Genomic DNA, 109,263 nt, shown 5'->3' with positions numbered 1-109,263 from the left:
GCGGCGTGCTGTCGGCCAACGACATCGTCATCGACGCCGGCAACGCCAATTTCCGCGACACGATGCGGCGCTTCTCCGAGCTTTCCGGCTCGGGTCTCACCTTCATCGGCATGGGCGTGTCCGGCGGCGAGGAGGGTGCGCGCCACGGACCGTCGATCATGGTCGGCGGCACGGAGGACTCATGGAAACGCGTCGAGAAGGTGCTGACGGCGATCTCCGCCAAGTTCAAGGACGAACCCTGCGCGGCATGGCTCGGCACCGACGGCGCCGGACATTTCGTCAAGACCATCCATAACGGCATCGAATATGCCGACATGCAGATGATCGCGGAGATCTACGGCATCCTGCGCGACGGCCTGGGCATGGACCCGAAGGAGATCGGCACGGTGTTCGCCAACTGGAACAAGGGCCGGCTCAATTCCTACCTGATCGAGATCACCGCCAAGGTGCTGGCATCAGACGATCCGAAGACCGGCAAGCCGGTGGTCGACATCATCCTTGATCGCGCCGGCCAGAAGGGCACCGGCAAATGGTCTGTCATCGAGGCGCAGCAGCTCGGCATCCCGGCCACCGCGATCGAGGCGGCGGTGGCGGCGCGCGTTCTATCGTCGATCAAGGACGAGCGGCTGGCGGCGGAAAAGGCCTATGGCAACATCGGCGTGACGAAGATTTCCGGTGACAAGGACGCCTTGCTGAAAGATTTGGAACTGGCGCTGTTCGCCGGCAAGATCGCCGCCTACGCCCAAGGTTTTGCGGTGATGAGCGGCGCCTCCAAGGAATTCAACTGGAACCTGCCAATGCCGACCATCGCCAGGATCTGGCGCGCCGGCTGCATCATCCGCTCGCAGATGCTCGACACCATGGCGGAGGCCTTCAGCAAGGGCGGCGCCTCGACCAACCTGCTGATGGCCCCGGCCTTCATCGCGCTGATGCAGGAAGCGCATCCGTCGCTGCGGCGCATCGTGGCGAGGGCTTCGGAGGCCGGCTCGCCGGTTCCGGCGCTGTCTTCCGCACTTGCCTATTTCGACAGCTACCGCCAGGGCCGCGGCACGTCGAACCTGATCCAGGCGCAGCGCGACTTTTTCGGCGCGCACGGCTTCGAGCGTATCAACGACAAAGGCGCGTTCCATGGGCCGTGGGGAAGCGGTGCGGCTGGTTAGCCCAAGGGCCTAAACGGAAACCGGCGGGCTGAACGCCCGAACCTCGCTGGTGGCGACCAGGCGCTGCAACGAGCCGGGTGCGGCGCCGCCGATCCAGCCGAGCACGGAGCGGGCGAGATCGGAGCCGGCCAGGCGGAAGTTCTCGTTGACGACGAGCAATTCCGGCCGGAACAGGTGCAACAGGTCCGACGACTGCTTGGACACGACATCGACGTCGCGGCCAAGCTTGAGGCCGGCATCCTCGATGCCGGCGACGATCGCCAGTGTCGCGGCGGCAGCGCTGCTGACGAAGCCGTCCGGCCTGTTCTCGCGGCGCATCACCTGCGCGGTTCTGGTCCTGATCTGCTCGATCGTGTGATCGATGGAAACGGTGTTGAACGGAATTTCGCTGGCTCCGACCTCGCTTAGCGCATCGGCAAAGCCGTTCAGCGTGTGGCCATAATAGGTCAGCCCGGGCGGCGGCGACAGAAGCGCCAGCTTGTGCCTGCCCATGCTCGCCAGGCGGCGCACGGCTTCCATCGCGAAAACATGGTTGTCGAAGTCATGGTAGGGATGGACGAGGCCCATGTCGGTGCGCCCATGCGTGGCAAAGGGCATGCCGTGCTCGAGCATGTAGCGGGCGCGCGGATCGTTCGGTTGGGTGCGCGAAATGATGACTCCGTCGGCCGAGCCGGTCTCGACGAGATAGCGGATCGGCTCCATCGGATCCTGCGAGCGGGAATAGGGCGTGACGATCAGGTGATAGGGCGTTTCGGCGAGCACTTCCGAAACGCCGTAGATGATGTCCGAGACGAAGCTCATGATCTCGCGGTCGGTGTTGAGCACGAGGCTGATGACATTGGTCCTGCCGGTGCGCAGACGCACGCCGGCGCGGTTCGGCCGGTAGCCGATCTGCTTGGCGACGAGCTGGACGCGACGCCTGGTTTCGGCGCCGATTTCCGGGGCATCCTTCAAGGCGCGTGACACGGTGGTGACGCCGAGCCCGGTCATGAAGGCAAGCGTCTTCAACGTCGGCCGTCCCTGTGCCGAGGTCTCCCCGTTCTTGTCCGTACGCTGTCTGTCCATTCGTCCCGCCCGTCAGGCGCATAGCAGCCGCGAGCCATGTCGGCAATCGCCGCCATAGCGGTACGATATGCGTTCCAGCCCCGGCAAAGCCTCAATATACTGAAACGTTACAGATTGCCATATCGAGTTACATGTCCCTCGCCACGAGGTGGATGGTTCTTTTGCGAAACGCATTGGGATTCCAGGAGAAATCGCCTCTGCCGCCGCCTTTTGCCCGTATCAGGCGGCATTTCGGTGTTTGCGCCGCAGCAAACCATGCTGCAGTGCATGGGAAGCGCGATCATTCATGCGAATTTGTTCGCGGTCCGAAAAAATATCGAGGGCGCTTCGTTGATGGGTTGCACAGCCCGCGCAATTGCCGTATCGAAAATCTGTAACGTTTCAGATTCTGGGAGGAGCCGAAATGCGATACAAACTTTTGACCGCTGCGCTGGCAGCGACGGCCGCGTTGCAGTTTGCCGGCCAGGCGGCCGCGACGGACCTGGAAGTCACCCATTGGTGGACGTCGGGCGGCGAGGCGGCGGCGGTTGCGGAACTTGCCAAGGCATTCGATGCAACCGGCAACCACTGGGTGGATGGCGCCATTGCCGGCTCCGGCGGCACGGCGCGGCCAATCATGATCAGCCGCATCACCGGTGGCGATCCGATGGGCGCCACGCAGTTCAACCATGGCCGGCAGGCGGAGGAACTGGTGCAGGCCGGCCTGATGCGCGACCTCACCGACGTCGCCACCAAGGGCAAGTGGACTGATGTCGTCCGGCCGAAGAGCCTGCTCGACGGCTGCACCATCGACGGCAAGATCTACTGCGTGCCCGTCAACATCCATTCCTGGCAGTGGCTGTGGCTGTCCAACGAAGCCTTCGCGAAGGCCGGCGTGCCGTTGCCGAAGGACTGGAATGAATTCGTGGCGGCAGCGCCGGCGCTGGAAAAGGCCGGCATCATCCCGCTCGCCGTCGGCGGTCAGGCCTGGCAATCCTCCGGTGCCTTCGACGTCCTGCTTGCGGCTGTGGGCGGTACGGACACATTCCTCAAGGTCTACAAGGACAAGGATGCCAAGTTCGCCGCCGGGCCCGAAGTCGCCAAGGTCTTCAAGGCCGCGGACGATGCCCGCAAGATGGCGAAGAACACCAATGTGCAGGACTGGAACCAGGCGACCAACCTGGTCATCACCGGCAAGGCCGCTGGCCAGATCATGGGCGACTGGGCGCAGGGCGAGTTCCAGGTTGCCGGCAAGACCGCCGGCAAGGATTATACCTGCCTGCCGGGCCTTGGGCTGAACGAGGTCATAGCCACGGGCGGTGACGCCTTCTATTTCCCGCTGCTCAAGGATGCCGACAAGAGCAAGGCGCAGGAGGTGCTGGCCGAGACGCTGCTCGATCCCAAGACGCAGGTTGCCTTCAATCTAAAGAAGGGATCCCTGCCGGTGCGCGGCGACGTCGATCTCAATGCGGCCAACGACTGCATGAAGAAGGGCCTCGCCATTCTTGCCAAGGGCGCCGTCATGCCGTGGACGGACCAACTGCTTTCACAGGACACCCAGAAACAGAAGGAAGACCTTTTCGCCGAATTCTTCGCCAAGCCGGAACTGACCATCGAAGACGCGCAGAAGCGCTTCGCCGACCTCATCGCTTCGGCGGACTGACGCTGGAGGCAACCCGCCTCATTCCCGGCCTTGCGAATGCAGGGCCGGGAATGCACCGCCCTTACCCAGCCGGCTGACGAGATGAGCAAGAGCGAACGCCCCAACCTTCTGTTCCGCAACCTCAATGCGAAGGTCGCCTCGATCCCGATGATCCTCACCGCCATGGTGGTTTTCGTCGGCGGCACCGTTTGGACGGTGCTCTATTCCTTCACCAATTCGAAGCTCCTGCCGCGCCTGAATTTCGTCGGGCTCGACCAGTATTACCGCCTGTGGGCGGCGCCGCGCTGGCTGATCTCGATCGAGAACCTGTTGATCTACGGCGCGATCTCGCTGGTGTTCTCGCTGGTCATCGGTTTTCTGCTTGCCGCGCTGCTCGATCAGAAGATCCGCTTCGAGGACACGTTCCGCACCATCTTCCTCTATCCTTTCGCGCTCTCCTTCATCGTCACCGGCCTGGTCTGGCAGTGGTTGCTCAATCCGGATTTCGGCATCCAGCATGTGGTGCGGGACTTGGGCTGGACGAGCTTCAGCTTCGACCCGCTCTACAATTCCAGCATCGTCATCTACGGCATATCGATCGCTGCGCTGTGGCAAGGCACCGGGCTCATCATGTGCCTGATGCTGGCCGGCCTGCGCGGTATCGACGAAGACATCTGGAAGGCGGCGCGCGTGGATGGGATCCCGATGCGGAAGACCTATCTGTTCATCGTCATCCCGATGATGCGGCCGGTCTTCATCACCACGCTCGTCATCATCGCTGCCGGCATCGTCAAGGTCTATGACCTGGTCGTGGCCCAGACCAGCGGCGGCCCGGGCATCGCCTCCGAAGTGCCGGCCAAATACGTCTACGACTATATGTTCTTCGCCCAGAACCTCGGCCAGGGTTTTGCCGCCTCGACCATGATGCTGCTCTCGGTGGTGATCGTCATCGTGCCTTGGGCCTATCTCGAGTTCGGGCGACGCAAATGAGCATTGCAGACATCACCGCTCAAGCAAGCACTGCCGCCGGCGCGCGCCAGGACATCGCAGGGCCCTACGGTCCAAAGCCGCGCCGCGTGATTTCGCGCCGCAACGTCTTCCTCTACGGCACATTGTTCGTCATGGCGGTCTACTACCTCTTGCCGCTCTATGTCATGGTCGTCACCTCGCTCAAGGGCATGCCGGAGATCCGGCTCGGTAACATCTTCTCACCGCCGCTCGAGATCACCTTCGAGCCGTGGGTCAAGGCGTGGTCAACGGCCTGCACTGGCCTTAACTGCGACGGGCTCTCGCGCGGTTTCTGGAATTCGGTGCGGATCACCGTGCCGTCGGTGCTGCTGTCGATCGCCATCGCCTCGGTGAATGGTTATGCACTGGCCAATTGGCGCTTCAAGGGCGCCGATACGTTCTTCATTATCCTGATCGTCGGCGCCTTCATTCCCTACCAGGTGATGATCTATCCGATCGTCATCATCCTGCGCGAGATCGGCCTCTATGGCAGCCTCAGCGGGCTGGTGATCGTCCATTCCATTTTCGGCATGCCGATCCTGACGCTGCTGTTCCGCAATTATTTCGTCTCGATGCCGGAAGAGCTGTTCCGGGCGGCACGCGTCGACGGCGCCGGCTTCTGGGGCATCTTCCTGCGCATCATGCTGCCGATGTCGCTGCCGATCTTCGTCGTCGCCATCATCCTGCAGGTGACCGGCATCTGGAACGACTTCCTGTTCGGCGTCGTCTACACCCGCCCCGACACCTATCCGATGACGGTGCAGCTCAACAACATCGTCAATTCGGTGCAAGGCGTGAAGGAGTACAACGTCAACATGGCCGCAACCATCCTGACCGGACTTGTGCCGCTCATCGTCTACTTCATTTCCGGCAAGCTTTTCGTACGCGGCATCGCCGCCGGCGCGGTGAAGGGGTGACGGCGATGACGGCAGCCAACGATACCAGCGTTTCGATCCAGGACCTGTCGCTGAATTTCGGCGCGGTGACCGTCCTGGAGACGCTCAATCTCGATGTCGCCGATGGCGAGTTCATCGTGCTGCTCGGGCCGTCCGGCTGCGGCAAGTCGACCTTGCTCAACTGCATTGCCGGCCTGCTCGATGTCTCCGAAGGCCGCATCTTCATCAAGGGCAAGAACGTCACCTGGGAAGAGCCCAAGGACCGCGGCATCGGCATGGTGTTCCAGTCCTATGCGCTCTATCCGCAAATGACGGTGGAGAAGAACCTGTCCTTTGGGCTGCGTGTCGCTGGCACGCCAAGAGAAGAGATCGCCAAGCGGATCGCGCGGGCGGCTGAAATCCTGCAGATCGAGCCGCTGCTGCAGCGTAAGCCGGCCGCACTTTCCGGCGGCCAGCGCCAGCGCGTCGCCATCGGACGGGCGCTGGTGCGCGATGTCGACGTGTTCCTGTTCGACGAGCCGCTGTCCAATCTCGATGCCAAGCTGCGCGCCGAACTGCGCGTCGAGATCAAGCTGCTGCATCGCAAGCTGCAGAACACCATGATCTACGTCACCCACGACCAGATCGAGGCGATGACGCTGGCCGACCGTATCGCGGTGATGAAGGGCGGCGTCATCCAGCAGCTCGATGCGCCGCAGACCATCTACAACCGTCCGGTCAACCGCTTCGTCGCCGGCTTCCTCGGCTCGCCCGCAATGAACTTCGTCGATGGCCGTCTGGAAGACGCGGACGGCGGCTGGCGGTTCGCGGCCGAGGATATCAAGATCCCGCTCGGCACTTACGACTTTGCCAAGCCTCCGGCTCCCGGCCCCGTCACATTCGGTATCAGGCCCGAGCATGTCAGCCTGAACAGTGGCACCGGCTGGCCGTTCTCGATAGCCGCCAATGTCGAGGTGGTCGAACCCATGGGCTCCGACACGCTGGTCTGGCTGAAGCTTGCCCAGCAGAATTTCAGCGTCCGGGTGACCTCGGAACGCACGCCCAAGAACGACGAGGCGGTGACGCTTGGCTTCGATCCGATGCGCGCCTCGCTTTTCGACACGGCAACCGGCACACGCATCTAGCTTCCGAGAACCAACCTTCCAACGACAATCCCCAAGCGAAACGGACAGAGACGATGAATTGGTCATTCCAACTTTACAGCGCCCGCAATTTCCAACCCTGGGACGGTGTGCTCGCCACGCTCGGCAAGCTCGGCTACGCTCAGGTCGAAGGTTTTGGCGGCGTCTATGATGATCCCGAGGCATTCCGTGCCGAGCTCGACAAGAACGGGCTTGCCATGCCGACTGGGCATTTCTCGATCGACGCTCTCGAGAACGATTTCGACGGCGTGCGCAGAACCGCCGACGCACTCGGTATCACGCTGCTCATCTGCCCTTTCCTGATGCCCGATCAGCGACCATCCGACGCCGCCGGCTGGAGCGGCTTTGGTGAGCGTCTGGCAAAGGTCGGCGACGCCGCGAAAAAGGCTGGCTACGGCTTTGCCTGGCACAACCATGATTTCGAGTTCAAGAAACTTGCCGACGGATCGGTGCCGCAGGACCACATCCTGTCATCCGCGCCCGATGTCAGCTGGGAGATGGACGTTGCCTGGGTGGTGCGCGGCGGCGATGATCCGTTGCCGTGGATCGAGAAACACGGCAAGCGCATCAGTGCCGTCCACGTCAAGGACATGGCCAAGCCCGGCGAGGGGCTGGATGAGGATGGCTGGTCGGATGTCGGCCATGGCACCATCGACTGGGCCGGTCTGATCAAGGTGCTGCGTGCCAAGAGTGCGGCCCAATACTACGTCATGGAACAGGACAACCCCAACGACATCGAGCGTTTCGCCCGCCGCTCCATCGCAGCCGCCAAAACCTATTAGGAGCAATCAGCATGGCAAAGAAACTTGGCATCGGCGTCATCGGCTGCGGCAACATCTCGAAAGCGTATTTTTCGCTGGCGCCGCTGTTTCGCGGCATCGAGATGCGTGCCTGCGCCGACATCAACATGGAGGCGGCCAGGGCTCGGGCGAAGGAGTTCAAGCTGCGCGCCGAGACCGTCGAAGACCTGCTCAGGGCCGACGACATCGACATCATCGTCAACCTGACCATCCCGGCGGTGCATTATGAGGTGTCGAAGCAGATACTCGACGCCGGCAAGCACGTTTATTCGGAAAAACCGTTCGTGCTGTCGGTCAAGGAAGGGCTCGACCTTAAGAAGCGGGCGCAGAAAAAGGGTCTTCGGATCGGCTCGGCGCCAGACACTTTCCTCGGCGGCGCGCACCAGCTGGTGCGCAACCTGATCGACACCGGCAAGCTTGGCAAGGTCACGAGTGGTACCTGTCATGTCATGGGCCACGGCATGGAGCATTGGCACCCCAATCCGGATTTCTTCTTCCAGCCGGGCGCCGGTCCCGTGCTCGATATCGGACCGTATTACATCACCAATCTGATCCAGCTGATCGGGCCGGTGAAGCAGGTCGCGGCCTTCGCGACGACGCCGGCCAAGGAGCGGACGATCAGTTCAAAGCCGCGCGCGGGTGAAAAGATACCGGTCAACACGCCGACGACCATCCATGGGCTGCTGGAGTTCGAGAACGGCGCCGTTATCACGCTCAACACCAGCTGGGACGTCTGGGCTCACGGCCACGCGCCGATGGAACTCTATGGCGAGACAGGCACGGTGTTCGTGCCGGATCCGAATTTCTTCGGCGGTGACGTTCGCTTCACCGACGCGGCCAAGCCGGTCAAGAAGCTGCCGAACTGGCCGCATCCGTTCGGCGTGCCCAACGAGATGCATTCGCAAGGCATGATGGCCAACTACCGCACATCAGGCCTCGCCGATATGGCGGTGGCAATCGCGGAAGGCCGGCCGCACCGCTGTTCGATGGAGCTGGCGCTGCACGCCGTCGACGTGATGACCGGGCTGTTGCGTTCCGGCGAAACCGGCAAGTTCGTCGCCATGCAGACCACCTGCGAACGGCCGGCGGCACTTGGCGTCAAGGAAGCCAAGGCGCTTTTGGCGAAGAAGAAATAGGCAGCACACCTCAACCCTCTCCCCGTTTCGACGGAGAGAGGGTAAGGGTGAGGGGCAGAGCCAACTCGCCGCGTTGTCGCGATGCAGCCGACCGGCTCGTTTCCATTTGAGGATTTTCCGATGCCCTACACGCCTGCCGAAAACCGCTATGAAAAGATGATCTACAACCGCTGTGGCCGCTCCGGCCTGAAGCTGCCGGCAATCTCGCTGGGGTTGTGGCATAATTTCGGCAACGACACGCCGCACAAGACCAAGCAGGCGATCGCGCGCAAGGCCTTCGACCTCGGCATCACGCATTTCGACCTCGCCAACAATTACGGTCCGCCGCCCGGTTCTGCCGAGACCGCTTTCGGCGAAATCCTGCGCACCGACTTCGCCGCCTACCGCGACGAGCTGATCATCTCGACGAAGGCCGGCTACGAAATGTGGGCCGGTCCCTACGGCGAATGGGGCGGGCGCAAATACATTCTGGCCAGCCTCGACCAGAGCCTGAAGCGCATGGGGCTCGACTATGTCGATATCTTCTATTCGCACCGTTTCGACCCCGACACGCCGCTGGAAGAAACGATGGGTGCGCTCGACCATGCCGTGCGCTCGGGCAAGGCGCTCTATGCCGGCATCTCGTCCTACAATTCGCAGCGCACGCGCGAGGCCGCCGATATATTGAAGCAGCTTGGCACGCCTTGCGTCATCCACCAGCCGAGCTATTCGATGCTGAACCGCTGGGTGGAGGAAGACGGCCTGCTCGACACGCTCGAAGGGCTCGGCGTCGGCTCCATCGTGTTCTCGCCGCTGGCGCAAGGCATGCTGACCAACAAGTATCTCGGCGGCATTCCGGACGGCAGCCGTGCTTCCCAGGGCAAGTCGCTGAAGACAGCCTTCATCAACGACAAGACCATCGCCAACATCAAGGCGCTCGACGCCATCGCCAGCAAGCGTGGGCAGACGCTGGCGCAGATGGCGCTGGCCTGGGTGCTGCGCAAGGGCAGGGTGACCTCGGCGCTGATCGGCGCCAGCCGGCCGGAGCAGGTCGAGGACTGCGTCGGCGCGCTCAAGGTGCTCGACTTCAGCGATGCCGAACTCGCCGAGATCGACACCTATGCGCGGGAGTCCGACATCAATCTGTGGGCGGCTTCGGCCGAGCGCAAAGGTCCGCCGCGAAAATAAGTCCTCTCGATAAGCCGGCAAACAAAAAGCGGCGGGAACATCTCCCGCCGTTTTGCTTGAAAGCGAATAGCCCTGCTTCAGGGCGTGGCTGGTTTCTGGGCGGTGCCCAGTCCCGCCTTGGGCTTTGTCGGTGCCGGAGCCGAGGTCTTCATCTTCGCCTCGATCCAGCCGGTGTAATTGGCCAGCCGCGTGTAGATGCCGTAGGCGTCCTTGTGGCCGCAGGCAGCACTGCCGTCAGCCGGGCCTTCGCCCCAGCTGACGACGCCGATTTGGACCGGCCCGCCGGTGCCGGTCATGAACAACGGGCCGCCGCTGTCGCCATTGCAGGCATCGCGCACGCCGCTGGAGGTGCCGGCGCAGATCATGTTGCCGGTCAGCGGGTCGGTCATGTCGGCGGCGATCGCATTGGCGGCCGCGTCGATGCCTTTTTCCGAATAGCGCATACGGCGGGACAGATCACCGAGCGCTGCCTTCAGATCACGCGCATAGATGGCCTTGATGCCGCTGTTGCAGGCCTGGTTGGGCTGCAGGTCGAGATCGACAACCATCAGCGTGGTCGGGAAGGTGCCATCCTGCATCTTGCCCCAGCCGGTGACCGTCATTTTGCCTGTCTCGGGCGTTGCGTCATGGGTGACCTTGATGGTCGACGCATCGGCCGGTTCGGCAAGCCGGAGCAGGCCGATGTCGTTGTCGAGGGTCTGTTCGCTGTAGGCTTCGTTGACGATGACCTCCACCACCTTGTGGCGCTTGCCCTCGCTGAGATCGGTTGCACCGGTCAGCACGGTGACGCTCTCAGGCGAAACCGGCTGGCCCTTGTCGTTGAGGCAGTGTGCTGCCGTCAGCACCCATTCAGGCGCGATCAGGCTGCCGCCGCAGAATTGGGCGTTGGCCTGCGATGCTGGATTCTCGTCCAGCCTGTCGGTGGTGAGCAGCGCGACCTGGAACGGGTAGGCTCCCTTTTCGGCCTGGTTGCCGCCATAGACGCGGTCGGCCGCGTCGGGGTTCTCCGCCGCTGCTTTCGCTCTGGCTTCCGTCACGCGCTTCATTGGCGAGACCGCTGCCTCCGGTCGGGTGACCGCTTCGTCGGCCTGGGTGGAATTGGCTGCCGCAAGGGCGGCCGCGATGCCGAGCAGCGATGCGGCGGCGATCGGCCTGAACCGATGGATGATGTTCATCTGAAGCCCTCCTGATATGTTCCCGAGCGGACCAGCCCCAGCGCATCATCAACAAAGCAAGCCTCAGACTGATGGTCAGGCCGCGCAGCTTTTGTTGTAGCAGCACGGCAGGGACACCAAGTCAGGCACTGCTTCGCTTATCGCGTTCCTGTGCAGACCCCGCTCAAAACCCTATAGCCCCCCACGGGCTATGTGGAAGCTAATTGTCATTCCAATGTTGTATTAATTTAGGCAATATATCCGCGCCGGTGTCTTTGGCGGGGGCTTTGACCGACCGCATAGGCGATGGTCATATTTCAAGTGCGGTAACCAAACTCCTTTTTCGACCCCACCACGATCTCGACAATATTTCTGTATTTTGATCCAGTCCTTGCTGACTTTTGGGAGAGTCTCACCATGACAAAACTGACAAACGCACTCATTGCGTCCACATTACTTTCCGCCGCAATGTGGGCGGTTCCAGCTTTCGCCGCCGATCCTGGCTCCGCCAGTGCCGGCAATGGCGAAAGCGCGCGCGACGCGACTTCAGGCGACTACAAGCCCGGGCGGGCAAAGCCAATCGCGCCACCGAAGCTGACCGACGAAGACAGCCGCGCCGCGCCGCTTGCCGACGAGGCAACGGCTGTCAAATCCTACGGCATCGTCGGACGGTCCGCCGATGGCAAGGAGATCAAGATCGAGCCGAGCGAAGCGCTGCGGGAGCTTATCATCAAGGAACTGAACGCTCCGGCCACTGGAAAAGACGGGGCTGAGCGCAAGACCGAGGATCCGGACCTCGGCGAAGGCGAAGCCGGCCGCCAGGTTTTCGGCACCGACGATCGCGAGCAGGTCAAGAACACCAAGACCTATCCGTTCTCGGCAATAGGCTATCTCGAAGCCAAATCGCCGAAGACGGGCAGCTTCGGCAGCTGTTCGGCAACGCTGATCGGTCCGCGAACCGTACTCACCGCCGCGCACTGCCTCTACAGTCATGAGGACAAGGATTGGCTCTCCGACTACCTGTTCGTGCCGGGCCTTAACGGCAGCACGGCCGACGACGCACCGTTCGGCGCCTTCGCCTTCGAAAGCGCCTATGTGCTGCAAGGCTTCATCGACAACTACCAGGGTTATTATGGTTCGGTCCTGCTGTGGGATCTCGGCATCGTCACGCTGAAGCAGGATGTCGGCACCAATCTCGGCTGGCTGGGCTATGCGAACTATGACGATCTCGGCGACTTCACCGCCAATCTCGTCGGCTATCCCGGCGACAAGCCGATGGGCACGATGTGGAAGGCAAACTGCGAAGTGCACGCCGAAAACATCGCGCCGGAATATTTCCAGTACGACTGCGATACGTTCCCAGGGTCGAGCGGCAGCTCGGTCTATGCCTACGACAACAAGGCCAAGCAGCGCATCGTCACCGGTGTCAACGTGGCGGAAAGCCCCGACGCGAACACCGCCGTGCGCCTGAACGCCGCCAATGTCCAGTGGATCAACAGCCTGTATAAGTAATCACTGCGCCTTCGCGGTGGAAAAAGGCGGCGGAGCAATCCCGCCGCCTTTTTCGCGCCGCTATTTGGCTTCGGCTGCAGGCGTGCCGTTGCGCACGTAGCTCTCGATTGCAGAAGCGAAAGTGGGAGAACCCGCCTTGCGCTGCTTATCTATGTAGCCGGCAAAATAGCTCCAGAAAGAGACGGCATAGTCACGGAAATAAGCATCGGTCACTTTGCGCGAACACAAATCGCCGTCGATGCAGAAGGACAGCCGGTTGAGGAAATAGACGATGCGATCGAAATTCTCGCTGAAATCGGCGAGCGGCATGTCGCCGCCGGAGGCGGTCATCGCCTCGATGCCGATGCGTTGCCGGAACACCTGCTCCTCGGTTGGCGAGGGGTTGGCGCTGAGCAGATTGTCATATTTGGCGTTGAGCGTCGTCAGACGATCTTTCAGCGCGCGCTGCGCCTGCTGGTAGTCCTTGTTTTCCCAGAGCTCGACAAGCGACATGGTCTGCTCGACGCGCTTCTGCTCTTGGTTGGCCAGGAACTGGTAGACCGAGAACATCAAGGTGAAGATGATGGCGAGACGCACGGCCATGCCCGACCAGGCATAGACCAGCATGCGCCAATCGCGGTCTGTGAAGGGGTTGCTCTCCTTCTTGATCTCGTGGCTGCTTGGCCACGGGAAACCCTCGGTGGTTTCCTGCAGGGCCGGTTTGCCGGCCTGCGCTTTTGCGGGTGCGGTCATTGCTGTCTGCCTGGTGTTGCCCGTCGGCTTCTTCATCCGCAGCTGTCCAGTTCAATGGTGGCGGAGGGATCAAGCACAATGCCCGGCGTCTCCAGCTTCTTTTTCAGGCATTGCAACTGCAGGCGCGAAATCATGAACTGTACGTCAGGCTCCGCCGCCCCCTTGTTCGGGGACGGCAAGGCTTCGACGACGCCACGCGAGGCGCAGTTGCTGAGATCGACGACAACCGCGTCGCTGCCGCTTTTGGCGAACTGGTCGTATTGATCGAGAAAACACGTCGCCAGTTCCGAGTTGGTGACGATCTGCTTGACGCACAGGCCGCAGGCCTCGTCCGCCGAAGCGTTGGCGATCAGCAACAGGCCGCCGGCAAGGCCGGCTAGCGTTCCACGCCAGGAAAACACAGAATTCTTCACAATCGATCCTATCCGTTTCATCCGCCGTCATGCGTCGGCGGCCGGGAATGTTCTCATATCGCGCCGATCGCGCAAGAGCCGCCGCAGAGCCCTGCGCGCCGGCATCCGCTCAGGCGCGCGGTACCGTCTCCATCGGGAAGATCATCACCGCGCCTTTCGGGCCGCTCTTGTCGGCAAGCCGCATCACCGAGCGGGTTGCCGGCGCTATGCCGAGATCGGTCAGCATGTCGGAGAAGCCGGCAGAGCCCATTCCGCGTGTCGCCGAGGCGACGCCGTCCTGCGCCAGAAAGCTCAGATCCTGCTTCTCGCTCTCCGGCGGGGCCTCGGTCAAAACCGCGATCATCCGTTCGATGCCGAAGCTGGTGTCGGTGAAGGCCAGCAGCCCCTCCTCGAGCGTGGCTTGCGGGGCGAGACGCTCGGCGACGATGTGGGTAATCGAATAGTCGCTGCCTACATAGAGCACGTTGATGTCGACCAGAAGGTCCGAGCGGTTCTTGGCCAGCACATGCACTTCGTCGCCCGGCGAGACGCGCGGCACCACCGAGGCCTGCAGCGGTTCGAGGCCGTCCTTGTCGCGGCGTTTGACCTGGAACTGGACGTCGACGTCCTCGGGCTTGTAGTCTGAGGCCGCCGCCAGCCGCGAAAGCCCGGTGGCACGGAAGATGGTGCGCAGGTTCCTGGTCGTTGCATCGATCAGCTTCTGGCGGTCGTGAATGATGATCAGCGGCGGTTTGCCGCCGTCCTTCAGGCTCACGTCGCCCGACGCCGGCAGGAACCACAGCGCCGGCTTATCGGTCGCATCCTTGGCTGCGCCGGGAACGGCATTCTCGCGCATCACCGCGAGGCGGAGGTCGGCGCTCTTGCCGGGTTCGACCAGCTCGATGTTGAAGCCGGTCTCCCTGGCTGTGGCCAGTTCGTCGAGAACCGCATTGACCAGAGCGGTTTCCTTCTCAAGTCCCTTGGCCGCGGCCGGCCGCGCGACGATGAGCTTGTAGTTGACGGCGATCTCCGCCACCCGCGCATAGGAATTGGCGGGAATGTCGACGACTTTGAGCGCCGGCTTCTTGTCGAACTCGACCGGCTTGACGCGGCTTTCCAGGTTTTTTGCCGACTGCACTTCCAAAAATCCGACAGCGTCGGACAGCGGCGATAGCGCCGACGGCAGGATGGCGAGCTTGCTGCCGGGGGTGAGGCGGTGCAGCAGGCCGGCGCCGATCGTCGCTTCGCCGTCCTTGATGACGACAGGCCACTGCATGACCGCGTCTGTCTTGTCGGTGCCGAACACCCGCGCATCCAGTTCGCCCTCGAACAGCGGTGTCGGCCGGGTGCGGCTGTCGGCCGAATATTGCTGCAGCACGGCCTGGCCGAGCTGGCGATAGGTGACGTTGGGATTCTCGGCCAGTTTCGACAGGATGGTGAAGGTGAACAGGCCGAACCGCGGCGCATCCGCGATGCCCTTAGGCAGCGGCATTTCCGGTGTCGTCTCCACCGTCTGCGCGGCATAGAAGGCGACCAGTTTGCCCTTGGTGATCGGTTCGCCACCGGTCGGCGTCAGGGTGAAGGCGGGCTTGCGCGTGCCATTGTCGTCGACGCCGCGCGAGCCGGCGACCGAAATCACCTCGTCATAGGCCTTGATCGCGGCAGCCCGCTCGGCCTCGTTGCCGCCGACCAGGTCGGCGAACTCGACCTTGCGCTCCAACTCGTCATCGACCTCGACGGCGCGTGTCGCGGTGCCGGAATGGCAGCAGTCGAACACGACCCAGACGAAAGCGCCCTTGTCGCGAATGGCGTCGAGTGCCGCGCCGATCTCGTTGTCGATCAGCGCATTGGGCACGCCGGCATCGCGGTTGATCCATTTGCCGATATCGACGGGCAGGAAGATCTCGTCGAGCCCGTCGGTTTCGTCGCCCTTGACCATCTGCGGCTGCTGGGCGCCGTGACCGGACAGATGCAGATAGACGAAATCGTCGCGCTGAACCTTGGCGGCAAGGTCGGCCAATGCGGCCTTGATGGCCGCATGGGTCGGCAGGCCACTGGCGCCGGGGACATCCTTGGCGAACAGCGTGACGTTCTCCGGCGCGAAGCGCACCGGGTCGGGCACGTTCTTCAGGAGATAGTCGCGGACGAGGGCTGCATCGTTCTTCGGCCCGACCAGCCAGTTCCTTTGCGGCAGGTTGGGATATTCGGTGCAGGCGATCAGCAGCGCATGGTAGGTGCGCGATGCGGCCATGGTCCGGAACGACACCATGCCGGCCATGGTCAAAGCGGACGTGGCGACCAGCAGCGTCCGCCGCGTCAATTTGATCATGATTGCTTCCCCAAGCCCGACCGAATTTCCAAGCGCGGCAATCCTCGCCGAAGATGTTGTCAGTATTTTGAACGTCACATCGCAGAGCAACCTGCCTGTTGCGCCGCTCCGATCGATGTTCTCGACAGCCTCGCGGGCAGAATGCGGGAAACAGTAGCAAAAATGCCTGTTCGTCGCTATCTGGATGGGACATGGATCGTTTGTGCGCGGCGCAAGCGACGCAAGGCGAGTTGGAAACAGGATCATGGCGGCAAGGGATGTGCTGACGAAGAACCAGCTGTGCGTGCTCGAGAAACTCGAGACCGCCAGCGGACCGCTCAGTGCCTATACCTTGCTCGACCAACTGCGCGAGCGCGGTTTTCGCGCGCCTCTGCAGGTCTATCGAGCGCTCGACACGCTGGTGAAGTCAGGTTTCGTGCATCGGCTCGAAAGCATCAATTCTTTCGTCGCCTGCGCCGAGCCGCACGACCACAGCCATTCGATGACTGCCTTCGCCATTTGCGACACATGTGGGCAGGTCACCGAAATGTCCGACCACGATGTCGGCCACCGGTTGGACGAATGGGTGCGCTCCACCGGCTTCGCCGCCAAGAAGGCGGTGATCGAGTTTCGCGGGACGTGTGCCAAGTGCCTGGCCGAAGCGGCTTAGGACCAGGCCAGCCAATCTATTGATGTTGGAGGGGCAGCACCCCCCTCTGTCCTGCCGGACATCTCCCCCGCAAGGGGGGAGATTGGCAGCTTCGGCGCTCCGCTCATTTCTGCAACGTTGGCGATTGGCGAAACCAGAAGTGACATCCGATCTCCCCCTTGCGGGGGAGATGCCCGGCAGGGCAGAGGGGGTGTGAAGGAACGCGATCTAGCCGGCCTGGGCGCACCCCACATCAGCCGCTAGTGCGCCTCGTCCCAATTGTTCGCCGCCCGCGCATCGACATGCAGCGGCACCGACATCGATACCGCTGGCATCGCCGCGTTTTCCATGACGTGACGCACGACCGGGATCGTCGCCTCGACTTCCGCCTCGACCGTCTCGAAAATCAGTTCGTCATGCACCTGCAGCAGCATGCGTGCCGAAAGGCCTGCTTTTTCCAGCGCCTCCTCCATGCGGATCATGGCACGGCGGATGATGTCGGCGGCGGTGCCTTGCAGGCGGGCGTTGATCGAGGCGCGTTCGTTGAAGGCGCGGAGCGAGGGGTTGGACGATCTTATGTCGGGGTAATGGATGCGGCGGCCGAAGATCGTTTCGACAAAGCCATGCTCGCGGGCATAGGCCTTGGTCTCCTCGATATAGTCTCGGATGCCGGGGAAGCGCTCGAAATATTTCTTGATGTAGTTGCCGGCCTCCTCGCGCGGGATCGACAGCTGGTTGGCGAGGCCGAAGGCCGAGATGCCGTAGATAATGCCGAAATTGATCGCCTTGGCGCGGCGACGGACTTCCGAAGGCATGCCCTCGACCGGCACGTTGAACATCTCAGACGCGGTGATGGCGTGGATATCGGCGCCGTCGGCGAAAGCCTGCCGCAATTGCGGGATCTCGGCGACATGGGCGAGCACCCGCAGTTCGATCTGGCTGTAGTCGGCCGAGACCAGCCGATGGCTCTTGTCGGTGATGAAGGCGGTCCTGATCTTGCGGCCTTCGGCGGTGCGCACCGGGATGTTCTGCAGGTTCGGATCGGAGGACGACAGGCGTCCCGTCGTCGTCGCGGCCAGCGCGTAGGAGGTGTGAACGCGCTTGGTGTCGGGGTGGATGAAGCCCGGCAGCGCATCGGTATAGGTCGATTTCAGCTTGGTCAGCTGGCGCCAGTCGACGATCTTGCGCGGCAGTTCGTGACCTTCGGCGGCGAGATCTTCGAGAAGCTGCGCCGAGGTCGACCACTGGCCGGTCTTGGTCTTGGAACCGCCGGGCAGGCCCATGCGTCCGAACAGGATGTCGCCGAGCTGCTTTGGCGAACCGATGTTGATGCGTTCGCCGATGAGCTGGTAGATTTCCTCTTCGAGGCGAGCGGCGCCCTGCGCCAGTTCGCCGGAGAGCCGCGACAGGATCTGCCGGTCGACCGAGATGCCGCGCTGTTCCATGCGCGCCAGCACCGGCACCAGCGGCCGCTCCAGCCGCTCATAGACAGACACCAGGCCCTTGGCGGCAAGCCGCGGTTTCAGCACCAGCCAGAGCCGCAGCGTCATATCGGCGTCTTCGGCGGCATGAGCCGTCGCCTTGTCGATGTCGACCTGATCGAAACCGACGGAGCTTTTGCCGGAGCCGGTGACGTCCTTGAGCAGGAGAGGGGTATGACCCAGCCATTTCTCGGCTAGCGAGTCCAGGCCGTGACCATGGGGCGTGCCGGCATCGAGCACGTAGGAGATCAGCATGGTGTCGTCGAACGGTGCGACATCGATGCCGTAGCGGCTCATGATGACAAGATCGTATTTCAGGTTCTGCGCGATCTTGAGAACCGATCTGTCTTCGAGCAGCGGTTTCAGCACAGCCAGCGCCTCGCGAAGCGGTATCTGGTTTTCGAGCGCGCCACCACCGAGCAGGTCGCCATTGCCGCTCATGTGGGCAAAGGGGATATAGGCGGCGCGCCCGGGCGCCGTGGCGATCGCCATGCCGATCAGTTCGGCCTGCATCGGATCAGCCGATGTTGCCCTGACATCGAAGGCGGTGATGCCGGCCTCTCGCGCCTCGGCGACCCAGGCTTTCAGGGCCGAGATATCGCGGATGCAGTGATAGGCCGAAGTGTCGATCTTGCCGGTGGCCGCGCGCTCCAGCCTTAGTGCCGCGAGCAGGGAAGGGGTATCGCCTTGTTTTGACGTCTCCGCCGTCCCGCCGGCTTCGTCCGATCCAGTGCCGGACGCGTTTCGGGCAACCGGCGGCAAACCGGCCCCAACATCCGGGCCATGGGCATGGTCGGCGCGTTCGACGGTGACCGCGACGGCCTGGACATCGCCGGCCTCGGTGCTGGTCGCCTCCGCGACACGGCGGGTCAGTGACGTGAATTCCATGGTCTTGAGGAAACCGATCAGCTTCGGGCCGTCCGGCGCGTGCAGGACGAAATCGTCCAGTCCCTCGGCGACCGGCACATCGTTCATCAGCGTCACCAGCTGACGCGAAATGCGCGCCTTGTCGGCGTTGGCGATGATCGATTCGCGCCGCTTGTCCTGCTTGATCTCGCCGGCCCGGGCCAGCAGCGTGTCGAGGTCACCGAACTGTTCGAGCAGTTGCGCCGCCGTCTTCGGCCCTATGCCGGGCACACCAGGCACATTGTCGACCGAATCGCCGGTCAGCGCCTGCAGATCGACCATCTTTTCCGGCGGCACGCCCCATTTCTCGATCACCTCCGGGATTCCGATCTGGCGGTCCTTCATCGGGTCGTACATGGCGACCGTGTCGCCGACCAGCTGCATCAGATCCTTGTCGGAGGAGATGATGGTGGTGTCGCCGCCAGCTTCGCAGGCCAGCCTCGCATAGGTGGCGATCAGATCGTCGGCCTCGTAGCCTTCGATCTCGACGCAGGGCAGGTTGAACGCCCTGGTCGCCTGGCGGATCAGGCCGAATTGCGGGATCAAATCTTCCGGCGGTGCCGAGCGGTTGGCCTTGTATTCGGGGTAGAGGTCGTTGCGGAAGGTTTTCGACGAATAGTCGAAAATGACGGCGAAATGCGTTGGCACAATGCCTACATCGGTGTTGCGGGCGTCGAGCATCAGCTTCCACAGCATGTTGCAGAAGCCGGAAACGGCGCCCACCGGCAGGCCGTCGGATTTGCGGGTCAGCGGCGGCAGCGCGTGATAGGCACGGAAGATGTAGCCGGAGCCGTCGACAAGGAAGAGATGATCGCCTTTTTTCATGCCGGCAGGGATAGCGCGGCGCGGCGGCTTGGTCCATGCCAAAGGCAGCCTCAACTATCGGTTCCGGCAACACCCTGACAGACGCCGTCACCCCGCTCACGCCTATGTTACAAAACTGTAATTTTCGTGCCCTTGAATCGCCACGTTCAGAGACCCAAATACACGTCATCGGCAGTTTTCGCCGAGTCCGGAGCAAGGCCCGTCCCCCGCCTATCCCGGACACCTGCGGCAGCCTATCCCCCCTCTCCGGGCTGCCGCATCGTTTCGAGTAGAAGGCCGCCGTGGTTCCCCCTCCACCACGGCGGTCTTTTTTTATCCCAGACAGACGTTTGCAGCCCGTGGTCCAATGATCGCGGGCTTTTCGTTTTCCTGTCCTGCCTTTACGGTTCGGGTTCTGAATCGAAAGGCTTCACATATGTCCGCAATTTCCCCCGTCCTCGACCGTCTCGACAACAATCTCGACCAGAGCCTCGAGCGCCTGTTCGGCTTGCTCAGGATCAAGTCGATCTCCACCGATCCGGCCTATGCCGCCGACTGCCGCAAGGCGGCGGAATGGCTCGTGGCGGAGCTCAAGCTGATCGGCTTCGATGCCAGTGTGCGCGACACGCCCGGACACCCGATGGTGGTCGCCCATCACGATGGCCCGGCCGGTTCGCCGCATGTGCTGTTTTACGGCCATTATGACGTGCAGCCGGTCGATCCGATCGAATTGTGGGAAAGCGACCCGTTCGCCCCCGCGGTCAAGGAGGTCGGCCCGGATCACAAGGTGATCACCGGACGCGGCTCGGCCGACGACAAGGGCCAGCTGATGACCTTCGTCGAGGCCTGCCGCGCCTGGAAGCAGGTGCACGGCAATTTGCCTTGCCGCATCACCATCCTGTTCGAGGGCGAAGAGGAATCCGGCTCGCCCTCGTTGAAGCCGTTCCTCGAAGCCAATGCCGACGAACTCAAGGCCGATTTCGCGCTGGTCTGCGATACCGGCATGTGGGACCGCGACACGCCGTCGATCTGCGTCGGGCTGCGCGGGCTGGTCGGTGAGGAGATCACGGTGAAGGCGGCCGATCGCGACCTACATTCGGGCCTCTATGGGGGTGCCGCCGCCAACCCGATCCGCATCCTGGCCAAGGTGCTGGCCGATATCCACGACAAGGACGGTCACATCACCATTCCCGGCTTCTATGACGGCGTCGAGGAAACGCCGTCGCAGATCCTGAAATCTTGGGAGACGCTGGGCGAGACGGCCGAGACGTTCCTCGGGCCAGTCGGCCTGTCGATCCCGTCGGGCGAAAAGGGCCGCTCCGTGCTGGAGTTGACCTGGGCGCGGCCGACGGCCGAGTTCAACGGCATCATCGGCGGCTACACCGGCAAGGGCTTCAAGACGGTGATCGCGGCCGAAGCCTCGGCGAAGGTGTCGTTTCGCCTCGTACACAAGCAGGATCCCAAGAAAGTCCGCGCGGCGTTCCAGAAATTCGTCAAGGAGCGGATTCCGGCCGACTGCTCGGTCGAATTCCATCCGCATGGCGGCTCGCCGGCAATCCAGCTTTCCTACGACTCGCCCTTCCTGGCCAAGGCCAAGGATGCGCTGTCCGACGAATGGCCGAAGCCGGCGGTGACGACGGGCAGCGGCGGGTCGATCCCGGTGGTCGGCGACTTCCAGACCTATCTCGGCATGGAATCGCTGCTGGTCGGGTTCGGCCTCGACGACGACCGCATCCACTCGCCCAACGAGAAATACGAGCTCAGCTCCTTCCACAAGGGCCAGCGCTCCTGGGCGCGGATTCTCGATGCGCTGACCCGCTGACGCGGCGTGAAAATCAACTTTCAGTTGATTTTTCAGCGGAACGCGGCGAGGACGGGCCACAAGACAAAGCGCTACAGCGTCCCTTGCGGGTCAAGGGACGCGCAAGGCTCGACCGGAGAAGACAATGGCCGATATCCGTTTCCACAAGCATGATCTGCCCGACCTCTCGCACTACAATGTCGGGGCAGTGGCCATCGACACCGAAACGCTGGGGCTCAATCCGCATCGCGACCGGCTGTGCGTGGTGCAGATTTCGCCTGGCGACGGCACGGCCGATGTGATCCAGATCGCGCCCGGCCAGAAGAAGGCGCCGAACCTCGTCAGCCTGCTGCGGAACCGCGGCGTAACCAAGCTGTTCCACTACGGACGCTTCGACCTTGCCGTGCTCTACAATGCGTTCGGCGTCATGCCCGAGCCGGTGTTCTGCACCAAGATCGCCTCGCGGCTGACCCGCACCTACACCGACCGCCACGGGCTGAAGGACATCTGCTTCGAGCTTCTTGGCGTCGGCCTCTCCAAGGCGCAGCAATCGTCGGACTGGGCGGCCGAGACGCTGTCGCCCGAACAGCTCGAATATGCAGCTTCCGATGTGCTCTATCTGCACCGGTTGCGCGATGTGCTTGCCGGACGGCTGGCGCGCGATGGGCGGATCAAGGAAGCCGATGCCTGCTTCCGCTTCCTGCCCACGCGTGCCAAGCTTGACCTGATGGGCTGGGACGAAGAGGATATCTTCGCCCATAGCTGACGGTCGTCGGCGCGCTCCGCGGCCGGTGAGCGTTTGGAACCGGATGCAGGCCGCCGCGTTCTGTCGGCTCAGTTTGTCGGTGCAATTGGGGGATGATGACATGGCGGACAGAAAGCCGATTGCGACCGCACCGACAGATGGCTCCAAGGTCTCCGTGACCTGGAAGGACAGCGACGGCGTCATCAACGAATCCATCGCGCAATATCGCGACGACGGCTGGTGGGTCTATATCGACAGTCACACGCAAAAGAAGGTCGAGCCGACCAGTTGGCGCCCTGCCGCAAGCGACGATGACGATCAATGATGGCGCCGCTGGTGAGGCCGGCCGCTTTCGAATAGCCTGAAGCTGTTGATATCGAGGCCGATTCGGAGCTTTCCGTTCCGCCGTCGTCCTCTTGCTCGGAGGAACTCTCTATGGGTGTCGAAAGCCTGCTCGTCTTCATCATCATCGGTGCCATCGCCGGCTGGCTCGCCGGTCTTATCGTTTCCGGCTTCGGCTTCGGTCTGATCGGCAACATCATTGTCGGTATCGTCGGCGCGTTCATCGCTGGCTGGCTGTTCCCGAGGATCGGATTTTCCATCGGCGGCGGCACTCTCGCCGCGATCATCCATGCCACAATCGGCGCCATCATCCTGCTGGTGCTGGTCAAGGTCCTGAAACGAGCCTGAAGCTCGACAACGCAAAGAGCGCGCCATGAAACAGAATACGCTCTATCTCGTCATTGGCGCGCTCGTCGTCGTGGTCATTGCGCTCGGCATCTACGTCTATCGCGAGCAGACCAAACCCAAAGGCGTCGAACTCAAGATCGACGACAAGGGCATTTCGATCCAGCAGAACTAAGCCATGCGGGAGCGCGACATGGTTGCTTCTGACGCCCCGGAAGGCGTCGATCAGCCTGGGATTACCGTGGCGGAATGGGAGAGGCTGAACAGGCCGCCGAGGCGTGAGGCGCTGCTGCGCTATCATTGGCGGGTGTTTCGCTTTCTGAGGACATCCGCGCCGGTCAGCGAATTGCAGGGGCAAGAGCAGGTATTCCGTGATGCGGTCGTCGCCACCGTGGCCTTCAACCGGCCCGACGTGATCGAATGGCAGATCCACCTGGTGCGCCGATACCTTGCCGAGCACGAGAGCTACATCGTCTTCGACAACAGCAAGAAGGACGAGGCGAGGAAAGCGATCCGCGATCTCTGCCGTCGCCAGCATGTCCCCTATGTCGCATTGCCGAAGAACAGGCTGGTCGTCAGCAGATCGCACGGTCAAGCGCTCAACTGGATCGTGCGGAATTTCTTGCCTGGGTTCGGGCCGAAGCTTTTCGGCTTCATCGATCATGATATCTTTCCAACTGAACCATTTTCGATCCGCGACCGGATGAAGGGCAAGAGCCTCTACGGCAGCGTGCGGCGCGATACGCCGACACCAGGCGGCTGGTTCTTGTGGCCCGGCTTCTGTTTTTTCGATGGAAGCCTGTTGCGGCGGCGGCTGGATTTCGCCCCGAGCTACAAGTTCCATATGGATTCCGGCGGCGGCAACTGGCCGGTGCTCTACAGGTCGATCGACCCGGCGATGGTTCGGTTCGCTGAAAACAAATCGCTTCGCTTCGGCGCTGGACATGATCAATCCGAGGATTTTTTCATGGTGGTCGATGGCTGGCTGCACGTGACGAACGCCTCGAACTGGAGGCGACAGCCGGCTGACAGGGGCGAACACATTCTCGCGCTGTTGCGGCAAGCCGGCGGTCCCGACCAGCCGGATGTGAAGTTCGAGCCTATCTGAACGAGACATCGAACAGCGTGGTGGCAGTGGCCTGCAAAGAGCAGACGCTGGCCTTTTCGCTGCCCAACGCCAAGGCCGGCATTCGAACACGACTTAACCCGCCTTTAAACCGCCGCATCTACTCTTCAACCCGAACGCCATAGGCATCGGGGATATCAAGCACAGCGCATGGCGAACCGCAGGGACAGTCGCATCGAACCCAGTTTCGAGGGGCCGCCGCAGGCGCGGTCCTCGGCGGGTCTTTCGGTGAACGAGGAGGATCGCGTCGTGCCGAGCAATCGCAAAGCTTCCGCAAAACGCAAGCCGGCCAAAGGGAAATCGTCGCGGGTCAAGCGCGGCAGAAGCCGGCGCGGCCTGTTCGGCGTGCTCGGCCGGCTGTTCTACTGGTGCTTTGTGTTCGCCATCTGGGGCGGCATCGCGGTGGCCGGCATCGTCGTTTACTATGGCGCCAAGATGCCGGCGGCGACGACCTGGTCGATTCCCGACCGCGCCCCCAACATCAAGATCGTCTCTGCTGACGGCCAATTGCTCGCCAATCGCGGCATGAGCGGCGGCGAGGCCGTCGGCCTGCATGAAATGTCGCCCTATATCCCGGAAGCCGTCATCGCCATCGAAGATCGGCGCTTCTACTCGCATTTCGGCATCGACCCGATCGGGCTTTCTCGCGCCATGGTCACCAATGTGCTTGGCGGGCATTTCTCGCAGGGTGGCTCGACGCTGACCCAGCAATTGGCGAAGAACCTGTTCCTGACACCCGACCGCACGCTGGAACGCAAGGTGCAGGAAGTGCTGCTGGCGCTGTGGCTGGAGCACAAGCACACCAAGGACCAGATCCTCGAAATGTACCTCAACCGGGTCTATTTCGGTTCCGGCGCCTATGGCGTCGAAGCGGCCTCGCGGCGTTATTTCGGCAAAAGCGCGCGCGATGTCACCTTGTCGGAAGCCGCCTTGCTTGCCGGCCTGTTGAAGGCGCCGTCGCGGCTGTCGCCGGCACGCGATCCGAAGGCCGCCGAGGAGCGCTCGCAACTGGTGCTTGCCGCCATGCGCGATGAGGGCAAGATCAGCGCCAAGGAGCTGACCTCGGCAATGAGCGCGCCGGCAACGCGTGCGCCGTCCTACTGGACCGGCTCGGAGAATTACGTCGCCGACACCATCATGGAAGAATTGCCCGACCTGATCGGCGACGTGCGCGGCGACATCGTCATCGACAGCACCGTCGACCTGAACCTGCAAAAGCTCGCCGAACAGTCGATCCGCAGGCTGATAGACGATAGCGGCAAGAAGCTCAACGTCAGCCAGGGCGCCCTGGTGTCGATCGACGATTCCGGTGCGGTGCGCGCAATGGTCGGCGGCTACGACTATTCGACCAGCCAGTTCGACCGTGCTTCGGAGGCACGTCGCCAGCCGGGCTCGGCGTTCAAGCCGTTCGTCTATATGGCCGCGCTTGAAGCCGGCCGCACGCCCGACAGCGTGCGCAACGATGCGCCGATCAAGATCGGCAACTGGACGCCCGACAATTACGGCGGCAAGTATTTCGGCAAGGTGACGCTGGCCACCGCCTTGGCCAAATCGCTGAATTCGGTCGCCGCCCAGCTGACCATGGAGGTCGGGCCGAACGCGGTTGTCGAGGCGGCGCACCGCATGGGCATCCAGTCCGACCTGATAGCCAACACCTCGATCGCGCTCGGCACTTCGGAAGTGACGCCGCTGGAGCTGACCTCGGCCTATGTCCCATTCGCCAATGGCGGCTACAAGCCCGACATCCACTTCATCCGGCGCGTGACGACCACCGAGGGCAAAGTGCTTTACGACAGCGGCGGCGGCAGCGCGCCGCGCGTCGTCAAGCCTGAGATCGTGGGCATGATGAACTCGATGATGACGGGCACGGTTGAGATCGGCACTGCCCGGAAAGCGGCTTTCGCCTGGCCATCGGCCGGCAAGACCGGCACCAGTCAGAATTCGCGCGACGCCTGGTTCGTCGGCTACACCGCCAACCTCACCACCGGTGTGTGGTTCGGCAATGATGATGGCAGCCCGATGAAGAAGGTCACCGGCGGCGCACTGCCGGCGCAGGCCTGGCACGAGTTCATGGTTGCGGCCCACGAGGGTGTGCCGGTGCGGCCGCTGCCCGGCACCTGGAAATCGACGCCGGCCGACACAATCGTCCCCGACGAGATCCCCTCGGCGAACAACACGGCGCCGGTTCCGTCAACGTCGGTCGGCCAGCAGGCTCCGGCGCGGCCAGCAGCGCCGGTTGCCCAAGCGCCGTCCCGCGCGGCCCGTCCCGCCCAAACCGTCGATGCCGATGGCCTTTCCATGCCAGAGGATGACGGCGCCACCGCATCGATCAAGCACCCGGTGCCGCCAGGCGACGTCGGCGGTCCGCGCAAAAAGCGGCAGACCTCGATCCTCGACCTCCTTGGCGGCTGATCCGATCCGCTAATTCCGTGGCTTGGCGCTGCCCAATTTCTTGCTGTCAAAGGTCAGTTTGTCGCTGTGAATCTTGCCATCGCGGACGGTGAGGTGCTTGGCGCAGGAAAGCGCGCCGGACGACTTTGTCATCAAGTCATACATCAGCAGCGCCTGGTGATCGTCGCCGAAAGCAGCGATCATGCGCACACCGGTCACATCCTGTGAAAGTTTGGTCAGGCCCTTCAGGTAGGGGGCCTTGCCGGTCGATTGCTGCATCGGCCCATCAAAAACGACGTCGTCGGCGACATAGGATGCTGCCTTTTCGAGGTCGTGGCCTGTCCACGCCTTGGTGAAGGCGGTGGCGATGTCGAGGGGTGCTGTCTGTGTCATGGCTCTGTCCGATTGATTTGATGTGAAACCCCGCACCCTTGTCCTGCACTCCCCGAACCAACGGCGAGTTGGCTTCCCGGTTCCTCCTTTGACGTGAATGGTGACATTTCGGCCTCTCGCCACCTCGGCGGCGTTCGGCTACATCTGCCGGCTGGAGACCCTGAGATGACTGAACTCGACACCAGAAAGACCATCGTGCTGACCGGCGCCAGCCGCGGCATTGGCCACGCCACCGTCAAGCGTTTTTCGCGCGAGGGCTGGCGCGTCATCACCTGCTCCAGGCAGGCTTTCGCCGAGGATTGCCCGTGGCCGGCCGGGCCGGAAGACCACATCAAGGTCGATCTCGCCGATCAGGAGGATGTCGGCATCGCCGTCTCCGAAATCCGCCACCGGCTGGAAGCGCATGGCGGCCAGTTGCATGCACTGGTCAACAATGCCGGCATTTCGCCGAAGCTCAAGGACGGCAACAGCCGCATGGATTCGATCGACACGCCGATGCATGTCTGGCGCGACGTGTTCCAGGTCAATTTCTTCGCGCCGATCATGCTGGCGCGCGGCCTGTTCAAGGAACTGGCGGCGGCCAAGGGCTCGATCGTCAACGTAACCTCGATCGCCGGAACCCGCGTGCATCCCTTCGCCGGCACGGCCTACGCCACATCGAAAGCGGCACTCGGCTCGCTGACGCGCGAGATGGCACATGATTTCGGCCCGCACGGCATCCGCGTCAATGCCATTGCGCCCGGCGAGATCGACACCGCGATCCTGTCGCCGGGCACTGACAAGATCGTCGAGACCATTCCTCTCAGGCGCCTTGGCACCACGGCGGAAGTCGCCGACATCATCTTCTTCCTGTGTTCGCAGCAGGCGTCCTACGTGACCGGCTCTGAAATCCACATCAATGGCGGTCAGCACGTGTGACAAAAGAGGGTGCTCATCCGGTTATTGTGAGAACGGCTTTGCCGCTGAAGCTGCGCTGTCGCAGTGCGTTCAGCGCTTGGGCGATGTCTGTCCACGGCACGGTCAAGGCCACGCGCGTTTCGAGCCGGCCGGCTGCGACCAGAGCGAGCAGCGAGGCGATGTCCTCGCCAATGCCTGGACCAGACGTGTAGTACGCGAAAGTCTGAAGCCTCGCCCCTTCGTGATTCGGAACGAACTGGCGAAATCCAATGGGCGTCAGTTCGCCGCTGCTCGAACCGAACATGACGATGGTCCCGCCAGGGGCGACGCGCTCGATCGCGCATGCGAGGCTTTGACCGCCAACCGACTCGGTAATCAGCGAGAACGGCCCCTCGGCCAGGTCTATCGCTTCGACAACCTGCCTGGCTCCCAGGTTGCGGAGATCCTCAGCGTGCCGGGCGGCGGCGACAGCGGTCACGAATCCGCCCTGATGGCGGGCGAGCTGGATCTGGAAACGACCGACCGCACCGCTTGCGCCGGTGATCAAGACCTGCTGGCCGGCGAGGTCGCCGCCATGGCGTAAAGTCCTCAGCGCCGTCGTACCGGCGACCGGAAGCGTAGCTGCGGAAACGAAGCTGACGTCATCCGGCAGGACGGCGAGACGGTCGGTTGGGACTGCGATGCGTTCGGTCCAACCAGCCTCGTCGACCAACGCGACAACCCGGGCGCCGACGGTTGGCCGGAACCATCGGCTGCTCTTCGTTCGACAATCCCCGCAATGTCCTGGCCGGGTATCCAACCCTTGGGGCGTATGGCAAGCAGGCGCAGTTCGCCGCGATTCAACGAAGTCGCGTGGACCGAGACAAGTGCTTCATTCGAGGCCGGTTGAGGCTCGGCGACGTCGGCGAGCCTCAACCCGGTCGCGTTTTCGGGAGAGATGACCAGGGCAAGCATGGGCGTACCTTGTTGCTGGCTTGTCGGTGCCAGCTTGCGTTGGAAAGCACTGCAAGCTGAGTACCCACGTAGGTAGCGGGCCATACCGCCGGGGGCGCGCAGCGTCACGAGATCAACCCTGCGCGAACCGAAGCCTATCGACTTTCGCGGTTAAAGAATTTAGCTATCGTGGCGTTTCATCGCTAATAACAGTCAATCATGAGACAGCCCCTCAGCTACCCCTGGCTCGATCTCGATGTGGATGACCCAGCCGCGCTGGCGATTGCCGTGCGCGTCGACATCCCCGACACCCGAGCGGAAGTCCCCGCCCATCGGCACCGCAAAGGCCAGCTCGTCTTCGCGCTCGGCGGCGGCGTCACATGCCGCGTTCCAAGCGGTCTATGGATGGTGCCGCCGCATTGCGGGGTGTGGATCCCCGGCGGCATGGAGCACAGCAATGTCGCAACCGCCAACGCCCGGATTTTTTTCGTCTACATAGAGCCGGGAGCCGCCGACCTGCCGGAGCGGTGCTGCACGCTTTCGATCTCGCCACTGCTGCGCGAATTGATCATCGAGCTTTCCGATCGGATGGAGGATGACGGGGCGAGGGGCGAACTCTTGATCAAGATACTGCTCACCGAGTTGCCACGCATGCCTGTCCAGCAATTGCACCTGCCGATCTCGTCCGAGCCGCGCTTGAACAGGATCGCCGAAGCGTTGGCGCAGGACCCCGCCGACCGCAGCACACTGGCGGAATGGGCCAATCGCGTCGCGCTCAGCGAAAGCAGCCTCGCCCGTCTTGTGGCAAAGGAGACAGGGCTGAGTTTCGGGCGCTGGCGCCAGCAATTGCACTTGATCGTTGCAATTCGGGAACTGGCTTCCGGCAAGAGTGTCCAGCAGGTCTCGGGCGATCTCGGCTATGGTTCCGTTACGGCCTTCATCACCATGTTCAAGAAGGCGCTTGGGAAGCCGCCGGCCAAATATCTCAGTGGTATCGCGCAAAATGGCGGCTCTGCATTCGTGGCGTGATGCTCGCTTGAAAGGGTGGTCGAGCCGATCACGGTGCCAGCGTGCGAGAGTGCAGCCTGGGCTTTGGAACTCAGGCCACCGATGGCTCGGCGGTTTCGCGCCTCAACTCCGGTTTGGGACCGAGAACTTCTTCCACAATCCCGCGCGCAATCTCGCGTTCACCCATGATCACCGTATCGGCGCCTAAACCCTTGAGATGTTCGACCTCGGCGTCGGAATGGGCACGAGCGATGACGTTGATGCCAGGGTTGGCGGTGCGGGCTCGGAGCACGATCTGGCCGGCTTCGAAGGCATTGGGGATGGCAAGGATCAGCCGGCTGGCGCCTTCGGGATTGGCGGCGGCGAACACTTCGGCATTGGCCGCATTGCCGGCGACGGTCTCGATGCTGTCCGCTTTCAATTTCGCCAGCGTCTTGTCGGCGTCCTCGATGACCAGGAAGGGCATTGCCGCGTCTTTCAGCGCCGAGCCGACCAGGCCACCGACACGGCCGTAGCCGATCAGGATGGCATGGCCGGTGAGTGCCGTCTTTGGAGGCGGGCCGTCCTCCTTTTTCGTCGTTGCCGCGACAGAGGCTACCTGGCCCGGCTCCGTCGCCGGACCAACCGGTTTTGCCTCAACCGGTGCCGTCCTGGCGGCGCGCCGTTCCAGCCACGGCTTCATCCAGTCGATGGCCAGGAACATCAGCGGATTGAGGACAATCGACAGGATCGCACCGGCCAGAATGAGGTCGCGGCCCTGTTCCGGCAGCAGCTTCAGCCCGACGCCGAGTTCAGCCAGGATGAAGGAGAACTCGCCGATCTGGGCAAGGCTTGCCGAAATTATCAGCGCCGTGGCGATGGGATAGCCGAAGGCAACGACGATGGCGAACGCGGCCAGTGATTTGCCGATGACGATGATGGCGAGCGTCGCCAGGATCGGCCAGCCATTGCTGATCAGGCTGAACGGGTCGAACAGCATGCCGACCGAGACGAAGAACAGCACGGAGAACGCATCGCGCAGCGGCAGCGATTCTTCCGCCGCGCGGTGGCTGAGCTCGGACTCGCTCATGATCATGCCGGCGAAGAAGGCGCCCAGCGCCAGCGAGACACCGAATAGTTTTGCCGCACCGAAGGCGACGCCGAGCGCGATGGCGAGCACCGCCAGCCGGAACAGTTCGCGCGAGCCGGTATGGGCGACATAGTGCAGGATCCAGGGAATGACCCGGCGGCCGACCACCAGCATGACGATCACAAAAGCGGCGACCTTGGCCAGCGTGATGCCGACGACGCCCCAGATGCCGTAGCTGGCCGGCAGCGACAGCAGGCCGCTGGCATGGGCGTCAGCCTGCTCCTGACCGCCGAGCACGCCGGCGAGCGCCGGCAGCAGCACCAGCGCCAGCACCATGGCCAGATCCTCGACGATCAGCCAGCCGACGGCGATGCGGCCGCGCTCGGTCTCGATCATCCGCCGTTCCTGCAGGGCACGCAGCAGCACCACGGTCGAGGCCACCGACAGCGCCAGGCCGAACACCAGCCCCGCGCCCATCGACCAGCCAAGCATCCAGGCAAGACCGGCGCCAAGTGCGGTGGCAAAGCCGATCTGGACGATGGCGCCCGGCACGGCGATGGCACGCACCGACAGCAGATCCTTGAGCGAGAAGTGCAGCCCGACGCCGAACATCAGGAGGATGACGCCGATTTCGGCCAGTTCGTTGGCAAGGCCGGCATCGGCGACGAAGCCAGGCGTGTTCGGCCCGACCAGCACGCCGGCTACGAGATAGCCGACCAGCGGCGGAATGCGGAAGCGGTTGGCGAGAGCCCCGAAGACGAAAGCCAGCCCCAGACCGGCGACGATGGTGGCGATAAGGGGCGTGTCATGCGGCATTGTCTATGGAGCGCCTTTCAAAAACAGCGATGTTGGATGAGCGCCGCCCAAAGCCGCCGCCTGTTTGCAATATGGTGGATGGTATGTTGGCGATGCAACCCGCAAAGCCATGAAATCGACGGCGCTGCCGCAAATATTTGACCGGCAGCCGAGAAAGCTGCCGGTCAAATCGGAATTTGTGCGGTGCTATTCGTCTCGATCGGTCAGGGCCGATCGACAATGATCAGGCTGCCTGCAGCAAGGCCTCGATTTCCGGTATGGCATGGTTGGTCAATGTCTTGGGAATTTCGGCGGTCACCTTGTCCCCGACCTCCTTATGCAGCTTTTTGCGCATTGTCCCAAGCACCACCGGCGGTGCGACGAGCACGATCTCGCTGAATTCGCCGTCATGCGCGAGCTTGTAGAGCCGGGCGGCGATTTCATCGGCGAAACGCTCCTTGCCGATGCGGTGCCAGTCCGTATCCTCGACTGCGCTGCGGTGTACGGAGGGACCATCATTGTATCGGCCCGGGCTGTCACTGCCTTGCTCGCGGGTGGGCGGGTTGTCCTGCTGCATTTCCTGCACCACCTCGAGATTCGGATATTTATTGTCGCCGGCGTTCCTGAGGAAAAGCGCCTTCTCGCCATCGGCCACCATGACCCAGATACCGTGCTTGAGTATGATTGTGTTCATGATGACAGGCTCCTTTTCAGCCGCGTGGTGGCCTTTCGTGGCGTTCCGCAGCCGGGGTTTCGATCCGATATGACAGGCCTTTTGAGAACGCGCCCGGAGCCACTAATGTTCCAGTCGGCAGCCGCGTCGGCGTTGGACATTCTGGCTATCCAGAGTTCGCGGCTTTAATCTACTAATTTGGTAGAATTTAGAAAAAACGGTTTTGCGGCTTTTCTCCCCGGGCGCTAAAAGACCCGGAAAACAAGGCCTGCGACAGCAGCTTGAATCCGCTCCATCTGTAAACGAGAAATATTTTTCTCTTGGCCGGGATGCTTTCAGAAAAGCAATTGCATCCCGATAAGGGATGCGCGAGTGCGTTCCTTCTGGTTTCTCGCGCCCGCGCGTAGAACTGCAAGCTCATTCAGGATTCCGCTCGCGTCCATGTCGCACACTGCTCCCAAGCTCAACGCCTTCCCCGTGTTCATGCGGGTCGAGGGCGAAGCCGTGGCCATCGTCGGCGGCGGCGAAGAGGCGCTGGCCAAGGCGCGGCTGATCGGACAGTCGAGTGCGGTCCTGCGGATTATCGCGGAACACGCCGAGCCCGACCTGCTCGCCTTCGTCGCCCAGGCCGGCGCGAGCCATTTTGCCGCCGCTTACGACGCATCGCAGCTCGAAGGCGCGATCATGGTGTTTGCCGCCAGCGGCGACGAGGAACTCGACCGTCGGGTGGCTGCGGATGCGCGCCGCCTAAGCATTCCGGTTAATGCCGTCGATCGGCCTGAGCTTTGCGATTTCTTCACCCCGGCGCTGGTCAACCGCGCGCCAGTCGCCATCGCCATCGGCACCGAAGGCGCCGGGCCGGTGCTTGCGCAGATGCTGCGCGGCCGCATCGACCGTATGCTGTCGCCGTCGCTCGGGCCGCTGGCAACGCTTGCCGCTTCGTTTCGCGGGGCTGCCGAGAAGCTGCTGCCGAGAGGCAATGCCCGGCGCCGCTTCTGGAATGATTTCTTCACTGGTGCTCCTGCACGCGCGGCTGAAATCGGTCAGCTTTCGCAGGCGCATGATGCTGCCGTCGATCTCCTGCTTTCGAATGCGCCGGCTCGCGGCCACATCGCGCTGGTCGGTGCCGGTCCGGGCGCCGAGGATCTTCTGACCTTGCGCGCACACCGCCTGCTGATGGAAGCCGATGTCATCGTCCATGACGCGCTGGTGCCGGAGGCGGTGGTTGCCATGGGTCGCCGCGATGCCGAGCGTCTGCCGGTCGGAAAGCGCAAGGGCTGTCACACCAAGAGCCAGGCTGAGATCAATGCGCTGCTGGTCGAGCTTGGCCGTGAAGGCAAGCGTGTCGTGCGGCTGAAGTCAGGCGATCCGCTGGTGTTCGGCCGGGCGGGCGAAGAGATGGCGGCACTTCGCGATGCCGGCATCGCCTATGAGGTGGTTCCGGGTGTCACCGCGGCCTTTGCTGCCGCCGCCGATTTCGAACTGCCGCTGACCTTGCGCGGTGTCTCCTCGTCGATGGTGTTCACCACCGGCCACGACCTCAAGGGCAATTCGCTGCCCGACTGGGCCAAGCTCGCCATTTCCGGCGCCACCGTCGCCGTTTATATGGGCCGCTCGGTGGCCGCCGAGGTTGCCGGACGGCTGATCGAGGCCGGTCTGTCGCCAGATACGGCGGTGGCCGTGGTCGAGAATGCCAGCCTCGCCAACCGGCGTCGCTTCCACGGCACGCTTGCCGACCTGCCGTCGCTGGAAACGCGCGCCGATCTTTCCGGCCCGGTCATGACCATCATCGGCGATGCGGTCGCCGGCGCCAACTTTGAACGGTCCGAGCCGCTGGCGGCACACAGGCATGAAGGCGCGTCCAGTTCGGTCGCCGAAGGAGTTCAGCAATGAAGATACTGACCGCCAACCGCCTCACCGACGGTATTGCCGTCTGGTACGCCGATGGCGGCTGGGCCGAGACGGTGGACCATGCCGACCTCGCCCATGACAAGGCAGCCGAGGACAGGCTCGAGGCGATCGGCGCCAAGGCCTATGCCGCCAACGAAGTGGTCGACGTCAATTTGATCGACGCTGAAGTCGTCAACGGCGTCGTCCAACCGGTGCGGCTGCGCGAGAAGATCCGCGCCGCCGGCCCGACAATCCGCAACGATCTCGGCAAGCAGGCTGCGCGGGCAGCATAACCGAGACACCAGGCATGGGCGGACGCGCCCTGAAAGACCAAGCATGTACCGTTACGATGAGTTCGACCACGATTTTGTCCAGGCCCGCGTCGCGGAGTTCAGCGACCAGGTGCAGCGTCGTCTTGCCGGCGAGATCACCGAGGACCAGTTCCGGCCATTGAGGCTGATGAACGGCGTCTATCTCCAACTGCACGCCTACATGCTGCGCATCGCGGTGCCTTACGGCACGCTGAACGGCAAGCAGTTGCGCATGCTTGGCCACATCGCCCGCAAATACGATAAGGGCTATGGCCATTTCACCACGCGCCAGAACATCCAGTTCAACTGGCCGGCGCTGTCGGACATTCCGGCGATCCTGGCGGATCTCGCGAGCGTTGAGATGCATGCCATCCAGACCAGCGGCAATTGCATCCGCAACGTCACCGCAGACCACTTCGCTGGCGCTGCCGCCGACGAAGTCGCCGATCCGCGTCCCTACGCGGAAATCCTGCGCCAGTGGTCGTCGGTGCATCCGGAATTCTCATTCCTGCCGCGCAAATTCAAGATCGCGGTGACGGGTGCCGAGCGCGACCGCGCCGCCATTCAGACCCACGACATCGGCCTGCACCTGAAGAAGAACGCCGCCGGCGAACTCGGTTTTGCCGTCTATATCGGCGGCGGCCAGGGTCGCACGCCAATGGTTGCCCGGAAAATCCGCGACTTCCTGCCGGAAGCCGATCTTTTGTCTTACTGCACGGCGATCCTGCGCGTTTACAACCTCTATGGCCGCCGCGACAACAAATACAAGGCGCGCATCAAGATCCTCGTCCATGAGACCGGCGTCGAGGAGATCACCCGCCAGGTCGAGGCCGAGTGGCAGGAGTTGAAGGACGCCGAGTTGAAGCTGCCGGAAGCCGACATCCGCGCCATCGAGGCCTATTTCGCGCCACCGGTGCTCGCTGGGCGGCCGGAAGGCGACCAGGCGGTCAAGCTGGCGCGGCTCGATTCCAAGGGGTTCTCGGAGTGGCTCGACCAGAACGTCGTGACGCACCGCCATCCCGACTATGCGGCGGTGACGATCTCGCTGAAGGGCATCGGCGAGGTGCCCGGCGACGCTTCGGACAGCCAGATGGAAGCGATCGCCGACATCGCCGAGAAGTATGGCTTTGACGAGCTGCGTGTCAGCCATGAGCAGAACCTGATCCTGCCGCATGTGGCCCGCGCCGACCTCAAGGCGGTCTATGATGCGCTGGTCGGCATCGGCCTGGCGACGGCCAATTCCAACCTGATATCGGACATCATCGCTTGCCCGGGTCTCGATTATTGCGCGCTGGCCACGGCGCGCTCGATCCCGATCGCGCAGGAAATCTCGCAACGCTTCGCCTCGCTGGAGCGGCAGCGCGAGATCGGCGAACTGAAGCTGAAGATCTCCGGCTGCATCAACGCCTGCGGTCATCACCATGTCGGCCACATCGGCATCCTCGGCGTCGAGAAGAAGGGCTCCGAACTCTATCAGGTGACGCTGGGCGGCTCGGCAGACGAGAACACCTCGGTCGGCGAGATCATCGGCCGCGGCTTCTCTTCGGAAGAGATCACCGACGCCATCGAACAGATCGTCGAGACCTATCTCGGCCTTCGGCTCGACCCACAAGAGAAATTCATCGACGCCTACCGCCGAGTCGGTCCCGCGCCGTTCAAGGAGGCGCTCTATGCTGGCGAAGCCAAGGCCGCTTGACCGTATCGGAAACGTCGATGACGGCATCGCCGCCAAAGCGGCGGGGCTCGACGCGCTCTACGGTCATCTGAAGCCGATCGAGATCATCGAACGCTCGGCCCGCGAACTGTTCCTCGACGAGATCGCTGCGGTGTCGTCGTTCGGCGCGGACTCGGCTGTGCTGCTGCACATGATCGCCAAGATCGACCGGACACTGCCGGTCATCTTCCTCGACACCGGCAAGCATTTCGAGGAGACGCTCGGCTATCGCGACGCGCTCGCCGCCGATTTCGGGCTGACCAACATAAGGGTGATCAAACCCGAGGAAGCAGCACTCGAACGGATCGATCCGACGGGCAATCTGCATCAGAGCAACACCGACGCCTGCTGCGATGTACGCAAGGTCGAGCCGTTGGCGCGTGGCGTTGCACCCTTCCGCGCCTGGTTAACCGGCCGCAAGCGCTTTCAGGCCGCGACACGGGCAGCGCTGCCGGTGTTCGAGGCCGTCGGTCCGCGCATCCGCATCAATCCGCTGGCACACTGGACGACATCGGATCAGGCCGACTACATGCGCGCGCATGCGCTGCGCGAAAATCCGCTGGTCGCTTATGGCTATTTGTCGATCGGCTGCTTCCCGTGCACGCAGCCGGTGCAGCCGGGCGAGGACGCGCGCAGCGGCCGCTGGGCCGGTCATGCCAAGACCGAGTGCGGCATTCACCTGTCGGGGCTGGAGAAGTCGCTGACCGACGCATCACTATAGGGTATGCTGAAATTCAGCCGGCCTGCGAACGGCGACCTTCATCCGGAGGCCGCCGGCTTTGCGTGGGATGGACTTTCAGCGGACCTGGATCTTGGGGCTTTAGGAATCTTTATGACTGGACCGACGACACCGGAGACCCGGCTCTGGACCCCTGCGGGTTTTCACGAGGATGAGTGGACGCATGCCGAAAGCGCCGATGCGCTGTCCGGCAACGGCCGCTTCATCCTGCCGTTGCAAGTCTTCCTCGATCTGGATCCGGAGGTGCGCCGCTCGGCCAAGGAACGGCTCGGCGTCCTGCTGCAGCCGGGTGATCAGCTCGAGAAGATTGCCGACCTGCTCGACCAGCTGTCGCTGGTGGCATTGGCCTTCCCGGCCTTCAGCGACGGCCGCTCCTTCTCTAAGGGAGAACTGCTGCGCGGCCGCTACCATTTCGAAGGTGCCGTTCGCGCCACGGGCCAAGTGCTGGTGGACCAGCTGCCGCATATGCTGCGGCTGGGCTTCGACGAGTTCGAGATTTCCAATCCGGTGCTGTTGAAGCGCCTGGAGGAGGACCGTACCGGCGGATTGGGGCTCTACTACCAGCCAGCCGCCGTGCCGGAACCAAAAGGCCCGAAATACTCCTGGCGGCGCGTTCGCAGCAGCTGACGTTGCGGTAATTCCGCGCGTCTTTACATCAGTCGTGTTCAGGCCTTTTCTTGATCATCCGGATGGAAATCCGTGGACGATCGGGGAGGGGTCTTCATGCGTTACGACTATGTCATAGCCGGCGGTGGGTCCGCCGGCTGTGCGCTTGCCGCGCGGCTTTCGGAAGATCCATCGAAAACGGTCTGCCTGATCGAAGCTGGCGGCGAGGGCAGGGATATGCTGATCCGCGCTCCTGCTGGCATTATCAGCATGCTTTCCGGCCGGCCCAGAATCAACAACTGGGCCTTCGAGACCGTGCCGCAGCAAGGTCTTGGCGGCCGCAAGGGCTACCAGCCGCGCGGCAAGGCGCTGGGCGGCTCCAGCGCAATCAATGCAATGCTCTATGTCAGGGGCCATCGCAGCGACTATGACGAATGGGCAAATCTAGGCTGCGAGGGCTGGTCGTGGGATGAGGTGCTGCCCTATTTCCGGCGCGCCGAGGGCAATGAGCGCGGCACTGATGCGTTGCATGGCGGGGACGGCCCGCTGAAAGTGTCGAACCAGCGCTCGCCGAGGCCGATCGCCAAGGCCTTCATAGAGGCTTGTGCCGAAAACCAGATTCGCGCCTCGGACGATTTCAACGGACCGGAACAAGAGGGCGCCGGCTATTTCCAGGTGACCCAGTTTGCCGGTGGCGCCCGTAATGGCGAGCGCTGTTCGACTGCCGCCGCCTATCTCCATCCGGTGATGCAGCGGACCAATCTGACCGTGGTCACGCGGGCGCACGCCACAGGCATCGTCCTTGACGGCAAGCGCGCCACCGGCATCCGCTACCGGACACGCAAAGGCGAGACAGTGGCACAGGCGTCGCGCGAGGTGATCCTCTGTGGCGGTGCCTTCGGTTCGCCGCAGCTTCTGTTGCTGTCGGGTATCGGCCCGGCGGCCGAACTTGCCGTGCATGGCATTCCCGTCGTCCACGAATTGCCGGGCGTCGGCAAGAACCTGCAGGATCACCTCGATTTCATCGTCGGCTGGAGATCGAAGGACACCGATATGCTTGGCATGAGCCCGCGCGGCGCGTTGAGTTTCCTCAGGCACATCGCGCAGTGGCGCCGGGATGGAACCGGGCTGATCGCCTCGCCGGCGGCCGAGAGCGGCGCTTTCGTCAAATCCGACCCGGCGCTTGAACGCCCTGACCTGCAGCTGCAATTCGTCATCGGCCTGGTCGAAAACCATGCGCGCACGCTGCACTACGGCTTCGGTTTTTCCTGTCATGTCTGCATATTGCGGCCGCACTCACGTGGCGAGGTTGGGCTGGCCAGCGCCGATCCATTTGCCGCGCCACGCATCGATCCGCGCTTTCTCGGCGACCAGCGCGATGCGGAACTGCTGCTGAAAGGCGTGAGGATCACCCGGCAGGTGCTGGCTTCGCCGGCGCTGACGCGCTACCGGCACAAGGAAATGCACATCGCCGGCGAGCCGAGCGATGCCGATCTGATGACCCATATCCGTACCCGCGCCGACACGGTCTATCACCCGGTCGGCTCCTGTCGGATGGGAGTCGACGAGATGGCGGTGGTCGATCCGCAACTCAAGGTGCGCGGGCTTGAAGCCTTGCGTGTCGTCGACGCCTCGGTGATGCCGACACTGATTGGTGGCAACACCAATGCCCCAACCATCATGATCGCCGAAAAGGCCGCCGACATGATCAGGGCTGCCTGATCGGAGCTCCAGGCCGCGGCGCCCATAGCGCGGCGGTCCTTTTGTTATGACGCAATTGCCCAGGGAAAACGTTACGCGCTTTCCCTGGAAAACCGTTCAAACTTCTCCTGGAATTGCTTAAGCCGCCGCCCGTGCCTCGCGGAACGACACCAGCTTGCGGCGGTTTTCGTCCCACAATGCCAGTTTGACGCAGCGCAAGCTTTCGAGCAGCGTGACACGGCCGATGTCGCGCAACTCGGGATAATCCCGCAGCACTTCCTGCAACCGGTAGCACGGCACCTTGGCGGAGAGATGATGGACGTGATGGACACCGATGTTGCCGGTGAGCCAGTTCAGCACCGGCGGTAGATCGTAATAGGACGATCCGTGCAGGGCAGCGTGCTGGAATTCCCAGTCGGCATCCTTCGCCCATTCCGTTTCCTCGAACTGGTGCTGGACGTAGAACAGCCAGATGCCGGCCGAACCGGCGAGGATGACGATCGGCAGGTGGACCACCAGGAAAGCGCCTGGGCCGACGAACCAGATGAGGATGGCTGCCGCGACCGCGATGCCAAGATTGGTGGTCATCGACGACACCCAAGGGGTCAGGCCGCCGCGCATCATGCCGACGGGGAGCCTTTGCTCGAAGATGAACAGCCAGATCGGACCGAGCCCGAACATCACCAGCGGGTGGCGATAGAGACGGTAGGCGAGGCGGCCTCGCCACGACATCTGCCGGTATTCTGCAACGGTCAGCGTCCGGATGTCGCCCATGCCGCGTTCGTCAAGATTGCCGGCGCTGGCGTGGTGCGTCGCGTGGGCACGCCGCCAGCAATCGTAGGGCGTCAGCGTCAGGATGCCGAGCGCGCGGCCAATCCAGTCGTCGGCGTAGCGATTGGCGAAGAAGGAGCCGTGGCCGCAGTCGTGCTGGATCATGAAGATGCGCACCAGAAACCCGGCCGCGGGAAGGATGAGGACCAGTCCCCACCAATGGCCATAGGCATAGGCCGCCGAGGACAGTCCCCAGAGTATGGCGAATGGAATGAGGGTGATGGCGAGTTCGACGGCGCTGCGCCGCCTGTCGGGCTTCTTGTAGCGGGCGAGAATCTTCAGCCAGGCACGCTTGCTGTTGGCCACCGCCTCAGGGGAAATCATGTTCATCAGGAAGCATAGGCGCGGTGCCTCGCCGCCGCAAGGCAACATCACGCAAAATTACTGTGCGTAATTGTCGCGTGGCTTGGCGGTCGAGCCGGCCAACCGCCAGCTCAACCTGCTGATGACGTCGACCGCTATTCGCGATCGAGGATAGGACAGCCGCGCTCGGTGCCAAAAGTCACGCGCACGCGGTCGCCACCCTGTCTGCCGCGGACCGTGATCTCCCGGCGGCCGACGGACTCAATTCTTGCGCGGCGGATGCCCATTCGCTCTGCCTTGTCGAGAGCCCGGTCTTCCGTGCAGCCTCGTTGACGCCGGTCGCGCCGATCGTCGCGACGGGGACCTTCGCAATCGTCGTAGGCGGGGTCGCAATCTTCCATGAGTTTCAGCCGCGGGCCATGTTTGCCCAATTGCAGCTGCAGATTGTCTGCTTGTGCCGGAAAGGCCGCCAAGGTGATGGCGCCGAGGCCGACAAGCGCCATCAGCGATGAGGTAATCGAAACCTTACGCATTACGTCCTCCATTTGAACCGACCCATCTATCTTAGATGGTTCGGCTCTCCCCGGCTATTGCCGATAGGAGGTTTGCTGCCAGGATCGATTGTTGCGTTACGGCCGGCGCCAGCCGATGTCACCGCGCTCCGCCCCATCGAGGCGGTCGAGCAGTTCTCTGAGCCGGTCGGGGATGTCGGCCTCGGTGCGGAAGGCCGGCAAGGTGCGCAGAAAGCGGGTCACCGCCTCGGCGCCGAACTGGCGCCTGATCTCGATGGCCAGCCCCTCTGCCTTTTCGCCCATGTTGCTGGTCATCATCTCAAAATCCTGTCTCGGCTTCGAAACTCCTGCAGCAAGAGAATGGTTCCCCCATCATGCCTGTGTGGCAAGCAAAGCCGGCGGTTAAGGTAAAATTTGAATTAAAGTCGAAATGTCTTGCCTGTCATTGTCCGGCCTTGGCCGGCGGCTTCCATAGTCGCTTACCCCTTGATTTTTGGCCGCCAAACATCGATATCGGGCACAAAATCCACATCATTCGAGATTGACGGGAAACGGCGATGAGCGACCAGGCAAAAGACGAACGCGCGCCCGATGAAGTCGAGGCGACCGAGCCCACAGCCGAGCGCACGGAAGGCAGCACCGACGGTGACTATGAAGCCCTTGTGCGGCTGCTGAAGGAAAATGAAGAGCTGAAGGACCGCGCGCTGCGCGTGGCGGCCGAGATGGAAAACCTGCGTCGCCGCACGGCGCGCGATGTGCACGATGCGCGCACCTACGCGGTCGCGAATTTCGCCCGCGACATGTTGTCGGTGTCGGACAATCTGCGCCGCGCGCTGGATGCGATTCCCGCCGAGGCCAAGGCATCGGGTGACGCCGGCTTCAAGGCGCTGATCGAAGGCGTCGACCTCACAGAGCGCGCCATGCTGTCGGCGCTGGAACGGCATGGGGTCAAGAAGCTCGCGCCTGAAGGCGAGAAGTTCGATCCCAATTTCCACCAGGCGATGTTCGAAGTGCCCAATCCGGATGTCCCGGCCAACACCGTGGTCCAGGTCGTGCAGCCGGGCTATTCGATCGGCGACCGCGTGCTGCGCCCGGCCATGGTGGGCGTCGCCAAGGGCGGGCCAAAGTTCGCCGCCGCTGAAGCACCGGTTGAGCCGGGGCCGGTGAACGAACAGGCCGAGAAAGATGCGTGAGGCAGGAGAATAGGCAGTAGGCAGTAGGCAGTAGGCAGTAGGCAGTAGGAAACTAGGGCAGTCGTATCAATCGCGCGGCTTCGTGCTATTCATACTCCCTAATCCCTAATCTCTACTGCCTTGGCCTCATGAACCCTATCGCGCTTCTTGATTATGCCGGTGTCGCCGTCTTCGCGGCGACCGGGGCGCTGGCGGCTTCGCGTAAGCAGCTCGACATTATCGGCTTCCTGTTCCTGGCCAGCGTCACCGGGATAGGCGGTGGCACGCTTCGCGACGTTATCCTCAACCTGCCGGTTTTCTGGGTCGCCAACTCCGGCTATGTGCTGGTCTGCGCCGCGGTTGCGGTGCTGGTCTTCTTCAGCGCGCATCGTGTCGAATCGCGCTGGAAGTGGCTGCTCTGGCTCGACGCCATCGGGCTCGCCGCCTTTTCGGTGATGGGCGCGGCCAAGGGGCTTGCGATTACCGGCTCGCCGGTCGTGTCCGTCATCACCGGCGTGCTCACCGCCACTTTCGGCGGCATTTTGCGTGATCTCCTTGCCGGCGAGCCATCGGTGCTGCTCAGGCCCGAAATCTACGTCACGGCGGCCCTTGCGGGTGCCGGCCTTTACACGCTTGGCGATCTTGCCGGCCTGCCGCCGCTCGCCTCGGACCTTGCCGGCTTTGCGGCGGCGTTCCTCGTGCGCGGTGGTGCGCTCAAATTCGGCTGGTCGTTTCCGTCCTACAAGAGCCGACCCGGCAGGCGGCCGGAAGATATTCCGTGAAGAGAGGGAATAGGGAATAGGGAATAGGGAATAGGGAATAGGGAATAGGGAATAGGGAATAATCAGTAGTCACAGGAGCTTAATCGTGGCGTCTTCACTACTGCCTACTGCCTACTGCCTACTGCCTACTGCCTACTCACTCACGCCGCGAAGCGCTGGGCTTCGCCGCCATAATAGTTGACGTAGCGTGCGCCGATCTCCTTGACCGGCATCACGACGAACACATCGACCGTCGAGAATTCGCGATCGATGACGCAACCATCGCCGATGCGGGCACCGACGCGCAGATAGCCCTTGACCAAAGGCGGCATCGCGGCGATCGCCGCCTTGGCATTGACGGCCTCGATCGGCATCAGATCCATCGAGCAATAGCGCCCGGACACCGCGCGCACGTCCCAGGCCGAGTTCGTCCGGCAGTGGTGGGCGAGGTAGGTGAGCGCCTCCGCATGCGCCGCCGGCACGGTGCCGTGAAAGGACGCGCAGCCGGTCATCACACCGATTTCGTAATGATTGATGTAAGCCCAGATGCCTTGCCACAACGCCTCGATGGTGCGCTTCGAGCGGTATTCCGGCAACACGCAGGAGCGGCCGAGTTCAAGGAAACGCTGGCCGGGATGGCGGGCGATGAGCTTGGTCAGCTCGAATTCACCTTCGGAATAGAAGCCACCGGCCGTGGCCGCGATTTCTTGCCGCAGCAGCCGATATGTGCCGACGATGCGGCGATGTTCGGGACCGGAAAGCGTGGTGTCCAAAACCAGCAGATGGTCGCAGAGCGGATCGAACCGATCGGCGTCCCGGCGGTCATGGGCCTGGAACAGGTCCTTCCTGGCGCCAAGTTCGTCGTAGAACACCCGGTAGCGCACTTCCTGCGCGGCCGCGATCTCGGCCTCGTTGCGAGCGAGCCGCACTTCAAGATTGCCTATACGGCCCAGCGCCGCGCCCTTTATGACGGAATCGACGTTACGTCCGGCAAGCAAGGCGCTGCTGGCGTTCGGCCGAGTGTCACATTCCGGCATAACTGTATGCACGAGTGATTCTCCTTCGAGCCATCCCTCTTGGCACGGGGATACGGTGTAGGTGCAACAGGATTGTGACAGTACCGTGATACGACGTCGTGGGCAATACTTCGTCGGCTGGCGAATACGATCAACCGGCTACGTTTAAGTGATCGCGCGGTACGGAAAGCTCAGGCCGCGACGACCTGGCCCTCGACGGCATTGACCAGCGCCTCGGGGTCGAGCGGCTTGGTGACAAAGCCGCTGGCGCCATGAGCCAACACCGCATGGCGGGTCTTTTCCTGGCTGTCGGCCGACAGCACCATGATCGGCACCGGCCGCACGGCACTTTCTTCCTCATGGCGGCGGATGGCGGCGATCGCGTCCAGCCCGTCCATGACCGGCATGTGCAGATCCATCAAGACCACGTCGAAGCGGTCCTTGTGCGCGGCGCCGGTGACAGCCTCGACGGCGGCCTTGCCGTTGCCGACCACCTTGACGCGATGCCCGGCCTTCAGCAGCGTGGCGCGGGCCAGCATGGCGTTGATGTCATTGTCCTCGGCGAACAGCACCGACAGGCCGCGCTGGCGGTTGCCGACGGTGCGCAGCGTCGGCGCGCCGCGCCTTTCCGGCTGCGGCGGGCCGAGGCTCGGAGCATGGCTGCTCAACAGCACACGCAGAAGTGTTCCGCCACGCACCGGTCTGGCCAGGAAGGTTGCGTAGCCGCTGGCGCGGAACTCGCCAAGCATGCCGCGATCGGTCGGCGCGATCAGCGTGATCGCCTCACAGTCGGAGAAACCGCTCTGGCGCAGGCGCTTGAGCAGCCTTCCGTCGCCTTCTTCCATCGCTGCATCGACCAGGATCGCATCGCAGCCAACGGCGAAAGGCGCGGCCTGTGCGGCAGTGGTGGCGATGTCGACCGCGCCGCCATTGGCGCGGATGGTGCGGGCGATGGCGTCGGCCTCGACGGCGTTCTTCGACAGGATCACCGCGCGTCTGCCCGAGAGAGCATTCTGGTGGCCCTGCGGCGCTTCGGTGGCCGCTATCGCAGGGATTTCGAAGACGAACTCGGATCCCTGGCCGAGCCGGCTGGATACCGAGATCGTGCCGCCCATGGCGGCCACCAGGCGTCTGGAGATGGCAAGGCCGAGGCCGGCCCCGCCATGTGTGCGTGTCGACGTGCCGTCGGCCTGCTCGAACTCCTCGAAAATGCGCTCCAGGTCGGCATCACGCAGGCCCGGACCGGTATCGGCGATGGTGAAGCATATGCGGTCGCTGGTTTCGGTGCGTGCGCGTGCTATGCTCACCAGCACGCCGCCGCTGTCGGTGAACTTGATGGCGTTGCCGATGAGGTTGAGAAGCACCTGCCTCACCTTGCCCGGATCGGCGGTGATCAATTGCGGCACGTCGGGTTCGACATGGCAACCCAGCCCGATATCCTTGGCGAAAGCCCGCGCTGCCAGCAATTCGATGATGTTGTCGGCGATCTCGCGCACCGACATCGGCTGCGGCTCGGGGTCGAAACGCCCGGCTTCGATCTTGGAATAGTCGAGAAGATCCTCGATCAGGGCAAGCAATGCGCTGGCCGAGGTCGAGACGGCGCCGACATAGGTTTGCTGCTCCGGCGACAGGCTGGTGTCGGCCAGCAACCTGGCCATCCCCATGATGCCGTTCATCGGGGTGCGGATTTCATGGCTGACGGTGGCGAGGAAGCGCGATTTGGCCTGGCTGGCATATTCGGCCCGTTCGCGTGCGGTGATCAGCGAGGATTCGGCGCGTTTGCGGGCGGTGATGTCGCGGGCGATGGCGCGGTGCGAAACCGCGCCGCTGTCCTTGTCGCGCACCGACAGTTCGATCCAGGAGAACCAGCGCTGCCCGCTCGGCGTGCTGATAGAGACATCGGTGGAACTCAGGCACTCATGGTCGGAAAAGGCGGCATCGGGAACCATGCCGACCTCGATGCCCAGTTCTGCCAGGGTCTTGCCGGCAAGGTCGCGCTGGTCGATCTCGACGAGATCGGCGAAGACCTTGTTGGCATAGACGATGTAGCCATCGCGGTCGCGATGGATGACGAGATCGCCAAGCGCGTCGATCAGGCCGCGAAAGCGCTCATCGCTCTCCTGCATCTCCCACATGCGGTCGGCCAGCGTCTCGATCTCGGCGCGGCTGCGGGCAGTGGTTTCGTCAAGAAGGGCAGAGGTGCGATGTTCGCTCCGCCTGGCGCGCAGATGCAGGGCAAGACCGGCAAGACCGGTTGCCAGCAATGCGACGCTAATGAAGATTGGTGCCCCGGTCAGATGCGCCAGCCCGGCCACCACCACGATGGCGACGAATGTCAGAAAGGGCAGGCTTTCGCGCCTGGAGAATTCCGGCTCGGGCACCAGCGGCGGCGCGGCGACAAAGCGCCGCGCCGCCGCCGGCGGGAGCACCGCATCGACGTCGTCGCCAGTGTCCGCCTGTTGGCTGCCGGATTCCGCGATCATGCGAAATCCTTGCCAGACAGAGATTATGGAAAATTGCGGCGGATCGTTCGAATTTTAGCGGATGAGCGCTTTTTGCCGAGGCGCGGCGGGTTTGCCGCAGATCTGGCGATTCCATCCTTCCGGCAGTTGGGCGGAGTCACATATCCACGACGACGCGGCCGCGGATCTTGCCGTCGACGATGTCGCGCGCGGCATCGACGATGCCGTCGAACCCGATGGTGCTGGACAGGCTGGCGAGCTTCTGAAGATCGAGGTCGGTGCCGATGCGGCGCCATGCCTCGAGGCGGACTGCTTTCGGCGCCATCACTGAATCGATGCCGAGCAATGAGACGCCGCGCAGGATGAAGGGCGCGACGCTGGTCGGCAGGTCCATGCCGCCGGCCAGGCCGCAGGCGGCGACCGCGCCGCCATAGGAGGTCATCGAGAGCACATTGGCCAGCGTGTGGCTGCCAACTGCGTCGATGCCGCCGGCCCAGCGCTCCTTGGCCAGCGGCTTGGCCGGCTGGGCAAGCTCGTCGCGCGATATCACTTCGGCGGCGCCAAGGTCGATCAGATAGGGGCTTTCGGCATTGCGGCCGGTGGAAGCAATGACATGGTAGCCGAGGCTGGACAGGATCGAGACCGCGACCGAGCCGACACCGCCGGCCGCCCCCGTCACCACCACCGGGCCGCGATCGGGCAGGATGCCGTGCCGCTCCAGGGCCATGACGCAGAGCATGGCGGTATAGCCTGCGGTGCCGACGGCCATCGCGTCATGCGGGCTGATGCCCTGCGGCAGCGGCACCAGCCAGTCGCCTTTGACACGGGCGCGGCCAGCATAGGCGCCGAAATGGGTTTCGCCGACGCCCCAGCCGTTCAGGATGGCTTTGTCACCGGCGCGCCAGTCGGGATGGGAAGACGAGATGACGGTGCCGGCGAAATCGATGCCCGGCACCAGCGGCCAGCGGCGGATCACCGGCGCCTTGCCTGTGATCGCCAGGCCATCCTTGTAGTTCACCGTCGTTGCCTCGACCGCGATGGTGACATCGCCTTCCATCAGGTCGGCGTCGGTGAGATCGGTCACGGTTACCGACTGCTTTTTCTCGGCGTCACGCGAAACGAGGATGGCTTTGAAGGTTTCGGACATGTCTTTCTCCGCGATCGTGTTTGGCGACATGAACTGTGCGGCGATGGCGGCACGGGGTCAATCCTTCGAAGACTTGGCCTTGGAAGGCATGGCTTTGGAAGGCTTGGCGTTGGACGGCCCGGGCTCGCGCCGCCAGCCGAACAGCTCGTCGAAGACGACCAGTGCCGCGCCCACCGAGATGAAGGCGTCGGCAAGGTTGAAGACGGCGAACGACCAGACCGGCGTGTGGAACAGGATGTAGTCGATGACGTGGCCGTAGACGGCGCGGTCGATCAGGTTGCCGAGCGCGCCGCCGACGATCAGCGCAAAGCCGGTGCGGGCAAGGATCTGGGACGGCGCGATCCGCGTCGCCAGGAACAGCACGAAGGCAACGACGGCGAGCGAAATGACGATCAGCCCGGTGTCGCCGAAGGATGAGAACATCGAGAAGGCGATGCCGGTATTGTAGGTGCGAAACAGCGCCAGGAAGGGCAACAGATCAACCTTTTCCTGAAAAGGCAGACCGGCCTCGACCAGGTACTTTATCCACTGGTCGAGCGCGATGGCCGCGACGACGAGCAGTGCGTAGGGAGACCATGATCTCACGGGCAGGCAACCTTCATTGCTGGTCCAGGATTGGCTCGAGCTTCAGCGCGCCGCGCCGGATCTCGAACAGCATGATGCCGGTGGCGACGGCCAGATTGAGCGAATCGGCACGGCCCGCTTGCGGAATCCTGAGCAGCCTGTCGCAGCTCGCAGCCAGGCTTTCGGGCAGCCCCTGCTGCTCGTTGCCCATCATCAGCAGCACGGGCCCGCGGGAAAAATCGACCGAGCGGTAGTCGACGGCGCCTTTCAGGTGGGTTCCGGCGACGAGGCCTGAGAAGCCGCCCCGCCAGGCAAGGAAAGCCTCGGTTGTCGCCTTGGCTACCGGCACGGCAAAGATCGAACCCATGGTGGCGCGCACCGTCTCCACGGAGAATGGATCAGTGGTATCGCCGACCAGAATGACGCCTTTGGCGCCGACGGCATCGACGGTGCGGATGACGGTGCCGAGATTGCCGGGATCGCGTACCCGATCGAGTGCCACCCAGACGTCGCCATTGTCGGCGCGCACATCCTTCAAGGCGAGGAATTTCTGCGAAAAGACGCCCACCACCATTTGCGGATTGTCGCGGCGGGTGATGGCGACCAGCACCTTTTCCGACACTTCTAGCACCATGCCGCCTGCGGCAACGGTGCGTGCGGCCACCTTCTCCACCGCCGCATTGCCGCGCCCGGCTTTGGCGAAAACCAATGTCCTGATCTGCCAGCCGAGATCGAGCGCATCGATGACCAGCTTCAGCCCCTCGGCCATGAAGGCGTTCTGCTGGTCGCGGAACTTCTTCTGAGCGAGCGCCTTGATGTCCTTGACCAGCGGATTGGCGAGGCTGGTGACCTCCTTCACCTGGCCAGGTGCGCCTGCATGCCGCTCGTTCATTCAGCCACCCAACGCGAAAACAATGAGGTCGAGAGCGCCCGGCCGGCGGACTTTTCACGGATGATCAGCTCACCCGATTCAATCTTGCCGCCCATGCCGGCAAACGTATCGCGCATCAAGGCGTGGATGGCGAAGAAGGAGGCGCGGATCGAATAAGCGGTTAGCACCACGGCGAGCGGCTTCGGCGTCAGGATCGCGCGGCAAAGGTCGGTCAAATCAGGCAGGTCCTCGAACAATTGCCAGACCTCGCCCTTGGGGCCGCGGCCATAGGCCGGCGGGTCGAACAAGATGATGTCATAGCGGCTGCCGCGGCGCTCCTCGCGCTCGGCGAATTTCACCGCATCGTCGATGATCCAGCGGATCGGCTTACTGCCAAGCCCCGCCATTTCCTGGTTTTGGCGGGCCCAGCCGATCGCTTTCTTCGAGGCATCGACATGGGTGACCTCGGCGCCGGCGCGGGCCGCCACCAGCGAGGCAAGACCGGTATAGCCGAACAGGTTCAGCACCTTGACCGGCCGCTTCGCCGCCGCGATCAGCCCGGCCATGTGGTCCCAGTGCGAGGCCTGCTCGGGAAAGACGCCGACATGGCGAAACGAGGTGAAACGGCCGAGATAGTCGATGCCGTCATGCTTCATCGGCCAGGTCTCGCCGAGCGGCACCTTGGGGAAACGCCAGCGGCCGATACCTTCCTCGTCGGTATCACCGGTGAAGATGGCGTCGGCGCGCTCCCATTCTTTTGCCGGCAAGGCCTTTTGCCAGATCGCCTGGCCCTCGGGCCGTACGATACGGTAGGGGCCATATTGTTCGAGCTTTTGGCCGGTGCCGCTGTCGAGGAGCGCATAATCGGCATTCGGCGCCACTTCCAGGATCACGGGAAGATGTTCGGCGGGCAGAGCGCCTTCGCGGCGGGCCAGGATGCGCGGCGCCGAGTTCGGTTCGGAACGACTTTCCGTCTTCGCCTCATGGCGCTCGCGCGGTGGCGCTTCCGGTCTGGCGGGAGCCTGGCCGGGACGCGGACGCGACACGTCCGCCGCACCCTTCGCGGATGGATGTGGACGGTTGTCGCGGCGTTTGTCGCGAAAAGACTTCAAGCGGGGGCAACTCCGAACGGGGTGGCCGCTTTTGACATAGGGCAACCGGCTTCGCAACCAAGTCCGACAGGTCGGCCTCTCCGGTTCAGGTTGGCCGCGATGGACCAATGTCAAAGAAACAGGCAAATCTACCGGATGTCCCGCTCCGAACGCCTGCTCGACCTGATCCAGTGCCTGCGCCGGCATCGCCGGCCGGTGAGCGGGCAAGCGCTGGCCGATGAACTCGGGATTTCGATCCGCACGCTCTACCGCGACATCGCCACGCTGCAGGGCCAGGGCGCGCCGATCGAGGGCGAGGCGGGTGTCGGTTATGTGCTCAAGCCCGGCTTCATGCTGCCGCCGCTGATGTTCAGCGACGAGGAGATCGAAGCCATCGTGCTCGGCTCGCGCTGGGTCGCCAAGCAGCCGGACCAGCGTCTTTCGGCCGCCGCTGCCAACGCGTTGGCCAAGATCGCGGCTGTCCTGCCGGACGATCTGCGCGAGGATCTCGACGCGAGCACACTGCTGGTCGGCCCTCCCGCCATGGCCATCGAGACCATCGACCTTGGCCTCGTACGGCAGGCCATCCGCAACGAGCGCAAGCTCGGCTTTCTTTACCGCGACGCTGGCGGCGCTGCGTCCGAGCGTGTCGTGTGGCCATTTGCGCTGGGCTTCTTCGACAAGGTGCGGGTGGTGGTGGCGTGGTGCGAGATGCGGCACGATTTCCGGCATTTTCGCACCGATCGCATTACCGAACTCCATGCAACAGATACGCGCTATCCCCATCGTCGCCAGGCGCTGCTCAAGGAATGGCGGGCAACGCTCGACACGTCGCGTGGTTCGTGACGGCTACTGCCAGAAACTGACAGTAGCGCATCCTATGTTCGCCAAGTCGAAACGCTGAACCTTGGAGAGCAGACATGACCACCCCGAATTTCGTCATCCTCTATGTCGACCAGCCGCAGCAGAGCGGCGCCTTCTACAGCGCGCTGCTCGGCCGTCAGCCGGTCGAAAGTTCGCCGACCTTCGTGCTGTTCGTGCTCGATGCCGGCTTCAAGTTCGGCCTGTGGTCGCGCCATACGGTGGAGCCGGCAGCCGCCACGTCAGGCGGTGGCGCCGAAATCGTGTTTGCGCTGGATACGCCCGATGCGGTCGATGCCGCCCATGCCGACTGGTCCGGGCGCGGGCTGACAATCCTGCAGACGCCGACCGACATGGATTTCGGCCGTACTTTTGTCGCGCTCGATCCCGACAATCATCGCCTGCGCGTCTATTGGCTGTCCGACGGCGCACAAGCCGATGGTGACCAGAAATGAGCGCGTATTGGATCGCGGTGGCATCGGCCGAACATGTCCGGCGGGGTCGCGCAGCCGGCTTCATGCAGGTCAATCACGGCAAGGCGGCACCGCTGCGTCGCGTCAAGCCAGGCGATGGCATCGTCTACTATTCGCCGACCACTGTTTTGGGCGAGAAAGATGGCCTGCAGGCCTTCACCGCGATCGGCACGGTGCGGGAAGGCGGGCCCTATCAGGGCGATATGGGCGCCGGCTTCACGCCGTTCCGCCGCGATGTTGCGTGGGCTAAGGCCGAGGAAGCGCCGATCAAGCCGCTGCTCGACAAGCTCGAATTCACCGTCGGCAAGTCGAACTGGGGTTATCAGCTTCGCTTTGGCCTGTTTTCGGTCAGCGCGGCCGATTTTGCTCTGATCGCAGAGGCGATGGGCGCCAAAACGGCTGCGGCAGCGAATTAAGTCTTCATCGCCTTGTAGACGGCAATGCCGGCGGCAAGATCCTCGAGCGCCGCGCCGACCGACTTGAACAGCGTGATCTCACCGGCGCTCTCGCGACCCTTCTTCTGCCCGCGCGCCAATTCGTGCAGATCGGCGACGATGGTTTCCGGCTTCAGCACGCCGGAGGCCAGCGGCTGGACGATGTCGCCGGCTTCCTTGGTGGCGCCGGCGCGGGTGTCGACATAGACGCGGGCAAGCCTGATCGCGTCGTCATCGCTCTCGCGCATCGTCGGCGTAAAGCCTCCGACCAGGTCGACATGGGTTCCCGGCTGCAACAGCGCACCCTTGATCAACGGCGTGGTGGTGATCGTCGCCGAGGAGACGATGTCGGCCTGCCCAAGCTCGGCATCGAGATCGCTCGCCGCGCTGGCTGCAAAACCCTCGGCGCGCAGGTCGGCGGCGACTTTCTCGGCATTGGCCGGAGTGCGGTTCCAGATGCGGATGGTCTTGATCGGCCGTACGGCCGAGTGCGCCTTGGCGAGGAAGGGCGACAGCGCGCCGGCGCCGACCACCAGCAGCCGCGAGGCATCGTCGCGGGCGAGATAGGAGGCCGCGAGCGCCGAAGCGCAGGCGGTGCGCCACTGTGTCAGCCGCTGGCCGTCGATCAAGGCCTCGGGTTCGCCGGTGGCGCCATTGAGCAGGAGATAGAGCCCCATCACCGCCGGCTTGCCGATGGCATTGTTGTCGGGGGACACGGTAACGATCTTGACGCCGACGTGACCGCCGGCCGACGTGCCGGCCGCGTTGAGATCGGTCCAGGCCGGCATCAAAAGCAGGGTGGAGGCGGCACCATCTGGCCGCTCGATCGTATGATGATGCCTGACCGGCTGCACCGCACCGTCGCGAAACGCCATGCGCAGCGTCTCGACCAGCCTGGCAAAGCTCAGGGCATGGTCAACCTCTGCGGCCGAAATGGTCAGCATGCAAAACTCCGTGGGGACAAAACCGCCAACAGGCGGTTCAAGCGGTCGGCTTCGGCAATGCGGACCCTTGGGCGGACCCGTGGGCGGAGCCTGGGGCCGTTCCCGGAGCCTGGCTTTGTGATACCGCCGGCGCACGGCTGACCGCCTGGCGCAGGTTCTCGGCCTCGACGCCGCGCTGGCGCGCCAGCTTGCGATAGCGGCCCTGCTTGACCCAGGTTGCCAGGCTGCCGACGATCATGCCGATGGCGAGTGCCAGGAACAGGAAGATGAACAGCGGCAAAGTCAGGGTCAGCTTCGGATTGCCGGGGTTGAACGGATCCAGCGTGAAGGCGACCAGTTCGCGGTTGGCAACGGCGAGTGCGATCAGGATGATCGCCAGGGGCACGAAGATCGCGATGAGCATGAAGCGATTGAACATGATGTTTTCCGTCGGAAGCTGGCCTGTCCGAAGGCCGTCAGGCGCTGACGTCGCGCCTACTTGCCGCCGTTCAGCCTTTCACGCAGTTCCTTACCAGTCTTGAAGAACGGCACCCATTTCTCCTCGACCTCGACGGATTCGCCTGTGCGCGGATTGCGGCCGGTGCGGGCGGGACGATTTTTCACCGAAAAAGCGCCGAAGCCACGCAACTCGACCCGGTTGCCTTCGGCAAGGGCGTCGGTGATTTCATCGAAGATGGCGCCGACGATGTTTTCGACGTCGCGCAGGAAAAGATGCGGATTGCGCGTGGCAATAATCTGCACAAGTTCGGACTTGATCATGAGACGGGTCCCCGTGAAAGCAGTGCGGTCAAAATTATGAGGATGATTTTATTTGCTTTTTTCACTTGCCCCAAACGGCGTCTCAAGGGTGCCAGACGGAAACGAGACCGTCAAGAAACAAGCGGTCGGCTCCGAGTTCATGGATGACGTCGCCGCTGTAGGCGGGCAGGCCGAGCGCACTGCCGATGGTTTGCGCCATCGCTTTCGAGAACAGGAAGCTGCCGCGCCGTTCGGTATCCTTCCACTCGACGACCTTGAGCTTGGCATCGACGCCCTTGGTGGCCAGCCAGTCGACCGCTACGGCCTCGCCGCCGACGGCGTCGATCAGCCCGTTGGCAACGCCTTGGCGCCCGGTGAATATCGAGCCGTCGGCAAGCGCCAGCGCTTGTTCGCGGGTCATCTTGCGGCGTTCGGCGACGATGTCGACGAACCAGTTGTAACTGTCGAGGATGAGTTTGCGAACCATGGCGCGCTCGTCGTCATTGGTCGGCTTGAAGGGAGAGGGCGCGGCTTTCAGCGGCGAGGATTTCACCTCCTCCAGCTTGACGCCGAGCTTGTCCATCAGGCCGCTGACGTCGGGATACTGGATCAGCACGCCGATCGAGCCGACGATCGAGGTCTTGCGGGCAACGATGTGATCGGCGGCACTGGCGATCATATAGCCCGCCGATGCGGCGAGCGTGCCGACTTCCGCCACCACCGGCTTGTCGGCGGCCAGCTTGCGCACTTCTTCATAGATCGATTCACCGCCAACGGTGGTGCCGCCAGGCGAATCGATCGACAGGATCACCCCTTTCACCTTCGATGAAAGACGGATGGTTTCCAGGCGCTTGATCAGTTCCTCGTCCTCGGTGATCGTGCCTTCGATCTTGACCTTGGCAATATGGTCGACCGTCGAGCCGCCGAAATCGTCGCCATAGAACCAGGTTGAAAGCGCAATCACCCCAAGGGCTACGATGCCTATGGCGACAACGCGCCAGAATGTCAGCTTGCGCCGCAAACGGCGGCGGTCGATCAGGTCGTCGGCTCTCAGTGCCATGGTCAGCCTTTCAGTCGGCGGAAGGGGACGCTTTTAGACCATGATCCTCTCATCGGGAAGCAGTTCTCTTTCCGGCAGTGTCTCAGTCTGAAGTTTGCGCAAACGGCTAATCCTTTGGCCGAGTTGCGCAAACGCCCTATATACCGGCAAAAGGCATAGGAGATTTCATGATCGCCAAACACACAACCGCCGAAGATATGGCTCGAACTGTAGGCGTCGACCCGAACACATTCCGCCAAGCGTTGCGTAATGTGAAGCACCCTCGGAAACGCAACACTGATTGGGAAGTGAAAATTGGCAGCCCATCGTATTCGGGAATGCGCACCGTTCTTGTTGGTCTCATACAGAGGAAGGCGGCCTGACGCCGACCGGATCTAAAGCCAAAAGCGTCCCGCCGACGTGATCGGCAACGCCGCATACACGATCGGCCAGGCTGGCCAGGCGGGGCATCCGACATCTCCCCTCACGTTTTTGGGCAATTACCGCGAGGTCGGGCGGCGAGACAGGCGCTGATAAATTTTACGCCGCGTGTCTGTTTCTGCTATGGAGAACACGCAGTTGTGCGGACTTCGTTTTCGTCTGTACAAAGGCGGTTGTCACACTTTTGCAGTTTTCGTGGGCTTGTGCTTGCTTGAAAGCGCCGGCGTCCCACCTATAGGCGGTGCTCAAGGGCGGGCAGGGTTAGAAGAAAGCAGTGAATGTTAGCGCGACCTATTGAACCAACCAACGCCGAGGCGGTGTTGGCTCCCCCGGCGGACGGCCGGACGCGCGGCGATGCTTTCGACCGTGCACAGCGTCATTCGCGCCGCGTGCGCGTCCTCAAATTTGCCGTGCCAGTGGCCGCGGCACTGATAGCGGTCGCTTTCCCGGTCTATTCCTATCTCGCCGCACCCGTCGCCGTGAAGGTTCAGGCGGAAGGCACTGCCTTTTCCAACGGCAAGCTGGTGATGGCCAATCCCAAGCTCAACGGTTTCACCAAGCAGAAGCAGCCTTATTCGATGACGGCGCTGCGTGCCATTCAGGATGTCAGCACGCAAGGTATCATCGAGTTGGAAGGCATCGACGCCAAGGTGCCGATCGCGCCCGACAATGTGGCGGCGGTCAAGGCCTCGCACGGCACCTACGATCGCGACGGCAATACGATGAACCTGACCAGCGACGTGACGATCACCACGACCGACGGCATGCAGGCCAAGTTCAAATCGGTCTTCCTCGACATGGGCAAAGGCACTATGAAGACGGGAGATCCTGTCGATGTTAGCCGTGGCGGGTCGCGGATCACGGCGGATACGATGTCGGTCCAGGACAATGGCAAGGTTCTGGTTTTCGAGAACAAAGTGCGCGTCAACATCGATTCCGCCGCCTTGAAGGCGGCACAGGGAAACAGCGGAGAAACCAATGCGGCTCAGTAGTTCGACGCGGCTCGCGGCTGCAACTTCAGCGTTGCTGCTGCTCGGACTCGTGCCGTCATGGGCGCAGACGACCAGTCAATCAGGCCTCAAACTGTCCGGCGACAAGCCGATCCAGATCGAGAGCGACAAGCTGGAAGTCCGCCAGGCCGACAGTGTCGCCATCTTCACGGGCAATGTCAGCGTCGTCCAGGGGCCGACATTGATGAAGGCCGGCAAGATGACGGTCTACTACGTCAAGGACCCCAACGCCGCTGCCAAGGGCACGGAGGCCGCGGGTGCGGCGATGACGGGCTCGGCCAACATCGATCACCTGGAGATCTCCGACAAGGTTTACATCAAGTCGGATGCGCAGGTCGCGACCGGCGATCAAGGCAGCTTCGATATGAAGAGCCAGGTGCTGGTGCTTTCGGGCAAAAAGGTCGTTCTGTCGCAAAACGACAATGTTCTGGTGGGCTGCAAGCTTACGGTGCAGATGAAAAGCGGACTGGCTCAGGTGGATCCATGTGCTGGGCAACGCGTCCAGATGTCGATCACGCCGCCGCCGAAATCGGGAGCGACGAACCCCTGATGGCCAGCCTGTCGTCGTTGACGGCGCGTCTTCCGGGACGGGCCGCCGGCAAGCTTTCGGCGCCGGCCACGGTGACCGTCGATGCGGGAAAGTTCAAGGGAACCCTGATCGCCAAGGGGCTGACCAAGAGCTACAAGGGCCGCAAGGTCGTCAGCGGCGTCACCATCGGCGTGCGCGCCGGCGAGGCCGTTGGACTGCTCGGCCCCAACGGCGCCGGCAAGACGACCTGTTTCTACATGGTTACCGGCCTCGTGCCGGTGGATGAAGGCACGATCGAGATCGACGGCTTCGACGTCACGTCGATGCCGATGTACCGTCGCGCACGCCTCGGCATCGGCTATCTGCCGCAGGAAGCGTCGATTTTCCGTGGGCTCAATGTCGAGCAGAATATCCGCGCGGTGCTGGAAGTGGTCGAAAAGGACCGCAAGGTGCGCGAGCGCAATCTCGACGAACTGCTCGAGGAATTCCACATCAGCCATCTGCGCAAGGCGCCATCCATGTCGCTTTCGGGCGGCGAGCGGCGACGCCTGGAAATCGCGCGAGCGCTGGCGACGCGTCCGGCCTACATGCTGCTCGACGAGCCTTTCGCCGGCATCGATCCGATCGCTGTCGCCGATATCCAGCAACTGGTGCGCCACCTGACAGCGCGCGGCATCGGCGTCCTCATCACAGATCATAATGTGCGCGAAACGCTCGGCCTGATCGACCGCGCCTACATCATCCATGCCGGCCAGGTGCTGACCCATGGCAGGGCCGACGAAGTGGTGGCAAACCCGGATGTGCGGCGACTTTACCTCGGCGAGGGTTTTACGCTCTGAACGGTTCGTCGTTCATGGAAAACGCCAATCCCCTCCGTCTTTTCGTCTTGACGCAATTCCCAAGGGAAAGCGCTATGCGCTTTTCCGGGAAAACCGTTTCACACTTTTCCTGGAATTGCTCTGAGCGTGAAATTTGTTTCCTGACACGATTTTTGCGGTTCGCGCGGCGCTTTTTTCTCGATTTTGCTCCGGGATAACGCTCCGGTAAGCGCGTTTTGCTACCAATTGCCTTGACAAGCAAAAGCCGGGCCAGTTTTTATGGCCGGCTGCAAAATTCTTGCCCGGAAGTCGGGATGCGTAGACGAGGCGTTTGAAACCGAACCATGGCGTTGGCGGCCAAACTACAGCTACGACAATCGCAGTCGCTGGTGATGACGCCGCAGCTGATGCAGTCGATTCGGCTGCTGCAGTTCACCCATGTCGAGCTTGAGCATTTCATCGACGAGGAAATCGAGCGCAATCCGCTGCTGGAACGCGCCGAGCCGCAGGACGATGCCGCCAGCGACCAGGCGCAGAAGATCGAGGCGGAGCCGCAAGCCACCGCCGAAGGCGACTGGTTCGAAAACGAGACGCAGTGGAGCGCCGAGGCGATCTCGGACAAGCTCGACACGTCGCTGGAAAACCTGTTTCCCGACGACCCGGGCACCAGCGAGCGGCTCGGTCCCGACCTGACGGCACAATGGAAGTCGGCTTCGGGCAATGGCGCGGGTTCCTCATCCGAGTGGTTTGATGCGGGCGATATGGCGACTGCTGTGATCACGCTGCGCGACCATGTCGGTGAACAGGTGGCGCTAGCCTTCGCCGATCCGGCTGCACGGCTGATCGCCGCCGAACTCGCCGACGGCCTTGACGAGAGCGGCTATCTGCGTGCCGACCTGGCCGAGATCGCCGTTCGTCTCGGTGCGGATGCCGCCGCCGTCGCGAAGGTGCTGGCGGTGTGTCAGACCTTCGAGCCGGCCGGCCTGTTTGCCCGCGACCTAGCCGAATGCCTGTCGCTGCAACTTGCGGTGCGCAACCGGCTCGATCCGGCGATGAAGGCGCTGGTCGCCAATCTCGAACTCCTGGCACGGCGTGATTTTCACGCATTGAAACGGATCTGCGGTGTCGACGAGGAGGATCTGCTCGACATGCTGGCGGAGATCCGGGCGCTCGATCCCCGGCCGGGCATGGCGTTTTCGGGCGGCGCCAGCGACGCGATCGTCGCCGATGTCGAGGTGCGCGCGGCCAATGACGGCAGCTGGACGGTCGAGCTCAATGCCGAAACGCTGCCGCGGGTTTTGGTCGACCATATCTATTTCGCCCAGGTCTCACCGCAGGCCAAGAACCAGGCGGAAAAGGATTTTCTGGCCGAATGCCTGCAGAATGCAAACTGGCTGACGCGCAGCCTCGACCAGCGGGCAAAGACCATCCTCAAGGTCGCCTCGGAAATCGTTCGCCAGCAGGATGCCTTCCTCGTCCATGGCGTGCGGCAGCTGAAGCCGCTCAATCTGCGCACGGTGGCCGACGCCATCGGCATGCACGAATCGACGGTCAGCCGGGTCACAGCCAACAAATACATGCTGACGCCGCGCGGCGTGTTCGAGCTCCGGTATTTCTTCACCGCCTCGATCGCCGCCTCGGGCGGCGGCGATGCGCATTCCTCGGAAGCCGTGCGTGACCGCATCAAGCAGTTGATCGACGAGGAAAAACCCGTCGACGTGCTTTCCGACGACGCAATCGTCGACATGTTGCGTGAAAGTGGCGTCGACATTGCAAGGCGTACGGTCGCCAAGTACCGGGAAGGCATGAATATCCCCTCTTCGGTGCAGCGCCGACGCGAGAAACGGGCGATGGCCAGCGCCGGGCGCTGAGCGGGTCGATTTTCCACAGGCCGGCACTTCATTGACAAGCCGCGGTGAAGTGGCTAGAAGCCCGCCCGCATGAGACGGGCTAGATGCCCGCATGCGGATGGTCCGTCACGACGTTGGCCTCGGGACGGTCAAAGGGCGGCTTGTGATCAACCGGAAAGTTTGGATTTAAAATCGGCGCAAGTGACGCCGCAAAGCTTGTGCGCACGGATCACGAGTATAAACTCGGGCCAGTTTGAAGCCTGAGCAGGAAGGTCAGTTTTCAGATGAATCTGCGCATATCGGGAAAACACATGGACATCGGCGATGCGTTTCGGACACGCATCAATGATCGCGTCGGCGAAGCGATCGGCAAATATTTCGATCGCGGCTTTGCCGGACATGTCACGGTCATCAAATCGGGCTCGCGCTATTCGGCGGACTGCATGATCCGGCTGGATTCCGGCGCTTCGCTGCAGGCCACCGGCGATGCCCAGGATCCGACATTGGCCTTCGAGGCCGCGGCGGATCGTCTGGAAACCCGCCTGAGGCGCTACAAGCGCCGGCTGAAATCGCACAATTCGGGCGCCACCAACGGCCAGCCGACCGACATAGCCTACACGGTGATGGCGCCGCTTGCCGATGACGACGAGGACATTCCGGAGAATTTCGCGCCGGCCATCGTCGCCGAATCAACCATGACGCTGAAGACCATGTCGGTGGCGTCGGCGGTCATCGAGCTCGACACCAAGGACAGCCCGGTCTTTGTCTTCCGCAATGCGGGAACCGACCATCTCAACATCGTCTATCGCCGACCCGATGGAAATATCGGCTGGATCGACCCGTCGACGACCAAGGTCGCGCAAGCGTGACGACAATGGTCGCACGGACGTGACGACCACGGTCGCACTGGGATAAGAGCCGGCCGCACGAGGGGTGGGGACTGGTGACGGCAGGCGAACAAGGGATTTTCAAGCATGGATCTGAGCGATCTTATCAACGTTCCGGCGATACTGCCGGCGTTGAAGGCGAACTCCAAGAAGCAGCTGCTGCAATTGCTGTCCGAACGGGCAGCGGCGATTTCCGGCATTCCGGAGCGGGAGGTGTTCGACACCATCTTGCAGCGTGAGCGGCTGGGTTCGACCGGCGTCGGCAACGGCATCGCCATTCCGCACGGCAAGCTGGCCGGCGTGAAGCGCATCGCAGGTGTTTTCGCCCGGCTGGAGACGCCTGTCGATTTCGAATCGCTGGATGATCAGCCCGTCGATCTGGTGTTTCTGCTATTGGCGCCGGAAGGGGCGGGCGCCGACCACCTCAAGGCACTGTCGCGCATCGCGCGGGTCCTGCGCGATGCCGACACGGTGGCCAAGATCAGGGGTACGCGCGACGCCACGGCTATCCACGCGCTTTTATCGGACACCCAGGCTTCGCACGCGGCCTGAATTTCGAGAATGATATCGCCACAGGGCCGCCATGGGCGGCCCTTTTCCGTTTCAGCGGGAAATCGCTCTCAGTGAATGGCGACCGTGGTCAGATCGTTTTCCATGGCACCGGCCAGAGCGCGGTCACGCGCATCGGAAAGCAGGATCGGCTGGCCATTGGCGGCAAACAGCGCCCACAGTTCCATGCCGGGGGCGATTTCGCCGAGATTGGGGAAACGGCCGAGCAATTCGTCGCTCGAGACCTTTCTGAGATAAGCGACCGAGCCTTCGCCGAGATGAGCGAATTCGCCATTGGTCATGGTGATGTTTTCAGTTCTGGTCATTTCAAAGCCTCCTTGGCGCGAGGACGCCGCTCAAGGCCATCCCGCATGAGAGCCATTCAATTTGCTGCATCGTGCTTTCGAAAAATCGGTGCCGATTTTCCGGCCGATGCAGTGGTAAAGATCAGTCTTTCACCGATATGTTTATTTTCCGTACCAGCCGTTCGGACTCCGGCCGATCGAGGTCGATCGACAAAAGACCGTTCTTCAACTCCGCCGCGATCACCCGCATGCCGTCGGCCAGCACGAAACAGCGCTGGAACTGGCGCGCGGCGATGCCGCGATGAAGAAATTCGCGCTCGGTGTCGTCGGTCTGACGGCCGCGCACGACCAGCTGGTTTTCCTCCGTGGTGACATCGAGATCGCTTTCGGCGAAACCGGCGACCGCCAATGTGATGCGCAACCTTTCGGTCTTGCCGTCGGCGCCGCTGAGGCGTTCGATGTTGTAGGGAGGGTAGCTGTCGCCGGATTTCGCCAAGCGTTCCAGGGTCTTTTCCATGGCGTCGAAACCAAGGAGAAGCGGGCTGGAAAAGGGCGTCATTCGGCTCATGTTACATTGTCCTCTCAAGAGCGACATAAAGTGGAAAAACCCAGATGGCATTTTTCCCGATGGCCTTGATATGGTCCGCCCCGCGACCAAGTTCAAGCCGTCAACAGACCCGCCCAAAAAGACCAGGCCGTGGACTCACAGGAATGATCGGCATGGCGCTTGAAACGGCGAGCAGATGCAAGGAGAAGCGCGCAGGTCGGGGATCGTCTTCCCCGGTCGAGCGGTTCGGCATGGCAGCTCGCGGCCGCTTCGGCGTCATTTGGATGTTTCGATCGGATCGGTTCAAGCCCACGACCTCGCCAAACAAGGAATTGAAATGCCCCAGTCACGCAAGATCATCATCGACACGGATCCCGGTCAGGATGATGCCGTCGCCATATTGCTGGCGCTCGGCAGCTCCGAACTGGAGATCGTCGGCATATCAGCCGTTGCCGGAAACGTGCCGCTGAAGCTTACCGAAAAGAATGCCCGCAAGATCTGCGAGTTGGCTGGCCGTCCGGACATCAAGGTCTATGCCGGCGCCATCCGGCCCCTGATGCGCGAATTGGTCACCGCCGAGGAAGTGCATGGCAAGACCGGTCTCAACGGACCGCAACTGCCCGAACCGACGATGAAGCTGCAGGACCAGTACGCGGTCGATTTCATCGTCCAGACGCTGATGAGCGAAGAAAGCGGCACGATCACGCTTTGCGCGCTCGGCCCGCTCACCAACATTGCGCTGGCGCTGATCCGCGAGCCGCGCATCGCACCACGCATCAAGGAAATCGTGCTGATGGGCGGCGGCTTCTTCGAAGGCGGCAACGTCACCCCGACCGCCGAATTTAACATCTATGTCGATCCGCAGGCCGCCGATGTCGTGCTCAAATCCGGCATCCCGATCGTGATGATGCCGCTCGATGTCACCCATAAGGCGCTGACCACTGCCAAGCGCACGCAAACCTTCCGCACGCTCGGCACCAAGGTCGGCACCGCCACCGCCGAGATGCTGGAGTTCTTCGAGCGCTTTGACGAGGAGAAATACGGCACCGACGGCGGCCCGCTGCACGACCCTTGCGTCATCGCCTATCTGTTGAAGCCGGACCTGTTCAAGGGCCGCAACTGCAACGTCAGCGTGGAAACGGCCTCCGAGCTCACCATGGGCATGACCGTGATCGACTGGTGGGGCGTCACCAAACGGCCGAAGAACGCCATGGTGATGCGCGACATCGACCATGACGGCTTTTTCGCGTTGCTGGTGGAGAGGCTGGGGCGGCTGTAGGTTCTTCCTTCTCCCCGTTCACGGGGAGAAGGTGCCGGCAGGCGGATGAGGGGCGGCACAAACGTTAATATTTTGTCTGCAGACCCGGCGTTGCCCCTCACCCGATCGCTTCGCGACCACGCTCTCCCCGTAAACGGGGCGAGGGAAGAGGCGCACCTTACTTCGCCTTTGAAAACGCCAACCACAGGCCGCCGCCGACCATGAAGCTGCCGCTGATCCTCGACAAAAGTTTTATGCGGCCGGCCGACAACAGGCGCCCGGCGCGGCCGGCGGCCAGCGCATAGGTCGAATCCGAGAAGGCGGCGAAGATCATGGCGGTCAGGCCCATGATGGCGATCTGCAGCGAGTAGTTGCCTTGCGGCGAAATGAACTGCGGAAAGAAGGCGCCGAAAAAAATCAGCGTCTTGGGATTGCTGAGCGCCACCAGCAAGCCCTGCAGGAAGAAGCCGCCGCGTGGCTTTCTCGCTGTTCCATCGGCATTCAGCGTGCCTTTGGAACGGAACATCTGCACACCCATCCAGATCAGATAGGCGGCGCCGATCAGCCTGACCCACTCGAACCAGTGGCCCATGCCTGCGATCAGCGTGTTGAGGCCGATGCAGACGATGGCGATCATCACGGCAAGCCCGGCCTGCGTGCCGGCGACATTGGCGAGGCCGGCGCGCGAGCCATGGCGAATGCTGTTGGCGATGATCAGCGTGACCGTCGGACCGGGCACCAGGATGATAACGATGCAAGCGAGGACATAGGCAGCGTAGAGTTCGAACGACATGATTTTTCCCCAGGAATACCGCCGAGGCGGCGCGGTTGAGGGTAATCAATGCATAGCAGCGCAGCCGGTGCAAGCCGCTACCTAGCGCCCTGCGACACGCCAGTCCGCCCGGTTCAGGCGCCGGCCTGCCAGGGCAGTGTAGCCTCATAGGCCGCCGCCGCCTTGAGTACGGCGAGGTCGCCGCGCGGCCGCCCGATCAGCTGCATGCCCATCGGCCGGCCCCGGTCGTCGAAGCCGACCGGCACGTTGACCGCCGGGCAGCCGCCTAGGGTCGCGAAGGCGGAAACCTGCATCCAGCGGTGGTAGCTGTCCATTGCGCGTCCGGCGACCTCACGGGGCCAATGCGTGCCTATGTCGAAGGGGAAGACCTGCGCCGTCGGCAGCGCAATCAGGTCATAGCGGTCGAAGAGCGACAGCAGCTTGCGATGCCAGGATGTGCGGGTCACGGAGGCGGCGCGGATCTGCGGCGCCGTCAGCCGCATGGCGTTCTCCACTTCCCAGATGGCTTCCGGCTTGAGCAGCCGGCGCTTCGCGGGATCGTCATAGTGGGTTTTGAGCGCGCAGCCGCTGCTGGCCTGGCGCAGCGTCACGAAGGCCTGCCACAGCGCTTCGAAATCGAAATCCGGCAGCAGGGGCTCGGTCGCGAAGGACGCTTCCGTAAAGCGGCCAAGTGCCGCCTCGCACAGGCCGAGAATGCCTGTTTCAACCGGCAGATGACCGTGGAGGTCACCGAGCCAGGCGATGCGGCCACCAGTTGCCGGTATTCCAAGCCCTTCGAGGAACGAGCCGGGTTTCTCGTAGGACAATGGCGCGTGCGGGTGGTAACCGGCCTGCACATCGAGCAGCAGCGCCATGTCACGGACGTTGCGGCCCATCGGCCCGTCGACGCCCATCTGCGCATGGAAGACTTCGAAATCGGGTCCGCCGGGAACAAGTCCTTGCGACGGGCGGAAGCCAAAAACATTGTTCCAGGCGGCCGGGTTGCGCAGCGAGCCGCCGAAGTCGCTGCCATCGGCGACGGGCACCATGTCGAGCGCCAGGGCCACCGCCGCGCCGCCGCTCGAGCCGCCGGCGGTCAGGGCCGGATCGAAGGCGTTCAGCGTCGGCCCGAACACGGCATTATAGGTGTTGGAACCAAGCCCGAATTCGGGGACGTTGGTCTTGCCGATGATGATGGCGCCGGCATTGCGGATGCGCTCGACGAAGAAGTCGTCTTCCTGCGGCACGAAATCGGCGAAGATCGGCGAGCCGAACGAGGTCCTGAGGCCCGTGGTCGAGGCGAGGTCCTTGATGGCCATCGGCAGGCCGAAGAGCGGGCCGGCTTCGGCTCGCGCCGGACTGGCATCGGCCGCATCGGCTTCGCGCAGGATGTCGCCGCGATCGCGCAAGGAGACGATGGCGTTGACCAGCGGATTGACCGCCTCGATGCGATCGAGGAATGCCGCCACCACCTCACGCACGGAAAGCTCTCTCTCCCGGATCGCGCCGGCGAGTTCGACCGCGGAAAGGCGGCAGATGTCGCTTGCCGGCGGCACGGCATGCTTCGTTTGAGGACGCAGCATTTTAACGGGTTTCCTGCAGCGCCTGATCGACGTCTTTGGCGAGCGGGATCGCCGGTTGGGCGCCAGGCTTCAGGCAGGCCAGCGAGCCGGCTGCGCCGGCGCGCGCCAGCGCCTGTTCGAGCGTGAGGCCCGACGACAGGCTGGCGGCGAAATAGCCGCAGAACGTATCGCCGGCGCCGACCGTGTCGACAGGCGTTATCTTGCGCGCAGGAACGGCCAGGTACTCGGTCGGTGTCGCCGCCATCACGCCGTCGCCGCCGAGTGTGACGACGACGGTGCGGCCGGTCTTTCCGGCAAAGTCGCGCATGCGGGCCGCCCGGTCGCGGCCTTGCAGCGACAGCGCTTCGCCATAGAGGTCGAACTCGGTTTCGTTGGCGACGACATAGTCGGCCTTGCCGAGAAAGCCGGCTGCTTGCCCCTGGAACGGCGCCGTGTTGAGCACGGTGATGGCGCCGGCCGCCCTTGCCTGGTCGAGGGCGGCATCGACGGTGGCCAGCGGAATCTCATTTTGCAGCAGCACGACGTCGCCTTTTTTCAGAAAGGCCTTGGAGAGATCGCCGGGCACCACGGAAGCGTTGGCGCCCGGCACCACGGCGATGATGTTCTCGCCGTCGTCGGCGACCATGATCAGTGCCGTGCCGGTCGAGGCGTGAGTCTCGGCAACGCCGGACAGGTCGACCTTGCCGTCGCGCAGCAATGCCAGTGCCTCGGCGGCGAAGCTGTCCCTGCCGACGGCGCCGACCATGCGCACCGAGGCGCCGGCGCGTGCGGCGGCCAGTGCCTGGTTGGCGCCCTTGCCCCCAGGCGCGGTGGTGAAGGCCGAGCCGCCTACCGTCTCGCCGGGGCTAGGCAAGCGGTCGACCTTGGCAATAAGGTCGAGGTTGATCGAACCGATGACGATAATCAAGCAAGGCCTCCTGGCAACGCAAATTCAAATGTCGGAGCATCCTTGTGCGTCCAAGCGAACGCAGGTCGTTCCGATTGCGCGGAAGCTAACCTGTAAGGCCGCGGCTTGCCAGACCACGCGCATGGTCCAGCCCGATTTGGGGTGTCGTGGCCTTATTCGCAGCGCACGGTGACCGTGCCCTGATAGTTGCCGGCGGGAAAGATACCGCTCGACCTGGTGGCGGTGAGGTCGACCTGCATCGTGTGGGTGCCGTTGGCAACCCTCTGCGGCACACTTCCGTTGACATCTGCCCCCGAGCCATCGAGGCGGAAGACCGAAGCGAAGGTCACGTTGGTGCCGCCGCCGCTCGGCGCGGACGAGAATGCGGCAGGCGCCGGCGCCGAAACCGAATAGCAGTCAAGCAAATTAAGTATCGAGCACAACAGGGAGCTTGCCACCACGGTGGCGCTGGCGCTCGATCCGCCTGCCTGTTTGGAGCCCAGTATGCTGATGGCGGGATTGGCCTTCATCGTTCCGGACGCCCCGACCATGATGGTGCAGGTGCCGATGATCGCCGCCTGCACGGGAAGGCAGGAACCGGCAAGTGCTGCCATCGCAAGCAGCGCGCGACTACTGCTTCTTCTTTTTCTTGCCATCACCACTTCCGGTCCTGATGCTCCAGCCTTCGTTGGCCCACCCCGGTGACGCGGCCGTGGAAGTGCTGGCAGCCACGCTCGCCGTCTGGCCGTCGGCGCCGAGGCCCATTTTGAGGAGCTTCAGTTCCAACTGCAGGCGCTCGACCTCAAGCTCATAGAGACGGCTGCAATCGACGCGCTTCGGCGTGCGCCCGATCGGGATCACCACCCGACCATAGGTGGCAACGCTGTTGTCCGACTGGCTGTTGCCTCTGATAACGCCGAGATCGACATAAGCGCCGGAACCGGAGACGGCGGAACGGCAAGTGGTACCGTCCGCGGCATGGACCTCGTCCTGGCCCTGGGGCAAGGTGACGCCGGGCAGGTTGAAGCCGCTCTCATTCTGGTTAAGGTTGTAGACGTCCTCGGCCCCGGCCGGCGACGCACCCGCCCAAGCAGCCGCGAGCGCCAGTGTCAGGACTTGCGGCGCCCAAAAAACTTTCCGCATATCTGTGCCCTTATCTGCGTCTGTTGATTGGGAAAGGGGATGCTTTCGGTACAGATACGCACTTTACGCTCGGCAGCGCCGTCAAAAGGCACAACCACAAGGACAGAACGGGAGGCCTGCGAAGCCAGCTGGAATATATCTGGAGAGATTCTGGCATCTACCGGCTGAAAATCCTGATCGTAGACATGGATTTCGACCCGGATCTTCCGGTCGTAGGGATTGGCGGGGAAGACGCGAACCGCGAAGACGTCGGTGAAGCTGTTGATCTCGCCACGCATCGGCGACATCGACTGGGCCTTGGCGGCAATGGGCGCCAATCCGACGGCCAGTGCCGTCGCCAGGATTCGAGCATGTTTCACGACCCCCTCCTTCGCTCGCGTCATTCACAGCGCAGCGTTACCGTTGCCTGATAATTGCCGTTGGCGAAGCGATTGCTGCCGCCCTTGGTGCCGGCGAGGTGGACCGAAACGAGGTCGGCGCCGGGGGTGGTGATGCTGCTTGCCGAGCCGGTCTCACCGATGGCATGCGCGCCGGCGGCTGAGTAGGTGGGCGTCCAGGTCGTCGACGTGCTGTCTGCCGATGGCACCGTCATGGTGGTGACCGGGTCGACACTCAGCGACACACCTCCGGTCGTCGTCAGCGTCACGGTTCCAGCCGAGCCGCCGCTGTTGTGGGAACCGAGGGACTGGAGATCGGGACTGGCCGTCATCGTACCGTTGGTGGCAACGACAAGCGTGCACGTGGGCGCGATCGTGCCATTGAAGATGACATTCTGCGTCGCGGCCAACGCGGCCTCGTCGATGCTGGCAACCAGCAGAGCTGCGCCGCAGGCGACGCGAAACAATGTCATCGGGACCTCCTATCAAGCCGGATCGTCCGGATTCATATGAGGGCATCATCACTTTATCGTGGTTAATTTAGAGTTACCTAAAATAAAGGTTCAAAATAACTATTACAGGAACCGGAGGTTGCCCTCGGTTGCAAAGGCGAAAACCACAGTGGAAATCGCGCTTATACTTAATAACGCCGACATACCCATGGTTTTCTTCGTAATGTCGAGAAAAATCGATATTACGATACCTGCCCGGCTTCCCAGCCCAGAATGGCGCGCTTGCGGGTCAGGCCCCAGTGATAGCCGGTGAGGTCGCCTGATTTACCGATGGCGCGGTGACAAGGCACCACGAAAGAGAGCGGATTGGCGCCGTTGGCCGCACCCACCGCACGGCTGGCGGATGGTGCGCCGATGCTGGCCGCAATCGAGGAATAGGTGCGGGCCTTACCCATCGGGATCTTGAGCAGCGCCTCCCAGACGCGAACCTGGAAGTCGGTGCCGATCATGACGACATGCAGCGGCTGGTCGGGGCGCCACAGCGTCGGGTCGAAGATACGGGCGGCATAGGGGCCGGTAGCAGTCATGTCCTCGACATAAATGGCGTTCGGCCAGCGGCTGGACATGTCAGCGAAGGCGGCGCGTTCCTCGCCGGGGTCGCTGAAGGCGAGGCCGGCGAGCCCGCGCTCGGTGGCCATGATCAGGGCGGTGCCGAACGGCGAGGAATGGAAGCCGTAGCGGATGGTGAGCCCGGCGCCGCGTGTCTTGTAGTCGCCCGGCGACATCGCCTCATGCGTGACGAACAGGTCATGCAGCCGGCCCGGGCCGGACATGCCCAGTTCGAACGAGGTCTCGAGCAGCGGCATGCCGGAATCGAGCAGCCTGCGCGCATGGTCCAGTGTCACCGCCTGCAGGAAGGCCTTAGGCGACAGGCCGGCCCAGCGGGTGAAGAGTTTTTGCAAGCCGGTCGGCGTCTCGCCGACCTCCTCGGCCAGTTCTTCAAGGGAAGGCTGATCACGATAGTCGAGACTGATCTTCTCGATGGCACGGCGCACGATTTCGTAGTCGCTGCCTTCAGGCGTGATGTCCTTTTTGAGGACCGCGGTGTGTGTGCTCATGGAACTGTCTCCTTGAGCCGGAATATCGCCCCTCGGGGCGTCGATCGCCACCCGAAACTTGCCTTCTTGCGGCGCATACCCAGATAGGCACGGGATTCGAGCCCTGGAGTCGCTCGTGGCTGGCTCAGCGTGCCTTGGCTGTCGCCAGCGCTCGCGAAAAGGCGGTGGCAAAACTCTCGCGGGAATCGGGGTCCAGGAACGATCCGATCGGCACGTTCTGCCCTTGGCCTTCCACCGTCATCCCTGTGATGCCGATCTCGGCGTGACGGGCCACCGAAAACCGCGCCCAGAACGGATTGAAGCGATGCGCTTCCGATTTCCCCGAGGGGGCTGTCTTGCGGATGTCGAGGCTGGTGCGCGAGACCGAGACTTCTTCGCGGGCACGAGCGGCACGATAGTTGATGCGAAAGGCGATGTAGACGGCGGCCACGTCGAGGCCGAAGAAGCCGAACACCGGCCAGGCGCCGCGCGACAGGAAAAACGCGCCTGTTACCAGCCAGCCGAACAGCAGCGCGCCCATCAGGACGAGGAATCCTGTCCGGCCCAGAGACCGGTGCGGGGTGAGTAGCGCCTGAAAGAATGGCTCGTCGGCCTGAAACGAGGCGTTTGTGTCGCTCATGAGGGGATATTATAGGAGGGAAATGGCGAGCCCCAAGTCCAAAGATTCTTCCCTTTCCAAAAAAGAGCTGTTGCCCGCACGACGCGATGGGTCGAACGCCAAGCCGCGTCCGCGGCCGGTGCGAAGCGCGTCACGCTACAGCCCGGCCGAAGTGAACGAGATATTCCGGCGCTTTTCCGTCCAGCGGCCCGAGCCGAAGGGGGAGCTCGAACATGTCAACGCCTTCACGCTGCTGGTCGCGGTGGTGCTGTCGGCGCAAGCGACGGATGCCGGCGTCAACAAGGCGACGCGGGCGCTGTTCAAGGCCGCCGATACGCCGCACAAGATGCTGGCGCTGGGGGAGGCAAGGGTCGGCGAATATATCCGCACCATCGGGCTGTGGCGCAACAAGGCGAAGAATGTGATTGCGCTGTCGCAGGCGCTGATCCGCGACCATGGCGGCGAGGTACCCGACAGTCGCGATGAATTGGTCAAGCTGCCCGGGGTCGGGCGCAAGACCGCCAATGTCGTGCTCAACATGGCCTTCGGCCAGCACACGATGGCGGTCGACACGCACATTCTGCGCATCGGCAACCGGCTCGGGCTGGCGCCCGGCAAGACACCGGAACAGGTCGAGCAGGGATTGTTGAAGATCATTCCGGACGAATATATGCGCCATGCACATCACTGGCTGATCCTGCATGGCCGCTATGTCTGCAAGGCGCGCAAGCCGGATTGCCCGGCCTGCGTCATCGCCGACATCTGCAAGGCCGAGGTCAAGACGACCGATGTGCCGGCACCGCTGGTGCCGATCGCACCGCTCGATCCTGTCGAGGAGATCCAGGACCGAAGCGGAACGACGACGTAGTTCAACTCTCCTCCACAAACACCTGTTCGCGCTTTTTCTTGACCGCCGGCAGGAAGACGATGACGAGCACGGCGAGCGCGATGAGCAGCAGGCTGGCGCTGATCGGTCTGGTCAAGAAGGTGCTTGGGTCGCCGCGCGAGAGGATCATGGCGCGGCGCAGGTTTTCCTCGAGCAGCGGGCCGAGCACGAAGCCGAGCAGCAGCGGCGCCGGTTCGCAGCGCAGCTTGGTCAGGAGGTAGCCGAGGAAGCCGAAGAAGGCGACGGCGTAGAGGTCGTAGACGTTGCTGTTGACGCTGTAGACGCCGATCGAGCAGAACGCCATGATGATCGGGAAGAGCACGTAATAGGGGATCGTCAGCAGCTTCACCCAAAGCCCGATCAGCGGCAGGTTGAGGATGATCAGCATCAGATTGCCGATCCACATCGAGGCGATGATGCCCCAGAACAGCGCCGGCTGTTCGGTCGCGACATTGGGGCCGGGTACGATGCCCTGGATGATCATGGCGCCGATCATCAGCGCCATGACCGGGTTGGCCGGAATGCCGAGCGTCAGCATCGGGATGAAGGAGGTCTGCGCACCGGCATTGTTGGCCGATTCCGGTCCGGCGACGCCTTCGATGGCGCCCTTGCCGAACTCCTGCGGGTTTTTCGAGACGCGTTTTTCGACCGTGTAGGACGCAAAAGCTGCCAGGATCGCGCCGCCTCCCGGCAGGATGCCGAGCGCCGAACCGATGATTGTTCCGCGCACGATGGGCGCTGCCATGCGCCGAAAGTCCTCGCGGGTCGGCATAAGGCCGGTGACCTTGCGGATCATCACGGAACGCTCATCCTCGTTTTCGAGGTTGCGCAGGATCTCGGCGACGCCAAAGACGCCGACCGCCACCGCAACGAAATTCAATCCGTCGGCATATTCCCGGATTCCAAGCGTGAAGCGCGGCGTGCCGGTGTAGATGTCGGTGCCGACAATGCCGAGCAGCAGGCCGAGCACGACCATGGCCAGCGCCTTGACGATAGAGCCGTGGGCGAGCGCGACGGACGAAACCAAGCCGACGATCATCAGCGAAAAATACTCGGCCGCGCCGAATTTCAGCGCGATCGCCGTCAGCGGCGGGGCAAAGATGGCGACGAGGAACGTCGACACCGTGCCGGCAAAGAACGAGCCGATGGCCGCGATCGCGAGGGCCGCTCCGGCGCGGCCGTTCCTGGCCATCTGGTAGCCGTCGATCGCGGTGACGGCGGACGAGGATTCGCCCGGCATGTTGATGAGAATGGCGGTGGTCGAGCCGCCATATTGGGCACCGTAATAGATGCCGGCGAGCATGATGAGGGAGGAAACCGGGTCGCCGATCTGGAAGGTGATCGGCAAAAGCATGGCGATGGTCGCGGTGGCGCCGATGCCGGGCAGGACGCCGATCAGCGTGCCGAGAAGGACGCCGATCAGGCAGAAACCGAGGTTGGTCAGCGACGTCGCCGTCGAAAAACCGAGCGCGAGGTTGTCGAGCAGATCCATGCTCATCGCCTCACGACACCAACCATGGGGCCAGCCACGGGCCGAAGCGGCGGAACGGCAGGCCGAGCGCGTAGCTGAAGACGAGGTACGCAAACAATGTCAGGCCGGCCGACAGCACGAGCGCGGTCAACGGCTTCATGCGGCGGCTGGCAAACGACGCGATCAACGCCGTCAGGAAGATCGACGGGATGAAGCCGAGGCCGCGCACCGTCAGGCCGAAGAAGATCGGAGCAGGCAGGATGAGCAGCATGCCGCGCCACGCGATATGCCCGATCGCTTCGCCCTCGACGCGTACGGCCTGGACGAGAATGACGGCGCCAAGCAGGATCAGCACGATCGCCAGGACCAGCGGAAAATAGCCTGGACCCATGCGCAACGCGGTGCCGATTTCGAGGCCGAGCGATTGCAGCGCGAACCATGCGCCGAAACCGATGAACAGGGCGGCGCACAGGCCGTTGGCCCTGTCGATCGCGAAAGGTTTCATGATGGTTCTCCCAAGCCCGCAGTGGGTAGCGGATGCCAAGCGAATAGGGGCGCTGGTGGCGCCCCTATTCAAACCTCAGTCGGCGTACTGGCCGGCGGCTTCGATGATCGGCTTCCAGCGCGCGATCTCGCTTTCCAGCTTGGCCTTCAGTGCGGCGGGCGTCGCATCGGCCTCGGGCGACGGCTTGGTGCCGAGTTCGGCGAAGCGGGCGACGACGTTCTGGTCCTTCAGCGCGACCTGCAGCGATTTCGACAGGCGTTCGGTGATCCCGGCCGGCGTGCCCTTGGGTGCATAGAGACCGTGCCAGATGCCGACCTGCACTTCGGGAAGGCCGCCTTCCACCGTCGTGGGCACGTCTTTCAGCACATCGAGGCGCTCCGGCGAGGTGACGGCATAGGCCTTGATGGTGCCGCCCTGAATCTGCTTGGTGGTGTTGGTCGTCTGGTCGCACATGATGTCGACCTGGCCGCCGAGGAGATCGGTCATGGCCGGGCCGGTGCCCTTGTAGGGTACGGTGACCAGCGGCGTCTTGATGGCGCTCATGAACAGCATGCCGCATAGATGCGAGGCCGCACCGATGCCTGCATTGGCGACGGTTATGGAATCCTTGTTGGCCTTGGCGTACTCCACCAACCCCTTGAGGTCGGTCGGCTCCAGGTCCTTGCGGCCGACGATGGTCATCGGCACCTCGGTGACGAGGCCGACATATTCGAAGGCGTTCAGCGTGTCGTAGGCGAGCTTTCTGTACAGTGTCGCACTTGTCGCCATGCCGATATGATGGAGCAGCAGCGTATAGCCGTCAGGCTCGGCGTTGGCGACGCGGCCGGCACCCAGCGTGCCGCCGGCACCGCCGACATTTTCGACGATGACCTGCTGGCCGAGATCCTTCGACATCGCTTCGGCGACGAGGCGCGTGACCGTGTCGGTCGGGCCGCCGGCCGCAAACGGCACCACAACGGTGATGGTGCGTTCGGGATAGGTCTGCGCGCCGGCAGTGAACCCATAAAGCGTGACGGCCGCGGCAGCAGCCAGAGTGGCGACAAATCTTCTCATCGTGATCTCCTCCCAGTGTATCAATCTCCAACCGCTGCGCGGGGTCCCTCTCAGCACCGCCTGCGGATGAAGCAACAACTAGCGCAAGCTAGCAGATTGCAACCGGAGGCAAACGGCAAACTGCTGATCAGCCCTATCCTAGTAGCCGTAGCCGCGCGCCATCGCCGCCGCGAAGACCGGGATGAGCAGGAAGATGAAAGCTTCGGCGCGGATATAGGTCTTCACGGACGCAAGTTCGGTCGCCGGCACCTGGAACGAGGCATTGCCGCTCGCCTGCCTGTTCCAGGATATGAAGCGGACGGTCGGGATGATCGACAGCAGGCCGACCACGATGAACGCCGCTATCTTGGCCCAGAACACCCAGTTGTAGACGTAGAATTCCCAGCCCTTGAGGCCATAGAAGACGCGGCCGATGCCGACGACGATGATCAGCGCGGCGATGACGCCGTAATGGCGGTCGATGCCGGCGAGCCTCTTGAGCGTCGCAGCACCCAGATCGCCGCGGATCAGGACGAATTCGGCGCCGATGATTCCCGCCAGCGAAAACACCAGCAGATGATGGAAGATCGCAAGCGCAAGATCGGTGGTGTCCATGCTCTTCCCCGGGTTTGACGGCGCCAATGCGCGCTTGAAAGTCGCGCTGGCAGGTGTTGAAATCGGCCTGCGGTGAAAAATAACACCGTCTCGCAAAATTCCCATAGCGGCGCCTGGATGATGGGCCGTGTTGCCCTGGCCCCTTGCGCCGCATCGGCGATTTGCTAATCGCTGGCGATCCGTGCGAGGCAGATCCCATGAACAATCCACAAGCGACCAGCGCTCCTGTCATCGAAACGAAGCGAACCATCCTGCGGGCACACCGGCTGGACGATTTCGACGCCTATGCCGCGATGTGGACCGATCCAGTGGTCACCCGTTTCATCGGGGGCAAGCCGCGCACGCGCGAAGAGAGCTGGATGCGCTTCCTGCGTCACGCCGGCCTGTGGTCGCTGCTCGGCTATGGCTTCTGGGCGATCGAGGAGAAGGCGACCGGGCGCTTCATCGGCGAGGCCGGGTTTCACGATCTGAAGCGCGACATGGAACCATCGATCGAAGGCATTCCCGAGGCCGGGTGGGCGCTGGTTCCGGCCGTGCACGGGGCGGGCTTCGCCACCGAGGTGGTTGCCCGCGTCCTGGCGTGGGGCGAAGCGATTTTCGGGCGCGAGAAGACCGTCTGCATCATCGATCCGGAAAACGGCGCTTCGCTGAGGGTGGCTGCCAAGTGCGGTTACCGGGAAGTGGTGAAGACCACCTATCATGACACTCCGACAATCCTGCTGGCGCGGTGACCTGAGCGGCGAGGCTGCCCGCTGCCGGCGCCGGCATGATGGCGCCTGTCGCCAGCAATGATGACGAGGCGGGCCCCGCCAAGAACCGCCGTGTGGTTCTGGTCAAATTGATCGGAGCGAGCCTTCCAACCGGGACGCATTCTACGGCATGGCGTCCGCTGCCAGGCTTGCCCGCTCCAGCATGGAGGCGTCCTCGCCGAAGGCGCGGGTGGCGCGGGCCGCCGCCTCGAGCAGCGGACGCTTCATGCGCTGCAGAAATGCCGCGTCGACGCGCGTGCTGGGCCCAGCTAGGGTCAAGGCGCCGAGCAGGACGCCTCCTGGGCCGAACACCGGCGCCGACACGCCCCCCGTCTCGGGGTCCCGGTCGCCCACGGCGAGGCAGTTGCAGGTCTTGCGGATGGTCTCGTAGGGTTCGCCCTGCTGGCCCGAAAACGCTGCGAGCACGCGGCCGCCCGAGCCCAGCAGCAAAGGCAATACGTCGCCTTCGCGTATCGTGTAGCGGATCGGGTGCTTGGATTCGACGCGGTAGAGACAGGTGCGGACATCGCCCGAGCGAACATAGAAGGCAACGCTCTCCCAGCTTCGCTCGGAAAGATCGCGCATGATCGGCAGCAGGATATCGACCGCCACGACCGAACGCTGGTAGAGCGCACCGAGCCGAAAGGTCGCGGGTCCGACGCGGTAGCGCCCGTTGTCGAGGCGCTCGAGCAATCGTCCGCGCAAAAGGGAATTCGCAAGCCGCAGGATGGTGCTCTTGTAGAGGCCGGTGCGCGCCGCGATTTCGGCCAGGCTGAGCGACCGGTCATCCGTGGTGAAGGCATCGAGGATGGCAATGGCCCGATCAAGCGCGGCAACACCGTCCGCCGAGGTGCGATCTATTTCCCCATTTGCCGATTTGCTTGGCGAGTCCATGGCGGTTCCAGTTTGAAGAAAGCCGAGCACGCGACTCTGTCGCGCCGCCAAATCGTTCTGTCCAGTAGAATATCGTTTCCGTTGACAGAACTCCGTAACATCTGCTTGAAATCGATGACGGGTCTGGATGCAGGCGCGTTTTGGCGGGCACCGGAGGAGGTGTCGTGATTTGGAGGAATCCCCATGCTGAACAGACGCAGATTTTTGATGAGCACCGCAGCCGTGGGTGCCGGGCTGATGACGTCGCATCTTTCTCCCGCTTTCGCCGAAGGCGCGCCCCAGATACAGCTCTTCGTGCCTGCCGCACCCGGTGGTGGCTGGGACCAGACGGCGCGCACGATCGACCAGGTGCTGCGCAGTGAAAAGCTCATCTCGGGTTCGCAGATCACCAATGTCGGCGGCGCCGGCGGCACTGTCGGGCTGCCGCAATTCATCAGCCAGTGGAACGGCAAAGGCAATTCCCTGATGGTTGCCGGCATGGTCATGGTTGGCGCCATCATTGCCAACAAGGCCGCGAACAATCTGACGCAAGTCACCCCGATCGCCCGCCTCACCGGCGAGTTCGAGGCCTTGGTCGTGCCGGCGGAGTCGCCGTTCAAGACGGCCGCTGATTTCGTCGCCGCGCTCAAGGCCGATCCGACAAAAGTTCCCGTCGCCGGCGGCTCCGCCGGCGGTTCGGATCACATCCTGTTCGGCTTGATTGCCAAGACGGTCGGCGTGCCGGCGACAAACCTGTCCTACGTGCCGTTCGCCGGCGGCGGTGAGGCATTGTCGGCGCTGCTCGGCAACCAGGTCGCGGCCGGCATCTCCGGCTTTGGCGAGTTCTCCGAGCAGGTCAAGGCGGGCGCGCTGCGGCTGCTCGCCATCTCGGCAGACAAGCGCCAGGACGGCATCGATGCGCCGACGCTGAAGGAGGCCGGCATCGATGTCGAGCTGTTCAACTGGCGCGGCGTCTTCGCACCGCCGGGCATTTCCGACGCCGACAAGGCGGCGATGGTCACAATGATCGAGACCATGGCCAAGAGCGATGCATGGGCAACCGAGTGCAAAAACCGCAACTGGACGCCCATCCTTTTGACTGGCGACGACTACGCAAAATTCCTCACCGAGGACACGGCCCGCATCACCGCGATCCTCAAGGATCTCGGCCTCGCCTGATGTCTTCAGGGGGCGGTTAGAGTGCCGCCCCCTTCCCATCTCGCCTGCCGCATGGACATATGATGCGGCGAAACTGCGGATGCGGTCGGCTGGAGGATGCCGGCCACCTTGGGAGGACACCGATGAGCACCAGCGACCCTCAGGCGGCGGCGCCGCGCCTTGCCATGCCCGAATTGTTGATCGGCGTCGGGCTTCTCGCCTGCGCCGGGGCCGTAGCCTGGCAGACCTTGGCGATCCCGGTGTCGCCGCTCTATTCCAAGGTCGGGCCGACCGTCTTTCCCTATATCACCATGACCGGCATGATCGTGCTTTCGCTGCTGCTCATCCTCGCAGCGCTGCGCGGCGGCTGGCAGCCGGAGGAAGAAAAGGAAACGCCGACCGACTGGAAGGCGATGGGCATCGTCGTTATCGGGCTGGTGGCAAACCTGGTGCTGATCCAGCCGCTCGGCTTTACCGCCGCCTCGGTCATTATGTTCGTTCTGGTCTGCTACGGCTTCGGCAGCAAGCGCACACTGCGTGACGCAGTGCTCGGCCTGATCCTGGCGCTGGCCGCCTATTTCGGCTTCGCCAGGGCGCTTGGCGTCAACATCGGTGCCGGTTTCATCGAGAACCAGCTGAACACGGTCATCGATGCGTTCATCACCGTGTTGAGGGGCTGACGCCATGGAAACGCTCGGACATCTCGCACATGGCTTCTCGGTCGCCTTCACCCCGGTCAACCTTCTGTGGTGCCTGCTTGGCACCACGCTTGGCACCGCCATCGGCGTGCTGCCCGGTCTTGGGCCGGCGCTGACCATCGCGCTGCTTTTGCCGATCACCTATCAGGTGGCGCCGGAGGCATCCTTCATCCTGTTCGCCGGCATCTACTACGGCGCCATGTACGGCGGTTCGACGACGTCGATCCTGCTCAACACGCCCGGCGAAAGCGCCACCATCGTCACTGCGTTGGAAGGCAACAGGATGGCGCGTTCCGGCCGTGGCGGTGCGGCGCTCGCCACGTCGGCGATCGGCTCGTTCGTCGCTGGCACGATCGGCACGATGGGCGTTGCCTTCCTGGCGCCGGTGGTGGTCAAATTCGCGCTGGCCTTCGGTCCGGCCGAATATTTCTCGCTGATGGTGCTGGCCTTCATCACCGTTTCGGCGGTGCTCGGCTCGTCGTCGGTGCGCGGCCTGACCAGCCTGTTCGCCGGCTTCGTCATCGGCATGATCGGCGTCGACCTGCAGACCGGCCAGCCGCGCTTCACCTTCGGCACGAACGAACTGCTCGATGGCGTCGATGTCATCATTGCCGCGGTCGGCCTGTTTGCCGTCGGCGAGACGCTCTACATGGCCTCGCGCCGCTATGCAGGCAAGGACGAGATCGTGCCGCTGAAGGGCTCGCTCTACATGACGGCGGCCGAATGGGGGCGTTCGTGGAAGCCGTGGCTGCGCGGCGCTGCTATCGGCTTCCCGATCGGCGCCATGCCGGCCGGCGGCGCCGAGATCCCGACATTCCTGTCCTACGCCATCGAAAAGAAGCTGTCGAAGCACAAGGAGGAGTTCGGCACGGTCGGCGCCATCGAAGGCGTCGCCGGCCCGGAAGCCGCCAACAATGCGTCTGCAGCCGGCGTGCTGGTGCCGATGCTGACGCTCGGCCTGCCAACGTCGGCGACGGCGGCGATCATGCTGTCGGCCTTCCAGAGCTACGGCATCAATCCCGGACCGCTGCTACTCACGACCCAGGGCGATCTCGTCTGGGGGCTGATCGCCAGCCTGTTCATCGCCAACGTCATCCTGGTCATCCTCAACCTGCCGTTGATCGGGCTGTGGGTGCGGTTGCTGAAAATCCCGGCGCCGCAGCTTTATGCCGGCATCCTGGTGTTCGCGACGGTCGGCACCTATGGTATTTCGCAGTCGCCCATCGACCTCGTCATCCTCTATCTGCTGGGAGCGGCCGGTTTCCTGATGCGGCGGTTCGATTTCCCGACCGCGCCTGTCATTATCGGCATGATCCTTGGGCCGCTCGCCGAAACCCAGTTCCGCCGGGCGATGACCATCTCGAATGGCGACTGGTCGGTGTTCTACACCCACAAGCTGTCGCTGACGCTGCTGACGCTCGCCTTCATCGGCCTCGCCGGCCCGCATATCTGGGCCTTCATCGAGCATCGGCGTCGGCGCGGACCGGAGCATGTGCCCGGCGATGCCTGATCGATCCATGATGCCATGACAGAACTGCTTTCCGGTATCCGCGTCCTTGACCTGACCAATGTGCTGGCCGGTCCCTACTGCGCCTATCAGCTGGCGCTGCTTGGCGCCGATGTGATCAAGGTCGAGGCGCCGCAAGGCGGCGACCTGGCCCGCCAGCTCGGCGGCTCGCCAAAGCTGAACAGCGCCGGCATGGGCGCATCGTTCCTGGCGCAGAACGCCGGCAAACGGTCGGTGGTGCTCGACCTCAAGAAGCAAGCCGATCGCGAGCGCTTTTTCGATCTGGTGGCCAGCGCCGATGCCCTGGTGGAGAATTTCCGCCCGGGCGTGATGGATCGGCTGGGGCTTGGCTACGAGGCGCTGAAGACGGTGCGTCCAGGCCTCGTCTATTGCGCGATATCGGGTTTCGGCCAGACCGGGCCGATGCGCGACAATCCCGCCTATGACCAGATAATCCAGGGCCTGTCGGGGATCATGAGTATCACCGGCACACCGGAAACGGCGCCGCTGCGGGTCGGCTATCCCGTGGCCGACACGCTTGGCGGACTGGTCGGCGCGTTCGCCATCGCCTCGGCGCTGGTGCGGCAGAAGACGAGCGGCGAGGGTGCCTTTCTCGACGTCTCGATGCTCGAATGCACACTTTCCGCGCTTGGCTGGCCGGTTTCCAACTATCTGACCGCAGGCATCGACCCCAAGCCGATGGGCAATGAGAACATGACGGCGGCACCCTCCGGTGCGTTTCGCACCGGCGACGGGCTCATCAATATCGCCGCCAACAAGCAGGAACAGTTCGTGACGCTGTGCCGGCTGATCGGCCGGCCGGAACTGGCCCTGGATGCCCGCTTTGCCGAGCGCGAGACGCGCAAGCGCAACCGTGCGGCGCTTAAAGTCGAGATCGAGCACGCCCTGGCGGGCGCGCCGGCTGCGGCCTGGGAAGAGATGCTCAATCGCGCCGGCGTGCCTGCCGGCAGGGTGCTGACGATCCCGCAAGTGCTGGCCGAGCCGCAAGTCCTCGAACGCCAGGTGACCGCGAATTTCGACGATGTGGCTGGTATGGACAAACCGCTGACCGTTCTGCGCGGCGGCTTCATGGTCGATGGCGAGGCGCCCTTGCCGACAAAGCCGCCGCCGGCGCTCGGCGAACATATGGGCGAGGTGTTCGCCGACCTGCCACCGCGCGTCAACACAAAGGCAAGCGCATGAGCGGCACGGAGAAGAAGACAGGCCGTGAGCGCGGCGAGGAATGGTGGCAGACCGACATCATCGAGATGCGGCCTGGTGTCATCCGGCTGCGCGGCTACGAGATCCAGGATCTGATCGGCCGCGTCAGCTTCCCGGCGATGATCTGGCTGATGCTGCGCGGCGAACTGCCCAGCGAGGATCAGGCCGCGCTGCTCGGCATTGCGCTCGGTGCCGCCGTCGACCACGGACCGCAGGCGCCATCGATCGCCATCGCGCGCATGGCTGCAACCTGCGGCGTCGGTATCAACAGCGCCATGGCCTCGGCCATCAACGTTCTCGGCGACGTGCATGGAGGCGCCGGCGAGCAGGCGCTTTCCTTCTATGGTGACATTGCCGTGGCGATCGATGCCGGGATGACGCTGAATGAGGCGGTCTCGGCGCGGCTCGACCGGTTCTTCGCCGAGGAGAAGGGCTATGTGCCGGGACTCGGACATCGCTTCCATCCCGTCGACCCGCGCGCGCCGCGCTTGCTGGAACTGATCCGCGAATTCGCCGCACGCGGTGCCGTCAATGGACGTTTCGCCGACATCGCCGCTGCGATCGAGGCTGACGTCGAACGCCGCAAGGGGAAAAAAATACCGCTCAACATCGATGGCGCCACCGCCGTCATCTATGGCGAACTCGGTTTTCCGCCGCCGCTGACGCGAGGGCTTTTCGTGCTGTCGCGCTCGGTCGGCATCCTGGCGCATGCTTGGGAGCAGTCGCAGCAGGCCGAGCGAAACAAGGGGCCGCTGCCGCGCGAGTGGCTGTGGGCCTATACCGGCACGCCGGTGCGGCCGTTTCCCGAAAGCGATGACCCCGGCGAGTGAGGCTTTACGCCTTGTCCACCTGCATAGGCTGGGGAAGCTTCAGCGTCTTCACCAACGTTGAAAGATCCGGCTCGTCGATGAGCATGGCCGCATCGGCTGGTGCCAGCCAGGCCCGCTGGCGTCGTTTGGCTTCCTGCCAATCGGCCAGTTCCTCCGTTACCTCGAGCAGATAGACGATGACGTCGACGCGGACAAAGCGATTGGCCAGCCGCTTCCAGTAGGAATAGGTGCCTGCCGGCTGCTTCAGCGTCTTGCCGAGTACGCCGGCTTCCTCCTGCGCCTCGATGGTGGCCGCCTTGCGCCCGCTCTTGCCCTTCATCGGCCAGCCCTTGGGTACGATGAAGCGCCTGGTGGTGCGCGACGTAACCAGCATGACCTCGATGTCGCCGCGCGCGATCAGCCGAAAGGGAACAGCCGCCACCTGGCGGATTCTTTCGCCCTTTTTTGCCTTGCGTACGGCTTTCTTCTTGGTGGCTGCCATTCGTCAATCCAGTCGATGCAATGCCGCATAGCGCGACAAGGCGTCGTTGCAAAACCAAAACTTTCGCATGTGCCGCCAAAACTTTCGCATATGCCGAAAGACACTCGAAATACCTAAGTCGGCTAAATAAATGAAAAAGGCCTTGTTGTCAGCGGCAATTGCTCACGGCGGTGGTGCCGATTATCTGGGTCTGGCAGCTTGGCTTGAGCTGCTGCACGACCGGGGGCGGTTGCTGAACGATCTGGCGGTCCTGGGCGCGGTACTGCCGCTGTTGCTGCTGATATTGCTGCCGCTGTATCCTGTTTTGCAGGATTTGCAGGTCGTTCTGCCGGATCAGCGCATTGTTGCCGGTAGCGGAATTGAGCGCTTGTGCGGAAGCCGGCAGGCAAACGCCCGCCAGCACTGCCGTGGCCAGCATTGCCACTGTGAAGATCGTTGATGGCCGAAGTGCCGACATTCGCTCATTCCCGCGCAAAAAACTCTGCCCACTGATATAGGACGTTTGCGCGGCGATGCCATGGCCAGCGGGTCGAGCGACCAAATCTGCTTGTCACCCCCGAAGGTCGCTTCGCGGCGGCGGAGAATCTGCCTGGCAACCCCGCATTGCACTTGACGGAGGCCGTCGATTCGCCGCTCTATCGGGTCGGCGCCGGCCTTGAGCTGAATGGCGTCAATGGCGTCGGCATGTCCGTCAGGTATAATGGCGCCTTCGGCGAAACGGTTAAACAGAACGCGATCAGCGCGTCTCTCAAGGTCAGTTTCTAGCTGGCCCGAGGCGGAGCCGGGCGGGAGGGATCTTGATGAGGAAGTACGCGCATTTCGTGGCGATGCTGGGTGTTGCCTGCACCGTCGGCGTGGCGGCCGTGGCGGCACAAACCAAGAGCGACAGGGCGGTCGCGGCACCCGCTGCCGCGGATGCGCCGCAGTTGCCCGGCGGCGCGTCGGCACTGTCTGAAACCCACGGCGACTGGACGGTCAATTGCCAGATATCGGGCACGGCCAAGACCTGCAGCCTGTCGCATCAGCAATTCAACAAGCAAAGCAATCAGCGGCTGCTGGCGATAGAGCTGTCGAGCAAGACCGGCGAGGATGCCACGGGCACGCTTGCGTTGCCGTTCGGCCTGGCGCTGGCCAAGGGGGTCAGCCTGACCATCGACGATCAGAAGCTGGACGGCAGCCTGGCGTTCAACACCTGCCAGGTCGTCGGCTGTCTGGTGCCGGTGGTGTTCGATGCGACTGTCACGCCACTGCTGAAATCAGGCACCACACTGAAGATCGACGCTTTCGCGGCAGACACCGGACAAGCGGTGAGCTTTTCCATTCCGCTCAACGGCTTCGCCGGCGCGCTTGCCCGGACCGCCGAGCTTTTGACCAATTGATGTAGAGCCGCAGGACTTAAAGCGCGCCGCCTGAATGCCGTCTCGCGGCAGGGCGGTGCGTCACTGCAGCAGAACGTCTTTCAGCTCAAACGACGATCGTTTTAAGCCTTTCGGCGATCAGGGCGGCGAGCCGCGCCGCCACATCATCCTTGCTCATCTCCGGCCATTCCTCGACGCCAGCCTTTGACACGATCCGCACCCGGTTGCGATCGCCGCCCATCACGCCCGAAGAACCGACGCCGCTTCCCTGCGACACGTCGTTGGCGACGATGAGATCGGCGCCTTTTTTCTTGAGTTTGGCCTCGGCGTTGCGCAGGAGATCCTGCGTCTCGGCGGCGAAGCCGATAACCAGGCCGGGTCGCTGGCTGTGATGGCCGACGCCGGCGAGAATGTCGGGATTCTCGACCATGCGCAGCACCGGCGGCCCTTCGCCGGCGACCTTCTTGATCTTCTCACCGGCTGAATTCTCGGTTCGCCAGTCGGCCACGGCGGCGACGAACACCGCCGCGTCTGCGGGCAGGAGCTGTTCCACCGCGTCCCGCATCTCTTGCGCACGTTCGACATGGATGGTCTTCACGCCAGCCGGATCGGCAATGCCGACAGGGCCGGAGACGAGGTGCACATCGGCGCCGAGCCTGGCCAGCGCTGCCGCTATGGCATGGCCCTGCTTGCCGGACGAACGGTTGGCGATGTAGCGCACCGGGTCGATCGGCTCATGCGTCGGGCCGGAGGTGACGATGATCTTGCGCCCCGACAGCGACTTCGGGCCGACGTCGAGCAGTGCCTCGATGGCGGCGACGATCTCCAGCGGCTCGGCCATGCGGCCTTCGCCGGCTTCATTGCTTTCGGCCATCTCACCCCTGGCCGGACCGACGAAGGTGACGCGGTCCTTCTGCAGCGTCGCGCGATTGCGGCGGGTGGCCGGATGCGCCCACATTCTGGTGTTCATGGCCGGCGCCATCAACACCGGCTTGTCCGTGGCGATGAGCACCGTGGAGGCCAGATCGTTGGCGTGGCCGTTTGCGAGCTTGGCCATCAGGTCGGCGGTGGCGGGCGCCACCACCAGCAGATCGGCCTCGCGCGACAGCCTGATGTGGCCGACATCGTGCTCGTCCTGGCGGTCGAACAGTTCGGTAAAGACATGGTCGGCGGAGAGCGCGCCGGCCGACAGCGTGGTGATGAATTCCTGTGCCGCCGATGTCATGATCACCCGCACCGCCGCACCACGCTCGCGCAGCCGGCGGATCAGATCGAGCGCCTTGTAGGCGGCGATGCCGCCGCCAATGATGAGCAGGATGCGCTTGCCGGAGAGGCTCATGCCTGAGACCAGTTCCTGTCCAGTGTCATGCCGGCTTCAGCGCCGGTTCGATATCGGTATGGATGAAATCATTACCCTTGAAAAGCAGCGGCAGGTTTCGCGTCTTGGCCAAGGCGTAAGCGAAACAGTCGCCCATGTTGAGATCAGCACGATGATGAGATCCACGGCCATAGAGAGAGTAGGCAAGCCGTGCGACTTCAAGCTGCGCTAAATCAAAAGGAACTACCGTCAACTCGAGAAGATCGATTAGCAGTTTGAGTTCGTTGACGTTAACGCCATCACTCGACCGGCTCGCGACACAATGCGCCTCCAGCAGCGTCGCTGCGCTTACCAGTGCAACAGATGAGGTACCGAAAACGTCGACGAATGCAGCGGCATCCGGCTCCGCGCCAAGGATTGCGATCAACGCCGAGGTATCGACCGCGACTGTCACAGAAGTCCCTCGTCCCACATATGGTCAGTAATCGCTTTGAGATCAAAAGGGCGTTCCAGCTTCCGCCCGAGCGCCAAGATTTCGTCACGGGAAGCCTTCAGTCGCCACGCCCCATTCTCAAGCCTGGTTTTTGGGATTGCCGCCTCACGCAAGGCATCCCGCACTTCCTGCTCCATCGAAACGCCGCGCGCGGCGGCGCGCTCGCGGAGCACCTGCTTCACGTTGTCGTCAAGGTTGCGGACTGTTATCGTGCTCATGGTCTTGCTCCATGCCGCTTAATATAGGCAACAAGCAGCGTGCATGCAATGACAGCATTGCTGTCATTGCATGCACTCAGATGATCTTCCAGGCGATATAGACGAGCGTCAGCGCGATGACCCACAGTGCCCAGCGGCCGGAGCGGCTGTAGCGCGCCTCGGCCTTGCCAATGGCGTGGGCGGTGGTTTCGTCGAAGCGCAGGCCGTGCTCCGCCATCAGGTCGATCTCGCGCGACAGCCGGTCGGTGCGCGCCGCAAGCTCGGGAATCTGGCGGGCCAGCGTGAGCAGCGCCCTGGCGCCGTCACGCGCATCGATCATCATGCCACGCGGCCCAAGATTGCCTGATATCCAGTCGCCGACCACCGGCTCGGCCGTCTTCCACATGTTGAAGGCCGGGTCGAGCGTGCGCGCCACGCCCTCGACCACCACCATGGTCTTCTGCAACAGGATCAATTCGGGCCGCGTCGCCATGTCGAAGAGTTCGGTGACCTCGAACAGCAGCGTCAGAAGCTTGGCCATCGAGATGGTCTCGGCCGGCTGGCCATGGATCGGCTCGCCGATGGCCCGGATCGCCTGCGCGAAGGCTGCAACATTGTGCTGGCGCGGCACATAGCCGGCCTCGAAATGGACCTCGGCGACACGCAGATAGTCGCGCGTGATGAAGCCATAGAGAATTTCGGCGAGGAAGCGGCGCTCCTTCTTGCCGAGCCTGCCGGCAATGCCGAGATCGACGGCAACGATGGTGCCGTTTGCCTCGACGAACAAATTGCCCGGATGCATGTCGGCATGGAAGAACCCGTCGCGCAGCGTGTGGCGCAGGAACGACTGGATGAGGTTTGCTGCGATCGCCTTCAGTTCATGGCCGGCGGCCTCCAGGCCGGCAATGTCGTTCATCTTGACACCGTCGACCCATTCCATGGTCAAGACGTCGCGGCCGGTGCGCTCCCAGTCGACGGACGGCACGCGAAAGCCGGAGTCATCCCTGGTGCTTTCGCCGAGCTCCGAGAGAGCCGCCGCCTCGAGGCGAAGATCCATCTCGATCTTGGTGGTCTGTGCCAGCGTCTGGGTGACCTCGACCGGCCGCAGCCGGCGTGACGAGGGGATGTATTTCTCTTGCAGGCGAGCGGCGAGGAAATAGCTTTCGAGATCCTGGAAGAAACGGCGGCGCACGCCGGGCCGGATCACCTTGACCGCCACCTTGGTGGCAATGCCGTCATGGAGAGCGTCGGCGGCATGGACCTGGGCGATGGAGGCGGCGGCGACCGGGTCGCCGAATTGCGTATAGAGATCGCCGACCTTGCGCCCGAGCGAAGCCTCGACCGCCGCGATGGCCTCGGCCCTGGGGAAGGTGTGCATCTTGTCCTGCAACGTGGCGAGATCGAGCGCCATGTCGTTGCCGACGACGTCGGGCCGTGTCGCCAGGAACTGGCCGAGCTTTACATAAGATGGACCGAGTCGGACGACCGCCTTGGCCAGCCGGTCGCTGCGCTCATAGGCCAGCGCGCGGCGGCGGGTGAACAGCCGCGCCATCCGCCAGCCGAACTTCGGCAGGCCGGACAGCTCCTCACCCGGCAAGGCGGCGACGACACCCTCGCGGACCAGCACCCAGCCGGCCCTTACGAGCCGGAATCCTGCACTGACATTGCTCATGGCAGCGCCAATCCTGCCGGCTCTTTGAACCGGCATAGCACGCGTCGATTATGAGAAATGCGGTCCGGCCTCAAAGCTTCCAGCCCGAATGAAGTGCTGCAATACCGCCGGAATAGTTGCGGAAGGAAACGCGGTCGAAGCCGGCGCGGGAAATCATCGTCGCGAAATTCTGCTGATTGGGAAACCTGGCGATCGATTCGACCAGATAGGAATAGGGTTCGCCGTCGCCAGTGACCATCTTGCCGATCTTGGGAATGGCGTTGAACGACCAGGCTTCATAGGCCTTGTCGAGCAGCGGCATCTCGACCTCGGAAAATTCCAGGCACAGGAAGCGCCCACCGGGCTTCAGCACGCGAAACGCTTCGCCCAAGGCCACCTCGATGCGCGGTACGTTGCGGATGCCGAAAGCGATGGTGTAGGCATCGAATGTGGCATCAGGGAAGGGCAGTTCCTCGGCATTGGCCTCGACGAAATCGGTGTTGCCGGACAGGCCCTTCTTTTCGGCCCGGTCGCGGCCGACAGCCAGCATCGAGCCATTGATGTCGAGCACGGTGGCATGAGCATTGCCGTGGCTGGCATCGACGATGCGGAAGGCGATGTCGCCGGTGCCGCCGGCAACGTCCAGCACGCGCCAGCCGATCCTTTTGGGAGGATTGAGCCAGGTGACCATGGCGTCCTTCCACAGCCGGTGCAGGCCGGCCGACATCAGATCGTTCATCAGGTCGTAGCGGTTGGCGACCTTGTGGAAAACATCGTTGACCAGGGACTGCTTGTCGCCAGCCCCTACACGCTTGAAACCATAGGAGGTTTCCATGCCGCCCGCGGCCGTGGTTCTCTCAACTGACATTTTTTTGATCCGTCATAAAACCGGCGGGACCATAGCCGATCGATGGTGCGGGCGCTATTGTTTAAGGCGCGGTGTTCAGCCGCGCTTCCAGGTGGCGGGTTTTCGAGACCTGGACGGACCGACGGGATGATTGAATGCCTTTGAAAGCGGAACTGCACTGCCACATCGAAGGGGCAGCGGCGCCCGAACTCGTCGTCCGCCAGGCGCAGAAATACGGCAAGGACACCTCGCCCTATATCCAGAACGGTTCCTTCGTCTGGCACGATTTCACCTCCTTCCTGGCGGCTTATGATTTTTCCGCCGATCTGTTCCGGACCGAGGAGGACTATGCGCGGCTGGCCGACCATTATCTGACCAGTCTCGCTCGCGATGGCGCCATCTATTCCGAAGTGTTCACCTCGCCGGACCACGCGAAAAAGGCCGGGCTGTCGCCGAAAGCCTATACCGATGCGCTCGGCGAAGGCATGGCCCGCGCCAAGGCCAAGACCGGCATCGAGGGCCGCATGATCGTTACCGGCGTGCGCCATGTCGGCGTCGAGTCGATCGAGCAGGCGGCGCGCTTCGCGGCGCGCTGCGGGCATCCGCTGGTCACCGGTTTCGGCGTTGCCGGCGATGAGCGCATCGGCGATATGGAGGACTATGTCAGGGCTTTCGAGATCGCCCGCGAAGCCGGGCTCGGCATCACCATCCATGCCGGCGAACTGACGGGCTGGGAGACCGTCCAGGCGGCGCTCGATCATATCCGTCCGTCCCGCATCGGCCATGGCGTGCGCGCCATCGAGAACCTGGACCTCGTCAGGCGCATCGCCGACGAGGGCGTCGTGCTGGAATGCTGCCCCGGTTCCAACATCGCGCTCAAGGTGTTCGACAGTTTTGCCGACCATCCGTTTCCGTCCCTGCAGGCGGCAGGCTGCAAGGTGACGCTCAATTCCGATGATCCGCCCTATTTCTGGACCTCGCTGAAGCGCGAATACGACATTGCCGCCGAGCATTTCTCGATGAACGAAAAGGCGCTGGCCGCCGTTACCCGTACAGCCATCGAAGCCGCTTTCGTCGACAGAAAGACAAAGACGGCACTTCTTGCCCGGTTGAGCAGCGCGGCACGCTGATTTCCGCCGACAAAGCTGTGGTCGGTGCGGGCCAAGCGGTTCCTTGGCCGGCGCATTGCCGCTAGGGTTCGCCCAGGCAGCTTGAAGCGCGGCGCGTCCGAAAGGGCCATGCGCGCATTTTCGGGCGCAGGCATCAGGAGAACACCATGAAGGGCGTCACCGTCGTCGACCACCCGCTTGTCCAGCACAAGCTGACCATCATGCGCAAGAAGGAAACCTCGACGGCCGGCTTTCGCCGGCTGCTGCGCGAAATCTCGCTGCTGCTCGGCTACGAGGTCACCCGCAACCTCGAACTGACGACGACGACCATCGAGACGCCGATGGAAACCATGGAAGCGCCGACGCTTGAGGGCAAGAAACTGGTCTTCGCCTCGGTGCTGCGCGCCGGCAACGGCTTGCTGGAAGGCCTGCTCGACCTGGTTCCGGCGGCCCGCGTCGCCCATGTCGGTCTCTACCGCGATCACGAAACGCTGGAAGCGGTCGAATATTTCTTCAAGGCGCCGAGCGACCTCGCCGACCGGCTGGTGATCGTCGTCGATCCGATGCTGGCCACCGCCAATTCGGCGATCGCGGCGATCGACAAGCTGAAAGAGCGTGGCGCCACCAACATCCGTTTCCTTTGTCTTCTGGCGGCGCCCGAAGGCATCGAGCGCTTCATCAAGGCGCATCCGGACGTTCCCGTCTTCACCGCTTCGATCGACCGCCAGCTCAACGAGAAGGGCTACATCATGCCCGGCCTTGGCGACGCCGGCGACCGCATGTACGGGACCAAGTAATATCAGGCAAAGTCGCCTGGTACGATTTACCAAATATTTACGCAAAGGCGCGGTTTTGGCGCGCGTTAAAGCGGCAAACACCATCCGGGTCTAACGATCGGCTGTCACTGCAGCGCCCCGCGTCCATTTCGGACGCGCAAAGGACGCTGTAGCACTTGATTTGCGTGAGCCTTCGAAAATCGATCCCGATTTTCGGGGTCATGCGGCGAGACCGATCCATGCTGCGCAAACTTCTGATCCTCGCCGTTTTCGCCGGTACATCGGCCTCGATACCGATTGTGTATCAGTCGAATCCGCAACTCGTCGAAAACCTACTGCGGTCGGCGGTGCCGGGCAAACAAGCGGCCGAAGCCCAACCGGACGTCAACCTGGCATCGGTGCCCAACAAGCCCGTGGCACCGCTGCCGATGGGCCGCAAGGTCGTCGTCGCGGCTGACGAACGCGGACACTTTTCATCGGCCTTCAAGCTCAATGGACGTCAGGTCGACGGCATGATCGACACCGGCGCCACGCTGGTCGCCATCAACATTTCGACGGCGCGCAGAATCGGCCTGTCGTTGAACGCTTCCGACTTCAACCGCGAGGTCAACACCGCCAACGGCACCATCAAGGCGGCCGTGGCCATGATCGACCGCCTGCAGATCGGCAACATCACGGTCAATGACGTCCAGACCATCGTGCTCGACGACAGGGCGCTGCGCACCAATCTGATCGGCATGAGCTTCCTCAACCGGCTCGACAAATACCAGGTCGAGAACGGCACGCTGCTGCTCGTCCAGTAAGGCTATTCGTTTCCGCAATTCCCAAGGGAAAGCGCTATGCGCTTTTCCCGGGAAACCGTTTCACACTTTTCCTGGAATTGCTTTAGCCGCGCGGCAGAATCCGCCGGATGACCGACTTGTCGGCGGGCGGCTTCGAGGCGCCGACCGTATAGGCCGAAAGCACGGTTGCGGCAGCGCTCTCGGCATCGGCCGATGAGCGGGCATGGACCAGCGCCAGCGGCTCGCCGGCCCCAACCTCCGCACCGACCGGCAACAGCTTGGTGATGCCGACCGCGGGGTCGATCTTGTCGTCCGGCCGCGTGCGTCCACCTCCCAGGCCGACCACGGCGAGCCCGATATCGCGGGTGGCGATGCCGGTGACGAAGCCGTTTGCGGTCGCCTTGACGGCGAATTCGATCGCCGCCGCCGGCAGATATTTTTCCGGTTTCTCGATGAAATCGGCGGGGCCGCCAAGCGCGGCCACCATGCGTGCGAAAGTGGCGGCGGCGCGGCCGCTGGCGAGCGTCTCGGTGGCGCGCCGCATGCCATCCTGGTTGGACGACACCAGCCCGGCCGACTGCAGCATTTCGGCGGCCAGCGCCAGCGTCACATCCTCGAGCCGACGGTCACGATACCGGCCGGTGAGGAAATCAACGGCGTTGCGCACCTCGACGGCGTTGCCGGCGGCCGACGCCAATGGCTCGTTCATCCCGGTGATCAACGCCGAAGCCTTCAGTCCGGCGCCGTTGGCGATCTCGACCAGACTGTTGGCGAGCGCGGTGGCGTCGCGCGATTTTTCCATGAAGGCGCCGTTGCCGACCTTGACGTCGAGCACCAGCGATTGCAGCCCGGCCGCCAGCTTCTTCGACAGGATCGAAGCGGTGATCAGCGGCACCGATTCGACCGTGCCGGAGACGTCGCGGATCGCATAGAGCCGCCGATCGGCGGGCGCGAGGTCGGCGGTCTGGCCGATGATGGCACAGCCTGTTTCGAGCACCGCCTTGCGAAACAGCGCGACGTCGGGCTGGCTGATGTAGCCGGGGATGGCATCCATCTTGTCCAGCGTGCCGCCGGTGTGGCCAAGGCCGCGGCCCGAGATCATCGGTACATAGGCGCCGCAGGCGGCGACGATCGGCGCCAGCATCAGCGAGACATTGTCGCCGACGCCGCCGGTCGAATGCTTGTCGGTGACCGGGCCGGGTAGGTCCGACCAGTCGAGCACATCGCCGGAATCGCGCATTGCCAGCGTGAGCGCCACGGCCTCGTCGCGGTTCATGCCGTTGAAGAACACCGCCATGGCGAAGGCGCCGGCCTGGCCGTCCGTAACGGCGCCCGACGTCACGCCCGCGACGAAGCCGGCGATCTCCTCTTCCGACAGCCTGAGGCCATCGCGCTTGCGGCGGATGATTTCCTGGGGAAGCATCAGGTCTCCAGCAGTCCGTCGTGGAACACGCGCTGCAGGATCGTCGCCAGCCGCGCGCCGCCGACCGGTGCCATGTCCTTGGTCTCCTGGTGCGATAGCTCGGCCCCGGTCATGCCGGCCGCCAAATTGGTGATGACCGAACAGGCGGCGACGCGCAGTCCGAGGAAGCGGGCGAGAATGACCTCAGGTACGGTCGACATGCCGACCGCATTGGCGCCCATGATGCGCGCCATGCGGATCTCGGCCGGCGTTTCGAAGCATGGACCGGAGAACCACATATAGACGCCCTTGTGCAGGGTGGTGCCGGTCGCATTTGCCGCCCGTTCGATGGCCTGGCGGATGCCGGCATCATAGGCTTCGGTCAGGCCGACGAAACGCCGGTCGCTTGGTTCGCCGATCAGCGGATTGGTGCCCGAGAAATTGATATGGTCCGATATCAGCATCACCGAGCCTGGCGGCATGTCCGGATCGACCGATCCGGCGGCATTGGTAAGGATCAGTTTCGTGATGCCGATGCCGGCCAGCACTTCCAGCACCGGCCGCATCGCCGCGGCGTTGCCGTGCTCGTAGTAATGGGCGCGGCCCGACAGCATCAGCACCGGCACGCCGGCAAACAGCCCTGCCACCACTTCGCTGGCGTGCCCGGTGACACCGCTTCTGGGAAAACCCGGCAGGTCGGCATAGGAGACGCGGATCGGGCCCTCGATCTGGTCGACCAGACCGCCGAGGCCCGAACCGAGCACCAGTGCCGTGGCCGGCGCCAGGCCGTCCAGCCTTTCGACGAGATGATCCAGGGCTTTTTCCGTCATCGCTGCCAGCTGTTCATTTGAGCCCGTTGTTCACTTCAAAATATCGCCGCGGAAGCCGTAAGGCAGCATGTCGCCCATGGTCACGGTCTCGGCCACACCCGCATTGTCGCAGAGATAGAGCTTTGTTTCCGGCCGGCAGAATTCGGCAAGCCGCTGGCGACAGCCGCCGCAAGGCGAGCATTTGGCCATGCGTTCGGCAAGGACGGCGATCTCCACGATCTTGCCGCCGCCGCCCATGATGTAGTGGCCGAGCGCCGTGGTCTCGGCGCACCAGCCTTCCGGATAGGAGGCGACTTCGATGTTGGCGCCGGTAAAGACGCGCCCGTCCTCGGTGCGCAAGGCAGCGCCGACCGGAAACTTGGAATAGGGCGCGTAGGCCTTGGCCATGGCGGCCTTGGCGGCCTCGAACAGATCATGCGACATTCAGGTGTTCTCTCCGATGATCGTGTTCAAAACCCGGCGCAAAGCCGACCCGTCGCTCAACGTTCCTTGACATAAGGCACGCCGCCGGCGCGTGGCGGGATTGCCTTGCCGATGAAGCCGGCGAGCAGGATCACGGTGAGGATGTAGGGCAGCGCCTGCATGAACTGCGCCGGCACCTTGCCGATGATGGGCAGCGGTGATCCCTGCAGGCGGATCGACGCCGCGTCCAGGAAGCCGAACAGAAGGCAGGCGAACATGGCGTTGACCGGCTTCCACTTGGCAAAGATCAGGGCTGCCAGCGCGATATAGCCCTTGCCGGCGGTCATGTCCTTCACGAATCCGCCATTTTGCACCATCGACAGGTAGGCGCCGGCAATGCCGGTGAGGATGCCGGTGCAGATCAGCGCCCTGTAGCGCAGCCAGGCGACCGATATGCCGGCGGTATCGACGGCGGCCGGGTTCTCGCCTACGGCGCGCAGCCTGAGGCCAAAACGGGTGCGAAACAGCACCCACCAGGTGAACGGCACCATCAGGAAGGCAAGATAGACCAGGATCGAGTGGCCCGACAGGAGCTCGGCATAGATCGGTCCGATGACCGGCACGTCGCGGATGGCCTCGGCGCCCGGCAAGGTGATGGCCTCGAAGCGCTCGCCCGGTTGCAGCGCCGGCGTGCGCCCGCCCTGCTGGAACCAGGCCTGGCCGAGGATGATGGTCGAGCCGGCGGCGATGAAGTTGATCGCCACGCCGGAGACGATCTGGTTGCCGCGATGGGTGATCGAGGCAAAGCCGTGGACCATGGCGAAGGCGACCGAGATCAGGATCGCCATGCCGAGGCCGAGAAAGGCCGAATGGAACACGGAAGCGGCCGCAGCACCGGCGAAGGCGCCGACCAGCATCTTGCCTTCGAGGCCGATGTCGAAGATGCCGGCGCGCTCCGAATAGAGCCCGGCGAGGCAGGCAAGCAGCAGGGGCACCGAGAGGCGGATGGTGGAGTCCAATGTCTGGATGATCGCGTTGAACACATCCATCTCAGGCACCTTTCCCCTTGACCGCTTCCATACCGACCGATCGCGGACTGAACGAGGCGAACAGCGCCTGGATGTAGGGCCGGAACATGTGCTCGAGGGCACCGGCAAACAGGATCACCAAGCCTTGAATGATGACGATCATATCGCGGCTGATTGCCGGCATCTCGAAGGCGAGCTCGGCGCCGCCCTGGTAGAGCATGCCGAACAGGATCGCCGCCAGCACGATGCCGACAGGGTGCAGGCGGCCCATCAGCGCCACGGCGATGCCGACGAAGCCGGCGCCGGAAACGAAGTCGATGGCGACATTGTGCTGATCGCCCATCACCGGATTGAGTGCCATCATGCCGGCCAGCCCGCCCGAGATCATCATGGCGGTGATGATGATGCGGGTTTCGGAAATGCCGGCATAGCGTGCCGCTTTCGGGCTGTGACCGTAGGTGCGCATTTCATAGCCGAGCTTGGTGCGCCAGATCAGCAGCCAGACCAAGAACGCCATGACCAGGGCCAGCAGGAAGGTGACGTTGAGCGGCGCCGAACGGATCTTGGCGCCGAACAGCTCGATGATCCAGTTGAGCTTGGGCAATTCCGCGCCGGCGAGGAAGTTGCGCGTCTGCGGCGCTTGCGAGGCGGCTGGCTTCAACGGGCCGACCAGCAGGTAAACCATGATCGAGGCGGCGATGAAGTTGAACATGATGGTGGTGATGACGATGTGCGAGCCACGCTTGGCCTGCAGATAGGCCGGGATGAGCGCCCACAATGCGCCCACCGCCGCCGCAGCAATGATCGCCAGCGGGAAGGTCAGCCACCATGGCAGTGTGCTGTCGAAGCTCAGGCAGACGATGGCGATGCCGAGGCCGGCGATGTAGGCCTGCCCTTCGGTGCCGATGTTGAACAGGCCGCAATGCGCGGCCACCGCCACCGAAAGCCCGGTGAAGATGAAGGTGGTGGCATAAAAGAGGGTGAAGGCGATGCCGGTGCCTTTGCCGAAGGCGCCTTCGACCAGGATGACGGCTGCGCGCAACGGATTCTCGCCGACCAGAAGCACGACGAAGCCGGCGACGACGAAGGCGACGAACAGATTGATCAGCGGGATCAGGCCATAGTCGGCCCAGGCCGGCAGTTTGGCGTAAGGCGCGCTCATTCGGCGGCCTCCTGGTGCTCGATGCCGGCCATCAGCAGGCCGAGCTCGCCCTCGGTCGCTTCGGGGCCGCGCTCGCCGACGATGCGGCCGGCAAACATCACCAGGATACGGTCGGACAGCGAACGGATCTCGTCAAGCTCGACCGACACCACCAGCACCGCCTTGCCCTGGTCGCGCATGGCGATCAGGCGCTTGTGGATGAATTCGATGGCGCCGACATCGACGCCGCGTGTCGGCTGGCCAACGATCAGAACACCAGGGTCCTGTTCCATCTCCCGCGCCAGCACGATCTTCTGCTGGTTGCCGCCGGAAAAATTGGCGGTCTTCAGCCGGCAGTCGGCCGGGCGGATGTCGTATTTGGCGATCTTGTCCCTGGCATCGTTGCGGATGGCATCGATGTTGAGGAACGGCCCCTTCAAATAACGGGGATCATCGTGATAGCCGAGGATCGAATTCTCGTTCTCCTCGAAGGCCAGCACCAGCCCGACGTGATGGCGGTCCTCCGGCACATGCGCGAGGCCACGGTCGCGCAGTTCGCCGGGGTCGGCGGCGCCGGTCAGGTCGATCGGCTTGCCGTCGAGCATGACCGAGCCGGACACGGCACGCCTGATGCCGGAAATCGCCTCGAGCAGTTCGGATTGTCCGTTGCCGGCAACACCGGCGATGCCGACGATCTCGCCGGCCCTGATATCGAAGGAGATGTCGTCGACCATGGTGACGCCGCGCGTATCCTTCACCGTCAGGTTCTTGACCGCGAGCTTGACGGCGCCGGCCTCGGCCTCGCCCTTCTCGACCCGCAAGAGCACGCGCCGCCCGACCATCAGCTCGGCCAGTTCCTCGACCGTGGTCTTCCTGGTCTCGCGCGTCGCCACCATCGTGCCCTGGCGCATCACCGACACGGTGTCGGTGATGGCCATGATCTCGCGCAATTTGTGGGTGATCAGCACCACCGTCTTGCCCTGGTCTTTCAACTGCCCGAGGATGCGGAACAGATGGTCGGCCTCGGCCGGTGTCAGCACGCCCGTAGGCTCGTCGAGGATCAGGATCTCGGCGCCGCGATAGAGTGCTTTCAGGATCTCCACCCGCTGCTGCAGGCCGACCGGCAGTTCCTCGATGATTGCATCGGGATCGACTTCCAGCCCGTATTCACGCTCCAGCCGCTCCAGTTCGGAGCGCGCCTTGGCGATGCTCTTCTTCAGCAGCGCATCGCTTTCGGCGCCGAGGATGACGTTCTCCAGCACCGTGAAATTGTCGACCAGCATAAAGTGCTGATGCACCATGCCGATGCCGAGCGCGATGGCGTCATTGGGGGTTTTGATCGAGGCCGGCTGGCCGCCAACGCGGATCTCGCCGCTGTCGGCCTGGTAGAAGCCGTAGAGGATCGACATCAGCGTCGACTTGCCAGCTCCGTTCTCGCCGACAATGCCGTGGATCGTGCCGCGACCGATCTCAAGATTGATGTCCCGGTTGGCGCGCACCGCACCAAAACTCTTGTTGATGCCGATCAACTCGATTGCGGCTTGCGCCATGCAGCCTGTCCCACTCTTATTTTTTTATCGCTTGGTCAAAACGCCTAGCATGACGCTCCGCCCGTGCCAATTGCCGGAGCCGGTTCACTCTCGACAAATCCCGGTGCGCTTGTCAATTTGCAACGTGGCCGGGGCCTTCACATTCGCTAGTATGACGGCGCCGGAATTCGCATTACGGCGCAAGACATCGCGGTCAACGACATCGCGATGAGACTGGGGAATTCACATGATCACGCCCGCTGACCGGCTGACGACGCTGGAAATACGCGCCGCCGAGCAGGAGAAGATCATCGAGGAACTGTCCGGCCAGATCGCCGAGCAGTGGAAAGTGATCGAGCGCATGCAGCGCAAGCTCGACGCGCTGACGGATCGCTTCCTGGCGCTGGAGGAGCAGACAGGAGATGAAGTGCCGGTAACCAAGCCGCCGCACTGGTGAGGAAAAAGGGAAGGTGCACGCCGTGGTCAGTGAAAACGATCGCATCGCGCGGGCCGGCGAATATGTGCTCGGTCTTATGAACGACAAAGACCGCGAACGGGCCGAACGTGACCTGGAGGTCGATCCCGCCTTCCGCGACGCGGTCGTGCGACTTGCCGAGCAGATGTATTTCTTCGACCGTTACGGAAAACGCGGCCTGCTGCCTGGCAGGCATTGGGAACTGGTTACCCAACGCCTAGCCGAGTTACCTCAGATGCGCAGCGTCGAGCTCGGCGGCAATGAGGTCAAACCGCGCACGGTGATCCGAAGCCTGTCCCGGCCACCATACGGCATTGGCGTGCACGCGCTTGGCGGCCGGCGCGGAGTTTTCGTTGCCGCCGGGCTGATGGTGGCGTTCGCGCTGGGCTGTGTCGTCGCGAAGCTGCTATAGGCGGGGCCGGCGCGACATCAGCGCCATCTTCTCGCCGTCCGAGCCGCTTATCTCAACGGTATTCCAGCCGAGAGCCGCGTAGAAATCACGCGCATCCCACGTGTAGAGATGGAGCATCTCGACGCCCCGTGACGCCGCATGGGCTTCCGTTGCCTTGACCAGCGCGGTGGCGATGCCTCGGCGTCGATACCTTGCATCGACAACCAACCCGGCCAGCCATGGCGTCAGATCATGTGCGGGCTCCAGTTCGTGGCGGACCAGCAGGCATGTCCCGACCGGGGTGTCGCCGATCCGGGCCACGAATGCCGCCTCGAAGCCGTCACCGGCGATCAAGTCGCGAAGCCCTGCCGCATCTTCACCGAGGGTCCTTCCGGTTCCCGCGAAAAAGGCAGCCAGGCGCAGTTGCGCGACAGCTGCTATGTCGTGCTCGCCCATGGGTTCGATCGTCGGCTGCATCCGTATCCCCAAACGGTGTCCGGCACGGAGCGAAGGTTTCGCTCGAACCCGTATAAGGCAAAACCGCCGGGCTGGCGCCCGGCGGTTTGCAGATCATGGCTGTGTGTTCGTGCCGCTCAATAGGGGCAAGCGTTGTCAGCCGTATAGTCGTGTACTTCGACCTTGCCGGCAATGATGTCGGCCTTGGCTTTTTCGACGGCCGCCTTCATCTCTTCCGTCACCAGCGCCTTGTTGTTGTCGTCCATGGCGTAGTCGACGCCGCCTTCCTTGAGGCCCAGATTCTCGACTCCGCCTTTGAAGGTGCCGTTCTTGCCGTCCATGAAGGCGGTGTAGACGGCGACGTCGACGCGCTTCAGCATCGAGGTCAGCACCTTGCCCGGCTGCAGGCCGTTCTGGTTGGAATCGACGCCGATGCCGAGCTTGCCGGCATCTGCCGCCGCCTGCAGCACGCCGACGCCGGTGCCGCCTGCCGCGGCATAGACCACGTCGGAGCCCTGGTCGATCTGCGTCTTGGCGATCTCGCCGCCCTTGGCCGGATCGTTCCAGGCAGCCGGCGTATCACCCGTCATGTTCTGGATGACGTCGGTCGCGCCCGCTGACTTGGCGCCGCCGACATAGCCGCATTCGAACTTGCGGATCAGCGGGATATCCATGCCGCCGACGAAGGAGACCTTCTTCGACTTCGAAGCCATGGCCGCCAGGACGCCGACGAGGTAGGAGCCCTCCTGTTCCTTGAACTTCAGCGACCGCACGTTCGGCAGATCGACCTGGTCGTCGATGATGGCGAAGTTCAGGTCGGGATATTCGGCGGCGACCTTGGCCAGCGCGTCCGTCCAGGCAAAGCCGGCCATGACGATCGGGTTGCGGCCGTCCTCGGCGAAGCGGCGCAGCGCCTGCTCACGCTGCGAGGCATTGGAGACCTCGAATTCGACGTAGGCCGTACCGGTTTCCGTCTTGAATTTTTCGGCGCCGTTGTAGGCAGCCTCGTTGAAGGATTTGTCGAACTTGCCGCCGAGATCATAGAGGATGGCCGGCTGGACATCCGCGGCGAAAGCCGGAAGAACCATTGCGGTTGCGGCCAGGAGGCCGAGAACGATACGTTTCATGTGATCCACACCCTGTCGGTTATTTTTTCCGTTACGCGCCGCATGCCGGCCCGGTTCTCCGGCAGGCATACGACGTCAGCCAGGAGTGTACTCCCTCCCGCTCGGCGGCAATCTGGCATGGCCCGAAACAAAATTCACGCGGAATTTTGACCTTTTGGAAAAGCTTGGTGCGGGCAAGCCGCACCGCAGCTTGTCCTTGCGCCAAGTGTCAGGCGGAGGCGGCGGCAGGGATGGCGCAAGCGACGCCAGTGCCTTTGAGGTTGCACGTGCCGTAAGGATTCTTCGCCAGATATTGCTGGTGATCGGATTCTGCGAAGTAGAATTCGGCCGCCGGCGCGATCTCGGTGGTGATCCTGCCGTGGCCGGCACCGCGCAGCGAGGTCTCATACGCATCGCGCGAGGCGCTCGCCGCCGACAATTGCGCCTCGTCGCTCGTGTAGATCGCGGAGCGATAGGCGGTGCCGACATCATTGCCCTGGCGCATGCCCTGCGTGGGGTCGTGGCTTTCCCAGAACAGCTTCAGAAGCCCAGCATAGGAGACGATCTCGGGGTCATGGACCACCAGCACCACTTCGGCATGACCGGTAAGCCCGGTGCAGGTCTCCTGATAGGTCGGATTGGGGGTGAAGCCGCCGGCATAGCCAGCCGCGGTGACCCAGACGCCTTCGATCTGCCAGAACAGCCGCTCCGCACCCCAGAAGCAGCCCAGTCCGAACATCGCCGTCTCCAGCCTCTCGGGATAAGGACCCTTGAGCGATCTTTTCAAGACCTTGTGCCTGGATGCGGTCGGGATCGCCCTGGCGCGGCCCGGCAGGGCCTCGGAGGGCTTCGGCAGATTGAGCTTCTTATTCAGCATGTCGCTGAGAAAGAACATGCGCGGCTCCTCTCCGGGTGAAACATAAGATGCCGCATGACGGCGGCTTTGTTTGAGCATCGGATTTTCCAAAACCGGCAACCGCTTTTGGGTCCGATGCTCTAGGTGGCGGCGAACTGCCCAGCACGCGGTGGCCGCCTGTAGCCTATCACATAGAGCAGGAAAGCCAGCACCGCGAACACGGCGAAGCCCGGCTGGTTCAGCACCCAGGCGATGGCGCCGTCCCACAGCAGCGGGCTGGCCTTGGTTCGGATGAAGGTTTCGAAGGCGGCCCGCGTGTCGGGGGAGACCGCCAGCCAACTGGTGTTGAGCGGGGTCAGCACCAGAACGGAGGCCGCCACGGTGCGTGTCGCGTCGAGCACCGCCATGATGACGGAAATCGACAGCGCGATCATTGCGGCAAGACGAAAGACGAAGCGAAACATCAGAACCCTCCTCCGGGCTGGTCCCTATCGAGGGGCCTTTCAGAGATAGAATGCGCATGGCTGGATCGCAATCGCCATACGCGAATTTGCAGACTCCAAACTCAGGTCAACAGAAGGCCGGACGACAGTCGGCCGGGTGGCTTTTCATTGACATATGAGGGCAGCTATGCTAACAATTTCGGCATGGTGCTGACTTGCGCCGACGACCCGCCGCACAGGCGGGTTTTTGCGTTTGGTGCCTTGCAAACCGACGTGCCGGCGAAGTCTCTAAAGCCCGGGTGAACCCGGATTCGTTGCCCTGCGCGAACTATGCGGCCGGCTTCCTTTTGCGCCGATGGACACGCCAGACGGCAAAAACGCCGCCGCCTATGGCGCCGATCGCCAGGCCGGCCAGGCCGGTGAACACGGCGAAATAGCCGCAGGCGCCCTCGAAACAGCTCATCTCGGTGGCATCAGCGATCACCGAGCCGATGGCGAATCCGCCCACGGCGCCGATGACCGCCCCCAGGACGATGCCGAGCAGCGCGGCGACGACCGAGACGAAGACAGGCGGGCTTTCGGTTTCCGGATTGACATAAACGGCATCGGCTTCGGATCCACGGCGCAGCAGATAGATGCAGAGAACGCCGATGGCGATTTGAGCAGCCATGATGGCAAGCGCCTGGCCCGAAAAGACGAAATCCGAAATCGTCAGTGCACAGGCCTGCCAGGTCACCAGCCAGACGATTGTGGCGACCTGCCAGATGATGAACCGTCGCGGGAAGCGGGCCGAGCGGCCGAAGGCGAGGCCGAGCAGGTAAAGCCCCCACAGGATGGTGACGATATCGATGACGAGCCCGCCATAGATAAGGTAAAACACGCTGTCTGGCAGGCCGGTGGCGCCGACCGCGGGCCAGACGGAGATCAGGCCGTAGACCGACCACGCCATGACGAAGACAAGCCAGCCCACCGGCACGAAGGACAGCCCGCTGTCCGGCCGCCTGACTGGCGTCTGTCCATTGCTTGATGTCATGTCCGCACAATGCCCCCGCAAAGCCTCGGCACCCGACAGGCAACTCCGGGGGAAGTCAAGGGCGGCCGGCCCCGCGGTCCTGCCTGTGCACACCATTGCAGCGGCGGCGCCTGTAAAAACGGGCATGCCGGCCGCCTTGTGAAACACTGTGTGGCCGGCAAAGCGAATAGACTGCCGTTATGGCTTGGCATTCGGCGCCGGATCGACTAGATGAGCCCCGCGCCTGTTGCTTCGGCTCAGGTGCGGGGAAGGGCGTTCGCTGGTTGGCGGCGCCGGCGCGGATTTCCACGCCTCAGCCCAAGGGAGGTGCATCTCCCCAACCCGCACGGCGAAACCGGCCGACGCGACATGCATGGACGGAGAGGTGGCCGAGTGGTTGAAGGCGCACGCCTGGAAAGTGTGTTTACGGGAGACCGTAACGCGGGTTCGAATCCCGCTCTCTCCGCCAATTTGCACCCCAGCCGGAGTTGCCTGGAGCCGGCGCCCAGGGCACACGGACCAAGGCAATCCTCGTCGAGCGCCACGGAGGACCCGAGGTTCTGCAGCTTGCGGAGATCGGCTTGGCGCCGCCATCGCGTGGCGAGGTCCAGATCCGTCACGCATTCATTGGGGTCAACTTCATCGACGTCTATTGCAGGGACCGGCTATTTCGACCTCCTGCAGCCGCCGGGCGTTCCGGGCATTGAAGCCGCCGGTCTCATCGTAGCGGTCGGCCCGGAGGTTTCAGGCTTTTCAGTCGGCGACCGCATTGCCTATGCATGCCCGCCGGTCGGCGCCTACTGGCGCAGGCTGCCGACGCTCATCGCGATCTCGAGGCCAGGAGGACAACCAGGGCGCTTGTGCTGAAGGTGTGATAGTGTTGCCCCGGTGCTGTCATATTCTGAACAGGGCCGAATACCGGAGAATGGCAGCAAAACGGTCGATCATCTCGCCCTAGGCCGTGAACTCATAAATTGGGGAGACCGGGATCGGTGGGAAACGGACGCCGACTTCCTGTACCGAGCTGCTTGGATAGGCGCCATGGTCGCCAAGGTCTGACGATCCTTATTTCAACCGTACTCAGTCGCGGTAGCGCAGCGTTTCCAGCACGAGTGCGAAAGCCGGCGAGGGTTGGCGCCGGCTTGGATAGTACAGGTGATATCCCGGCCGGAGTGGGCACCAGTCCTCAAGAACACGCACCAGGCGACCCTCTTCAAGGGGGGAGGTCACTAGGTCCTCGGGCAGGTAGGCGAGCCCGAATCCCTCAAGGCTGGCCTGACGGATCATCGCGAGGGTGTTGAACGCTGCGTGTCCTTGAACGCGCACCTTTAACTCCCGCCCCTCCTGGCGAAACTCCCACGGTGCGAGCCCGCCTGTGGGCAGTCGCAGGGGTATGCACGCGTGATCGGCAAGGTCTTCAGGCGTGACCGGACGGGAGCGGCTTACGAAGTATGAAGGCGCTGCCACAACCGCCATGCGGAAGTCTGGTCCGATGCGCGCCGAGATCATGTCCTTGTCCACCTGTTCGCCAAGCCGCACACCCGCGTCGAAGCGATCGGCCGCAATGTCTGCCAAGCCGTAGTCATGGATGATCTCGACCCTGATGTCGGGATAGTCGCGCATGAGCCCGACCATGGCAGGCCAGATGATAGTCTCGCCGGCATGCTCCACGGTGGTGATCCGGACTGTGCCGGCCGGCTTGTCGCGCAGGGCGCTGAGGGCGGCAATTTCGCTTGCGATCTCATCGAACTTGGGAGCGATGCTTCGGAACAGACGATCCCCCGCTTCGGTGAGCGAGACGCTGCGGGTCGTGCGGGTCAGCAGCCTAACGCCGAGGCGCTCTTCCAGCGTCCGGATCGAATAGCTCAGAGCCGACTGCGACACCCCGAGCTTGGCGGCCGCCTTGGTGAAGCTGCGCTCGCGGGCGACGGCGATGAAGGTCAGGAAGTCATCCAGACTGTCGCGACGCATTCATCAACCCCACTTCTAAGCCCATGCAGATTATACCATCTAATTGCATGCCGCTAAAGGAGCTAACTTCCTGACCTCAAGGCCAGACGGTCCGGAGCAACTCTCCGCGCAATGCCTACCGTCCAACTGGCCACCGAAGGAGAACAAAATGAAGAAGGTAATCGTGGGCGCGCTCGCCGCCCTCACCATGATCGTGAGCCCTGCCGCCTTTGCTCAGGAAGCGACGGGCGCCGTCCCCCGCGCCTACATGATCGGCAGCTATGACATCAAGGATAAGGCGGTGTTTCAGCAGTACATCGAAGCCGCCTCGCCGCTCGTCACCAAGTATGGCGGCCGGGTGATCGTCTACAACCCCAATGTCACTGCCATCGAAGGAAGCTCGAGATCGGTGATAGCCATCGCCGAGTTCCCGAGCCTTGCTGACGCCCAGCGCTACTACAACTCGCCGGAATACACGGCGGCCCGGCAGTTTTTCACCAAATCGACCGAAGGATTTCGCATCATCACCGAAGGCGCCGGCCTTCCGCAGTGACGCAGTCCGCTGGCGGATGGATACCGGCATGGGCGGCGTCAGCCCCTGCTGGCCATCGCGTCCGAATTCGAGGCCGAGCTGCGGCCTAGAGAACAGGAGCGCAATATGAGTGTTTGGTTCATTACCGGCGCAGGCCGGGGCCTCGGTCTGGATATCGCCAAGGCCGCATTGGCGGCGGGCCACAAGGTGGTGGCAACCGGCCGCAACACGGAAAAGGTCGCAAGGGCCGTCGGAAAGTCCGAGAACGTCCTTATCGTCAAGCTGGACGTGACGAGCGCGGCCGACGCCGAAGCCGCTGCCCAGGCAACGCTTGACCGGTTTGGCCGCATCGACGTGCTGGTCAACAATGCGGCGAGTTTCTTTGCCGGGTATTTCGAAGAGCTGACCGCCGAACAGATGCAACTGCAGCTCAGCACCAGCCTCGTCGGTCCCATGAACGTGACGCGGGCCTTTCTGCCAGCGATGCGCAAGCAGCGGTCCGGCAGGGTCATTTCGATCTCTTCGACGGCCGGGCTAATGGGCTTCGAGTTCTGCACGGCCTATTCAGCCTCGAAGTTCGGCCTCGACGGCTGGATGGAGGCGCTGCAGACCGAAGTCGTGCCGTTCGGCATCGAGACGATGATCGTGAACCCGGGCTTTTTCCGCACCGAGCTTCTCACGGAAGAGTCGACCAACTATGCCGCGCCTTCCGTCGAGGACTACAACGAACGGCGGACGGCGCAGATCGCTTTCTGGCGTTCTCAAAACGGCAAGCAAGGGGGTGACCCCGCAAAGCTTGCGCACGCACTGATCACGCTCGCGGCTGGGGACGTGCTGCCCCATCGTTTCCTTGCCGGTGCCGATGCCATTGCGACGGCAGAGCAGAAGATTGCCATTCTGCAGCAGCAGATCGATGCCTATCGCGAGCTCTCGAGTTCCCTCGCCATCGACGAGAATGGCCATAACTAAGCGACCCCTGCGGAACATCCGTACTTGCGGTGCTGGTGGCTGAACACCACTGGCACTGCAATTCCGAGGTGAAGACTTCGTGGCTGCGGCAGCCCCAAAACGGCCACCTGTGGATTGATCAAATACGTCCGCTAAGAGGTCGATTGTCGACTGGCGGCTCTCCTATTGCAGCGGAATCTGATTCCAGACTCTGCATGAGCCGATATGACCTGACCGACTCCGAATGGCACGTGATCGAGCCACTTTTGCCCAAAAGGCCACGAGGGGTGCCGCGTGTCGATGATCGGTGCGTGCTAAACGGCATCTTCTGGGTGCTGCGATCCGGTGCGCCTTGGCGGGATCTACCAGAGCGGTATGGTCCACGCACCACCTGTTACAATCGCTTCGTCCGATAGCGGAAAGCAGGCGTGTGGGACCGCCTCATGGACGCTATCACCAAAGTCCATGACGGCAAGGTGCAGATGATCGACACCTCTATTGTTCGCGTCCACCAGCAGGGCGCGACGGCAAAAAAGGGGGATCGAGATCATTGTCTCGGTCGTTCCCGAGGCGGGCTGACAACCAAAATCCATGCTCTTGTCGACGCCAAAGGCATGCCGATCAAATTGATGCTCACGGCAGGTCAGATGAGTGATATTGCCTCGGCAGCAGACCTGATCACGGATCTGCCGGAGGGTGCCATGCTACTCGCCGACAAGGGCTATGATGCCAACGCCTTGCGTAATGCGGTCAGCAAGCGAAAAGCATGGGCCAACATCCCGCCCAAGGCCAACCGCAAGGACCCAATCTGCTTCAGCCCCTTCTTGTATAAGGCCGCAACTTGGTTGAGCGCTTCTTCAACAAAGCCAAGCAGTTCCGCCGCATCGCAACCCGCTACGACAAGTTGGCTGAGAACTATCTTACCGCGCTCAAACTCGTCGCAATCCGCATCTGGCTACGCGGTAATGAGTCTACGTCCTAGATCACCGCTTCCTCGAGGAACGGCTCGTTGCGCTCTATGCGCTCGTAACAGAACGGCGACAGATCGAGCGTCTGGAAAGCCCCGTGAACGATGAGTTCTGAAACTCCCCGGCCCACGGCTGGCGACTGTTGCAGCCCGTGCCCCGAGAAGCCGTTGGCAAACATGAAATTGGTCACCTGCGGGTGGAAGCCGACGATGCCGTTGTGGTCGAGCATGTTGTACTCGTAGTGGCCGGTCCAACTGGTCTGGACCTTGAGGGCATCGAAGGCCGGGACGCGATGCCAGAGCGCCGGCCAGATATATTCGTCGAACTCTTCATACTGCATTTCGAAGTCGTCGTAGCCGGCCGGCCCGTCGCCCTGCGGGGTGTTGCCGGTGAGAAAAAGCTCGCCTTCCGGGCGCACGAATGTACCGGAAAGGTCGATGACGTTGGGCATCCGGCCAGGGATCGGATTGGCACTGGCGAAGACGAAGCTGTAGCGCTTGTACGGCGCGACCGGGATCGACAGGCCGGCCATGGCTGCGACCTGTTGCGCGCGCGGACCCGCGGCGTTGACCAATGTTCCGCAGGCGATCGTCTGGCCGGTCGCGAGGCGCACTGAGACGACCCGCCCGTTGGCGATGCCAAGCTCCGTCACGGCATTGTCGATATACTCGACACCGCTGGCGCGGGCGGCTCGGCGGAAACCGTTCATCAGCCCCATGGAATCGAACCAGCCCTCTTCCCGGGCCCCCCAGGAACCGCCGCCGAGATCATCCACGTTGAGCCAGGGAAAGCGATCCTTCAGCGGGCCCGGCTTGAGGAAGACAGTGTGAGCCCCGAGACTTCGCTGCAGGTCGACGCGCTCGCGGGCCGCTTCGACGCCGTCCGGGGAGCAGCAGTAGAGATAGCCGTGCTCACGAAAGCCGAGATCGGGCGCCGGCTCGTCCTTGTAGAAGGGTGCCATGCGCTCATGGAAGGTGCGGATGACCTCAATGCCGAACTGGCTGATCTTCACATTGATCGGATTGGAATATTGCTGCCGGATCGCGCTGGTGGACAGCGCTGTCGATGAAAACTCGTAACTGCTATCGCGCTCGACCACGAGGATCGATGCACCGCTGCCCAGCGCCTGGCTCAGCCAGTAGGCCGTGGACGAGCCGACAACCGCTCCGCCGACGATGACGATGTCGTAGGCGTTGCGCGATGGCGCTTTGTAAGGCGGGATCGCCATGGCTCCGACTCCAAGCTACTGGTTGAACAAAGCGATCAGGGCATCCGAGCCCCGCGCAAGAAGGCCAAGGTCCGAACCGACGGCAACCATGGTGAAGCCTTCGGCAAGGTAGCGGTCGGCATCGGCCCTCGCCGGCGCCAGGATGCCGCTTGCCTTGCCTGCCGCCGTTGCGGCCTGACGCACGGACGAGATTGCCTCCTGGACATGTGCCGCGCCGGGATTGCCCATCGCGCCCATATTGGTGGAAAGATCGCCGGGACCGACGAAGAGAACGTCGACGCCGTCGACCGCCGCGATCTCGGCGGCATTCGCCACGCCCAATTCATCCTCAATCTGCACGGCGAGAAGCTGCTGCTCACGCGCCTTGGCGTGGTAGCCGGCGATGCGGCCGAAGGCGTTGGCGCGGTGACCGACCGAGAAGCCGCGAAATCCGCCGGGCGCATAGGTCATGGCCGCGACGATGGCGCGGGCCTGATCGGCGGTCCGTACATTGGGGATCATCAGGCTGCGTGCGCCGATATCCAGCGCCTGCTTGATCAGATTGGGATCGTCGGAGGGCAGCCTGACGACAGCCTCGCTGTCGAAGCCGCCCATCACCTGAAGCTGCGCCATGATGCTGCGCAGATGGTTGGGGCTGTGCTCGCCGTCGATCAGCACCCAATCGGCTCCGGAGCCGGCGACGATCTCCGTGGTGAGCGCCGAAGCCAGCGAGCACCAGATGCCGATGTGAGCCTGGCCAGCCGCTGTGGCAGCTTTCAGCGTGTTGAGGCGTTCTTGCATCTTGCGATCATCTCCAATCATCTGGATTGAAATTTGTATGATGTCCTATATCATATGGCTACAAAACGGTGCAAGATGCGATGTGCGGACTTTCGAATGGGAGCTGGAGAATGAGGATCGGGTTCATCGGGCTTGGCGTCATGGGAGCACCGATGGCGCGCCACCTGGCCGATGCCGGGCATGAGATCGTCACCGTTCTCAATCGCTCCCCTCTACCGCAGGGCCTGACCGCATCGGTCGTCGCGTCCGCCGCCGAAGTGGCACGGCGGTCCGAGATCATCATCACCATGCTGCCCGACACGCCTGACGTCGAACGCGTCCTGTTGGGCGAGGACGGCGTCCTGGAAGGACTGTCAGCCGGCAAGCTGGTCGTCGACATGAGCTCGATCAGCCCCATCGCCACGGCGGCGTTCGCGGCGAAACTGCGAGAGAAGGGAGCCGGCTACCTCGACGCCCCGGTCTCGGGCGGCGAGGTCGGCGCCAAGGCGGCAAGCCTCACCATCATGGTCGGCGGCCCGGCCGCCGAGTTCGAGCGGGCGCTGCCGATCTTTGAGACACTCGGCAAGAACGTCACTTCGATCGGCGAGCAGAATGGCGCCGGGCAGACCTGCAAGATCGCCAACCAGATCATCGTCGCGCTCAACATCGAGGCCGTGGCCGAAGCGCTTGTCTTCGCCAGCAAGGCCGGGTGCGACCCGACGAAGGTGCGCGGCGCCCTGATGGGTGGCTTCGCCGCTTCACGCGTCCTGGAAGTGCATGGCCAGCGCATGATCGACCGGACCTTCGCCCCAGGCTTCCGCATCAAGCTCCACCAGAAGGATCTCAACCTGGCGCTTGACAGTGCCCGCGTCCTTGGCGTGGCGTTGCCGAACACCGCCATGGCGCAGCAACTGATGAATGCCTGTTCAGGCCATCCAGGCGGCGCCGAGGCCGATCACTCGTCTCTCGTCCGGGCGCTGGAGATCCTGAGCGGCCACGAACTGTCAAAAGAAAAGGAGTAAAACCGATGCGCGGAACCGGCAAGGCCGAGATCTTCGTGATGCTGGCCCATCCCGTGGCCCATGCCAAGAGCCCCGGCATATTCAACGAGATCTTCGAGCAGAAGGGCCTCGACAGCCTCATGGTGCCCTTGAGCTGCCGCCCGGAGGATTTCGAGACCTTCTGGGCCGGCATCACGGCAGCCGAGAATATCAGGGGCGTGATCATTTCGGTGCCGTACAAGGTTGCCGTCTACCACAAATGCTCCGCCGCGCATGACCGCGCCGCGCGGGTGGAAAGCGCCAACTCGGTGCGACGGCTGCCGGATGGCAGCTGGTATGCCGACAATTTCGACGGCGTCGGCTTCATCGATGCGCTAAAGGCAAACGGACATCAGATCGCCGGCCGCCGCATTCTTCAAGTCGGTGCCGGCGGCGCCGGTGCCTCGCTCGCCTATTGTCTCGCGGAAGCCGGCGCCGACGAAATCCGCCTTACCG

Annotated in this window: 115 protein-coding genes, 1 tRNA gene and 2 pseudogenes (2 of these 118 running past the window's edge); 59 read left to right on the top strand and 59 right to left on the bottom strand. The window is 63.2% G+C overall.

Features of this window, described 5'->3' with window-relative positions; all coding sequences use genetic code 11:
• Positions 1-1,160, top strand: the 3' portion of a protein-coding gene (gene gndA / locus EOA19_RS08030) for an NADP-dependent phosphogluconate dehydrogenase (protein ID WP_128303239.1). The gene continues 268 nt to the left of window position 1, outside the view; the window shows 1,160 of its 1,428 coding nt (coding positions 269-1,428); its start codon lies off the left edge, out of view; the stop codon is at positions 1,158-1,160.
• A 9-nt stretch (positions 1,161-1,169) separates the two neighbouring features.
• On the opposite strand, the gene EOA19_RS08025 is transcribed toward gndA, so the two are convergent.
• The gene (locus EOA19_RS08025; RefSeq protein ID WP_023812490.1) at positions 1,170-2,225 is read right to left on the bottom strand and encodes a LacI family DNA-binding transcriptional regulator; all 1,056 of its coding nucleotides are present in this window, start codon (positions 2,223-2,225) and stop codon (positions 1,170-1,172) included.
• A gap of 403 nt (positions 2,226-2,628) precedes the next feature.
• On the opposite strand from EOA19_RS08025, the gene EOA19_RS08020 reads away from it, so the two are divergent.
• From EOA19_RS08020 to mgrA, 7 genes are all read left to right on the top strand, one after another.
• Positions 2,629-3,867, top strand: a complete 1,239-nt coding sequence (locus EOA19_RS08020) for an ABC transporter substrate-binding protein (RefSeq protein ID WP_023812491.1) — start codon at positions 2,629-2,631, stop codon at positions 3,865-3,867.
• Positions 3,868-3,948: 81 nt separating this feature from the next.
• A complete protein-coding gene (locus EOA19_RS08015; protein WP_164892881.1) occupies positions 3,949-4,836 on the top strand; it encodes a sugar ABC transporter permease in 888 nt (295 codons plus the stop codon).
• Positions 4,833-5,771 carry a carbohydrate ABC transporter permease gene (locus EOA19_RS08010; RefSeq protein WP_128303237.1) on the top strand — a complete coding sequence of 313 codons (939 nt, stop codon included), beginning with the start codon at positions 4,833-4,835 and terminating at the stop codon, positions 5,769-5,771. Before EOA19_RS08015 ends, EOA19_RS08010 begins: the two co-directional genes overlap by 4 nt.
• 5 nt (positions 5,772-5,776) lie before the next feature.
• Complete coding sequence (gene ugpC, locus EOA19_RS08005) at positions 5,777-6,874, top strand: sn-glycerol-3-phosphate ABC transporter ATP-binding protein UgpC (RefSeq protein WP_023812494.1); 1,098 nt, start codon at positions 5,777-5,779, stop codon at positions 6,872-6,874.
• Between the two features lie 53 nt (positions 6,875-6,927).
• Complete coding sequence (locus EOA19_RS08000; RefSeq protein WP_128303236.1) at positions 6,928-7,674, top strand: sugar phosphate isomerase/epimerase; 747 nt, start codon at positions 6,928-6,930, stop codon at positions 7,672-7,674.
• 11 nt (positions 7,675-7,685) lie between these two features.
• The gene (locus tag EOA19_RS07995) at positions 7,686-8,828 is read left to right on the top strand and encodes a Gfo/Idh/MocA family oxidoreductase (protein ID WP_023812496.1); all 1,143 of its coding nucleotides are present in this window, start codon (positions 7,686-7,688) and stop codon (positions 8,826-8,828) included.
• 120 nt (positions 8,829-8,948) lie between these two features.
• Positions 8,949-9,995 carry an L-glyceraldehyde 3-phosphate reductase gene (gene mgrA, locus EOA19_RS07990; RefSeq protein WP_023812497.1) on the top strand — a complete coding sequence of 349 codons (1,047 nt, stop codon included), beginning with the start codon at positions 8,949-8,951 and terminating at the stop codon, positions 9,993-9,995.
• Positions 9,996-10,072: 77 nt separating this feature from the next.
• On the opposite strand, the gene EOA19_RS07985 is transcribed toward mgrA, so the two are convergent.
• Positions 10,073-11,170 (bottom strand): trypsin-like serine protease, encoded by a 1,098-nt coding sequence (locus tag EOA19_RS07985; protein ID WP_128303235.1) that lies wholly within the window; start codon positions 11,168-11,170, stop codon positions 10,073-10,075.
• Positions 11,171-11,566: 396 nt separating this feature from the next.
• Here EOA19_RS07985 and EOA19_RS07980 point away from each other — a divergent pair, with 396 nt between their 5' ends.
• Positions 11,567-12,661: a serine protease gene (locus EOA19_RS07980; protein ID WP_128303234.1), complete on the top strand. Its 1,095-nt coding sequence runs from the start codon at positions 11,567-11,569 to the stop codon at positions 12,659-12,661.
• Between the two features lie 60 nt (positions 12,662-12,721).
• Here EOA19_RS07980 and EOA19_RS07975 read toward each other — a convergent pair whose 3' ends face one another.
• From EOA19_RS07975 to EOA19_RS07965, 3 genes are all read right to left on the bottom strand, one after another.
• Positions 12,722-13,429 (bottom strand): hypothetical protein, encoded by a 708-nt coding sequence (locus EOA19_RS07975; RefSeq protein ID WP_128303233.1) that lies wholly within the window; start codon positions 13,427-13,429, stop codon positions 12,722-12,724.
• Positions 13,426-13,749, bottom strand: a complete 324-nt coding sequence (locus EOA19_RS07970; protein ID WP_245486102.1) for a hypothetical protein — start codon at positions 13,747-13,749, stop codon at positions 13,426-13,428. The genes EOA19_RS07975 and EOA19_RS07970 overlap by 4 nt, the downstream gene beginning before the upstream one ends.
• Positions 13,750-13,915: 166 nt before the next feature.
• Complete coding sequence (locus tag EOA19_RS07965) at positions 13,916-16,114, bottom strand: caspase family protein (protein ID WP_128303231.1); 2,199 nt, start codon at positions 16,112-16,114, stop codon at positions 13,916-13,918.
• A gap of 244 nt (positions 16,115-16,358) precedes the next feature.
• Here EOA19_RS07965 and EOA19_RS07960 point away from each other — a divergent pair, with 244 nt between their 5' ends.
• On the top strand, positions 16,359-16,763 hold the full coding sequence (locus EOA19_RS07960) for a Fur family transcriptional regulator (RefSeq protein WP_027037743.1): 405 nt from the start codon (positions 16,359-16,361) through the stop codon (positions 16,761-16,763).
• A gap of 239 nt (positions 16,764-17,002) precedes the next feature.
• Here the strand turns inward: EOA19_RS07960 and polA are convergent, their stop codons facing one another.
• Positions 17,003-19,954, bottom strand: a complete 2,952-nt coding sequence (gene polA, locus EOA19_RS07955) for a DNA polymerase I (protein WP_023812503.1) — start codon at positions 19,952-19,954, stop codon at positions 17,003-17,005.
• 415 nt (positions 19,955-20,369) lie between these two features.
• Here polA and EOA19_RS07950 point away from each other — a divergent pair, with 415 nt between their 5' ends.
• From EOA19_RS07950 to EOA19_RS07920, 7 genes are all read left to right on the top strand, one after another.
• Positions 20,370-21,755, top strand: a complete 1,386-nt coding sequence (locus tag EOA19_RS07950; RefSeq protein WP_128303229.1) for a M20/M25/M40 family metallo-hydrolase — start codon at positions 20,370-20,372, stop codon at positions 21,753-21,755.
• A gap of 124 nt (positions 21,756-21,879) precedes the next feature.
• Positions 21,880-22,500: a ribonuclease D gene (locus tag EOA19_RS07945; protein WP_031213535.1), complete on the top strand. Its 621-nt coding sequence runs from the start codon at positions 21,880-21,882 to the stop codon at positions 22,498-22,500.
• Positions 22,501-22,600: 100 nt separating this feature from the next.
• Positions 22,601-22,804 carry a hypothetical protein gene (locus tag EOA19_RS07940; protein ID WP_013529550.1) on the top strand — a complete coding sequence of 68 codons (204 nt, stop codon included), beginning with the start codon at positions 22,601-22,603 and terminating at the stop codon, positions 22,802-22,804.
• 110 nt (positions 22,805-22,914) lie between these two features.
• The gene (locus EOA19_RS07935) at positions 22,915-23,169 is read left to right on the top strand and encodes a GlsB/YeaQ/YmgE family stress response membrane protein (RefSeq protein ID WP_013529551.1); all 255 of its coding nucleotides are present in this window, start codon (positions 22,915-22,917) and stop codon (positions 23,167-23,169) included.
• Positions 23,170-23,194: 25 nt separating this feature from the next.
• Positions 23,195-23,341: a hypothetical protein gene (locus tag EOA19_RS07930; RefSeq protein WP_013529552.1), complete on the top strand. Its 147-nt coding sequence runs from the start codon at positions 23,195-23,197 to the stop codon at positions 23,339-23,341.
• An 18-nt stretch (positions 23,342-23,359) separates the two neighbouring features.
• Complete coding sequence (locus EOA19_RS07925) at positions 23,360-24,274, top strand: hypothetical protein (RefSeq protein WP_128303228.1); 915 nt, start codon at positions 23,360-23,362, stop codon at positions 24,272-24,274.
• Positions 24,275-24,442: 168 nt separating this feature from the next.
• The gene (locus EOA19_RS07920; RefSeq protein ID WP_128303227.1) at positions 24,443-26,704 is read left to right on the top strand and encodes a transglycosylase domain-containing protein; all 2,262 of its coding nucleotides are present in this window, start codon (positions 24,443-24,445) and stop codon (positions 26,702-26,704) included.
• A gap of 9 nt (positions 26,705-26,713) precedes the next feature.
• On the opposite strand, the gene EOA19_RS07915 is transcribed toward EOA19_RS07920, so the two are convergent.
• Positions 26,714-27,076, bottom strand: coding sequence for a nuclear transport factor 2 family protein (locus tag EOA19_RS07915; protein ID WP_128303226.1), 363 nt, complete (start codon positions 27,074-27,076; stop codon positions 26,714-26,716).
• A gap of 165 nt (positions 27,077-27,241) precedes the next feature.
• On the opposite strand from EOA19_RS07915, the gene EOA19_RS07910 reads away from it, so the two are divergent.
• Positions 27,242-27,994 carry an SDR family oxidoreductase gene (locus EOA19_RS07910; protein ID WP_023812510.1) on the top strand — a complete coding sequence of 251 codons (753 nt, stop codon included), beginning with the start codon at positions 27,242-27,244 and terminating at the stop codon, positions 27,992-27,994.
• Between the two features lie 13 nt (positions 27,995-28,007).
• On the opposite strand, the pseudogene EOA19_RS07905 reads toward EOA19_RS07910, so the two are convergent.
• Positions 28,008-28,927: pseudogene (locus EOA19_RS07905) on the bottom strand (zinc-binding dehydrogenase).
• 198 nt (positions 28,928-29,125) lie between these two features.
• Here EOA19_RS07905 and EOA19_RS07900 point away from each other — a divergent pair.
• On the top strand, positions 29,126-29,935 hold the full coding sequence (locus EOA19_RS07900) for a helix-turn-helix transcriptional regulator (RefSeq protein ID WP_128303225.1): 810 nt from the start codon (positions 29,126-29,128) through the stop codon (positions 29,933-29,935).
• Between the two features lie 70 nt (positions 29,936-30,005).
• On the opposite strand, the gene ybaL is transcribed toward EOA19_RS07900, so the two are convergent.
• The gene (gene ybaL, locus EOA19_RS07895; protein WP_128303224.1) at positions 30,006-31,799 is read right to left on the bottom strand and encodes a YbaL family putative K(+) efflux transporter; all 1,794 of its coding nucleotides are present in this window, start codon (positions 31,797-31,799) and stop codon (positions 30,006-30,008) included.
• Between the two features lie 223 nt (positions 31,800-32,022).
• Positions 32,023-32,472 (bottom strand): host attachment family protein, encoded by a 450-nt coding sequence (locus tag EOA19_RS07890; protein ID WP_023812513.1) that lies wholly within the window; start codon positions 32,470-32,472, stop codon positions 32,023-32,025.
• Positions 32,473-32,892: 420 nt separating this feature from the next.
• Here EOA19_RS07890 and cysG point away from each other — a divergent pair, with 420 nt between their 5' ends.
• The 6 genes from cysG (at position 32,893) to EOA19_RS07860 (ending at position 39,433) form a co-directional block, all read left to right on the top strand.
• Positions 32,893-34,344, top strand: coding sequence for a siroheme synthase CysG (gene cysG / locus EOA19_RS07885; RefSeq protein ID WP_023812515.1), 1,452 nt, complete (start codon positions 32,893-32,895; stop codon positions 34,342-34,344).
• Complete coding sequence (locus EOA19_RS07880) at positions 34,341-34,634, top strand: DUF2849 domain-containing protein (protein WP_027037731.1); 294 nt, start codon at positions 34,341-34,343, stop codon at positions 34,632-34,634. Before cysG ends, EOA19_RS07880 begins: the two co-directional genes overlap by 4 nt.
• Positions 34,635-34,677: 43 nt before the next feature.
• The gene (locus tag EOA19_RS07875) at positions 34,678-36,348 is read left to right on the top strand and encodes a nitrite/sulfite reductase (protein WP_128303223.1); all 1,671 of its coding nucleotides are present in this window, start codon (positions 34,678-34,680) and stop codon (positions 36,346-36,348) included.
• On the top strand, positions 36,323-37,087 hold the full coding sequence (locus EOA19_RS07870) for a phosphoadenylyl-sulfate reductase (RefSeq protein WP_128303222.1): 765 nt from the start codon (positions 36,323-36,325) through the stop codon (positions 37,085-37,087). The genes EOA19_RS07875 and EOA19_RS07870 overlap by 26 nt, the downstream gene beginning before the upstream one ends.
• Positions 37,088-37,198: 111 nt before the next feature.
• A complete protein-coding gene (locus tag EOA19_RS07865; RefSeq protein WP_128303221.1) occupies positions 37,199-37,732 on the top strand; it encodes a DUF934 domain-containing protein in 534 nt (177 codons plus the stop codon).
• Positions 37,733-37,828: 96 nt separating this feature from the next.
• Positions 37,829-39,433 (top strand): GMC family oxidoreductase N-terminal domain-containing protein, encoded by a 1,605-nt coding sequence (locus EOA19_RS07860; RefSeq protein WP_128303220.1) that lies wholly within the window; start codon positions 37,829-37,831, stop codon positions 39,431-39,433.
• A 117-nt stretch (positions 39,434-39,550) separates the two neighbouring features.
• On the opposite strand, the gene EOA19_RS07855 is transcribed toward EOA19_RS07860, so the two are convergent.
• The 3 genes from EOA19_RS07855 to EOA19_RS07845 form a co-directional block, all read right to left on the bottom strand.
• Entirely contained in the window at positions 39,551-40,573 is a 1,023-nt protein-coding gene (locus EOA19_RS07855; RefSeq protein ID WP_023812521.1) for a fatty acid desaturase, read from the bottom strand.
• A gap of 128 nt (positions 40,574-40,701) precedes the next feature.
• Positions 40,702-41,079: a hypothetical protein gene (locus EOA19_RS07850; protein WP_164780323.1), complete on the bottom strand. Its 378-nt coding sequence runs from the start codon at positions 41,077-41,079 to the stop codon at positions 40,702-40,704.
• A 96-nt stretch (positions 41,080-41,175) separates the two neighbouring features.
• Positions 41,176-41,376, bottom strand: a complete 201-nt coding sequence (locus tag EOA19_RS07845) for a hypothetical protein (protein ID WP_128303218.1) — start codon at positions 41,374-41,376, stop codon at positions 41,176-41,178.
• Between the two features lie 239 nt (positions 41,377-41,615).
• On the opposite strand from EOA19_RS07845, the gene grpE reads away from it, so the two are divergent.
• Positions 41,616-42,251: a nucleotide exchange factor GrpE gene (gene grpE, locus EOA19_RS07840; RefSeq protein WP_127269660.1), complete on the top strand. Its 636-nt coding sequence runs from the start codon at positions 41,616-41,618 to the stop codon at positions 42,249-42,251.
• A gap of 128 nt (positions 42,252-42,379) precedes the next feature.
• Positions 42,380-43,012, top strand: a complete 633-nt coding sequence (locus EOA19_RS07835; protein ID WP_128303217.1) for a trimeric intracellular cation channel family protein — start codon at positions 42,380-42,382, stop codon at positions 43,010-43,012.
• A gap of 140 nt (positions 43,013-43,152) precedes the next feature.
• Here the strand turns inward: EOA19_RS07835 and EOA19_RS07830 are convergent, their stop codons facing one another.
• The 6 genes from EOA19_RS07830 to EOA19_RS07805 all read right to left on the bottom strand — a co-directional run bounded on the left by EOA19_RS07830 (position 43,153) and on the right by EOA19_RS07805 (position 50,163).
• Positions 43,153-44,028, bottom strand: a complete 876-nt coding sequence (locus EOA19_RS07830; RefSeq protein WP_023812526.1) for a GNAT family N-acetyltransferase — start codon at positions 44,026-44,028, stop codon at positions 43,153-43,155.
• 170 nt (positions 44,029-44,198) lie between these two features.
• The gene (locus EOA19_RS07825) at positions 44,199-46,490 is read right to left on the bottom strand and encodes a PAS domain-containing hybrid sensor histidine kinase/response regulator (protein WP_128303216.1); all 2,292 of its coding nucleotides are present in this window, start codon (positions 46,488-46,490) and stop codon (positions 44,199-44,201) included.
• A 136-nt stretch (positions 46,491-46,626) separates the two neighbouring features.
• A complete protein-coding gene (locus EOA19_RS07820) occupies positions 46,627-47,616 on the bottom strand; it encodes an MDR family oxidoreductase (RefSeq protein WP_128303215.1) in 990 nt (329 codons plus the stop codon).
• A 57-nt stretch (positions 47,617-47,673) separates the two neighbouring features.
• Entirely contained in the window at positions 47,674-48,201 is a 528-nt protein-coding gene (gene lspA, locus EOA19_RS07815) for a signal peptidase II (protein WP_128303214.1), read from the bottom strand.
• 13 nt (positions 48,202-48,214) lie between these two features.
• Positions 48,215-49,072, bottom strand: a complete 858-nt coding sequence (locus EOA19_RS07810) for an RNA methyltransferase (RefSeq protein ID WP_013529576.1) — start codon at positions 49,070-49,072, stop codon at positions 48,215-48,217.
• Positions 49,069-50,163 carry a class I SAM-dependent rRNA methyltransferase gene (locus tag EOA19_RS07805; protein ID WP_128303213.1) on the bottom strand — a complete coding sequence of 365 codons (1,095 nt, stop codon included), beginning with the start codon at positions 50,161-50,163 and terminating at the stop codon, positions 49,069-49,071. Before EOA19_RS07805 ends, EOA19_RS07810 begins: the two co-directional genes overlap by 4 nt.
• A gap of 135 nt (positions 50,164-50,298) precedes the next feature.
• Between EOA19_RS07805 and EOA19_RS07800 the strand changes: the two genes are divergently transcribed.
• The 3 genes from EOA19_RS07800 to EOA19_RS07790 all read left to right on the top strand — a co-directional run bounded on the left by EOA19_RS07800 (position 50,299) and on the right by EOA19_RS07790 (position 51,892).
• Positions 50,299-50,988, top strand: a complete 690-nt coding sequence (locus tag EOA19_RS07800) for a YafY family protein (RefSeq protein ID WP_128303212.1) — start codon at positions 50,299-50,301, stop codon at positions 50,986-50,988.
• Positions 50,989-51,062: 74 nt separating this feature from the next.
• Positions 51,063-51,458, top strand: coding sequence for a VOC family protein (locus EOA19_RS07795; RefSeq protein WP_128303211.1), 396 nt, complete (start codon positions 51,063-51,065; stop codon positions 51,456-51,458).
• Positions 51,455-51,892 carry an EVE domain-containing protein gene (locus EOA19_RS07790; protein WP_023812532.1) on the top strand — a complete coding sequence of 146 codons (438 nt, stop codon included), beginning with the start codon at positions 51,455-51,457 and terminating at the stop codon, positions 51,890-51,892. Before EOA19_RS07795 ends, EOA19_RS07790 begins: the two co-directional genes overlap by 4 nt.
• Here EOA19_RS07790 and EOA19_RS07785 read toward each other — a convergent pair.
• From EOA19_RS07785 to sppA, 4 genes are all read right to left on the bottom strand, one after another.
• A complete protein-coding gene (locus tag EOA19_RS07785; RefSeq protein ID WP_023812533.1) occupies positions 51,889-52,854 on the bottom strand; it encodes an ornithine cyclodeaminase family protein in 966 nt (321 codons plus the stop codon). The genes EOA19_RS07790 and EOA19_RS07785 overlap by 4 nt on opposite strands.
• A 37-nt stretch (positions 52,855-52,891) precedes the next feature.
• Positions 52,892-53,272, bottom strand: coding sequence for a LapA family protein (locus EOA19_RS07780; RefSeq protein WP_023812534.1), 381 nt, complete (start codon positions 53,270-53,272; stop codon positions 52,892-52,894).
• 56 nt (positions 53,273-53,328) lie between these two features.
• Complete coding sequence (locus EOA19_RS07775) at positions 53,329-53,613, bottom strand: integration host factor subunit beta (protein ID WP_006200394.1); 285 nt, start codon at positions 53,611-53,613, stop codon at positions 53,329-53,331.
• 82 nt (positions 53,614-53,695) lie between these two features.
• Positions 53,696-54,652, bottom strand: coding sequence for a signal peptide peptidase SppA (sppA, locus tag EOA19_RS07770; RefSeq protein ID WP_023812535.1), 957 nt, complete (start codon positions 54,650-54,652; stop codon positions 53,696-53,698).
• A gap of 167 nt (positions 54,653-54,819) precedes the next feature.
• On the opposite strand from sppA, the gene EOA19_RS07765 reads away from it, so the two are divergent.
• From EOA19_RS07765 to ptsN, 7 genes are all read left to right on the top strand, one after another.
• A complete protein-coding gene (locus EOA19_RS07765; protein ID WP_127296383.1) occupies positions 54,820-55,014 on the top strand; it encodes a hypothetical protein in 195 nt (64 codons plus the stop codon).
• A gap of 336 nt (positions 55,015-55,350) precedes the next feature.
• Positions 55,351-56,064, top strand: coding sequence for an LPS export ABC transporter periplasmic protein LptC (gene lptC / locus EOA19_RS07760; protein WP_128303210.1), 714 nt, complete (start codon positions 55,351-55,353; stop codon positions 56,062-56,064).
• The gene (locus EOA19_RS07755) at positions 56,051-56,632 is read left to right on the top strand and encodes an LptA/OstA family protein (protein ID WP_023812537.1); all 582 of its coding nucleotides are present in this window, start codon (positions 56,051-56,053) and stop codon (positions 56,630-56,632) included. The genes lptC and EOA19_RS07755 overlap by 14 nt, the downstream gene beginning before the upstream one ends.
• Positions 56,632-57,450 (top strand): LPS export ABC transporter ATP-binding protein, encoded by an 819-nt coding sequence (gene lptB / locus EOA19_RS07750; RefSeq protein WP_013529586.1) that lies wholly within the window; start codon positions 56,632-56,634, stop codon positions 57,448-57,450. Before EOA19_RS07755 ends, lptB begins: the two co-directional genes overlap by 1 nt.
• Before the next feature lie 323 nt (positions 57,451-57,773).
• Positions 57,774-59,300: an RNA polymerase factor sigma-54 gene (gene rpoN / locus EOA19_RS07745; protein WP_128303209.1), complete on the top strand. Its 1,527-nt coding sequence runs from the start codon at positions 57,774-57,776 to the stop codon at positions 59,298-59,300.
• Between the two features lie 263 nt (positions 59,301-59,563).
• Positions 59,564-60,148, top strand: a complete 585-nt coding sequence (gene raiA / locus EOA19_RS07740) for a ribosome-associated translation inhibitor RaiA (protein ID WP_128303208.1) — start codon at positions 59,564-59,566, stop codon at positions 60,146-60,148.
• 105 nt (positions 60,149-60,253) lie between these two features.
• A complete protein-coding gene (ptsN, locus tag EOA19_RS07735) occupies positions 60,254-60,718 on the top strand; it encodes a PTS IIA-like nitrogen regulatory protein PtsN (RefSeq protein WP_111548784.1) in 465 nt (154 codons plus the stop codon).
• Between the two features lie 68 nt (positions 60,719-60,786).
• Here ptsN and EOA19_RS07730 read toward each other — a convergent pair whose 3' ends face one another.
• Together EOA19_RS07730 and EOA19_RS07725 are read right to left on the bottom strand one after the other, a co-directional pair.
• Positions 60,787-61,041, bottom strand: a complete 255-nt coding sequence (locus tag EOA19_RS07730; RefSeq protein ID WP_023760740.1) for a DUF1150 family protein — start codon at positions 61,039-61,041, stop codon at positions 60,787-60,789.
• Positions 61,042-61,162: 121 nt separating this feature from the next.
• Entirely contained in the window at positions 61,163-61,588 is a 426-nt protein-coding gene (locus EOA19_RS07725) for an Hsp20 family protein (protein ID WP_023760739.1), read from the bottom strand.
• Between the two features lie 316 nt (positions 61,589-61,904).
• Here EOA19_RS07725 and EOA19_RS07720 point away from each other — a divergent pair, with 316 nt between their 5' ends.
• On the top strand, positions 61,905-62,846 hold the full coding sequence (locus tag EOA19_RS07720; protein ID WP_023812539.1) for a nucleoside hydrolase: 942 nt from the start codon (positions 61,905-61,907) through the stop codon (positions 62,844-62,846).
• A 157-nt stretch (positions 62,847-63,003) separates the two neighbouring features.
• Here the strand turns inward: EOA19_RS07720 and EOA19_RS07715 are convergent, their stop codons facing one another.
• The 9 genes from EOA19_RS07715 to EOA19_RS07675 all read right to left on the bottom strand — a co-directional run bounded on the left by EOA19_RS07715 (position 63,004) and on the right by EOA19_RS07675 (position 69,775).
• Positions 63,004-63,618, bottom strand: coding sequence for a LysE family translocator (locus tag EOA19_RS07715; protein ID WP_128303207.1), 615 nt, complete (start codon positions 63,616-63,618; stop codon positions 63,004-63,006).
• A 113-nt stretch (positions 63,619-63,731) separates the two neighbouring features.
• Complete coding sequence (locus EOA19_RS07710) at positions 63,732-65,180, bottom strand: amidase (protein ID WP_128303206.1); 1,449 nt, start codon at positions 65,178-65,180, stop codon at positions 63,732-63,734.
• A 1-nt stretch (position 65,181) separates the two neighbouring features.
• Positions 65,182-66,087, bottom strand: a complete 906-nt coding sequence (locus tag EOA19_RS07705) for a ribokinase (RefSeq protein WP_128303205.1) — start codon at positions 66,085-66,087, stop codon at positions 65,182-65,184.
• Positions 66,088-66,239: 152 nt separating this feature from the next.
• Positions 66,240-66,722, bottom strand: a complete 483-nt coding sequence (locus EOA19_RS07700; RefSeq protein ID WP_164892880.1) for a hypothetical protein — start codon at positions 66,720-66,722, stop codon at positions 66,240-66,242.
• Positions 66,697-67,209 (bottom strand): hypothetical protein, encoded by a 513-nt coding sequence (locus tag EOA19_RS07695; protein ID WP_023812544.1) that lies wholly within the window; start codon positions 67,207-67,209, stop codon positions 66,697-66,699. Before EOA19_RS07695 ends, EOA19_RS07700 begins: the two co-directional genes overlap by 26 nt.
• A complete protein-coding gene (locus tag EOA19_RS07690; RefSeq protein ID WP_023812545.1) occupies positions 67,176-67,568 on the bottom strand; it encodes a hypothetical protein in 393 nt (130 codons plus the stop codon). The genes EOA19_RS07695 and EOA19_RS07690 overlap by 34 nt, the downstream gene beginning before the upstream one ends.
• 20 nt (positions 67,569-67,588) lie before the next feature.
• The gene (locus EOA19_RS07685; protein ID WP_128303203.1) at positions 67,589-68,059 is read right to left on the bottom strand and encodes a hypothetical protein; all 471 of its coding nucleotides are present in this window, start codon (positions 68,057-68,059) and stop codon (positions 67,589-67,591) included.
• Between the two features lie 221 nt (positions 68,060-68,280).
• Positions 68,281-69,156 carry a bifunctional helix-turn-helix domain-containing protein/methylated-DNA--[protein]-cysteine S-methyltransferase gene (locus tag EOA19_RS07680; RefSeq protein WP_024502817.1) on the bottom strand — a complete coding sequence of 292 codons (876 nt, stop codon included), beginning with the start codon at positions 69,154-69,156 and terminating at the stop codon, positions 68,281-68,283.
• Between the two features lie 124 nt (positions 69,157-69,280).
• Positions 69,281-69,775: a DUF2244 domain-containing protein gene (locus tag EOA19_RS07675; protein WP_128303202.1), complete on the bottom strand. Its 495-nt coding sequence runs from the start codon at positions 69,773-69,775 to the stop codon at positions 69,281-69,283.
• 22 nt (positions 69,776-69,797) lie between these two features.
• On the opposite strand from EOA19_RS07675, the gene nth reads away from it, so the two are divergent.
• Complete coding sequence (gene nth, locus EOA19_RS07670; RefSeq protein ID WP_128303201.1) at positions 69,798-70,622, top strand: endonuclease III; 825 nt, start codon at positions 69,798-69,800, stop codon at positions 70,620-70,622.
• Position 70,623: 1 nt separating this feature from the next.
• Here the strand turns inward: nth and EOA19_RS07665 are convergent, their stop codons facing one another.
• The 4 genes from EOA19_RS07665 to EOA19_RS07650 all read right to left on the bottom strand — a co-directional run bounded on the left by EOA19_RS07665 (position 70,624) and on the right by EOA19_RS07650 (position 74,263).
• The gene (locus tag EOA19_RS07665; protein WP_128303200.1) at positions 70,624-72,132 is read right to left on the bottom strand and encodes a tripartite tricarboxylate transporter permease; all 1,509 of its coding nucleotides are present in this window, start codon (positions 72,130-72,132) and stop codon (positions 70,624-70,626) included.
• 10 nt (positions 72,133-72,142) lie between these two features.
• Positions 72,143-72,616 carry a tripartite tricarboxylate transporter TctB family protein gene (locus EOA19_RS07660; protein ID WP_023812551.1) on the bottom strand — a complete coding sequence of 158 codons (474 nt, stop codon included), beginning with the start codon at positions 72,614-72,616 and terminating at the stop codon, positions 72,143-72,145.
• A gap of 75 nt (positions 72,617-72,691) precedes the next feature.
• The gene (locus EOA19_RS07655) at positions 72,692-73,669 is read right to left on the bottom strand and encodes a tripartite tricarboxylate transporter substrate-binding protein (protein ID WP_023812552.1); all 978 of its coding nucleotides are present in this window, start codon (positions 73,667-73,669) and stop codon (positions 72,692-72,694) included.
• Positions 73,670-73,807: 138 nt separating this feature from the next.
• Positions 73,808-74,263 carry a DUF2214 family protein gene (locus tag EOA19_RS07650; RefSeq protein ID WP_128303199.1) on the bottom strand — a complete coding sequence of 152 codons (456 nt, stop codon included), beginning with the start codon at positions 74,261-74,263 and terminating at the stop codon, positions 73,808-73,810.
• Between the two features lie 197 nt (positions 74,264-74,460).
• Here EOA19_RS07650 and EOA19_RS07645 point away from each other — a divergent pair, with 197 nt between their 5' ends.
• Entirely contained in the window at positions 74,461-74,994 is a 534-nt protein-coding gene (locus EOA19_RS07645; RefSeq protein ID WP_128303198.1) for a GNAT family N-acetyltransferase, read from the top strand.
• A gap of 141 nt (positions 74,995-75,135) precedes the next feature.
• Here the strand turns inward: EOA19_RS07645 and EOA19_RS07635 are convergent, their stop codons facing one another.
• Positions 75,136-75,906: an IclR family transcriptional regulator gene (locus EOA19_RS07635; RefSeq protein WP_023812555.1), complete on the bottom strand. Its 771-nt coding sequence runs from the start codon at positions 75,904-75,906 to the stop codon at positions 75,136-75,138.
• Between the two features lie 183 nt (positions 75,907-76,089).
• Between EOA19_RS07635 and EOA19_RS07630 the strand changes: the two genes are divergently transcribed.
• From EOA19_RS07630 to EOA19_RS07610, 5 genes are all read left to right on the top strand, one after another.
• Positions 76,090-77,064 carry a tripartite tricarboxylate transporter substrate-binding protein gene (locus tag EOA19_RS07630; protein WP_128303197.1) on the top strand — a complete coding sequence of 325 codons (975 nt, stop codon included), beginning with the start codon at positions 76,090-76,092 and terminating at the stop codon, positions 77,062-77,064.
• A gap of 122 nt (positions 77,065-77,186) precedes the next feature.
• Positions 77,187-77,723, top strand: coding sequence for a tripartite tricarboxylate transporter TctB family protein (locus EOA19_RS07625; RefSeq protein WP_023812557.1), 537 nt, complete (start codon positions 77,187-77,189; stop codon positions 77,721-77,723).
• A gap of 4 nt (positions 77,724-77,727) precedes the next feature.
• Complete coding sequence (locus EOA19_RS07620) at positions 77,728-79,251, top strand: tripartite tricarboxylate transporter permease (RefSeq protein WP_023812558.1); 1,524 nt, start codon at positions 77,728-77,730, stop codon at positions 79,249-79,251.
• 15 nt (positions 79,252-79,266) lie between these two features.
• Positions 79,267-80,451, top strand: a complete 1,185-nt coding sequence (locus EOA19_RS07615) for a CoA transferase (protein WP_023812559.1) — start codon at positions 79,267-79,269, stop codon at positions 80,449-80,451.
• Positions 80,448-81,299 (top strand): citryl-CoA lyase, encoded by an 852-nt coding sequence (locus EOA19_RS07610; RefSeq protein WP_023812560.1) that lies wholly within the window; start codon positions 80,448-80,450, stop codon positions 81,297-81,299. The genes EOA19_RS07615 and EOA19_RS07610 overlap by 4 nt, the downstream gene beginning before the upstream one ends.
• A 4-nt stretch (positions 81,300-81,303) precedes the next feature.
• Here EOA19_RS07610 and EOA19_RS07605 read toward each other — a convergent pair whose 3' ends face one another.
• Complete coding sequence (locus EOA19_RS07605; protein ID WP_023812561.1) at positions 81,304-81,780, bottom strand: NUDIX hydrolase; 477 nt, start codon at positions 81,778-81,780, stop codon at positions 81,304-81,306.
• 130 nt (positions 81,781-81,910) lie between these two features.
• Between EOA19_RS07605 and EOA19_RS36525 the strand changes: the two genes are divergently transcribed.
• From EOA19_RS36525 to EOA19_RS07595, 3 genes are all read left to right on the top strand, one after another.
• Positions 81,911-82,219: a hypothetical protein gene (locus EOA19_RS36525; RefSeq protein WP_164892879.1), complete on the top strand. Its 309-nt coding sequence runs from the start codon at positions 81,911-81,913 to the stop codon at positions 82,217-82,219.
• Between the two features lie 170 nt (positions 82,220-82,389).
• Positions 82,390-82,545: a hypothetical protein gene (locus tag EOA19_RS35225; RefSeq protein ID WP_164892878.1), complete on the top strand. Its 156-nt coding sequence runs from the start codon at positions 82,390-82,392 to the stop codon at positions 82,543-82,545.
• A 35-nt stretch (positions 82,546-82,580) separates the two neighbouring features.
• Positions 82,581-83,159, top strand: coding sequence for an invasion associated locus B family protein (locus EOA19_RS07595; RefSeq protein ID WP_128303196.1), 579 nt, complete (start codon positions 82,581-82,583; stop codon positions 83,157-83,159).
• Between the two features lie 85 nt (positions 83,160-83,244).
• Here EOA19_RS07595 and coaBC read toward each other — a convergent pair whose 3' ends face one another.
• The 5 genes from coaBC to ubiE form a co-directional block, all read right to left on the bottom strand.
• Positions 83,245-84,477: a bifunctional phosphopantothenoylcysteine decarboxylase/phosphopantothenate--cysteine ligase CoaBC gene (gene coaBC, locus EOA19_RS07590; RefSeq protein ID WP_128303195.1), complete on the bottom strand. Its 1,233-nt coding sequence runs from the start codon at positions 84,475-84,477 to the stop codon at positions 83,245-83,247.
• Positions 84,478-84,502: 25 nt separating this feature from the next.
• The gene (locus EOA19_RS07585) at positions 84,503-84,910 is read right to left on the bottom strand and encodes a type II toxin-antitoxin system VapC family toxin (protein WP_127290735.1); all 408 of its coding nucleotides are present in this window, start codon (positions 84,908-84,910) and stop codon (positions 84,503-84,505) included.
• Positions 84,907-85,167, bottom strand: a complete 261-nt coding sequence (locus EOA19_RS07580) for a plasmid stabilization protein (protein WP_023812567.1) — start codon at positions 85,165-85,167, stop codon at positions 84,907-84,909. The genes EOA19_RS07585 and EOA19_RS07580 overlap by 4 nt, the downstream gene beginning before the upstream one ends.
• A 76-nt stretch (positions 85,168-85,243) precedes the next feature.
• Positions 85,244-86,818: a 2-polyprenylphenol 6-hydroxylase gene (ubiB, locus tag EOA19_RS07575; protein WP_128303194.1), complete on the bottom strand. Its 1,575-nt coding sequence runs from the start codon at positions 86,816-86,818 to the stop codon at positions 85,244-85,246.
• A gap of 70 nt (positions 86,819-86,888) precedes the next feature.
• Positions 86,889-87,665: a bifunctional demethylmenaquinone methyltransferase/2-methoxy-6-polyprenyl-1,4-benzoquinol methylase UbiE gene (gene ubiE / locus EOA19_RS07570; RefSeq protein WP_127328341.1), complete on the bottom strand. Its 777-nt coding sequence runs from the start codon at positions 87,663-87,665 to the stop codon at positions 86,889-86,891.
• Between the two features lie 134 nt (positions 87,666-87,799).
• Between ubiE and EOA19_RS07565 the strand changes: the two genes are divergently transcribed.
• The 3 genes from EOA19_RS07565 (at position 87,800) to EOA19_RS07550 (ending at position 90,332) form a co-directional block, all read left to right on the top strand.
• Positions 87,800-88,774 carry an adenosine deaminase gene (locus EOA19_RS07565; protein ID WP_128303193.1) on the top strand — a complete coding sequence of 325 codons (975 nt, stop codon included), beginning with the start codon at positions 87,800-87,802 and terminating at the stop codon, positions 88,772-88,774.
• Positions 88,775-88,920: 146 nt separating this feature from the next.
• Positions 88,921-89,550: a uracil phosphoribosyltransferase gene (gene upp / locus EOA19_RS07560; protein WP_023812571.1), complete on the top strand. Its 630-nt coding sequence runs from the start codon at positions 88,921-88,923 to the stop codon at positions 89,548-89,550.
• A 218-nt stretch (positions 89,551-89,768) separates the two neighbouring features.
• On the top strand, positions 89,769-90,332 hold the full coding sequence (locus EOA19_RS07550; protein ID WP_128303191.1) for a TIGR02281 family clan AA aspartic protease: 564 nt from the start codon (positions 89,769-89,771) through the stop codon (positions 90,330-90,332).
• A gap of 82 nt (positions 90,333-90,414) precedes the next feature.
• Here the strand turns inward: EOA19_RS07550 and deoA are convergent, their stop codons facing one another.
• The 6 genes from deoA to EOA19_RS07520 are packed head-to-tail and all read right to left on the bottom strand — an operon-like array spanning position 90,415 to position 96,664.
• Positions 90,415-91,734: a thymidine phosphorylase gene (deoA, locus tag EOA19_RS07545; RefSeq protein ID WP_128303190.1), complete on the bottom strand. Its 1,320-nt coding sequence runs from the start codon at positions 91,732-91,734 to the stop codon at positions 90,415-90,417.
• Positions 91,734-92,543, bottom strand: coding sequence for a purine-nucleoside phosphorylase (locus EOA19_RS07540; RefSeq protein ID WP_128303189.1), 810 nt, complete (start codon positions 92,541-92,543; stop codon positions 91,734-91,736). The genes deoA and EOA19_RS07540 overlap by 1 nt, the downstream gene beginning before the upstream one ends.
• 30 nt (positions 92,544-92,573) lie before the next feature.
• Positions 92,574-92,966 (bottom strand): cytidine deaminase, encoded by a 393-nt coding sequence (gene cdd, locus EOA19_RS07535; protein ID WP_013529630.1) that lies wholly within the window; start codon positions 92,964-92,966, stop codon positions 92,574-92,576.
• A gap of 56 nt (positions 92,967-93,022) precedes the next feature.
• Positions 93,023-93,994, bottom strand: a complete 972-nt coding sequence (locus tag EOA19_RS07530; RefSeq protein ID WP_128303188.1) for an ABC transporter permease — start codon at positions 93,992-93,994, stop codon at positions 93,023-93,025.
• A 1-nt stretch (position 93,995) separates the two neighbouring features.
• Positions 93,996-95,135: an ABC transporter permease gene (locus EOA19_RS07525; RefSeq protein ID WP_023812577.1), complete on the bottom strand. Its 1,140-nt coding sequence runs from the start codon at positions 95,133-95,135 to the stop codon at positions 93,996-93,998.
• Positions 95,132-96,664, bottom strand: a complete 1,533-nt coding sequence (locus EOA19_RS07520; RefSeq protein WP_128303187.1) for an ABC transporter ATP-binding protein — start codon at positions 96,662-96,664, stop codon at positions 95,132-95,134. The genes EOA19_RS07525 and EOA19_RS07520 overlap by 4 nt, the downstream gene beginning before the upstream one ends.
• A 229-nt stretch (positions 96,665-96,893) precedes the next feature.
• Between EOA19_RS07520 and EOA19_RS07515 the strand changes: the two genes are divergently transcribed.
• Positions 96,894-97,100 carry a SlyX family protein gene (locus tag EOA19_RS07515; RefSeq protein ID WP_206517192.1) on the top strand — a complete coding sequence of 69 codons (207 nt, stop codon included), beginning with the start codon at positions 96,894-96,896 and terminating at the stop codon, positions 97,098-97,100.
• Between the two features lie 13 nt (positions 97,101-97,113).
• Positions 97,114-97,530: a hypothetical protein gene (locus tag EOA19_RS07510; protein WP_348629823.1), complete on the top strand. Its 417-nt coding sequence runs from the start codon at positions 97,114-97,116 to the stop codon at positions 97,528-97,530.
• Here the strand turns inward: EOA19_RS07510 and EOA19_RS07505 are convergent.
• The 5 genes from EOA19_RS07505 to EOA19_RS07485 all read right to left on the bottom strand — a co-directional run bounded on the left by EOA19_RS07505 (position 97,525) and on the right by EOA19_RS07485 (position 101,403).
• Entirely contained in the window at positions 97,525-97,986 is a 462-nt protein-coding gene (locus EOA19_RS07505) for a GNAT family N-acetyltransferase (RefSeq protein WP_128303186.1), read from the bottom strand. The two genes, EOA19_RS07510 and EOA19_RS07505, sit on opposite strands and share 6 nt — an antisense overlap.
• A 116-nt stretch (positions 97,987-98,102) precedes the next feature.
• A complete protein-coding gene (locus EOA19_RS07500; protein ID WP_128303185.1) occupies positions 98,103-99,092 on the bottom strand; it encodes a BMP family ABC transporter substrate-binding protein in 990 nt (329 codons plus the stop codon).
• 208 nt (positions 99,093-99,300) lie between these two features.
• Positions 99,301-99,966, bottom strand: a complete 666-nt coding sequence (gene msrA / locus EOA19_RS07495; RefSeq protein WP_128303184.1) for a peptide-methionine (S)-S-oxide reductase MsrA — start codon at positions 99,964-99,966, stop codon at positions 99,301-99,303.
• Between the two features lie 101 nt (positions 99,967-100,067).
• Positions 100,068-100,391, bottom strand: coding sequence for a hypothetical protein (locus tag EOA19_RS07490; RefSeq protein WP_128303183.1), 324 nt, complete (start codon positions 100,389-100,391; stop codon positions 100,068-100,070).
• A 307-nt stretch (positions 100,392-100,698) separates the two neighbouring features.
• Positions 100,699-101,403 (bottom strand): DUF2569 domain-containing protein, encoded by a 705-nt coding sequence (locus tag EOA19_RS07485; protein WP_245486098.1) that lies wholly within the window; start codon positions 101,401-101,403, stop codon positions 100,699-100,701.
• A gap of 358 nt (positions 101,404-101,761) precedes the next feature.
• Here EOA19_RS07485 and EOA19_RS07480 point away from each other — a divergent pair.
• Positions 101,762-101,851 (top strand) — tRNA-Ser (locus tag EOA19_RS07480).
• A gap of 611 nt (positions 101,852-102,462) precedes the next feature.
• On the opposite strand, the gene EOA19_RS07470 is transcribed toward EOA19_RS07480, so the two are convergent.
• Positions 102,463-103,353 carry a LysR family transcriptional regulator gene (locus tag EOA19_RS07470; RefSeq protein ID WP_128303181.1) on the bottom strand — a complete coding sequence of 297 codons (891 nt, stop codon included), beginning with the start codon at positions 103,351-103,353 and terminating at the stop codon, positions 102,463-102,465.
• Between the two features lie 148 nt (positions 103,354-103,501).
• Here EOA19_RS07470 and EOA19_RS07465 point away from each other — a divergent pair, with 148 nt between their 5' ends.
• The 3 genes and pseudogenes from EOA19_RS07465 (at position 103,502) to EOA19_RS07455 (ending at position 105,794) form a co-directional block, all read left to right on the top strand.
• Complete coding sequence (locus EOA19_RS07465; protein WP_127290690.1) at positions 103,502-103,885, top strand: DUF1330 domain-containing protein; 384 nt, start codon at positions 103,502-103,504, stop codon at positions 103,883-103,885.
• 105 nt (positions 103,886-103,990) lie between these two features.
• The gene (locus EOA19_RS07460) at positions 103,991-104,833 is read left to right on the top strand and encodes an SDR family oxidoreductase (protein WP_128303180.1); all 843 of its coding nucleotides are present in this window, start codon (positions 103,991-103,993) and stop codon (positions 104,831-104,833) included.
• Between the two features lie 194 nt (positions 104,834-105,027).
• Positions 105,028-105,794 (top strand): annotated as a pseudogene (locus tag EOA19_RS07455) (IS5 family transposase).
• Here the strand turns inward: EOA19_RS07455 and EOA19_RS07450 are convergent.
• Together EOA19_RS07450 and EOA19_RS07445 are read right to left on the bottom strand one after the other, a co-directional pair.
• On the bottom strand, positions 105,791-107,008 hold the full coding sequence (locus EOA19_RS07450; RefSeq protein ID WP_128303179.1) for an FAD-dependent oxidoreductase: 1,218 nt from the start codon (positions 107,006-107,008) through the stop codon (positions 105,791-105,793). The pseudogene EOA19_RS07455 and the gene EOA19_RS07450 overlap by 4 nt on opposite strands.
• Before the next feature lie 15 nt (positions 107,009-107,023).
• A complete protein-coding gene (locus tag EOA19_RS07445; RefSeq protein ID WP_128303178.1) occupies positions 107,024-107,788 on the bottom strand; it encodes an HpcH/HpaI aldolase/citrate lyase family protein in 765 nt (254 codons plus the stop codon).
• Positions 107,789-107,898: 110 nt separating this feature from the next.
• On the opposite strand from EOA19_RS07445, the gene EOA19_RS07440 reads away from it, so the two are divergent.
• Complete coding sequence (locus EOA19_RS07440; protein WP_023810161.1) at positions 107,899-108,789, top strand: 2-hydroxy-3-oxopropionate reductase; 891 nt, start codon at positions 107,899-107,901, stop codon at positions 108,787-108,789.
• 5 nt (positions 108,790-108,794) lie between these two features.
• Positions 108,795-109,263: the 5' portion of a hypothetical protein gene (locus EOA19_RS07435; protein ID WP_023810160.1), read on the top strand. 344 nt of this gene lie beyond the right edge of the window; 469 of the gene's 813 nt are visible here — the first part of the coding sequence; it begins with the start codon at positions 108,795-108,797; its stop codon lies beyond the right edge, outside the window.

It is taken from the genome of Mesorhizobium sp. M7A.F.Ca.US.010.02.1.1 (genome assembly GCF_004023085.1).
Lineage (GTDB): Bacteria > Pseudomonadota > Alphaproteobacteria > Rhizobiales > Rhizobiaceae > Mesorhizobium.
The sequence above is the reverse complement of the archived record's forward strand: the minus strand, read 5'-3'. Positions and strand labels throughout refer to the sequence as shown.

Excerpts from the sequence above, each read along its gene's own strand:
- EOA19_RS07945 (WP_031213535.1), top strand. The coding sequence starts at position 21,880 with ATGGCCGATATCCGTTTCCACAAGCATGATCTGCCCGACCTCTCGCAC.
- EOA19_RS07660 (WP_023812551.1), bottom strand. The coding sequence starts at position 72,616 with ATGAAACCTTTCGCGATCGACAGGGCCAACGGCCTGTGCGCCGCCCTG.
- EOA19_RS08015 (WP_164892881.1), top strand. The coding sequence starts at position 3,949 with ATGAGCAAGAGCGAACGCCCCAACCTTCTGTTCCGCAACCTCAATGCG.
- EOA19_RS07965 (WP_128303231.1), bottom strand. The coding sequence starts at position 16,114 with ATGATCAAATTGACGCGGCGGACGCTGCTGGTCGCCACGTCCGCTTTG.
- EOA19_RS07665 (WP_128303200.1), bottom strand. The coding sequence starts at position 72,132 with ATGGATCTGCTCGACAACCTCGCGCTCGGTTTTTCGACGGCGACGTCG.
- EOA19_RS07975 (WP_128303233.1), bottom strand. The coding sequence starts at position 13,429 with ATGAAGAAGCCGACGGGCAACACCAGGCAGACAGCAATGACCGCACCC.
- EOA19_RS07985 (WP_128303235.1), bottom strand. The coding sequence starts at position 11,170 with ATGAACATCATCCATCGGTTCAGGCCGATCGCCGCCGCATCGCTGCTC.
- EOA19_RS07500 (WP_128303185.1), bottom strand. The coding sequence starts at position 99,092 with ATGAAACGTATCGTTCTCGGCCTCCTGGCCGCAACCGCAATGGTTCTT.
- EOA19_RS07825 (WP_128303216.1), bottom strand. The coding sequence starts at position 46,490 with ATGATCGCGGAATCCGGCAGCCAACAGGCGGACACTGGCGACGACGTC.
- EOA19_RS07980 (WP_128303234.1), top strand. The coding sequence starts at position 11,567 with ATGACAAAACTGACAAACGCACTCATTGCGTCCACATTACTTTCCGCC.
- EOA19_RS07920 (WP_128303227.1), top strand. The coding sequence starts at position 24,443 with ATGGCGAACCGCAGGGACAGTCGCATCGAACCCAGTTTCGAGGGGCCG.
- EOA19_RS08020 (WP_023812491.1), top strand. The coding sequence starts at position 2,629 with ATGCGATACAAACTTTTGACCGCTGCGCTGGCAGCGACGGCCGCGTTG.
- EOA19_RS07605 (WP_023812561.1), bottom strand. The coding sequence starts at position 81,780 with ATGGCAGCCACCAAGAAGAAAGCCGTACGCAAGGCAAAAAAGGGCGAA.
- cdd (WP_013529630.1), bottom strand. The coding sequence starts at position 92,966 with ATGTCGCATGATCTGTTCGAGGCCGCCAAGGCCGCCATGGCCAAGGCC.
- EOA19_RS07935 (WP_013529551.1), top strand. The coding sequence starts at position 22,915 with ATGGGTGTCGAAAGCCTGCTCGTCTTCATCATCATCGGTGCCATCGCC.
- ptsN (WP_111548784.1), top strand. The coding sequence starts at position 60,254 with ATGGATCTGAGCGATCTTATCAACGTTCCGGCGATACTGCCGGCGTTG.
- polA (WP_023812503.1), bottom strand. The coding sequence starts at position 19,954 with ATGAAAAAAGGCGATCATCTCTTCCTTGTCGACGGCTCCGGCTACATC.
- ybaL (WP_128303224.1), bottom strand. The coding sequence starts at position 31,799 with ATGCCGCATGACACGCCCCTTATCGCCACCATCGTCGCCGGTCTGGGG.
- EOA19_RS07490 (WP_128303183.1), bottom strand. The coding sequence starts at position 100,391 with ATGTTTCGCTTCGTCTTTCGTCTTGCCGCAATGATCGCGCTGTCGATT.
- EOA19_RS07695 (WP_023812544.1), bottom strand. The coding sequence starts at position 67,209 with ATGCGGAAAGTTTTTTGGGCGCCGCAAGTCCTGACACTGGCGCTCGCG.
- EOA19_RS07675 (WP_128303202.1), bottom strand. The coding sequence starts at position 69,775 with ATGAGCGACACAAACGCCTCGTTTCAGGCCGACGAGCCATTCTTTCAG.
- EOA19_RS07855 (WP_023812521.1), bottom strand. The coding sequence starts at position 40,573 with ATGAACATGATTTCCCCTGAGGCGGTGGCCAACAGCAAGCGTGCCTGG.
- EOA19_RS07790 (WP_023812532.1), top strand. The coding sequence starts at position 51,455 with ATGAGCGCGTATTGGATCGCGGTGGCATCGGCCGAACATGTCCGGCGG.
- EOA19_RS07610 (WP_023812560.1), top strand. The coding sequence starts at position 80,448 with ATGAGCGGCACGGAGAAGAAGACAGGCCGTGAGCGCGGCGAGGAATGG.
- EOA19_RS07865 (WP_128303221.1), top strand. The coding sequence starts at position 37,199 with ATGACTGGACCGACGACACCGGAGACCCGGCTCTGGACCCCTGCGGGT.
- EOA19_RS07700 (WP_164892880.1), bottom strand. The coding sequence starts at position 66,722 with ATGGCAAGAAAAAGAAGAAGCAGTAGTCGCGCGCTGCTTGCGATGGCA.
- EOA19_RS07470 (WP_128303181.1), bottom strand. The coding sequence starts at position 103,353 with ATGCGTCGCGACAGTCTGGATGACTTCCTGACCTTCATCGCCGTCGCC.
- EOA19_RS07635 (WP_023812555.1), bottom strand. The coding sequence starts at position 75,906 with ATGGACTCGCCAAGCAAATCGGCAAATGGGGAAATAGATCGCACCTCG.
- EOA19_RS07540 (WP_128303189.1), bottom strand. The coding sequence starts at position 92,543 with ATGACGGAAAAAGCCCTGGATCATCTCGTCGAAAGGCTGGACGGCCTG.
- EOA19_RS07795 (WP_128303211.1), top strand. The coding sequence starts at position 51,063 with ATGACCACCCCGAATTTCGTCATCCTCTATGTCGACCAGCCGCAGCAG.
- EOA19_RS07780 (WP_023812534.1), bottom strand. The coding sequence starts at position 53,272 with ATGTTCAATCGCTTCATGCTCATCGCGATCTTCGTGCCCCTGGCGATC.
- EOA19_RS07940 (WP_013529550.1), top strand. The coding sequence starts at position 22,601 with ATGGCGGACAGAAAGCCGATTGCGACCGCACCGACAGATGGCTCCAAG.
- EOA19_RS07880 (WP_027037731.1), top strand. The coding sequence starts at position 34,341 with ATGAAGATACTGACCGCCAACCGCCTCACCGACGGTATTGCCGTCTGG.
- lptC (WP_128303210.1), top strand. The coding sequence starts at position 55,351 with ATGTTAGCGCGACCTATTGAACCAACCAACGCCGAGGCGGTGTTGGCT.
- EOA19_RS07595 (WP_128303196.1), top strand. The coding sequence starts at position 82,581 with ATGAGGAAGTACGCGCATTTCGTGGCGATGCTGGGTGTTGCCTGCACC.
- EOA19_RS07910 (WP_023812510.1), top strand. The coding sequence starts at position 27,242 with ATGACTGAACTCGACACCAGAAAGACCATCGTGCTGACCGGCGCCAGC.
- msrA (WP_128303184.1), bottom strand. The coding sequence starts at position 99,966 with ATGTTCTTTCTCAGCGACATGCTGAATAAGAAGCTCAATCTGCCGAAG.
- ubiE (WP_127328341.1), bottom strand. The coding sequence starts at position 87,665 with ATGTCAGTTGAGAGAACCACGGCCGCGGGCGGCATGGAAACCTCCTAT.
- rpoN (WP_128303209.1), top strand. The coding sequence starts at position 57,774 with ATGGCGTTGGCGGCCAAACTACAGCTACGACAATCGCAGTCGCTGGTG.
- EOA19_RS07505 (WP_128303186.1), bottom strand. The coding sequence starts at position 97,986 with ATGCAGCCGACGATCGAACCCATGGGCGAGCACGACATAGCAGCTGTC.
- EOA19_RS07950 (WP_128303229.1), top strand. The coding sequence starts at position 20,370 with ATGTCCGCAATTTCCCCCGTCCTCGACCGTCTCGACAACAATCTCGAC.
- EOA19_RS07810 (WP_013529576.1), bottom strand. The coding sequence starts at position 49,072 with ATGAACGAGCGGCATGCAGGCGCACCTGGCCAGGTGAAGGAGGTCACC.
- ugpC (WP_023812494.1), top strand. The coding sequence starts at position 5,777 with ATGACGGCAGCCAACGATACCAGCGTTTCGATCCAGGACCTGTCGCTG.
- raiA (WP_128303208.1), top strand. The coding sequence starts at position 59,564 with ATGAATCTGCGCATATCGGGAAAACACATGGACATCGGCGATGCGTTT.
- EOA19_RS07680 (WP_024502817.1), bottom strand. The coding sequence starts at position 69,156 with ATGAGCACACACACCGCGGTCCTCAAAAAGGACATCACGCCTGAAGGC.
- EOA19_RS07960 (WP_027037743.1), top strand. The coding sequence starts at position 16,359 with ATGGCGGCAAGGGATGTGCTGACGAAGAACCAGCTGTGCGTGCTCGAG.
- mgrA (WP_023812497.1), top strand. The coding sequence starts at position 8,949 with ATGCCCTACACGCCTGCCGAAAACCGCTATGAAAAGATGATCTACAAC.
- EOA19_RS07630 (WP_128303197.1), top strand. The coding sequence starts at position 76,090 with ATGCTGAACAGACGCAGATTTTTGATGAGCACCGCAGCCGTGGGTGCC.
- EOA19_RS07485 (WP_245486098.1), bottom strand. The coding sequence starts at position 101,403 with ATGACATCAAGCAATGGACAGACGCCAGTCAGGCGGCCGGACAGCGGG.
- EOA19_RS07625 (WP_023812557.1), top strand. The coding sequence starts at position 77,187 with ATGAGCACCAGCGACCCTCAGGCGGCGGCGCCGCGCCTTGCCATGCCC.
- EOA19_RS07765 (WP_127296383.1), top strand. The coding sequence starts at position 54,820 with ATGATCGCCAAACACACAACCGCCGAAGATATGGCTCGAACTGTAGGC.
- EOA19_RS07650 (WP_128303199.1), bottom strand. The coding sequence starts at position 74,263 with ATGGACACCACCGATCTTGCGCTTGCGATCTTCCATCATCTGCTGGTG.
- EOA19_RS07450 (WP_128303179.1), bottom strand. The coding sequence starts at position 107,008 with ATGGCGATCCCGCCTTACAAAGCGCCATCGCGCAACGCCTACGACATC.
- EOA19_RS07820 (WP_128303215.1), bottom strand. The coding sequence starts at position 47,616 with ATGTCCGAAACCTTCAAAGCCATCCTCGTTTCGCGTGACGCCGAGAAA.
- EOA19_RS08010 (WP_128303237.1), top strand. The coding sequence starts at position 4,833 with ATGAGCATTGCAGACATCACCGCTCAAGCAAGCACTGCCGCCGGCGCG.
- EOA19_RS36525 (WP_164892879.1), top strand. The coding sequence starts at position 81,911 with ATGAAAAAGGCCTTGTTGTCAGCGGCAATTGCTCACGGCGGTGGTGCC.
- EOA19_RS07465 (WP_127290690.1), top strand. The coding sequence starts at position 103,502 with ATGAAGAAGGTAATCGTGGGCGCGCTCGCCGCCCTCACCATGATCGTG.
- EOA19_RS07800 (WP_128303212.1), top strand. The coding sequence starts at position 50,299 with ATGTCCCGCTCCGAACGCCTGCTCGACCTGATCCAGTGCCTGCGCCGG.
- EOA19_RS07900 (WP_128303225.1), top strand. The coding sequence starts at position 29,126 with ATGAGACAGCCCCTCAGCTACCCCTGGCTCGATCTCGATGTGGATGAC.
- EOA19_RS08025 (WP_023812490.1), bottom strand. The coding sequence starts at position 2,225 with ATGGACAGACAGCGTACGGACAAGAACGGGGAGACCTCGGCACAGGGA.
- EOA19_RS07915 (WP_128303226.1), bottom strand. The coding sequence starts at position 27,076 with ATGACACAGACAGCACCCCTCGACATCGCCACCGCCTTCACCAAGGCG.
- EOA19_RS07870 (WP_128303222.1), top strand. The coding sequence starts at position 36,323 with ATGCTGGCGAAGCCAAGGCCGCTTGACCGTATCGGAAACGTCGATGAC.
- EOA19_RS07830 (WP_023812526.1), bottom strand. The coding sequence starts at position 44,028 with ATGCCGGAATGTGACACTCGGCCGAACGCCAGCAGCGCCTTGCTTGCC.
- EOA19_RS07615 (WP_023812559.1), top strand. The coding sequence starts at position 79,267 with ATGACAGAACTGCTTTCCGGTATCCGCGTCCTTGACCTGACCAATGTG.
- EOA19_RS07655 (WP_023812552.1), bottom strand. The coding sequence starts at position 73,669 with ATGAGAAGATTTGTCGCCACTCTGGCTGCTGCCGCGGCCGTCACGCTT.
- nth (WP_128303201.1), top strand. The coding sequence starts at position 69,798 with ATGGCGAGCCCCAAGTCCAAAGATTCTTCCCTTTCCAAAAAAGAGCTG.
- cysG (WP_023812515.1), top strand. The coding sequence starts at position 32,893 with ATGTCGCACACTGCTCCCAAGCTCAACGCCTTCCCCGTGTTCATGCGG.
- EOA19_RS07730 (WP_023760740.1), bottom strand. The coding sequence starts at position 61,041 with ATGACCAGAACTGAAAACATCACCATGACCAATGGCGAATTCGCTCAT.
- EOA19_RS07860 (WP_128303220.1), top strand. The coding sequence starts at position 37,829 with ATGCGTTACGACTATGTCATAGCCGGCGGTGGGTCCGCCGGCTGTGCG.
- EOA19_RS08000 (WP_128303236.1), top strand. The coding sequence starts at position 6,928 with ATGAATTGGTCATTCCAACTTTACAGCGCCCGCAATTTCCAACCCTGG.
- EOA19_RS07890 (WP_023812513.1), bottom strand. The coding sequence starts at position 32,472 with ATGAACACAATCATACTCAAGCACGGTATCTGGGTCATGGTGGCCGAT.
- EOA19_RS07710 (WP_128303206.1), bottom strand. The coding sequence starts at position 65,180 with ATGCTGCGTCCTCAAACGAAGCATGCCGTGCCGCCGGCAAGCGACATC.
- EOA19_RS07720 (WP_023812539.1), top strand. The coding sequence starts at position 61,905 with ATGCCCCAGTCACGCAAGATCATCATCGACACGGATCCCGGTCAGGAT.
- EOA19_RS07930 (WP_013529552.1), top strand. The coding sequence starts at position 23,195 with ATGAAACAGAATACGCTCTATCTCGTCATTGGCGCGCTCGTCGTCGTG.
- EOA19_RS07715 (WP_128303207.1), bottom strand. The coding sequence starts at position 63,618 with ATGTCGTTCGAACTCTACGCTGCCTATGTCCTCGCTTGCATCGTTATC.
- EOA19_RS07755 (WP_023812537.1), top strand. The coding sequence starts at position 56,051 with ATGCGGCTCAGTAGTTCGACGCGGCTCGCGGCTGCAACTTCAGCGTTG.
- EOA19_RS07525 (WP_023812577.1), bottom strand. The coding sequence starts at position 95,135 with ATGAGCGCGCCTTACGCCAAACTGCCGGCCTGGGCCGACTATGGCCTG.
- EOA19_RS07785 (WP_023812533.1), bottom strand. The coding sequence starts at position 52,854 with ATGCTGACCATTTCGGCCGCAGAGGTTGACCATGCCCTGAGCTTTGCC.
- EOA19_RS07725 (WP_023760739.1), bottom strand. The coding sequence starts at position 61,588 with ATGAGCCGAATGACGCCCTTTTCCAGCCCGCTTCTCCTTGGTTTCGAC.
- EOA19_RS07925 (WP_128303228.1), top strand. The coding sequence starts at position 23,360 with ATGGTTGCTTCTGACGCCCCGGAAGGCGTCGATCAGCCTGGGATTACC.
- lptB (WP_013529586.1), top strand. The coding sequence starts at position 56,632 with ATGGCCAGCCTGTCGTCGTTGACGGCGCGTCTTCCGGGACGGGCCGCC.
- EOA19_RS07645 (WP_128303198.1), top strand. The coding sequence starts at position 74,461 with ATGAACAATCCACAAGCGACCAGCGCTCCTGTCATCGAAACGAAGCGA.
- EOA19_RS07995 (WP_023812496.1), top strand. The coding sequence starts at position 7,686 with ATGGCAAAGAAACTTGGCATCGGCGTCATCGGCTGCGGCAACATCTCG.
- EOA19_RS07875 (WP_128303223.1), top strand. The coding sequence starts at position 34,678 with ATGTACCGTTACGATGAGTTCGACCACGATTTTGTCCAGGCCCGCGTC.
- EOA19_RS07845 (WP_128303218.1), bottom strand. The coding sequence starts at position 41,376 with ATGATGACCAGCAACATGGGCGAAAAGGCAGAGGGGCTGGCCATCGAG.
- upp (WP_023812571.1), top strand. The coding sequence starts at position 88,921 with ATGAAGGGCGTCACCGTCGTCGACCACCCGCTTGTCCAGCACAAGCTG.
- EOA19_RS07620 (WP_023812558.1), top strand. The coding sequence starts at position 77,728 with ATGGAAACGCTCGGACATCTCGCACATGGCTTCTCGGTCGCCTTCACC.
- EOA19_RS07550 (WP_128303191.1), top strand. The coding sequence starts at position 89,769 with ATGCTGCGCAAACTTCTGATCCTCGCCGTTTTCGCCGGTACATCGGCC.
- coaBC (WP_128303195.1), bottom strand. The coding sequence starts at position 84,477 with ATGAGCCTCTCCGGCAAGCGCATCCTGCTCATCATTGGCGGCGGCATC.
- EOA19_RS07580 (WP_023812567.1), bottom strand. The coding sequence starts at position 85,167 with ATGAGCACGATAACAGTCCGCAACCTTGACGACAACGTGAAGCAGGTG.
- EOA19_RS07850 (WP_164780323.1), bottom strand. The coding sequence starts at position 41,079 with ATGCGTAAGGTTTCGATTACCTCATCGCTGATGGCGCTTGTCGGCCTC.
- grpE (WP_127269660.1), top strand. The coding sequence starts at position 41,616 with ATGAGCGACCAGGCAAAAGACGAACGCGCGCCCGATGAAGTCGAGGCG.
- deoA (WP_128303190.1), bottom strand. The coding sequence starts at position 91,734 with ATGCTTCCCCAGGAAATCATCCGCCGCAAGCGCGATGGCCTCAGGCTG.
- EOA19_RS07565 (WP_128303193.1), top strand. The coding sequence starts at position 87,800 with ATGCCTTTGAAAGCGGAACTGCACTGCCACATCGAAGGGGCAGCGGCG.
- EOA19_RS07460 (WP_128303180.1), top strand. The coding sequence starts at position 103,991 with ATGAGTGTTTGGTTCATTACCGGCGCAGGCCGGGGCCTCGGTCTGGAT.
- EOA19_RS07440 (WP_023810161.1), top strand. The coding sequence starts at position 107,899 with ATGAGGATCGGGTTCATCGGGCTTGGCGTCATGGGAGCACCGATGGCG.
- EOA19_RS07685 (WP_128303203.1), bottom strand. The coding sequence starts at position 68,059 with ATGACATTGTTTCGCGTCGCCTGCGGCGCAGCTCTGCTGGTTGCCAGC.
- EOA19_RS07835 (WP_128303217.1), top strand. The coding sequence starts at position 42,380 with ATGAACCCTATCGCGCTTCTTGATTATGCCGGTGTCGCCGTCTTCGCG.
- EOA19_RS07520 (WP_128303187.1), bottom strand. The coding sequence starts at position 96,664 with ATGGCGCAAGCCGCAATCGAGTTGATCGGCATCAACAAGAGTTTTGGT.
- ubiB (WP_128303194.1), bottom strand. The coding sequence starts at position 86,818 with ATGAGCAATGTCAGTGCAGGATTCCGGCTCGTAAGGGCCGGCTGGGTG.
- sppA (WP_023812535.1), bottom strand. The coding sequence starts at position 54,652 with ATGGCACTGAGAGCCGACGACCTGATCGACCGCCGCCGTTTGCGGCGC.
- EOA19_RS07530 (WP_128303188.1), bottom strand. The coding sequence starts at position 93,994 with ATGGATGTGTTCAACGCGATCATCCAGACATTGGACTCCACCATCCGC.
- EOA19_RS07445 (WP_128303178.1), bottom strand. The coding sequence starts at position 107,788 with ATGCAAGAACGCCTCAACACGCTGAAAGCTGCCACAGCGGCTGGCCAG.
- EOA19_RS07775 (WP_006200394.1), bottom strand. The coding sequence starts at position 53,613 with ATGATCAAGTCCGAACTTGTGCAGATTATTGCCACGCGCAATCCGCAT.